The organism is Janthinobacterium sp. JC611 (assembly GCF_018682595.1).
In the GTDB taxonomy this organism is placed as follows: domain Bacteria; phylum Pseudomonadota; class Gammaproteobacteria; order Burkholderiales; family Burkholderiaceae_D; genus Janthinobacterium.
Window position 1 is genome coordinate 57,672 of record NZ_JAFLJN010000020.1, and the last position, 112,621, is coordinate 170,292.

The following is a 112,621-nucleotide window of genomic DNA, read 5'->3' on the forward strand; positions in this document are numbered from 1 at the left end:
GGTCCTCAACAACACCGTCAAGGAAGCGAAAAAGGCCGGCATCAAGGTGCTGTCGTATGACCGCCTGATCCTGAACGCCGATATCGACGCGTACATCTCGTTCGACAACGAGAAAGTGGGCGAGATGCAGGCCGAAGGCGTGACCAAGCTGCAGCCGAAGGGCAATTACTACCTGCTGGGCGGCTCGCCGACCGACAACAACGCCAAGATGCTGCGCGAAGGCCAGATGAAGGTGCTCAAACCGTTCATCGACAAGGGCGACATCAAGATCGTCGGTCAGCAATGGGTGAAGGACTGGAGCGCCACCGAAGCGCTGTCCATCGTGGAAAACGCGCTGACGGCCAACGGCAACAAGATCGACGCCATCGTCGCCTCGAACGACGGCACGGCCGGCGGCGCCATCCAGGCCCTGGCCGCGCAAAAACTGGCCGGCAAGGTGCCGGTCTCGGGCCAGGACGCCGATCTGGCGGCGGTGAAACGCGTCATCGCCGGCACGCAGTCGATGACCGTCTACAAGCCATTGAAAACCATCGCTTCGGAGGCGGCCAAGCTGGCCGTGCAACTGGCGCGCAATGAAAAGCCGGCCTACAACTCCAGCTATGACAACGGCCTGAAAAAGGTCAGCACGGTGCTGCTGAAACCTACGCCGCTGACCAAGGCGAACGTGAACATTCTCGTCGACGACGGCTTCTATACCAAAGCTCAGTTGGGCAACTAAAAGCTGGGGTCAGACCCGCCGGGACTGACCCCTGATTTCTGTTAATCCGCAACGAGAGTGAGCATGTCCGACTATCTGCTTGAAATGAAAGGCATCGTCAAACAGTTTGGCGCTGTCCGCGCGCTTGACGGCATCGACCTGCAGGTGCGGGCCGGCGAGTGCATCGGCCTATGCGGCGAGAATGGCGCCGGCAAGTCGACCCTGATGAAGGTGCTGTCGGGCGTGTACCCGCACGGCACCTGGGATGGCGACATCCTGTGGGATGGCCAGCCCCTGCGCGCGCAATCGATCCGCGACACGGAAGACGCGGGCATCATCATCATCCACCAGGAACTGATGCTGGTGCCGCAGCTGTCCGTGGCCGAGAATATCTTCATGGGCCGCGAGCTCACCCTGCCGGGCGGGCGCATGCATTACGCGGCCATGTACCAGCGCGCCGACGAGCTGCTGCGCGAACTGAAAATTCCCGAACTGAACGTGGCGCAGCCCGTGATGAATTACGGCGGCGGCCACCAGCAGCTGGTGGAAATCGCCAAGGCGCTCAACAAGAATGCGCGCCTGCTGATCCTCGACGAGCCGTCGTCGTCGCTGACGGCGTCGGAAATCGCCGTGCTGCTCGATATCCTGCGCGCGCTGAAAGCCAAGGGCGTCACCTGCATCTACATTTCGCACAAGCTCGATGAAGTGGCGGCCATTTGCGACACCATCGTCGTCATCCGCGACGGCAAGCACATCGCCACCACGCCGATGGCGCAGATGAACGTCGAGCGCATCATCGCGCAGATGGTGGGCCGCGAAATGAACCAGCTGTATCCGCGGCGCGCGCCGGAGAAAAAGGCGGCGATCGGCGAGGTGCTGTTCGAGGCGCGCCACGTGAGCTGCATCGATGCCGACAACCCGCGGCGCAAGCGCGTCGACGATGTGTCATTCACCCTGCGCAAGGGCGAGATCCTCGGCATCGCCGGCCTGGTGGGGGCGGGGCGCACGGAACTCGTCTCGGCCCTGTTCGGCGCCTACCAGGGGCCGTGCCAGGCCGAAGTGTGGCTCGATGGCCGGCGAATCGATACCCGCTCGCCGCAAAAGGCGATTGCCATGGGCCTAGCCATGGTGCCGGAAGACCGCAAGCACCACGGCATCGTGCCCGACCTCGACGTGGGGCAGAACATCACGCTGGCCGTGCTGGAGCAATTCGCGCGCGCCACGCGCATCGATGGCGAGGCGGAATTGACGGCCGTGCGCGGCGAGATCGCCCAGCTGGAACTGAAGGCGGCCAGCCCGTCGCTGCCCATTACGAGCCTGTCGGGCGGCAACCAGCAAAAGGCCGTGCTGGCCAAGATGCTGCTGACGCGCCCGCGCGTGCTGATCCTCGACGAACCCACGCGCGGCGTCGACGTGGGCGCCAAATATGAAATCTACAAATTGATGCTGGCGCTGGCCGACCAGGGCGTGGCCATCATCATGGTCTCGTCGGAACTGGCCGAAGTGCTGGGCGTGTCCGACCGCGTGCTGGTGATGGGCGAAGGCCGCCTGCGCGGCGACTTTATCAACGATGGCCTGAGCCAGGAAACCGTGCTGGCGGCGGCGCTCGACCAGCGCCCGGCGCCCGCCGCCCACACCGCAAACAAGGAAACCGCAGCATGAAACCGCACAGTATCAAACAGCTGTTCACCCAATACAAGATGCTGGCCCTGCTGATCGCCGTGGCGCTGATCTGGGCCTTCTTTTCGTGGAAGACGCAGGGCAGTTTCCTCACGCCGCGCAACCTGTCGAACCTGCTGCGCCAGATGTCCGTCACCGGCATCCTCGCCTGCGGCATGGTGCTGGTGATTATCGCCGGCGAGATCGACCTGTCGATCGGCTCCCTGCTGGGCTTACTCGGCGGCATCGCCGCCGTGCTGGACGTGACGCAGCACTGGCCGCTGGCGCTGAACCTGGCGGCGGTACTCGGCTGCGGCCTGGTGATCGGCCTGCTCAACGGCTACCTGACGGCATACCGGGGCATCCCGTCCTTCATCGTGGGCCTGGGCGGCATGCTGGCGTATCGCGGCATCCTGCTGGGCATCACGGGCGGCATCACGATCGCGCCCGTCTCCGAGCCGATGGTCTACCTGGGACAGGGCTATCTGCCCGCGGTGCCCGGCATCGTGCTGGGCATCGGCCTGTTCCTGCTGGCCGCCTTCCTGACGTGGCGCGCGCGCGCCAGCCGCGCGCGGCATGGCTTGCCGCAGACGGCGTCCTGGGCCGACGGCTTGCGCCTGGCCGTCATCGGCGCCGTGCTGTACGCCTTCGTGCAAACCCTGAACGGCTATGAAGGCATCCCGCTGCCCGTGCTGTTGCTGCTGGCCTTGCTGGGACTGTTCAGCTATATCACCAGCCAGACCGTGTTCGGCCGGCGCATCTACGCCGTCGGCAGCAATATGGAAGCGACGCGTTTGTCCGGCATTAACGTGAAAGCCGTCAAGCTGTGGATCTTCGGCATCATGGGCCTGATGTGCGCGCTGGCGGGCCTGATCAACACGGGCCGCCTGGCGGCCGGCTCGCCCTCGGCCGGCACCTTCAGCGAACTTGACGCCATCGCCGCCTGCTTCATCGGCGGCACCTCGATGCGCGGCGGCTCGGGCACCGTGTACGGCGCCCTGATCGGCGCGCTGGTGATGGCCAGCCTGGATAACGGCATGTCCATGCTGGACGTGGACACCTACTGGCAGATGATCGTGAAAGGCAGTATCCTCACTTTGGCCGTGTGGGTCGATGTCAGCACGCGTGCCGGACGCAGATAGCCGTGAACACATCTGGCACGCGAGGAGACACCATGAAACTGCCGACCGCGCACCGGATCGCGCTGCTGTTCAACGGGAACAAGATCTACGACCGCGACATCATCGCGGGCATCGCCGCCTACCTGAACACCACGCGCGTGTCGTGGGACCTGTTCCTGGAAGAGGATTTTCGCTGCCGCCTGCCTGGCATCGAGCGCTGGCAGGGCGACGGTATCATCGCCGACTTCGACGATCCCGCCGTCTGCGCGGCGCTGGCGCACAGCCGCCTGCCCGTGGTGGCCGTGGGCGGCTCGTATGCGCGCGCCGAGGATTACCCGGCCGGCATCCCGTATGTGGCGACCGATAATTTCAAGATCGTCAAGCTGGCCTATGAACACCTGGTGGAAGCGGGATTGAGCCGTTTTGCCTGTTTCAGCCTGCCCGAGGCCGATGTCAACCGCTGGGCGCAGGAGCGCGAGACGGCGTTTTGCGCGCTGATGGAGCGCGACCACATGCGCGCCGACGTGTACCGGGGTGTCGCCACCAGCGCGCCCTCATGGGATGAAGCGGTGGAGCAGCAGATCGCCTGGCTCAACAGCCTGGAAAAACCCGTCGGCATCATCGCCGTCAGCGACGCGCGCGCGCGTCAGCTGCTGCAAGCCTGCATGCACGCGGGCATCGCCGTGCCGGAGCAAGTGGCCCTGATCGGCATCGACAACGATCCGCTGGCGCGCATGCTCACGCGTATTCCGCTCAGTTCCGTGATCCAGGGCACCGAGGAAATGGGCCGCACGGCGGCGCATCTGCTGCACCAGATGCTGAACGGCGCGCGCCTGTCCGGCACGCGCATCCTGGTGCCGCCGGCCGGCCTGAACGTGCTGGCCTCCACGCGCCACCAGCCCTTCCAGCACCCGCAGGTGATGCAGGCGCGCCATTTCATCCGCCAGTACGCCTGCCAGGGCATCAAGACGGAGCAGGTGGCCGATTACGTGGGCGTGTCGCGTTCCTCGCTGGAAGCGCACTTCCGTCACGAGCTGGGTCGCAGCGTGCACGACGAGATCCTGCATTTCAAGCTCGATGCGGCCAAGACCCTGCTGGCGCGCGGACCGGGCCAGGTGGCCGACGTGGCCGTGCGTTGCGGCTTTACCACGGCGCAGTACATGCATGCCGTCTTCAAGCGCGAACTCGGTTGCACGCCGCGCGAATTCCAGCAGCGCAGCCGGCCGCCGCCAGCCCCCGGGCAGGCGCCGTGATGCATCTGCTGCGCAATGCGCGCGGCATGCGCGTGGCCATCGACGCGCACGATGCCAGCGTGCGGGCCTGGTGGGCGCCCGACCGTTATGGCCGCCTGGCCGACGTGCTGGGCGCCGCGCCCCCAGCGCCGCGGTCCTGCGCGGGCTGGCGGTGCGCATCGCCCGGCGACGGCCACTTGCTGTTGCAGCTGGCGCAGGACGGCCTGTCGGTGCGCCTGGCCTACCGGTTTGACGACGATGGCAGCCTGCAGCTCGATTGCGTCGCCACGGCCGATACGGTTTCCCGTTTCTCTCTCGCCGCGCCCCGCTTCAACCTGCAGGGCCGCCGTGCCGGCGTGGGCGACCACGTGCTGCGCCTGGCCGCCGACCGCTACCGGCCTTGGCCCGGCGGCGGCGCGGGCGACGCCGCGCTCGATGTGGCGGGCAGCGCATTCGACTTCCGCCAGCCGGCGCCGCTCGCGTCGCGCCTGGCCTGGCCCGCGCTGGTGAACTTGCCGGGATTCCGGCATGACTTTTACTGGACGGGCGGCGGCCAGCTGCGCGAGGCGGCGCAGGTTGCCGACCCCGCTTCCGGCCGGGTCCTGCGTTTTTCCAGCACCCAGGACAGCTGCCATCTGTATTCCGATCTGCGCTGTTTTTCGCTGCTGGCGCAGGGCGTGGAAGTGCAGCCGGGACAGGCGATGCGCTTCACGCTGGCCTACCGTCTGGGCGTGCAGGATATCGACGCGTTTGACATATCCGAACCGGTATCAATGATGTCAAATAAGTGATTGGTCAGATATGCGGGGCAGTTCTACCATGGGGTAGTTTTTCCCTCATTTATTTTTCTCCTGACCGACGCTGCGAACCTGCCCATGAACATACTCACCATCGATGCCGGCACCACCAATACGCGTACCTTGCTGTGGCGCGCAGGCGCCGTCGTCGCCCAGGCGCAGCTGGAAACGGGCGTGCGCAACACCGCCATCGATGGCCATAACGGCGCGCTGAAACAGGCGCTGCGCGACACCATCGCCAGTGTGCTGGCCAGCGCGGGGATCGCGCCGTCCGAGGTGGGCCTGGCGCTGGCGTCGGGCATGATCACTTCGCCCATGGGTGTGCGGGAAGTGCCGCATGTGCCGGCGCCCGCCGGCCTGGCCCAGCTGGCGCAAGGCATGCTGGCGGTGGACTTGCCCGACGTGCTGGCGCAGCCCCTGTGGCTGATTCCCGGCGTGCGCAACCAGCATGGCGCCGTCGGCCTGCATAACGTCGAAGCGATGGACATGATGCGCGGCGAAGAGACGGAAGTCGTCGCGCTGCTCGAGCGCCTGCAATTGCGCGGCGCGGCGACCCTGATCATGCCCGGCTCGCATACCAAGTTGATCAGCGTGGACGAGCAGCGCCGCATCCTCGGCTGCAGCACCACCATCGCGGGCGAGCTGCTGCAGGCGATCACGCAGCACACCCTGATCAAGCAATCGGTCGATGGCGGTTTTGCGCAGACCCTGGTGCCGAAGATGCTGCTGGCCGGCGCGGCCGCGGCGCAAAAAACGGGGCTGGCGCGCGCCTGTTTCAGCGTGCGCACCCTGGGCCAGTTCAGCGCCGTCGAGTGCAATGAGCGGGCCAATTTCCTGATGGGGGCCGTCCTCAGCGGCGACTTGCTGGCGCTGCGCAACAGCACCGCCATCCAGATGCGGCCCGATAGCCCGCTCGTCATTACGGGCAAGCCCATGCTGCGCCAGGCGCTCGGGCTGCTGATCGAAGAACACGGATTTTTTTATGGCAAGCGCATCATCGTCGACGACCGGCAGCAAGCCAATCTGGCCGGTCACGGTGCGCTGCTGATCGCCGCCGCGCGCGGCTTGATTTCCCCGCAGGAGACAGTATGAGTGACAACAAGAACAAGCGTCCCTTGCGTTCGCAAGCGTGGTTTGGCGGCGACGACAAGGACAGTTTCATTCACCGCAGCTGGATGAAGAACCAGGGCTATCCCGGCGACGCCTTCGATGGCCGTCCCGTCATCGGCATCTGCAATACCTGGTCCGAGCTGACCCCCTGCAATGGGCATTTCCGCGACCTGGCCGAGATGGTCAAGCGCGGCGTGCTCGAGGCGGGCGGTTTTCCCGTCGAATTTCCCGTCATGTCGTTGGGCGAGACGAATTTGCGTCCGACGGCCATGCTGTTCCGTAACCTGGCCAGCATGGATGTCGAGGAATCGATCCGCGCCAACCCGATCGATGGCGTGGTGCTGCTGACGGGCTGCGACAAGACCACCCCGGCCCTGCTGATGGGCGCGGCCAGCGTGGACTTGCCCACCATCGTGCTGTCCGGCGGCCCCATGTTGAACGGCAACTACCGCGGCAAACCGATCGGCTCGGGCACGGACGTGTGGAAATTCTCCGAAGACGTGCGGGCCGGGCGCATGACTTCAAACGAATTCAAGCAGGCCGAATCGTGCATGTCGCGCTCCGCCGGCCACTGCATGACCATGGGCACGGCTTCCACCATGGCCAGCATGGTCGAGGCGCTGGGCGTGACCTTGCCCGGCAACGCGGCCATCCCCGCCGTCGATGCGCGCCGCAAGCTGCAGGCGCAGCTGACGGGCCGGCGCATCGTCGACATGGTGCATGAAGACCTGAAACTGTCGCAGATCCTCACGCGCGACGCGTTTGAAAACGCCATCATGGTCAACGGCGCCATCGGCGGCTCGACCAATGCCGTGATCCACCTGCTGGCCATCGCGGGGCGCATCGGCGTGGACATGCGCCTGGGCGACTGGGACCGCCTGGGGCGCGACATTCCCTGCCTGCTGAACCTGATGCCGTCGGGCCAGTACCTGATGGAAGATTTTTACTATGCGGGCGGCCTGCCCGTGATCATCCGCGACCTGCTGGGCAAATTGCATGGCGAGGCGCTCACCGTCACGGGCGCCAGCATGGCCGTCAACGTGGCCGAAGCGGAAAATTTCAATCCCGAGGTGATCACGCCGCTGGCGCAGCCGTTCAAGGACGAGGGCGGCATCGCCGTCCTGCATGGCAACCTGGCCCCGCGCGGCGCCGTCATCAAGCCGTCCGCCGCCTCGCCGGAACTGATGCAGCACCGTGGCCGCGCCGTCGTCTTCAACAGCATCGAGCACTACAAAAAGCGCGTTGACGATCCCGCGCTCGATATCGATGCCAGCTGCGTGATGGTGCTGCAAAATTGCGGCCCGCAGGGCTATCCTGGCATGGCCGAGGTGGGCAATATGGGATTGCCGAAAAAACTGCTGGAGCAGGGCGTGCGCGACATGGTGCGCATCTCGGACGCGCGCATGAGCGGCACGGCCTACGGCACGGTGGTGCTGCACGTGGCGCCGGAAGCGGCCGTGGGCGGGCCGCTGGCAATGGTGCGCGATGGCGACATGATCGAACTCGACGTGGCGGGACGGCGCTTGCACCTGGACGTCGACGAGGCCGAGCTGGCGCGCCGGCGGGCGGAATGGCGCGCTCCCGAGCCGGCCATGAAGGGCGGCTACCAGTCCATGTACATCAAGCACGTGACGCAGGCCGACGAAGGCGCGGACCTCGATTTCCTCGTCGGCTGCCGCGGCTCCGCGGTTCCGCGCGAATCACATTGAAAAACAAGGAAAAAATGATGGGGACACGGGCCCAATTACTGGTCGATGCGCAGAATTTTCTCGGCGAGGGCGTGCGCTGGTGCGAACGCAGCGGCCGCGTTTTCTGGACGAATATCGAAGGCTGCCAGCTGCATGCGCTGGTGCTGGCCTCGGGCGAGCGCCAGAGCTGGGCCATGCCCGAGCGCCTGGCGTGCTTCGCGCTGACGGACGGCGACGACGTGCTGCTGCTGGGACTGGCCTCCGGACTGGCCTGGTTTGACGCGCGCAGCGGGGCCGTCACGCCCTTGCACACGGTGGAGGGCGAGATGCCCATGACGCGCCTGAACGATGGCCGCTGCGACCGCCAGGGGCGCTTCGTCTTCGGCACGCTCGATGAGCGCCCGTGCCGCGATGCCATCGGCAGCTTTTACCGCCTCAACCTGGACTTGACGCTGGAGCGCCTGCCGCTGCCGCGGATCGCCATCTCGAACAGCATCTGCTTCAGCGTCGATGGCGCGGCCATGTATTTCTGCGACTCGATGAAGAAGGCGATCTACCGCTGGGACGATTACCTGGGGGGCGACGCCAGCCGGGTGCGCGTGTTTGCCGTGCTCGATCCGGGGCCCGGCGCCGCCGACGGCGCCACCATCGATGCGGATGACCACCTGTGGAGCGCGCAGTGGGGCGCCGGCAGGGTCTTGCGCTTCGCGCCGGACGGCAGCGTCGAGCGCGCGGTAGCCTTGCCCGTCTCGCAGCCCAGCTGCGTGAGCCTGGGCGGCCCGCACTACGACGAATTGTTCGTCACCACGGCGCAGGAGAGCTTGAGCGCGGCCCAGCTGGCGAGCGAACCGCTGGCCGGGGGATTGTTTCATGCACGCCAGGTGGACGTGCGCGGTTTGCCGGAAGTGCGCTTTGGCGCGCTGCCGGCCTGACAGGAGAGAGCAGATGCAAAAGCACGCGGTTTTCGAGGGCATTATCGAGCGGGGCATGGTCGGCATCGTGCGCGCCTCGTCGGCGCAGGCGGCCGTGCAGATCGCCGAGGCGTGCATCGCCGGCGGCATCACGGCGCTGGAAGTGGCGTTCACCACGCCCGACACCCTGGGCGTGCTGCGCACCCTGCGCGAACGCCATGGCCGTGAGGTGCTGCTGGGCGCGGGCACGGTGCTCGATACGGAGACGGCGCGCGCCGCCATCCTGGCCGGCGCCCAGTTCATCATCTCGCCCGGCGTCAACGTGGAGACGATTGCGCTGTGCCAGCGCTACCAGGTGCTGGCCATGCCGGGGGCGATGACGCCGACGGAGATCGTCACGGCCCTGCAGGCCGGCGCCGACATCGTCAAGGTCTTTCCCGCCGAGATGTTCGGCCCCGCCTACATCAAGGCGCTGCGCGCGCCCTTGCCGCAGGCGCCTTTGATGCCCACGGGCGGCGTGACGGTGGAGAACCTCGACGAATGGTTTGCCAGCGGCGCCGTGGCCGTGGGCATCGGCAGCAGCCTGAGTGGCCCGGGCGCCACGGGAGATTACGCGGCCGTGACGGCGCGCGCGCGCGCGTTCGTGGCGAAGATGGCGGCCGTGCGGAGTTCCCGGTTCTCTGGATAGCTCCCTGCGCCGGATAATTCTGCTACGCTAGGCGGGCAATGTCGCACGCCTGACCATGGAAACCATGTCCAACATCGCCCGCATCCTGCAAGAGAGCCGCATCATCGCCATCGTCGGCATGTCCGACAAGCCCGAACGCGCCAGCCATGAGGTGGCCGACTACCTGCTGCGGCATGGCTACCGCGTGCTGCCCGTCAATCCGGCCCTCGCCGGGCGCGAGGTGCTGGGCCAGCGTGCCTACGCCACCCTGACGCAGGCTGCTGCCGCCGTGGCGCCGGCGCGCATCGACATCGTCGACTGCTTCCGCAAGTCCGAGGATATCCTGCCGATCGCCGAGGAAGCCATCGCCGTCAAGGCCGGCTGCCTGTGGCTGCAGCTCGACGTCGTCAACGAGCAGGCGGCGCAGCTGGCGCGCGCGGCAGGCCTGGACGTGGTGATGGACCATTGCACAAAAATCGAGCACCGCAAGCTGGCTGTGGCGGCATGAAGGCGCGCACGCAATTTCGCGCCGGCCAGGGCTTCGACCTGAACGAGGACTTCGCCGGCAAGCGCCTGCTGGGCGCAGCCACCAAGGCGGCGAACAAGAAGCTGACGGCGCTCCAGTGCAAGGCGCTGGACATCGAGGAAACCGTGGCGCTGACGGCGCAGATCGCCGAGTGCCAGAGCATGCTGTATGCGCAGCACAAGAAAAAAGTGCTGCTGGTGTTGCAGGGCATGGACACGTCGGGCAAGGACGGCACGGTCAAGGCCATCTTCAGCAATATCAACCCGATGGGCATCCGCGCCGTGGCGTTCAAGGGACCCACCGATATCGAACTGGCGCACGATTATCTGTGGCGCGTGCACCAGCACGTGCCCGTGAAGGGCGAGATCGCCATCTTCAACCGCAGCCACTACGAAGACGTGCTGATCACGCGCGTGCAGGACATGATCGACAAGGCCGAATGCCGGCGCCGCTACGCGCAGATCCGCGATTTCGAGCGCATGCTGAGCGAAACGGGCACCGTCATCCTGAAAGTCTTCCTGCATATCTCGAAGGACGAGCAGCGCGGACGGCTGCAGGAGCGGCTCGACGATCCCGACCGCCAGTGGAAGTTCGATCCCAACGATATCGCCCAGCGCAAGAAGTGGGATGGCTACCAGCGCGCCTATGAAACGGCGATCCGCGAGACGGATGCCGATCACGCGCCGTGGTACGTGGTGCCGTCGAACTCCAAGACCCAGCGCAACCTGGTGGTCGCCTCCCTGCTGCTGGAAACGCTGCAGGGCATGAAGCTGGAATACCCGCCGCCGGACCCGAAACTGTCGTCGTTCAAGGTCGAGTAAATACGCGGGCGATTCGGCTGTCCGCCTGCGGAATCGGCCGCGCTGTGGCATAGTATCCCTCGTCGATAATTCAAACCAGACCGGAGATCCATATGCTGCAGTTGAAAGATCCTACCTTGTTGCGTCACCAGGCTTACGTGAATGGAGCCTGGGCGGATGCCGATGGTGGCCAGACGATTAATGTGAGCAATCCCGCCACCGGCGAGCATATCGGCACGGTGCCCCTGATGGGCGCGGCCGAGACGCGCCGCGCCATCGAGGCGGCCAATGCCGCCTGGCCCGCCTGGCGCAAGAAGACGGCCAAGGAGCGCGCGGCCATGCTGCGCCGCTGGCATGACCTGATCCTGGAAAACGCCGACGACCTGGCGCTGATCATGACCACGGAGCAGGGCAAGCCGCTGCCGGAAGCGAAAGGCGAAGTGCAGTTCGGTGCCTCGTTCATCGAATGGTTCGCCGAGGAAGGCAAGCGCGTTGCGGGCGATACCCTGCAGTCGCCATGGCCGGATCGCCGCCTGGTCATCACCAAGGAGCCGATCGGCGTGTGCGCCGCCATCACGCCATGGAATTTCCCCGCCGCCATGATCACCCGCAAAGTCGGCCCGGCCCTGGCCGCCGGCTGCCCGATGGTGTTGAAACCGGCCGAAGCGACGCCGTTTTCCGCGCTGGCGCTGGCCGTGCTGGCCGAGCGCGCGGGCGTGCCTGCGGGCGTGTTCAGCATCGTCACGGGCGCGCCGAAAGACATCGGCGGCGAAATGACGTCGAACCCCATCGTGCGCAAGCTGACGTTTACCGGTTCGACCCAGGTGGGCCGCCTGCTGGCCGAACAGTGCGCGCCGACGATCAAGAAGCTGTCGCTGGAACTGGGCGGCAATGCGCCGTTCATCGTCTTCGACGACGCCGACCTGGACGCCGCCGTGGAAGGCGCCATCGCCTCGAAGTACCGCAATGCGGGCCAGACTTGCGTGTGCGCCAACCGCCTGTACGTGCAGGACAGCGTGTATGACGCGTTTGCCGAGAAGCTGGTGGCCGCCGTGGCCAAGCTGAAGGTCGGCAATGGCATCGAGGCGGGCGTCACGCAAGGTCCGCTGATCGACGCCAAGGCCGTCGCCAAGGTGGAAGAGCACGTGGCCGACGCGCTGGCCAAGGGCGGTCGCCTGCTGGCCGGCGGCAAGCGCCATGCGCTGGGCAACGGCTTCTTCGAGCCGACCATCATCGCCGACGTGAAGAACGACATGCGCGTGGCCACCGAGGAAACCTTCGGCCCGCTGGCGCCCCTGTTCCGCTTCAAGACGGACGAGGAAGTCGTCGCCCTGGCCAACAACACGGAATTCGGCCTGGCCGCCTACTTCTATTCGCGCGACATCGGCCGCATCTGGCGCGTGGCCGAAGGCCTGGAAACGGGCATGGTCGGCGTCAACACGGGACTGATCTCGAACGAGATCGCCCCCTTCGGCGGCGTCAAGCAATCGGGCCTGGGCCGTGAAGGGTCGACCTACGGTATCGAGGATTATCTCGTCATCAAGTACATCTGCATGGGCGGTATCTAAGGCTGCCTAGCGTGAGCCGCGGCGCGCGGCGAGGCGGTCCAGCATGCCCTTGACCGCTTCCATCTGCGTGCCGCTCTTGCGGTAGAAATCCGGGTCGATCGGATTGAGGCTGGTGTAGCCCCAGAAATCCCAGCAGCCTTTCGGGTTGTACGGGTAGACGGCGCTCGGTTCGGCCTGCGGATACAGCACGATGATCTTGTTGGCGTCCGCCACCTGGTTGTAGCCGGTGCTGGTATAGAAGCGGTCGCCGATGGCCTGCGTCGTTTGCAGGCAGCCGTGGAACACCACGTGCACGCGGCAGCTCTCGCTGTCGCAGGCTTTCGGGATGTAGGCGTAGCCCGTATTGTTCATGCTGGAGTAGGCGCTCTGGATGAAGCTGCGCTGGTTGAAGGCGATCAGCTTGCCCGTCAGGGTGGTCGACGAGGGCTGCAGGTCCGGGTACAGGTGCTGCAGGATGTCGCGCGCCTGCACGAAGTCGCAGTCGTTGATGAAGGGCGACGCCGTCACGTCGCAGGCCTTGTCCTGGTTGTTGTCGGTGATGATGGCATGGCCCGCGCCGACCGTGTCGACGAAGCGGATCTGCGCCGTCGGCGTGCCCGCCAATTCGTAGAATTTTCCCACCTGTTCCACCACCGGCCGCGTCACGGTCTGGTCTTTCGTTCCGCTGAACAGATACACGCGCTGGCGTTTCAGGTTGGCCGTGTCGTCGATGAGGCGGGCGCGCGCAAAATCGTTCGCCGCGCGCAGCAATTCGCTGGCGACGGGCGGCGCCACCTGCGCGCTGCCCGGATTCATGCAGGTGGTCAGGGCGTTCGTCAGGTAGGGAATGTAGGGGAAGCGGCCCGGCTGGCCCGAACAGAAATACGGGCCGCCGGCGATGATGCCGGCGCCGGCCACGGTGGCCGAATAAGCGACGGCAAATTGCGCCGCCATGAAGCCGCCCGAGGACAGGCCGGACACGGTGGTCTGGCTCAGGTCCGCCTGGTAGGCGGGCAGGGCGGCGGCGTCCCTGGTCGCGACGGGCTTGGCGGCCTTGACGGTTTTGGCCGTCGTGGCGGCGTGCGCGCCGCCTGGCGCCAGGGTGACGAGGCTGGCGGCCAGCAGGGCGGTGGGTAATGCGGTCAGGTAAGGGAAGGGCATGGCAACTCCACAGGGCTAGGGCAGGAAGGCCGAGCATAGGTAAAAAAACTATGCGCTGGGCAAGTACTGCACCGTTCTTGATGCCGGTCAAGCAATCGCTGTTGTTGTGGCCCGCATGCGCGTGCGCGGCGTTTGACATAGAATGGTTTTTTTCCGTTCAACCATGGTGCCCCTCATGTCCAAGACCCTTGCCCAGCTGTTTGCGCTCACCACCCTTGCCGCCGGCGCCAGCCTGGCCATGCCGGCCCATGCCGCCGAAACCGCCGCCGCGGCGCCGGCCGCCTGTCCCGCCATCCTCAAGCAGACCTTCAACCGCCTGCAGGATGAAGCGCCGCAAAACCTGTGCCAGTACGCGGGCAAGGTCGTGCTGGTGGTCAATACCGCCAGTTATTGCGGTTTTACCAATCAATATGAAGGGCTCGAGGCGCTGTACGCCAAGTACGGCAGCAAGGGCCTGGTGGTGCTGGGCTTCCCGTCGAACGACTTCGGCAAGCAGGAACCGGGCAACAGCAAGGAAATCGCCGATTTCTGCTACAACACCTATGGCGTGAAGTTTCCCATGTTCGCCAAATCGGTGGTGTCCGGCCCCGCGCCGAATCCGCTGTACGTGGACCTGATCAAGCAGACAGGCAAGACGCCGGCCTGGAATTTCCATAAATACCTGATCGACCGCCACGGCAAGGTGGTGGAAAGCTTCCCCAGCAAGGTGACGCCGGACGACAAGAAACTCGTTGGCGCGGTGGAAAAAGCGCTGGCGATGTAAGTTGCCGACACCCAAGCAGGCTGGAACGCCTGCTTTTTTTTAATGCCGCGCTTGTCGTCTTGCCATCATTGTCCTAAGCTGGTTGTTCGCGTTTGTCACAACAAAGGAGAACATCATGGCGTATGTCGATGGATTTGTGGTGCCCGTACCGAAAGCCAAGCTCGATGCCTACCTGGCCATGTCGCGCACCTGCGGCGCCATCTGGCGCGAATATGGCGCGCAGGAATTTCGCGAATGCGTGGGCGACGATGTCAAGCCAGGCAAGCTGACTTCGTTCCCGCAGGCGGTGGACTTGCAGGATGGCGAAGTGGTGGTGTTTTCCTGGATCGTATATGCGTCGCGCGCCAGGCGCGATGAAATCAACGACAAGGTCATGAAAGACCCGCGCCTGGCCGAGATGATGGACCCGGAAAAATTACCGTTCGATGGCAAGCGGATGATTTATGGTGGTTACGAGATGCAGGTAGATATCAAGTAACCAGCTGCGCTAGTATTGCCCCGCGCAGCGCATTGCACACGACGATGGCCTCGGCCCGCGCCAGCATGGCGCGCGTGATGATGGTTTCCTGCGCATCCCAGGCGGGATCGGCCAGCATGGCCGCGCGCTGCACGCCGGGCAGCAGACCGCAGGACAGGGGCGGCGTATGCCAGCGGCCATCGAGGCGGACGAAGACGTTGCTGCGTCCGCCCTCCGTCAGTTCGCCCCGTTCGTTAAAGAACAGCATGTCGAAACCGCCCTGCGCCTCGGCCGCGCGCCAGGCCGCGTCGTAGCGCGCGCGCACGCTGCTCTTGTGGCGCAGGAACAGGTCGCCGGCCACGGTGGCGTCGGGCGCCAGCAGGATGGTGACCGTGTCCGGCAAGGCGGTGAGCGCAGCGCTTTGCGTCGTGACGCGGCCATCCTGGCGCAGCGCCAGGCGCAGGCGGAAGGGGGCGTCGTCGGTGCGTGCCACGCAGGCCGCCTGCAGCGCGGCGCGCGCGGCGTCCGCATCCCAGGCAAAACCGAAGTAGGCGCAGGAAGCGGCCAGGCGCGCCAGGTGGCGCTCTTGCTGGCGGCAGCCGCCGGCACGGCTGGCGTGCAGGGTCTCGAACAGTTCGAAGTCATTCGTCAGCCCCGTCAGGAAGCGGGCCTTGAGCTGGCATTCCGCAAATTCCTCGTGCGGGTCGCTGTCCAGGACGATGCCGGCGCCCACGCCCATTTCGCCGCGCCGGATGCCGTTCGTCCCTGGTGGCTGCAGCGCCAGGGTGCGGATCGGCACGGACATGCAGAAGTCGCCCACCGCGTGGACAGCGCCGGCGTTTGGCGGATCGAACCAGCCGATGGCGCCCGTGTAGATGCCGCGCGGCGCTGGTTCCAGTTCGGCGATGATTTCCATGGTGCGCCGTTTCGGCGCGCCCGTGATCGAGCCGCACGGGTACAAGGCCTGGAAGAGATCGGCCAGGCTGGCATCCTCGCGCAACTGCGCCTGCACGGTGGAGGTCATTTGCAGCACGCTGCTGTAGCGCGTCACCTCGAACAGGGCCGGCACCTTGACGGAGCCCGTGACGGCGATGCGGCCGATGTCGTTGCGCAGCAGGTCGACGATCATCAGGTTTTCCGCGCGGTTTTTCGGATCATGGGCCAGGGCGGCGGCGCGGCGCGCGTTTTCTTCCATTTGCTCAGGCGGTGCGGCCGGCGCCGTGCCTTTCATGGGACGCGCCATCAACTCGCCTTGCGCATGGCGCACGAACAGCTCCGGCGACAGCGACAGCAGGGCGCCCCCATCGGGCAACATCACCAGCGCGCCATAGGGCACGGGCTGGCGCGCGCGCAGCCGCACATACAGGGCCAGGGGCGAACCGAAGGCGTCGAAGCGCAAACGATAGGTGTAATTGACCTGGTAGGTGTCGCCGGCCACGATGTAGTCGTGGATGCGCTGCAGCGCCTGCGTAAATTGCGCCTGGTCGACGTTCGCGCGGATGGCGGCCACGCCGGCCGGCGCGGCGTCGGCGCGGACGCGCGCGTCCAGCCAGCGCGCCACGTCGTCCTGCGACAGCTGCGCGCAATGGTTGAAGACGAGCACCTGCGCCAGCGGCGGCGCGTCGGGGCCTGGCGCGCGCGGCGGCATGGCCAGCAAATGCGCCCCCAGCTCGTAGCTGCACACGCTGACGGCATGCTGGCCGCGCTGCAAGGCCGCTTGCAGGCCTTCCAGCAAGGCGGGCCAGGCCTGCCCCTCGGTACATTGCAAGACCGCCGCCAGGCCCGTATACAGGCGCGAACCGGCGCCCGGGGTGCTGGCGTCGTCGAGCAGGGCGAAACAGTCGGTATGCATGGGGACAGCCGCGGCGGTGACTTACCCCAGCAGCATGGCGATTTGCAGCGCCGCTTCCTGGGACGGATTGATCTTGAAGCCGCTCTTGGCGTAGCGGTGCCAGCGTCCGATGACGAAGCCGACGATCAGCGTGGCGCGCGCCGCCACTTCGCTTTCCTTGCCATGGCCTTCGGCGGCGGCCACGCGCAAGGCCTGCTTGAGCGCCAGTTCCACGCGGTCGTAGAACTGGTTCATGCGCACTTGCAGGCGCTCGTCCTCATTGACCAGCACGTCGCCGATCAGCACGCGCGTCATGCCCGGATTGCTGATGGCGAAATTGAGCAGCATGCCGACGATGTCGCGCGTCTGCGTCATGCCGTCGCTGTGCTTTTCCGCGATCTGGTTGATCAGGCCGAAGACGCTCGACTCGATGAATTCGATCAGCCCTTCGAACATTTGCGCCTTGCTGGCGAAATGGCGGTACAGGGCCGCTTCCGACACGGTCAGTCTGGCCGCCAGTGCGGCAGTGGTGATCTTTTCGCCTTTCGGCTGCTCCAGCATTGCGGCGAGGGCCTGAAGAATTTGTAGCCTGCGTTGGCCCGGCGGTGTGCTTGCCATATTTTCTCTTGTCGTTAAAAAAAATGCTGCCTTGATGGGAAGTTCCGTCACCGCCGCTAGCGGTGCGGCCTCCGGCGTCAACCGGAAGCTCAGGAGTCCCCTTCAACGCAGGCGGTGAAGGCGGCGTGCCAAATGCCGGACAGATTTTACTTTGACATCGACGTAAGCGGGGCGATTTAACGCCTTGGGCAATTTCGCCACGCCGATCGGATCGGCCATTTTCAGGTATTGCGTGACCCAGGCCGTGCGCAGGCCCAGTTTTTTCGCCCCCTTCAGGTTGGCCAGGGTGTCTTCCACCAGGATGCAGCGGCCAGGGCGGATCTGGTGCTTGCGCATCAGTTTGCGCAGCATCAGGGTCGATGGCTTGGGCCGCAGCTGGCGGTGCACATGCATCGCCTCGATGGCGATATGCTGCGAAAAATGCCGGCGCAAGCCCAGGTGGCGCATCACGTCGCTCGAATAGCGCAGCGGCGCGTTGGTGAGTAAAATTTTACGGCCAGGCAGGCGTTTGAGTAAAGCCCCCAGTCCCCGTTCGGCGCGTATCATGGCGCGCAAATCGTCGAACGCGTGCGTCTCGTGGAGGAAGTGCGCGGCCTGCACCTGGTGGTGCTTGACCATGCCCAGCAAGGTGGCGCCATAGCGGCGCCAGTAGGCCGCGCGCGCCGCGTTGACGACGGCGTCGTCGGCCGGCGTCACGCCGTCGCCCAGCACGCGCGCAATATACGTGTTCATATTGGCCGTGATGGTGGGGAAGATGGCGTGCGAGGCATTGTGCAGCGTGTTGTCGAGGTCAAACAGCCAGACCGGCGACGAGCGGTTAAGATGGGACACAGGCACAGGAGTCTTTGCTAGCGAGAGAAGATGAGAAATTCAACAATCAGGAAAACCATGCGACGCCAGATTATAGTGATGTTTTGCGGATTATTCTTGCTGCCGTTGCAGGCGGCCTTCGCCGACGCGCCGCCCGTGGCGCAAAACCGGGGCGCCCTGTTCAAGGTGCAGGACGCCAGCCACACCCTGTATTTGTTCGGCACCATCCACGTCGGCGCGCCCGATTTTTATCCGCTCGAGCCGACGGTGACGCAGGCCTTGGAAGGCGCCGGGGCGCTGGCGCTGGAGATCGATCCGGGCGCCGACCCGCGCGCCGCCCTGGGCGCCGTGCTGAAATACGGCATGGAGGCGCCGGGTGGCAAAGTGCCGCTTGATTGCCGCCAGACCCTGGCCCCGCGCCTGGCGCCGCTGTTGCAAAAATACGGTATAGCGCCCGAAGCGGTGGCGCAGATGAAGCCGTGGATGCTGGCCAGCATGCTGGCCATCGGCGAATTTTCCACCCTCGGCTACCGCTCCGACCTGGCGGTGGACAATTATCTGTCGCAGCAGGCCAAGGCGCGCAAGATCCCCGTGCTGGAACTCGAGTCGATGGAAGGCCAGATGGCGCTGTTCGGCGCGATGTCGCCGGCCGACCAATGCCGCTTCCTGGAGGACGGCGTGGCGTCGATCGAAGACCAGGAGCAAAGCCAGGAAGCGCGCGAGATCGCCAACGCCTGGCGCACGGCCGACGCTGCGGCCTTCGACAAGCTGGCGGCCAAGGCGGCGACCGACCCGTCGTTCGCCGCGCAGTTCGTGCAAAAAGTGCTGCTCGACGGCCGCAACCCGGCCCTGGCCGACGGCATCGCCAAATTGCTGGCGCGCGAAAAGCACAGCCTGGCCGCCATCGGCGTGCTGCATCTGGTGGGAGCAAAGAGCGTACCGGATCTGCTGCGCAAGAAAGGTTTGAAGGTAGAGCGGGTGTATTAAGTTTGGAAAGCAGGCAGCAAGGGTGCCGTAGCTTAGCCGCGTACAGCACGCGGCAGAGCAGATGGAAAAGTGTTCAGGGCAAGGCGTACTGACGAAGACAGTACGCATGTACGGCGAGGCAGTACAACGCCGCCATGGACATTTTTACAGCTGCGGGGAAAGGATACTGGTGCCCTTGACGTGGATCGAACACGTGGCCTCTCCCTTACCAAGGGAGTGCTCTACCACTGAGCTACAAGGGCATAAAAAATCGGCGCTGGGTGAATTGCGCCGAATTATTTTTTAGTGCGAACGGATCATAGTACCAAAAGCCTGCTCGGTCAACACTTCCAGCAATAATGAGTGTTCGATGCGGCCATCGATGATGTGTACCGTGTTCACGCCGGACTTGGCCGCGTCGAGCGCGGACGAGATCTTCGGCAGCATGCCGCCCGAGATCGTGCCATCGGCGAACATCTCGTCGATTTCACGCGCCGACAGGTCGGTCACCAGCTTGCCCTGCTTGTCCTGGACGCCGGCGATGTTGGTCATCATGATCAGCTTTTCCGCCTTCAGGATTTCCGCGATCTTGCCGGCTACCACGTCGGCGTTGATGTTGTAGGCCTGGCCATCCTGGCCGAAACCGATCGGCGAGATGATGGGAATGAAGGCGTCGTCCTGCAGCGCCTTGACGACGGCCGGGTTGATCGCGTCGATCTCGCCGACAAAGCCGATGTCGAGGAATTCGCCCGGATGTTCGCGGTCCGGCATCTGCATCTTGCGCGCGCGGATCAAGCCGCCGTCCTTGCCCGTCAGGCCCACGGCCTGGCCGCCGTAATGGTTGATCAGCATGACGATATCCTGCTGCACTTCGCCGCCCAGCACCCACTCCACCACTTCCATGGTTTCTTCGTCGGTGATGCGCATGCCTTGCACGAAGGTGCCTTGCTTGCCGATTTTTTTCAGCGCATTGTCGATCTGCGGTCCGCCGCCGTGCACCACGACAGGGTTCATGCCGACCAGCTTGAGCAGGATGACGTCGCGCGCGAAGCCGTGCTTCAGGCGTTCGTCCGTCATGGCGTTGCCACCGTACTTGATGACGATGGTCTTGCCATGGAAATTGCGGATGTAGGGCAGGGCCTCGGCCAGAATCTGCGCCTTGATTTGCGGCGACACCGCCGTCAAGTCGTCATTCATGTCCAGGTTCAAGTTAGCTAGTTGATTCATGGCGAGTCCGGAAAATAGATTGGTGGGATTTTACAGGGAAGAAGAAAATCTTGGAGGCATTATAGGGCGATCTTGTTGTATTTTCCCTGATGATCCTATAGTCTGGCCCGATATGTCCCCCAGCCAGCCCATTTACTGCCCGTTACATCTGCGTCGCCTCCCGGCGCGGCAGGACACACACTTGCCAATTCAAACACAGCCATGAGCGTATGCAGCCTGTGCGGCGCCACCTTCCAGTGTGGCCAGCTCGATCCTGACGCCAAGGAACCCTGCTGGTGCATCGCCCTGCCGCCGGCCCTTCCCGTGCCCGGCGCCGCGGCCGCGGGCTGCTGGTGCCCCGCCTGCCTGCAGGCGCGCATCGCCGCCTTGCCCCCTGCGGCGGCAACGCCAGCCAAATAAGCGCATCGGCGCGCTTTTCCCTTTGCAAAAGACCTTGCATTTTGTAGGGGAATACGTTCAGACTTCGGCTTTCAAGAATTTCTTATAGGAAAGTTATGCGTTTCAGGGATATCCGCATCGGCGTGCGCATCAATGCCGGTTACGCCATGTTGATCGTGCTGATGCTGGTCGTCATCGTCCTGTCTGGCAGCCGCATCTATGCCATCCGCGCCGAGACCGACGATATCCTGCAGCGCGACTGGGTCGCCGCCAAGGCCACCAGCAAGATCCACGGGCTGGCGCGCGAGGCGGCCACGCGCATCGGCAGTTTGCCGAACCAGCACAAGCTGGCGCTGCGCCAGGCGAACCAGGCGCGCCTGGAGGCGATCAAGCAGGGCATCGACGAGCAGGTGCGCATCCTCGACGGCCTCGATGCGCGGCCCGAGGAACGGCGCCTGCTGGAACAGATGCACCTGGCGCGCGCCGATTACTATGTCTCGCTCAAGACGATGTTCGAGCTGGTCGAGCGCGGCGAGGATGCGCGCGCCGAGCAGGCCATGCAGACGCAGACCTTGCCGGTGCTGGAAAAAGTGCTGCTGTATGTCGGTCAGCTCGACGACTTGCAGCAGCAGCTGATCCGCGACAGCGCGGCCAGGATACGCAACGACATCGACACCTCGCTGCTGCTGATGGGCGGCATCGGCCTGGCGGCCCTGCTGACGGGCCTCGCCTTTGCCTGGTCGGCGCGTTCGATCACGCGGCCGCTGGGCGAGGCGGTGGCGATCGCCACGCGCGTGGCCAATGGCGACCTCAGTTCCGTCATCGAAGTGACGTCGCGCGACGAGACGGGCGAATTGCTGCAGGCGCTCAAGGACATGAGCACCAGCCTGGCCGTCGAGCAGGACCTGCGCCACGCCGTCGAAGTGGCCGAGGATGCGACCAAGATGAAGTCGGACTTCCTGGCCAATATGTCGCACGAAATCCGCACGCCGATGAACGGCATCATCGGCATGACCCACCTGGCGCTGCAGACGGAACTCACGCCGACCCAGCGCAACTACCTGGAAAAGGTGGAATCGGCTTCGAAGAACCTGCTGGCCATCATCGACGACATCCTCGATTTCTCGAAGATCGAGGCGGGCAAGATGGCCTTTGAAAAAGTCGATTTCTTCCTCGAGGACGTGCTGGCGCAGATCGCCGACCTGTCCGTGATGCGGGCGCAGGACAAGGGGCTCGAACTGCTGTTCGACATCGCGCCCGACGTGCCGAACGCGCTGCAGGGCGATCCGCTGCGCCTGGGCCAGGTGCTGATCAACCTGACCAACAACGCGATCAAGTTCACGGAAAAGGGCGAGATCGTCGTCACCATCCGCCTGCAGCGGCTGGAAGAACATGCGGCGGTGCTGCGCGTGGACGTGCGCGACACGGGCATCGGCCTCACGCCGTCCCAGCGCAGCAAATTGTTCCAGGCATTCACCCAGGCCGACACCTCCACCACGCGGCACCATGGCGGCACGGGCCTGGGACTGACCATCAGCAAGCGCCTGGTGGAAATGATGGAAGGCGAGATCGACCTGGTCAGCGAAGCGGGCGTGGGCAGCACTTTTTTCTTCACGGCCCGCTTCGGCCTGGCCGCCGTGCCGCGCGATAGCCTGCCGCAACTGCGGCATCAGCAGCAGTTCCAGGGCCTGCGCGTGCTGGTGGTCGACGACAACCCCAGCGCGCGTGAAATCTTCGTCGGCATGCTGACGGCGCTCGGTTTCGAGGCGCGCGCCGTGTTTGGCGGCGTGCTGGCCATCGGCGCCGTGGCGCAGGCGCGCGCCGAGGGGCGTCCGTACGGGCTGGTGCTGATGGACTGGAAAATGCCGGGCATGAACGGCCTCGATGCCCTGGCCGGCATCCGCGCCGACGCCGCGGGCACCGAGGCGGCGCCGGCCTGCATCATGGTCACGGCCTTCCACCGCGAAGCGCTGCTGGAGGCGGCGCGCCAGCGCGACCTGCCGCTCGACGGCGTATTGAACAAGCCGGTCAGCGCCTCGACCCTGCTCGACCAGATAGCGTTCGTGTTTGGCGGCGTGACGGGGCAGAGCCGCAAGACACAGCGCCAGAGCAGCTACCGCGACGACGAGCGCGCCCTGCGCGGCGCCTGGCTGCTGCTGGTGGAGGATAATGAGGTGAACCAGGAAGTGGCGCAGCATATTCTCAACGACGCCGGCATCCGCGTCGACATCGCCAGCAATGGCGCCATCGCGCTGGCGAAGATCGAGGAAAACGCCTATGACGGCGTGCTGATGGATTGCCAGATGCCGGTGATGGATGGCTACCAGGCGACGCGCAAACTGCGCCAGGATCCCCGTTATTCGAATTTGCCCGTGATCGCCATGACGGCCAATGCCATGGTGGGCGACAAGGAAAAATGCCTGGACGCCGGCATGAACGATTTCATCGCCAAGCCGATCGACGTGGCGCAGCTGTTCGGTACCCTGGCGCGCTGGATCGCGCCGGCCACGCCGCAGGCAATGACGGCGGCGGTGGCGCAGCCGGAGGCGGAGCTGCCCGTGATCGCCGGCCTGAAAATGGCCGAAGCCATGCGCCGCGTGGGCGGCAATGCCGCTTTGATGCGAAAATTGCTGGATCGCTTCGTGGAAACCCAGTTCGACGCCATGCAGCGCATCGCCGCCGCCATCGAGAACAACCAGCTCGAGACGGCGATCCGCGAAGCGCATACGCTGAAGGGCCTGGCCGGCAATATCGGCGCCGGCGGCCTGGCCGACAGCGCCGCGCGGGTCGAGCACTTGCTCAGCCTGGGTTCGCACGACGGCTTGCCGCAGGCATTGGCAGCCTGCACGCTGGCGCTCGACGAGCTGGTGCCGAAGATCGTGCTGGCCATGCAGTCGCGCGGCCATGTGACCGAGGCGGGCGGCGCGGCGCTGGCGCACGTGGCGCCGGTGGACCGGGCGCGCCTGGAAGCGGGCTTGCGCGAATTGTCGCAGCTGCTGCAGCAGGACGATGCGCAGGCCGTCAAGCACCTGGAAGGCATCGGCCCCGTGCTGGTCGCGGCGGGGCAGGCGGAACACGCGCGCCAGTTGAAGCGCATGCTGGGACAATACGATTTCGAAGGGGCGCTGGCGCAGCTGGGCGAGGTGGCCGATGCGCTGGAGCTGACACTGTGACAAGGATAACTATGCAGAGCGAAGGACGGGCATGAGAGCGCCCGCAAGCAAGCCAACCATCCTGGTGGTCGATGACACGCCAGACAATATCGACCTGCTGCGCGCGGTGCTGGAAGACGACTACCGCACCAAGATCGCCGTCAATGGCGAACGCGCCCTGAAGATCGCCGCCGGCAGCGACCAGCCCGACCTGATCCTGCTCGACATCATGATGCCGGGCATGAGCGGCTACGATGTGTGCCGCGCGCTGAAGGGCGATCCCGCCACGGCCGGCATCCCCGTGATTTTCGTCACCGCCATGAGCGAAGTGGCCGACGAGCAGCTGGGCCTGGCCCTGGGCGCCGTCGATTACATCACCAAGCCGATTTCGGCGCCCATCGTGCTGGCGCGCATCAAGACCCAGCTGGCGATGAAGCAGATGCAGGATTTCTTGCGCGACCAGAATCATTACCTGGAAACGGAAGTGGAGCGCCGCGTGCAGGAAGTGGCGGCGCTGCAGGACGTCACCATCCACGCCATGGCCTCGCTGGCCGAGACGCGCGACAGCGAGACGGGCAACCATATCCGCCGCACCTCGCACTACCTGAAGGCGCTGGCGGAGAAGGTGCGCGGCCTGCCGCGTTTCCGCGACTTTTTGACGGACAAGAATATCGAACTGCTGTTCAAGACGGCGCCGCTGCACGATATCGGCAAGGTGGGCATCCCCGACCATATCCTGCTCAAGCCGGGACGTTTCGAACCGCACGAAATGGCCATCATGAAGACGCACACGACCCTGGGACGCGACGCCATCCTGGCGGCCGAGCACGAGCTGGGCATCGAAGTCGACTTCCTCAAGTACGCCAAGGAGATCGCCTACAGCCACCATGAAAAATGGGATGGCAGCGGCTACCCGCAAGGCCTGGCCGGCGAAGCCATCCCGATTTCGGCGCGCCTGATGGCGCTGGCCGACGTGTACGATGCCCTGATCAGCCGGCGCATCTACAAGCAGGGCATGGGCCATGCGCAGGCCGTGCAGATCATCGTCGAAGGGCGCGGTTCGCACTTCGACGCCGAGATCGTCGACGCCTTCCTGGAAATCCAGGAGCAGTTCATCGCCATCTCCAACCGCTACGCCGACGGCGTGTGCGAGATCGCCGACAAGCAGCGGCAGATCGCGCCCTTCGCCGACAACATCAGCTGACGGTCTTGAAAAAGCGCAGCATCTCCCGGCTGGCGTCCGGCCCCTTGCCATCCGTGTAGCTGCCGCTGTCGCTGCCGCCTGACCAGGCATGGCCGGCGCCGTGGATGACCCAGTGTTCGCCCAGTGGCGAGCCGTCGGCCTGGCTGTGCGTGGTGCGCGTGTAGCGGTGGCCATTCGGCACGCTGCCGTCGATGGAAGCGGCCCTGGCCGCCTTGCCGCCAGCCTGGCTGCGCACGCCCTGGGCGATCAGTTCATCGCCGTTGCGCGGGTTGACGGTGGTGTCGCGGTCGCCGTGGAAAACGATGATGGGCACGCCGCCCGCCGGCGCCTTGCGCAGGGCATTGGGCATGGCGCCGCCTCTCATGGCGGCCAGCGCCGACGGCAGGTCCTGCGCCGAGGCGAAGGGCAGGCCCGAATGCACGCCGACGGCGGCGAACAGGTCGGGATACAGGGTGCCGACGATGACGGCCATGGCGCCGCCCGCCGACAGGCCGGCGACGAACACTTCACGTTCGTTGACCGGGTAGTCGTCGATGACTTGCCGGGCGATGCCGGCGATCAGCGACGGTTCGCCCTGGTCGCGCTGCTGGTCGATGGCGTTGAACCAGTTCCAGCAGCGCGAACTGTTGGCGCCCTGCGTCTGCGCCGGGTAGACGACAAAACACTGCTTTTCTTCGGCCAGCGCATTCATTTGCGTGCCGGCGGCGAAATCGTCGGGATTTTGCGTGCAGCCGTGCAGCATCACGATCAGCGGCATGGCCTGGCCATGATAGCTGCTGGGGATATACAGTTTGTAGGAGCGCGTGCCCGCATGGTTGCGGTACACGCCGTCGATGAACTGCGCGCCGGCGGGGATGTCCGCCGGCGTGGCGGCCGGCGCGTTGAAGCCGGGCGGGTGGAAATTCGGCAGCTCGAAGCTGGGCATGTCGAAGCTGTGCTGGCCCAGGCCGGCGGGCACGCCCAGGCGCGCCATGAAATCCTGCGCGAAGTCCTGCGCCGCTTGCGCGGGCGTCGGTGGCGCGGCAGGCGTTTCTGGCGCGGCGGCAGCGTGCGGCTGCTCGGCGCGTGCCTGCGCCGGTGCCGGCGGGGGATTGATATCGCGCAGGGGCTGCGGTGGCGGCGCTTGCGGGGCTGCTGCCGGCGGCGTCAGGCCGGCGGCGGACAGCGCCTGCTGGATCGCTTCGGTGGCGGCGGCGGGGCCATTGCCCAGCAGATTGCGGGTCGCGGCGCGCATGTGCGCCAGCATGTTGAGAGGTAGTTTCATGACCATCCTTAACGGTGCCGCGCATCGGCCGGGTCATCGCCGCAAACCAATACGCTAGTGAATTCGCCCTGCGAGCGCCGTCTTGACGACGGTGCTGGCGTGCAGGGCACCTAATACGAAGATCGACTCGATGGTGGCCAGTGCTAGTTCCACGGAGACGTCGCTGGCGATGCTGGCCAGTCCCAGCACCTGTATCTGCAGGCGCTGGCCGGCTGCCTGGATCGCTTCCAGGTCGGCGCGCGAATAATGCTGCATGCCCAATACCAGGCTTTTGCGGGCGACGGTTTGTTTCACCACGTCGGCGTGGGCACCCAGTTGGTTGCGTATGGCCGTACGGATCAGATCCGTGCGGTTGGAATAAAATCCCTCCTGGACCAGCAGATCGATCTGCCCCAGGTCGATCAAGCCCAGGTTGATCGTGATCTTTTCGGATTCCCCAATTTTGGGCTTGTTGTCTTGCTTGGCCATATCTCTCCAAAAACTCCACGTGGCATCCAATTGCCATCTGTATGGATGGTAGTATAGTTGTGAAATATCTCAAGTCAAGCAGGATTTGGCCTGATCCGGGTGTAGGACGGGTGCCCGCAGAGTGAGCATGGGTTGCAAAATAAATTTCCAGAAGATGGGATCTTGATCATGCTTTTGCTGTGAAAATATATTCACAGAAACATTGCATGCCGACGCCATCGCCTCTCCGGCGTCGTTTCGCGGCATAATGCAAGCCTGTACAAACACCGATGCCGCTCCATGATGGTCGATACTCCGCCCGCCGTTCCGCTCCCCTTGCCTTCACCGGTGCCGTCGCCCTGTGTCAGCCTGTGCAAGATGAACCGCAACAGCGGCTTGTGCGAAGGTTGCCTGCGCACGCTCGACGAGATCATCGCCTGGAGCAAGGCCGACGACGACTTCAAGCGCGCCGTGTGGGCCGAATTGCCAGGACGCGAATCGCTGCTCGATTTCGAGCCCGACTACTGAGGAAGCCCATGCCGCGAGCGCCAGCGCTGTTCCCCGATGCCATGCAGGTGTTCGAACGCGGCTGGCTCTCGTCGAACAACATCCTGTTCCAGGGCAGGGATGACACGGCCCTGATCGACAGCGGCTATGTCACGCATGCGCCGCAAACCCTGGCCTTGCTGCGCCACAGCCTGGCGGGCCGTCCCCTGGACCGCCTGTTCAATACGCACCTGCACTCCGACCATTGCGGCGGCAACGCGCTGCTGCAAGCCGAATACGGCTGCCATACGGCCATTCCCGTGTCGGAGGCGGACAAGGTGCGAACGTGGGACGTGGACGCCCTGAGTTTCCAGGCCACGGGCCAACAATGCCCGCGCTTCGGCTTTGACGCCACCGTCTCGCCCGGCGACACGTTGACCTTGGCCGACATGCGCTGGCAAGCGCTGGGCGCACCCGGCCACGACCCGCACTCGCTGATTTTCTACTGCGCCGACGAGGGTATCCTGATCTCCGCCGACGCCTTGTGGGAAAACGGCTTCGGCGTGATCTTCCCGGAACTCGATGGCCGCTCCGGCTTTCTGGAAGCGCGCGCCACCTTGGACCTGATCGCCGGCCTGGACGTGCGGGTCGTCATTCCCGGCCACGGGCGACCGTTCACGGATGCCGCCGGTGCCCTGCGGCGCGCGTATTCGCGTCTCGACTACCTGGCGTCCGACCCCGTGCGCAACGCGCAGAACGCGGTGAAAGTGCTGCTGAAATTTTTGCTGCTGGAACGCCAGCGCATCGCCCTGGCCGAGATCCCGGCCCTGCTGCGCGGCATGCCCGTCTTCGAAGAGGCCAACCGGCGCTTCCTGCGCCAGGAGTCAGCCGCGCTGGCCGAGTGGGCCGTGTCGCAGCTGGTGAGGGCCACGGCGGCAAGCGTCGAGGGTGAGTACCTGCTTAACGACGGCTGAAACACGCCCGCGATAAATTCAGCACGATCGTACTTTTTCTGAACTATAATCAACCTCAGTGTGTTTCTCATCCCGATCAACTTTCCAGCGAGTCCGCCATGGCATTGCCTGTTGCGTTGCAAAACCTCTCCCTACCCGTTATCGCCTCGCCGATGTTCATCGCCAGCGGCCCGGCCCTCGTCGCGGCGCAGTGCAAGGCCGGCATCGTCGGGTCCTTCCCGGCCCTGAATGCGCGTCCGGCCGAATTGCTCGACACATGGCTGACGGATTTGCAGGCCGAACTGGCCGCCTTCCAGGCCGCCCATCCCGACAAAAAAGTGGGGCCGATCGCCGTCAACCAGATCGTGCACCAGTCGAACGACCGCCTCGCGCATGACGTGGCAGTGTGCGTGAAGCACCAGATCCCCATCATCATTTCCTCGCTGCGCGCGCCGCCCAAGGAAATGCTCGACGCCATCCACAGCTATGGCGGCATCGTGCTGCATGACGTGATTTCGATCCGTCACGCGAAAAAGGCGCTGGAGGCGGGCGTCGATGGCCTGATCCTGGTGGCCAGCGGCGCCGGCGGCCACGCTGGCACCCTGTCGCCGTTCGCGCTGGTGGGCGAAGTACGCAAATTCTTCGACGGCCCGCTGGCGCTGTCGGGCTCCATCGCCACGGGCGACGCCGTGCTGGCCGCGCAAGCGATGGGCGCCGACTTCGCCTACATCGGCTCGCGCTGGCTGGCGACCAAGGAATCGAACGTCAGCGACAGCTACCGCGACGCCATCGTCGATTCCAGCGCGGCGGACATCGTCTACACGAATTTGTTTACTGGCGTGCACGGCAATTACCTGAAAAAATCGATCGTCGCGGCCGGGCTCGATCCGGAAGCCTTGCCCGAAGCGGACAAGAGCGCGATGAATTTCGGCTCCGGCAGCGCCAAGGCCTGGCGCGACATCTGGGGCGCGGGCCAGGGCGTGGGCTTGATGGACGACGTGCCGAGCGTGGAAGAGATGGTGGCGCGCCTGAAGGCCGAATACGCCGCGGCGCGCGCGCGGTTGAAGCTGTAACCCTGCTGCTGCCGGATGACGCGGCATGCCGCGTCATCCAGGCCATCCTTACTCCTGCTTCAAATCCTCGGGCTTGATGGCCCACAGGCCCGGCAGGTTGCGCCAGTAGCCATACGCATCCATGCCGAAGCCGACGACGAAGCGGTTCGGGATCACCAGGCCGACGATATCGGCTTGCACGGGTTTCTTCTTGCCGATGGCCTTGTCCGCGAACACGGCCAGGATCACTTCCGCGGCGCCCATGTCCAGCAGGCGCTGTTTCACGTGCGCCAGGGTTTCGCCTTCGTCCAGAATATCGTCGAGCACGATGACGGTGCGGCCCGCCACGTTCGAGCGGGGGATGACTTTCCACACCACTTCGCCACCCCTGTCGTCATCGCCGTAGCGGCTGACGTGGATGTAGTCGAATTCGAGCGGAAAGCTCAGTTGCGGCAGCAGGCTGCCCGTAAATACGACGGCGCCGCCCATCACGCCCAGCACCAGCGGGAACTCCTTCGAGTCCTCGGCGTTGAAGCGCGTGTTGAGCACATCGGCCATGCGCGTGATCGACGCCTGCACGGTATCTTGGTCGAACAGCAGTTCCGCGTTCTTGATCAGGTCACGGGCACGGTTGTGATGAAATTCTTGCATGGACTCTTGCATGGCGATGAATGGGGCTGATGGTCAATGCCGGTATTATCCCGCAAATCGGCCTTATTTGTAATCGCGCATGTCGTCGATGACCTTGCCGTCCTGCGCCAGGCTACCCACGGCCACCAGCACCACTTCTCCCCGCAGCTTGGTCAATTCGCGGATCGAACCGATGATGGCTTCCACGCCGCTGGCGTCACGCGGATCGTCGACTTCGCAATGCAAGGTCATCTCGTCGTTGGCCATGCGCCCGGACACCACCAGCCGCGCCTTCCTGATGTGCGGGTGGCGGCGCGCGATCTCGTGCACCTGCGACGGATGCACGAACATGGCGCGCACTTTGGTGGTCTGGTCGGCGCGCCCCATCCAGCCCTTGATGCGCGTATTCGTGCGCCCGCAAGGCGAATCCGGCGCGTCCGTCAGCACGGCCGACAGGTCGCCCGTGGCGAAGCGGATCAGCGGATAGTCGGCATTGAAGACGGTGACGACGACTTCGCCCACTTCGCCCGGCGCGACGGGAATGCCGCTGCCAGGATGGACGATTTCGAGCAGCACGTTTTCATCGACGACCATGCCCGGATTGCGCTTGCCATCGCTGGCCGTTTCATAGGCGATGCTGCCGATATCGGCCGAGGCGTAGGTCTGGAACACGTGCGGCACGCCATTCTCGGCAAACCAGCCGCGCAAGGATTCGGGCAAGGCTTCCGCGCCCATCACGGCCCTGGTGACGCTGCTGATGTCGGCGCCCATTTCGCGCGCCTTCTCGATGATCAGTTTTAAAAATGACGGCGTGCCGATATACGTGTCGGGCTTCAGATCCATCATCGCCTGCACCTGCATTTCCGTCTGGCCGATGCCGGCCGGGATGACGGTGCAGCCGATGCGCGCGGCGCCGCCTTCGACCATGAAGGCGGCCGGCGTGAAGTGATACGAAAAGCAGTTCTGCAGCAAGCCGCCGGCGCGCACGCCGGCCGCGTACATGGGCCGCGCGAAGCGCCACCAGTCGGGGCCGCGTCCTTCCGGATCGAAGATGGGGCCGGGCGAGACGAACACGCGCGACAGGGCGTTTTTCGGCGTCGTGTTCAAGCCGCCGAACGGCAGCTGCGCGTGCTGCAATTGCTTGAGGTCGGACTTGCGCGTCACGGGCAGCTGCGCCAGCGCGGCGCGGCTGGTGACGTCGGCCGCGTTGACGCCATCGAGGATGCGGGCCCAGCCCGGCGCCTGTTGCGCGCGCGCGATCAGCTGCGGCAGGCCGGCCATCAATTCGCGTTCGCGCGCTTCGGGGGCGCGTGCTTCCAGACTGTCGAGCGTATCGGTCATGTTGCGGATTCTCCAATGTGACGTTGCATTTTTTTCGTCAGCCCCGCAAAAATCAGGCTGTATGAGCGGTGCAGCAGGGCGGCCATTTCGTCGTCGTCAAGGGCGTCGGGACTGGCGACCAGCACCCATCTGGCCCGCGCCAGGTAGGGCGCCGGGCGAAAGCCGGGGCGGTCCGTCAATTCCAGGAAGCGTTCCGCATCGACCTTGAAGCTCATGCCGCGCGTGCTGTGCGCTTCCGCGCCGCACAGGGCGAACAGCTTGCCGCCGACGCAAAACGCCAGCACGTCGCCCCACTTGATGTCTTCGGTCGCGCCGGGAAAACCGCGGCACACTTGCTTCGCCCGTTCCAGGTCCATGACTTGCCTCCCGCGTCAGGCCAGCCAGCGCTTGCGGCGGCGGTAGAACTTCATGTCGCGGAAGCTCTTGCGCCCGGCGCTGGAGACGCCCAGATAAAACTCTTTGACGTCTTCGTTGCTGGCCAGTTCCTGGGCCTGCCCTTCCATCACGACCCTTCCGTTTTCCAGGATGTAGCCGAAGTCGGCGTAGCGCAGCGCCACGTTGGTGTTCTGCTCGGCCAGCAGGAAGGACACGTTTTCCTTGTGGTTCAGGTCCTTGACGATGCCGAAGATCTCTTCGACGATCTGCGGCGCGATGCCCATCGAGGGCTCGTCCAGCAGAATCATCGACGGCTTGGCCATCAGCGCGCGGCCGATGGCGCACATCTGCTGCTCGCCGCCCGAGGTATAGCCGGCCTGGCTGGCGCGCCGGGTTTTCAGGCGCGGGAAATAGTGGTAGACCTTGTCCAGCGCGTCTTTCAGCTCGCCGCGCGACAGGCTGCGCGTGTAGGCGCCCGTCAGGAGGTTTTCCTCGATGGTGAGGTGGCCGAAACAGTGACGGCCTTCCATCACTTGCGACAGGCCCCGCCTGACCAGCTCATTCGGCGTCAATTGATCCACGCGCTCGCCCTTGAACTGGACTTCGCCCTTGGTGACGTCGCCCCGTTCGCCGCGCAGCAGGGTCGAGATGGTTTTCAGGGTGGTCGACTTGCCGGCGCCGTTGGCGCCGAGAAGCGCCACGATCTTGCCTTGCGGCACTTGCAGCGACACGCCCTTCAAGACCAGGATCACGTGGTCGTAGATGACTTCGATATTGTTCACCGACAGGTAGGGCGGCGGTGCGTCCGCCTGGAGCGGGGCTTGCGTGGCAGTGTGGGTCATGGCTGCTTCTTTAAAAATGTTCAACACGGGACCGGCGCTGGCCGGTCCGGTTCTTCGCGCCTACTGCATTACTTCATGCATGCCGGTGTGATTTTTTTCTCCTCGGCGTACTTGCCAGACGATTCCTCGACCAGTTTGCGCACCAGGGCCTTGTCGCCGACGATCCATTTCGGCGTGATGGCGGTCCACTTCTTGCCATCCCACTGCTGTACTTTCACGGCGCCCGAGCCTTCATGGTCGTCGCAGCTGGTTTTCACGGTGGGGAACATGCCCAGCGCGCCGACGGCCTTCTGGCGCGCATCGTCGACGTTCAGGTTTTCCAGGCCCCAGCGCATCTGCTCGCCCGTGATCGGTTTGCCCTTGCCGAATTTTTCCTGCGCCGTGCGGATCGCTTCCACCCACAGGATGCCGGCTGTCACGCCGCGCATGTGGTAGACGGAACCGATGCGCGACTGGTCGGCCAGGTTGCCCTTGCCGGTGGCGTAGAGCTTCTTGCGGATGTCGTCGAGCACGGGGTAGTTGCCCGGCGTATTGAACGTCATCGCCGTGTAACCCTTGGCCGCGTCGCCTGATGGAATCGTGTCTTCCTCGGAGCCGGCCCACCAGACGCCCAGCATTTTGTCGCGCGGGAAGCCGTTGCGCTGCGCCGTCTTGATGGCGACGGAGTTCATCACGCCCCAGCCCCACAGGATCACGTGGTCCGGCTTGGCCTGGCGGATTTGCAGCCATTGCGATTGCTGTTCGCTGCCTGGCGGCGCGACGGGAATTTTCACCAGCTCGAAACCGTACTGTTTCGACAGCGCTTCAAGCACGGGCAGCGGTTCCTTGCCGAAGGCCGAATCGTGGTACAGGTGGACGATTTTTTTCCCTTTCAGCTTGTCCATGCCGCCATCCTTGTCGCCCAGGTACTTGATCATGGCGGCGGCCTGGCTCCAGTAGCTGGAGATCAGCGGATACACGTACGGGAAGACCTTGCCGTTGGCGGCGTCCGAGCGGCCGTAGCCGATCATCGTCATGGGGATCTTGTCCTGCGCCACGCGGTCCAGGATGCCGTAGGCGACGCCGGTGGACAGGGTTTCGACCAGCGTCGCGCCGCCCTGCTTGGTTTTCAGGCGTTCATAGCACTCGACGCCGCGTGACGGGTTGTATTCGGTTTCGCATTCTTCCCAGCTGATCTTCACGCCATTGACGCCGCCGGCCTGGTTGACCAGGTTGAAGTAATCGATGATGCCGCCGTAGAAACCGGAGCCGCCGGCCGCGTAAGGGCCCACGCGGTAGGACGGCAGGGCGATGTACTGTTCCTTGTCCTGGGCTTGCGCGCTGCCGGCCATGGTGAGTGCGGCACTGGCGATGGCGGCTGCCAGCATGAGCGATTTGATGTGCTTCATTGTGTGTCTCCTCTTGTTTTATTTGGTATTCAAGTGAACCGACATCGACTGCAAAAACTTAATGGGGGAAGGGCCAGAGCCTCAACTTTTCTTTGGCGATCTGCCACAGCCTGGCCAGGCCGTGCGGCTCGACGATCAGGAAGAAGATGATCAGCGCGCCGAACACCATCAGCTCCAGGTTCGAGGCCACGCTGGTCGGCAATGCCAGGCCATGCGCGATGGTGTTCAGGAAGACGGGCAGCAGCACGATGAAGGCCGCGCCGAGGAAGGAGCCGAGGATCGAACCGACGCCGCCGATGATGATCATGAACAGGATGCGGAAGGACAGGTCCAGGTTGTACGCTTCCGGCTCCACCGTGCCCAGGTAGGCATACGCATACAGGGCGCCGGCCACGCCGCAGTAGAACGAGCTGACGGCGAAGGCCAGCAGCTTGGTGCGCATCAGCCTGAAACCGATCACTTCGGCCGCCATGTCCATGTCGCGCACGGCCATCCACGAGCGGCCCACGTTCGAGCGGATCATGTTCTTGGCCAGCAGGGCCATGCCGGCGACGATCGCCAGCACCAGCAGGTATTTGCTTTGCGGCGTGTCGAACTGGTAGCCGAGGATGGTCATCTTTTGCACCGTGATCACGCCCGAGGCGCTGTAGTTGGTGAGATACGGGATCTTGGTCAGGCACCAGACGACGAAAAACTGCGTCGCCAGGGTGGAGGCGGCCAGGTAAAAGCCGCGGATGCGCAGGGAGGGCAGGCCGAAGGCGATGCCCACCATGGCCGCGCACAGGCCGCCCAGGATGAACGACACGAGCAGCGGCAGGCCGGGCAGGCGCGCCATGAAGTTGTACGAGGCAAAGGCGCCGACGGCCATGAAGGCGGCCGTGCCCAGCGACAGCTGGCCCGCGTAACCGGTCAGGATGTTCAGGCCCAGCGCCGCCAGCGCGAAGATCAGGAAGGGAATCAGGATCGCCGACAGCATGTAGGGCGAGGCGACATACGGTAAAAGAAAGACGGCGACGAGCAGCGTGGCCGTCAGCGCCAGGCGGTCTTGCCGGATCGGGAAAATCTGGTTGTCAGCCTGGTAGCTGGTCTTGAATTGTCCTGCTTCACGGTAAATCATGGCGTGTCCTTTGCGGTGGAGCGATTGCGTTGTGCGTGGTGTGCATGGTGCGGCGTCAGATGCGCCGGATGATGCGTTCGCCGAACAGGCCTTCCGGGCGCACCAGCAGGAACAGCAGGGCCAGCACGTACGGGAACCAGCCTTCGATGCCGCCGCCCACCATGGGGCCCAGATAGACTTCGGCCAGCTTTTCCGACGCGCCGATGATCAGGCCGCCGACGATGGCGCCCGGCACCGAGGTAAAGCCGCCGAGGATCAGCACCGGCAGCGCTTTCAGGGCGATGAAGGTGAGGGCGAACTGCACGCCGTTGCGCGCCCCCCACAGCAGGCCGGCCACCATGGCCACCAGGCCCGCCACGCCCCACACCACGGCCCAGATGCGCTGCAGCGGGATGCCGACCGCCAGCGCCGCCTGGTGGTCATCGGCGACGGCGCGCAGGGCGCGGCCCACCTTGGTTTTCGAGAACAGCAAGGCCAGGCAGATCACCAGCAGCGCGCAGATGCCGGCCGCCACCACGTCGAACTGCGAGACGATGATGTTGAAATGCTCCATCAGGAAGGGCATCGGCACGTCTTCGATGGGCAGGTCCAGCTTGTGCACCTGCGAGCCCCACATCAGCTGCGCCAGGCCTTCGATGAAAAAGGTCAGGCCGATGGTGGCCATGAACAGTGTGATTTCCGGCTGGTTGACGAGCGGGCGCAACACCACCCGTTCGATGGCCATGCCCAGAGCTACCATCGTCACCATCGTCAGCGGGATGGCCAGCCACAGCGACAGGCCGAACTTGTCCATGATGCCGACGCAGGTGAGGGCGGCGAAAAACACCATCGCGCCCTGCGCAAAATTGAACACGCCCGATGCCTTGTAGATCAGGACAAAACCGATCGCCACCAGCGCGTACATGACGCCCGACAGCAGGCCGCCGATCAGCACTTCAAAGAAAAAATTGATATTCATACGGGTCCCGGGAATTAATGGCTCGTGCCAAGGTAGGCGTTGATGACATCCTGGTTGCTGCGCACCTCGTCGGGCGTGCCGTCGCCGATCTTCTTGCCGTAGTCGAGCACCACCACCCGGTCGGAGATATCCATCACCACGCCCATGTCATGCTCGATCAGCACGATGGTCGTGCCCAGCTGGTCGTTGACGTCGAGGATGAAGCGGCACATGTCCTGCTTTTCTTCCACGTTCATGCCGGCCATCGGTTCGTCCAGCAGCAGGATCTCCGGTTCGGCCACCAGCGCGCGGCCCAGTTCCACGCGCTTTTGCAAGCCGTAGGGCAGGCGCCCGACGGGCGTCTTGCGGATGGCCTGGATTTCCAGGAAGTCGATGATTTCCTCGGCTTTCTTGCGGTGCTCGATTTCCTCGCGCCGCGCCGGGCCCCAGTACAGGGCTTGCAGCAGGAAATTCGACTTCATTTTGAGGTTGCGCCCCGTCATGATGTTATCTAACACCGTCATGCCCTTGAACAGGGCGATGTTCTGGAAGGTGCGCGCGATGCCGGATTTGGCAGCCTGGTAGCAGTCCATGCCGCGCCGGTGCTCGCCCCGGTAGATGATCTCGCCCTGCTGCGGGCGGTACACGCCGTTGATCACGTTGAGCATCGAGCTTTTGCCGGCGCCGTTGGGGCCGATGATGGCGCGGATTTCATGCTGTTTGACGTCGAACGAGATGTCGGTCAGGGCCTTGACGCCGCCGAACGACAGCGAGATGTTTTTCAAGTCGAGGATCACGGGACCCGTCTTGCGGGCCGCGCCGAAATGGGCGTCGGGTTCGTTCATTTGCATCGTGCTGTGCTCCATCATGCGGCCAGGCCCTGGGGCCGGTACGTTTTGCTGTCCCAGATCTGCAGGTCGGCGCTGGTCGAACCGGTGCGGCCATCCTCGAATTTCACCTGGGTCTCGATGTATTGCCTTGCCTTGCCCTCATACAGGGCGGAAATGAGCACCGCGTATTTTTCGGCGATGAATTTGCGGCGCACCTTGCGCGTGCGCGTCAGCTCGTCGTCGTCCGGGTCGAGTTCCTTGTGCAGCACGAGGAAGCGGTGCACCTGCGTGCGGTCCATCAAGGGGTCGGCCGCCAGTTCCGCGTTGACCTGCTCGATGCAGTCGCGGACCAGGCCATAGGTCTCGGCGCGCGCCGCCAGGTCGGTGTAGCCGGCATACGCGATGCCGCGCCGCTCGGACCAGTTGCCCACCGCTTCGATATCGATGTTGATGAAGGCGCACACCTGGTCGCGCGCATGGCCGAAGGCCACCACTTCCTTGATGAAGGGGAAGAACTTGAGCTTGTTTTCGATGTAGTTGGGCGCGAAGATGGCGCCGCACGTCAGCTTGCCCACGTCGGCCGCGCGGTCGATGATTTTCAGGTGGCCTTCGCCGTCGAATACGCCCGCGTCGCCCGTATGAAAGTAGCCGTCGGCGTCGATCACTTCGGCGGTGGCGTCGGGGCGCTTGAAGTAGCCGCTCATGGTGGCGGGCGACTTGACCAGCACTTCGCCATTGGCCGCCAGCCTGACTTCCACGCCCGGCGCCGGCAAGCCGACGCTGTCGAACTTGATATTGCCGTCCGGTTGCAGGCAGACGTAGGCGCAGGTTTCGGTGGAACCGTACAACTGCTTGAGGTTGACGCCGATGGAGCGGTAGAAGCGGAACAGGTCGGGGCCGATGGCGGCGCCGGCCGTGTAGGCGACGCGCACGCGCGACAGGCCCAGCACGTTTTTCAGGGGGCCGTAGACGAGCAGCTCGCCCAGCTTGTAGCTGAGGCGGTCCGCCAGCGAGACTGGCTTGCCATCCAGGATCTGCGCGCCGCAGCGCTTGGCCACGTCCATGAAATGGCTGAACATGCGGCGCTTGATGCTGCTGGCGTCTTCCATGCGTATCATCACGCTGGTGAGCATGTTCTCGAACACGCGCGGCGGCGCGAAGTAGCACGTCGGGCCGATTTCGCGCATGTCGATCATCACCGTGTCGCCCGATTCCGGGCAGTTGACGGTAAAGCCGGCGACCATGGCCTGCGCCAGCGAGAACAGGCAGTCGCCGACCCACGCCATGGGCAGGTAGGACAGGATGTCTTCCGCGTCCGTGAGCTTGTCGAAGGCGACGCCGCCAACGCCTGCGGCCAGCAGCGCCGCGTGGCTCTGGCACACGCCCTTCGGCTTGCCCGTGGTGCCCGAGGTGTACAGGATCACGGCCGAATCGCTGCCACTGCCCGCCGCCACGGCGGCGTCGAAGAAGCCCGGATGTTCGCGGTCGTAGGCCCGGCCCAGCACCTGCAGGGCGGCAAAGGACATCAGTTCCGGCTGGCGGTAATGGCGCATGCCCCGTTCGTCGTCATAGGCGATGTGGGCGATGTGCGGATACAGGGCCTTGAGTTCGAGCAGCTTGTCGACCTGCTCCTGGTCTTCGACGATGGCGTAGCGGATTTCCGCATCCTGCAGCACATAGGCCATGTCGGCGGCCGGCGCGTCCTGGTACAGTGGCACGGGCACGCCGCCCAGGCTTTGCGCCGCCAGCATGGCCCAGTACAGGCGGGGACGGTTGTCGCCGATGATGGCCAGGTTCATGCCGCGCTGGAAGCCGATGGCGGCCAGGCCGCAAGCCAGCGCGCGCACCTCGTCGTTGACGTCAAGCCAGGTCCAGGTTTGCCAGATGCCCAGGTGTTTTTCGCGAAAGGCGGGCTTGTCGGATCGTACTGTTCCGTGTTGCAATAAGCGCCGCGGAAAAGTCGGCATCGCTGCTGTGGTATTCGTTTGCACCAGTGTCTCCCTGTTGCTTGTCTCAGGCGCCACCTCGTTGGATGGCGCTCTGTGTTTTTTATGTGTCAGGCGTTTGTGCAATGATAGTAGCTTGCGTTAGTTTGCCGAGTTGTCTTTTCGGGGACATTTACCCACTTTTCGATGGTGCATCGCACAATGACCTACCCTGATATCAGCCTCAAGGATGCCGTGCGCGCGGCCAACTGGGCGCAGCTGCTCGATCCCGCGCAAATGGCCCGGGTCGAGGCGGATGTGTTCGAGACCTTCGTGCCGAAAGGCGGCTTTGTCTGCCGCAAGGGCGAGCCGGTGGACAACTGGATCGGCGTCATCAGCGGCATGGTCAAGATGAATAATTTTTCCGCCTCCGGCAAGGCCATGACGTTTACGGGCATGCCGCCGGGCAGCTGGTTTGGCGAAGGTTCGCTGCTCAAGCGCGAGATGCGCAAATACGACACCATCGCCGTGCGCGACACGCGCGTGGCGCGCCTGCCCGCCGCCACCTTCCACTGGCTGCTGGAAACGAGCTTGCCATTCACGCGCTTTCTGCTGATGCAGCTCAATGAACGGCTGGGCCAGTTCATCGGCATGGTGGAAAACGAGCGCCTGCTGGACCTGAACACGCGCGTGGCGCGCTGCCTGGCCTCGATGTTCCACTCGCACCTGTACCCGAGCGTCGATACGCTGGTGCAGCTGTCGCAGGAGGAAATAGGCCTGCTGTCCGGTTCCTCGCGCCAGCGCGCCAACCAGGCCTTGCAGGTGCTGGAAAAGAAAGGTTTGCTGCGCCTCGATTACGGCGGCATCCGCGTGCTGGACCTGGAAGGCTTGCGCCGCTACGAGGCCGATGATGGCGAATGACGTGTCGATGGACGACGTGCGGCACCTGACGGAGCAGCACTATCAGTCGTTCCTGCAGGCGCGCCTGGCCGGCGCGAAGGCGCTGGCGCGGCTGGACGCGGCCATGCAGGCACGCCACGCCCTGCTGCCCATGCCGCTTACCCTGCGCGAACTGGCCTTGCTGCCGCAGCTGCGCGACGCCTCCTTGCTGGCGCTGGCCCGCTCGCCGCATGGCGCTCACTGGAGCCGCGACGACATCGGCGACACGGATCCCGCGCAAGTGCTGGCCGGCGACGCGGCGTATGCGGATTTTTCGCGCACCATCCTGGAAGAAGCGGCTGCGCACATCGCGGCCATCCATGCCGGCCAGCTGCCGTATGTGGCCGATGCGGCCTTCGCCACGGCCGATTCCGGCGTGCTGGCGCGCGCCGCGCGGGTGGCGTCCTACCGCGATGACGCATGGTTCGCGCCCGTCATCACCGTCTTGCTGCCTTTGGCATGCGTGGCGCCGGGCACGGCGAAAAGCGCGCCGTCGCAGTCGCTGGCCATGGCCCTGGGCCATGGCGTGGAAACCATCCCCACCCAGGCCGGCCTGCAAGCCCTGCGCATGGCGCTGGACCAGGTGCGCCACGCGGGTATCAGGAAAAAACTCGAACGCAACCTGAAACCGGCGGAAAAGGCCTTACGGGCGCGCAGTGCCTTACCCTGGATAATCGGGGTATCATAGGGGCTTCCCAGCACCGCTCTTTTCGTCCCCATGCAGACACCTGACCAAGCCACTCCCGCCTCCCGTTTGTCGCAACTGCGCAGCGCCATGCGCGCCCAGCATATCGACGCCTGCATCGTGCCCTCGGCCGATCCGCATTTGTCCGAGTACCTGCCGGCCCGCTGGCAGGGCCGCGAGTGGCTGTCGGGCTTTACGGGTTCGGTCGGCACCCTGGTCGTGACGCAGGATTTCGCCGGCGTGTGGACCGATGGCCGCTACTGGGAGCAGGCGGAAGAGGAACTGGCCGGCAGCGGCATCGTCCTGAAGAAAATCCCGTCCGGCGCCAGCGTGCTGTATATCGACTGGCTGGGCGAGACCATGCGGCCGGGGCAGACGGTGGCCGTCGATGGCGCCGTGCTGGGCCTGGCCAATGCGCGCCTGCTGCAGCAGGCGCTGGGCGCGCACGTGACCCTGCGCACGGACACCGACGTGCTGCAAGCCGTCTGGCCGGATCGTCCGGCCATGCCCGCCGCCCCCGTGGTTGAACATGCGGCCGCGTATCCCTCGCTGTCGCGCATGGAAAAACTGGCGGCCCTGCGCGCCGGCATGACGGCGCACGGCGCCAGCCACCATGTGATTTCCACCCTCGACGACATCGCCTGGCTGTTCAACCTGCGCGGCGCCGACGTCAACTACAACCCCGTCTTCCTCGCGCATGCGCTGGTGGGCCCCGAGCGCGCCACCCTGTTCGTCGCCGACGGCAAGGTGCCCGCCGCGCTGCGCGCCACCCTGGAGAGCGAAGGCGTGGACGTGGCCGCGTATGACCGCGCGGCAGCCGCGCTGGCCGCCCTGCCGACCGGCGCGACCCTGCTGCTGGACCCGCGCCGCATGACCTTCGGCACGCGCCAGGCCGTGGCCGAAGGCGTGCAGGTGGTCGAAGCCATCAACCCGACCACCCTGGCCAAGTCGCGCAAGACGGATGCCGAAGCGGCGCACGTGCGCGCCGCCATGGAGCAGGATGGCGCCGCCCTGTGCGAGTTTTTCAGCTGGCTGGACGCCACCCTGGCCGACCCGCAACGCGCGCCGTTGACGGAAATCGGCGTCGACGAACACCTGACGGCCGCGCGCGCCCGCCGCGCGCATTTTGTCAGCCCCAGTTTCGGCACCATCGCCGGCTTCAATGCGCATGGCGCCATCATGCATTACCACGCGCATGCTGATTCGGCAGCGACGATCGCCGGCGACGGCTTGCTGCTGATCGACTCGGGCGGCCAGTACTGGGGCGGCACCACGGACATCACGCGCGTGGTCCCCGTCGGCACGATCACGGCCGAACACAAGCGCGATTTCACGCTGGTCTTGCGCAGCATGATCGCCCTGTCGCGCGCGCAGTTCCCGCGCGGCGTGAAGTCGCCCATGCTCGACGCCATCGCCCGCGCCCCGCTGTGGGCCGAAGGCATCGACTTTGGCCACGGCACGGGCCACGGCGTGGGCTTTTTCCTCAACGTCCACGAAGGGCCGCAATCGATTTCCCAGTCCGCCATGCCGGAGCCGCAGACGGCCATGGAGATCGGCATGATCACCTCCATCGAGCCAGGCATCTACCGCCCCGGCCAGTGGGGCATCCGCATCGAGAACCTGGTGCTGAATGTGCCGGCCGAAACGACGCCCTTCGGCGAATTCCTGCGCTTCGAAACCTTGACCCTGTGCCCGATCGACACGCGCTGCGTGGAACGCTCGCTGTTGCGCGACGACGAGGCGGCCTGGCTCAACGACTATCACGCCACCGTGCGCGCGCGCCTGGCGCCGCACTTGAGCGGCGACACGCTGGCGTGGCTGGAACAGCGCACGGGAGCCATCTGATGCGCTCGACCCGCGCCACGTCCGCCATCGAGCGGCTCAAGGACCGCACCGGCCATCGCCTCTACACGATGGCGCGCACGGGCGATGAATTGTTCTTTCTCACGGAAGGCCCCGGCTTGCCGCCTTTGTGCCCGCCGCTGGAACTGGACGCCTTCGTCGCCTTCGTCAATGGTCTGGGACCGCAAAAGGCGCGCCGCGTCAGCAAGCTCGATGTGGCGTTTGAGAAGCAGCTGACGAAAAAGCCGCAGGATTAAATGCCGACCATCGACTTCCTGCGCGCCTACTGGTCGCCGGCCGAGCTGGCGACGAACGGCGTGATCCTGCTGAACCTGCTGGGCGCGCTGCTGCTGGGCTTGCTGGTGGGCTACGAGCGTTCGTATCACGGGCGCGCGGCGGGCATGCGCACCTACAGCCTGGTGTGCATGGCGTCGGCCGCGCTGACGGTGCTGGGCGGCTATCCCGAGTTCTGGTACGGCGGCCATGGCGCCATCGTCGGCAGCGACCCCACGCGCGTGATCCAGGGCATCGTCACGGGCGTCGGTTTCCTCGGCGCCGGCGTGATCATGCGCGAAGGCTTCAACATCAGCGGCCTGACGACGGCCGCCTCGATCTGGGCCTCGTCCGTGATCGGCATCATGGTCGGCATCGGCTTTTATCTGTCGGCCATGGGCCTGGCCTTCCTGTGCGCGATGGCGATGATTTTTCTGTCAAAATTGGAGAACTGGCTGCCGTCGCGCCACGCGGTGGCCATCACCATGCGCTTCAAGCAGGGTTTTGTTCCGCGCGAAGATGCGCTGCGGCGCATGGCGGCCAAGCGCGGCTATGACATCGCCGGCGGCTCGCTGACCATCGGCAGCAGCGACGGCATGCAGGAGTGGCGTTTTGTCGCCATCGCGCATGGCAAGAACACGGGCGCCAGCCTGTCGGCCATGTCGGCCGAGCTGGCCGCCTTCGAAGGCATCGCCGGCTTCCAGCTGTCGCACGCACGCAACTGAAAAGGATGGACATGGACGCACGGGCGCAAGAGGTACTCGATTTCTGGTTCCTGCCGCCGGATCACCCTGGCCATGGCCAGTCGCGCGTGGAATGGTTCCGCAAGGATGACGGCTTCGACGCGCAGATACGCGCGCGTTTCGGCGCGCTGATCGATGCCGCCATCGAGGGCGGCTTGCGCGACTGGGACAGCACGCCGCACGGCGCGCTGGCGCGCCTCATTGTGCTCGATCAATTCACGCGCAATGTGTATCGCGGCACGCCGCGCGCGTTTGCCGGCGACGGCCAGGCGCTGGCGCTGGCCGTCGCCTTGACGCAGGCGGGGCAGGACCGGCAGTTGCCACCCATGCTGCGCGCCTTCGCCTACCTGCCGTTCGAACACGCGGAAGACCTGGCCATGCAGGCGCGCGCCGTCGAGCTGTTCCAGCTGCTGTCGCAGGCGCAGCCCGGTTTTGACGGCATGCTCGATTATGCCGAGCGGCACCAGGAAGTGATCGCCCGCTTTGGCCGCTTCCCGCATCGCAACGCCATCCTCGGACGCGCCGCCACGCCGCAAGAGCTGGAATTCCTGCGCCAGCCTGGATCGAGTTTCTAGAGCATGAGCATGAACGTGACCATGAATATCATCGGCGCCGGCCATGTTGGCCGTGTACTGGGCCGTCTGTTCGCCGGCGTGGACGGCATCGCGGTGCAGGATGTGCTGACGCGCTCGATGGCGTCGGCGCAGGCGGCCGTCGATTTCATCGGCGCCGGCACGCCCGTCGCCAGCTATGCGGCCTTGCGGCGCGCCGACGTGACGATGCTGGCCGTCTCGGACGACCAGATCGGCCCGGCCTGCGCGGCGCTGGTGGCCGAGGGACGCCAGGCGGGCGCCATCGTGTTTCACTGCAGCGGCGCGCTGGCCTCGAACGTGCTGCTGGCGGCCACGCAGGCCGGAGCCTCTGTCGCCAGCGCCCATCCGATCCGCAGCTTTGCCGATCCGCGGCAGGTGGCCGCCACCTTCGACGGCACGTTTTGCGGCGTCGAGGGCGACCCGCTGGCGCTGGCCTTCCTCACGCCGGCCTTGAACGCCATCGGCGCGCGTCCCGTGCCCATCGATCCGGCCGCCAAGACCCTGTATCACGCGGCCGCCGTCTTCGCCAGCAATTACCTGGTGACGGTGCTCGATGCCGCCTTGCGCGCCTACCAGGCGGCCGGCATCCCCGAACCCGTGGCGCGCGAACTGGCGCAGCCGCTGGTGACGGAAGCGGTGGCGAATGTGTTCCGCCTGGGCGCCGCGCCCGCGCTGTCCGGCCCCATCGCACGGGGCGATTCGGCCACCGTGCAACGCCAGCAGCTGGCCGTGCAAAGCTGGGATGCCGCCACGGGTGAGTTGTACCGCGCGCTGGTGGCGCCCACGCAGGATCTGGCCAGGCGCAAGCGCGGGCAGTAAATCAGTCGGCGGCGTGCACGCCGTTGCGTCCGTGCTGCTTGGCCTGATACAGCGCGCTGTCGGCGCGCGAGAAGAAGGCCGATTCGCTTTCGTCCGGCCGGTACTCGGCCACGCCCAGGCTGATCGTCACGGGCACTTGCGGCGCCGGCAGGCCGAAATCGTGGCCTTCGATGGCGGCGCGCAGGTTTTCCGCCACGACCGCCGCTTTGGCCAGGTTGCAGTTGTTCAGCAATACCAGGTATTCCTCGCCGCCCCAGCGCGTGATGACGTCGCTTTCGCGCACGGTGGCGCGCGCCACGTCGGCCACGCCACGGATGACCTTGTCGCCCCACAGGTGGCCATGGGTATCGTTGACGCGCTTGAAGAAATCGATGTCGAACAGGATGGCGGACATCGGCTGCTCGTTGCGCTTGGACAAGAGCATGGCGCGCTGGAACAGCAATTCCAGCGATTGGCGGTTCAATAGCCCCGTCAGCGCATCGGTCGAGGCGATGCGCTCGATGCGGCGCTGGTAGCGGTTCACCGTCAGCAGGGTCAAGACCAGCACCAGCAGGGTGACGCCAAAGCTGATGGCCAGGTTGAGGATGAAGACGCGCTGCAGCGACTGGACTTCGTCGCTGACGTTCTGCTCGACCACCAGGTACCAGCCCAGCTCGGGAATGAAGCGCGAGTTGACGAGGATTTGCGCGCTGCCCAGCTGGTACGACAGATGCGTCGGTTCGCTCTGGTGGTTGATGATCTGCCCGGCAATGGCGCTCACGCCCGGCAGGCTGCGGATGTTGCCGTGCCCGTTGCGCATGGTCTTGCCCGCCAGCACCAGGGTGCCGGCGGCGTCGACAAAATAGATGTTGCGGTGGAAGCGCGCCTGGTAGCGGTCGATGATGTGGCTCATGGTGGCCAGGGTCAGGCCGATGCCGGTGGCGCCGATGAAGCGGCCGTCGTAGTCGACCACGCGGTGGTTGATGAAGATGGTCATGCTGTCGCGGTTGGCCATGTCCACGTCGACATTCGTTTCATAGTCGCTCTTGTCCATGGCGCGCACGCGGTAGTACCAGATGTCGCGCGTCGCCTGCGGGCTGACGGATTTCAGCGTGCCTTCCGCGTAATAATATTTGCTGCTCTTGTCGGAGACGAGAAAGCTGGTGATGGCGCCGTATTTCTTCTTGACCTCGGCCAGGTAGCGCACGATCTGTTCCGGCTTGTTTTCACCGGCCAGTATCCAGTCGCGCACGAAGGTGTCGTGCGCCATCAGCGAGGAAATGAAGACGGGGCGCAGCATGTCCTTCTGGATTTCGGAATAGATATTGTCGCCCGTCAGCGGCAAGGTCTGGTCGGCGATGCCATGCTCGATGGCCTGGCGCGAGGCCAGGTAGCTGGCCAGGCTGGTCGCCATGAAGCCCGCCCCCAGTATCAGGGTCAGGAGAATGAGCAGGCGGTACTTGATCGACAGAAGACGCATGGGGACGAGGAGTGGCAGGCGGGAGGAGGGCCATCGTGACGCAGCCAAAAGTATGCAGCAGGCCAGGTATTGGCGCAATGATAACTGGCTTTATTGATAATTTAGGCAGGCGAACGCGACAAGATAACCACGACTTACCAAATAAAAGTGCCGCATTGTCGACAAAGATGCAAATTAGCAATAAGATTTGATGAGGGGAATCATCGCGCACCGCCCCTGTCTTGCCGCCCGTTTCAGGCGCGGGACATTACGCGCAGGGAGTGTTGCATGTTATTTTTAAAGAGTACGTCCGTCAGCAAGGCCCCCGGCATCTACGAGGTCGACATCGCCGCCAAGCCGCCCGGCAAGACCTTCGGCATTTTCCTCGCCACCGATCCCGATCATCCACCGCATGCCTTGCTGGGGCAATTGAAGGCGCTCGGTTTCGAGAACACCTATAGTTCGCCCTACCTGCACAAGGATGCGGGCAAGGTGCTGGACCTGCATTTCCAGAAGGATGGCACGGATATCTTCAAGGGCTGGAAAACCGAGGAGTGCGCGCACAACCTGGCGGCCATCACGGCCCTGTTCGAGGAACACGGCATCACCATCGCCCCGCGCGTGATGTCGATGGCGGAAGCCTACGCCTAAACGCCTATCAAAACCTGCTGCGCGTCGGTATAGGCGGCCTGCGATGCTCACCGTACTATAGTACGGTTGCGCTTCTTAGCTACCTCTCCCTTCCGCTCGCTACGGTTTTGTTTGGCGTTTTAAGTAGCTTCAACCCGCCTCCACGCCGATGTGATACAGCGCCCACGGGCAGCTGGCGAACCGTTCGGCCAGGGGCAGGGCCGCGACGGCCGCGATGCGGTCCGCATCGTGGATCGCCCATAGCGGCCCCAGGCCGCCCAGCGCCATCGCCTGCCCGTCCAGGTGGGTGGCGACGATAAACCGCTGTGCGCGCGCCTGCGCCATGGTCAGCGCCGCCGCATAGCCGTCCACGGCCCGCAGCAGCAGCCGCACGGCATCTTCCTCGGGCGCGCCCGCCGCCTTCAATACATCGACCAGCAGCGGCCCGCGCAGGGCGTGCGCCTTGCCATCGTATTCGAGGGTGGGGTGGATGGTGCGTGCCGGCAAGTTCGCCAGCGCCGCGAAGTCGAAGGCCCGCGCCCGCTCAAAACTGATCTTTTGCTTGTGCATCATCTGGTCGCGCATGGCGTCGAACGGGCCCCGGTTGGGCTTGTCTATGCTGCCCGTGATGGTCAGCAGGGCAGGACCGCGCGGGCCGGCGGGCGCCGCCCGGGCGATGGCGGGCAGGGCCGCGGCGGCCATGCCGGCGGCGAGAAACTGGCGCTTGTGCATGCATTTCTCCTCTGGACTGAAAATCGCTAATGTTCTTAAGTCTATCTTAAGTTCGCTCAACAGTGCGCATTTTACGCTTATTGTTAGTTTGGAATGTTGGCTTACATCTTGTCACAGTTCTTACGGAATCGAGAAAGACGTGGCTTTTTTCGGCTGTTATTGTGTAGTCATCGCACTTCGCTGAACTGCGAATCCAGGCACCATTCACTAATTGAGAGAGAGAACATGATGAAGAAGAAAATCCTGTTTGCAATGATCGCTTCCGTTACCGCACTGACCGGCATGAGCGCCGCGCACGCCGAAGGCGCCTATGTGGGTGCCGGCGTCACGGGCAACCGCTATAACTTCGATATTCCTGGCGCCACCAGCGCCGACAATCACAGCGGCTACAAGGCCGGCGCCAAGATCTTCGCCGGTTACGATTTCGATAAGACCTGGGCGATCGAGGGCGGCTATGCCGATTTCGGCAGCAAGGATTACAGCTATGTCACCGGCGCCGGCAACGGTTCCGTGAAAAGCGATTCGCACGGCTACTACCTGGCCGGCAAGGCCACCATGCCGGTGAGCGACAAGGTTGGCGTGTTCGGCAAGCTCGGCGTGGCCAAGGTCAAGAACAGCTTGAGCGGCACGGGCCTGTCGAGCGGCATCAGCGGCAACGACAAGACGGGCGTGTACGCTTCCGTCGGCGCCCAGTACGCCATCAACGAGAAAGTCTCGCTGACGGCGGAAGTGGAACACTTCGGCAAGAGCGCCGACCAGGGCCGCAAGGCGACGGGCCTCGCTTTGGGCGCGCGCTACAATTTCTAATCACTTGGAAATGTGCTGAAAAAAAAGGCAGTCACCGCGAGGTGACTGCCTTTTTGCATTGCCTTGCGTAAATTACGTCGTCAATGGCTTGTAGCGGATACGCTTCGGCTTCGCGCCTTCTTCGCCCAGGCGTTTCTTCTTGTCGGCTTCGTACTCTTGATAGTTGCCGTCAAAGAAGGTGACTTGCGAATTGCCTTCGAAAGCCAGGATGTGCGTGGCGATACGGTCGAGGAACCAGCGGTCATGGGAAATGACCATGACGCTGCCGGCAAATTCCAGCAGGGCGTCTTCCAGCGCGCGCAGGGTTTCCACGTCCAGATCGTTCGACGGTTCATCGAGCAGCAGGACGTTGCCGCCCATTAACAACGTTTTCGCCAGGTGCAGACGGCCGCGTTCACCGCCGGACAGGTTGCCCACTTGTTTTTGCTGGTCCGAACCCTTGAAATTGAAGCGGCCCAGGTAGGCGCGCGACGGCATTTCGAAGCGGCCGACCGTCAGCATGTCGGCGCCGCCGGACACGTCCTCGAACACGGACTTGTTGTCGGCCAGGCTATCGCGGTTCTGGTCGACGATGGACACACGCGCCGTCTGGCCGATGGCCACTTCGCCGCTGTCCGGCGTTTCCTTGCCGGTGATCATCTTGAACAGGGTCGATTTACCGGCGCCGTTGGGGCCGATGATGCCGACGATGGCGCCGGGCGGCACGGTGAAGCTCAGGTTATCGATCAGCAGACGGTCGCCGAACGCTTTCGACACGTTCTTGAACTCGATGACTTCATTGCCCAGGCGTTCGGCCACGGGAATGAAGATCTCCTGCGTCTCGTTGCGCTTCTGGTATTCGTGCTCGGACAGCTCGTTGAAGCGGGCCAGGCGGGCTTTCGACTTGGCCTGGCGCGCTTTCGGATTCTGGCGCGACCATTCCAGTTCCTTCTGCAGCGCCTTCTGGCGCGCCGATTCCGTCGCCTCTTCCTGTTTCAGGCGGGCTTGCTTCTGGTCCAGCCAGGTCGAGTAGTTACCCTTCCATGGAATGCCGTGGCCGCGGTCCAGTTCCAGGATCCACTCGGCCGCGTTGTCGAGGAAGTAGCGGTCATGGGTGATGGCGACGACGGTGCCGGGGAAGCGCAGCAGGAACTGTTCCAGCCAGTCGACCGATTCCGCATCCAGATGGTTGGTCGGCTCGTCGAGCAGCAGCATGTCCGGTTTCGACAGCAGCAGCTTGCACAGCGCCACGCGGCGCTTTTCACCGCCGGACAGCACGCCGATGGTGGCGTCCCAAGGCGGCAGGCGCAGCGCGTCGGCGGCCATTTCCAGCTGCAGGTTCAGATTGCCGCCGTCGGAGGTTGAAATGATCGCTTCCAGGCGTGCCTGTTCCGTGGCCAGGGCGTCGAAGTCGGCGTCTTCCTCGGCATACGCGGCGTACACGGCTTCCAGCTTGGCTTGCGCTTCAAACACTTCGCCCAGGCCCGACTCGACTTCCTGGCGCACGGTTTTTGCCGGGTCCAGCTGCGGTTCCTGCGGCAGGTAGCCGATGTTCAGGCCCGGCATCGGCACGGCTTCGCCCTGGATGTCGGTGTCGATGCCTGCCATGATTTTGAGCAGGGTCGATTTGCCGGAGCCGTTCAGGCCCAGCACGCCGATCTTCGCGCCTGGGAAGAAGGACAGGGAAATATCTTTCAGAATCTGGCGCTTGGGCGGGACGATTTTGCCCACGCGATTCATGGTGTAGACGTAATTTGCCATTAGAAATCTCGGGTGATATACAAAGACGGACAGGATACGGTAAACGCCCGCTTCCGGCCAGCGCTGTGCGCTGCGGAAACGGGCGCTAGGCGGCGGCGCGCGCGCGGCGCGCCGTCCACAGGCCTTCGGCCGCATACAGGCCCAGCGCCGTCCAGATGACGAGGAAGCCCAGCATGCGCTCGGGCGTGAACGATTCGTGGAAGACCCACACGCCGATCAAGAGCTGGCCCGTGGGAGCGATGTATTGCAATAGCCCCAGCACGGCCAGCGGCAGGCGGCGCGCGCCGGCCGCGAACAGCAGCAGGGGAATGGCCGTGATGGGGCCGGACGCCAGCAGCAGCGCGCGCGTGGCGGTGGAATCCGTATTGACGAAGCCGCTCTGCCCATGCCATGCCAGCCACAGCATGTAGGCCAGCGCCAGGGGGAACAGAATCAAGGTTTCAAACGACAGTCCTTCCAGCGCGCCCAGCGCGGCCGTCTTGCGCAGCAAGCCATAGCCGCCGAAGGTGGCCGCCAGCAGCAGGGCGATCCACGGCACCTGCCCCGCCTGCCAAGTGAGCCAGGCCACGCCGCAGGCGGCCAGGCCGATGGCCAGCCACTGCAGGCGGCGCAGGCGCTCGTGCAGCAGCAGGAAGCCCAGCATGACATTGATCAGGGGCGTAATAAAATAGCCGAGGCTGGCGTCGACGACGTGGCCGTTGTTGACGGCCCAGATGTAGATGAACCAGTTGGCGGAGAGCAAAAACGCACTGGCGATGAAGCTGGCCACGACCCTGGGCTGCGCCTTCAGGCTGCCCAGCCAGCTCCACTGGCGGCGCACGGTCAGCACGATTCCCAGGAACAACAGCGACCAGACCATGCGGTGCGCCAGGATTTCCTGCGGCGCGATCTCGCCGATGGCGTGGAAATACAGCGGGAACAGGCCCCAGCACAGGAAGGCGAGGGAGGCGTACAACATGCCTGGATTCATGGTGGGCTTCGCTGGAGAGTAGACAGCCTGTCATTATGGCTGAAAACACCGGGGGCTGCCCGGCGCCGCTGGCGAGGCGTAGAATGGCAACAAATCAATGGCCGCATGTCCGCGCAGCAAGGCGGAGCGGCACAAAACCACGACCTTGGGGCACCCCGGAACCATGCAAAAATACTCTTGCTATTTGCTAATACCTATCATATTGTGCGATGCAACAAAACAAAAATGGGTGCAATCTTGACGTCGGAACATAAAAAAAGCGGCCTTGCCGGCTTGACGCTGGCGGCCGTCGGCATCGTTTACGGCGATATCGGCACCAGTCCGCTGTACACCCTGAAGACCGTCTTCGACCCGGCCCACGGCCTGCTGCTCTCGCACGAGAACCTGCTGGGCATCGTTTCGCTGATTTTCTGGGGCCTGACCCTGATCGTCTCGCTCAAATACGTGACCTTGGTGTTGCGCGCCGACAACCGCGGCGAGGGCGGCATCATGGCCCTGATGGCGCTGGTGCTGTCGTCCGTCAGCCGCCTGTCGCGCTGGCATTTTCCGCTGATGGTGATCGGCGTCTTCGGCGCCACCCTGTTCTATGGCGACAGCGTGATCACGCCGGCCATTTCCGTGCTGTCGGCGATCGAAGGCCTGGAAGTGGCCACGCCCGCCTTCAGTCCCTACGTGGTGCCGCTGACGATCGCCGTGCTGGTGGGCCTGTATTCCGTGCAGTCGCACGGCACGGCCGGCATCGGCCGCTATTTCGCCCCCGTCATGCTGCTGTGGTTTGCCGCGCTGGCCGGCATGGGCGTGGTCAACGTGATCAAGTCGCCGGCCATCCTGGCCGCGCTCAATCCCCTGCACGCGGCCACTTTCCTGATGAATAACGGCTTCGTCGCCTTCGTTGCCTTGGGCGCCGTGGTGCTGGCGCTGACGGGCGCCGAGGCGCTGTACGCCGACATGGGCCACTTCGGCAAGAAGCCGATCCGCCTGGCCTGGTTCCTGATCGCCTTTCCCGCGCTGGCGCTGAACTACCTGGGCCAGGGCGGCTTGCTGCTGGCGCATCCGGAGGCCGTCTCGAATCCGTTTTACCAGCAGCTGGGCGCCTGGAGCGTGTATCCGCTGGTGATCCTGTCGACCATGGCCACCGTGATCGCCTCCCAGGCAACCATTTCGGGCACCTTCTCGATGACCAAGCAAGCCATCGCCCTGGGCTTCCTGCCGCGCATGCGCGTGCGCCACACGTCGGAAAGCGAAATCGGCCAGATCTACATCCCCGCCGTGAACTGGCTGCAGCTGGCCGTGGTGCTGCTGGCCGTCATCGGCTTCGGCTCGTCGGAAAACCTGGCCGCCGCCTACGGCATCGCCGTCACGGCCACCATGCTGTCGACCACGATCCTGACCTTCTTCGTCATCCGCTACCGCTGGAAGATGAACCTGGCCCTGTGCTGGGCCGCCACGGGCTTTTTCCTGATCATCGACGTCAACCTGGTGTCGGCGACCGCGCTCAAGCTGTTCCATGGCGGCTGGTTCCCGCTGCTGCTGGGTTCGATCTTGTTCATCGTCATGCTGACCTGGAAGCGGGGCCGCCAGCTGGTGTTCCAGAACCTGGAAAAGCATGCGATTCCGCTCGACGATTTCCTCTCGTCGCTGTTCATCGCGCCGCCGCAGCGCGTGCCCGGCACGGCCATCTTCCTGCGCGGCGAAACGGATGGCGTGCCGCATGCGCTGCTGCATAACTTGCTGCACAACAAAGTGCTGCACGAACGGGTGATCTTCCTGACCGTCTTCATGCATGAAGAGCCATGGGTGGCGCCTTCCGAGCGCGTGCGCGTGGTGGAGCTGGGCCACCAGTGCTACCAGGTCAATGTGCATTACGGCTTCAAGGACGAACCGGACATCCCGGCGGCGCTGGCGCAGTGCGCCGAGCAGGGACTGGACTTCGAGATGATGGAAACGTCGTTCTTCATCGCCCGCCAGACCATCATCTCGACCCCGGGCGCCGGCATGATGCCGTGGCGCGAGCACCTGTTCGTCACCATGTCGCGCAATGCGCGCACGGCGGCCGATTACTATCAGATTCCGAGCAACCGGGTGATCGAACTGGGCACGCAGGTGGAAATCTAGATAATGTGGCTATTGTGCCAATGTTGTATCGGCACACAATTTAGCCCCGTGCTTACGTCTGCTTACAAATGGGCTACGCGAGTCCTGTTAAACTCCAGCCCGTACCGGTCCGCACCGTACGGGCCTTAGTCATACACCAATACTTAAAGGGAAACCATGAAATCGGTATTTCAAAAGATCGCCATGCTCGTCTGCGCCGTGGCCCTGACCGCTTGCGGCGCCGCTGCCAACACCGAGAAGCCGGTCGTGCTCGACCCGAATACGCAAGTGAAAGAACTGACCATTACCGATACGGTGACCGGTACCGGCACGGCGGCGGCAGCGGGCGACACCCTGCTGGTGACCTACACGGGCTGGCTGTATGACGCAAGCAAGCCGGGCAACAAGGGCGTGCAATTCGATGCGAGCCCGGCGGGCAGCGGTTTCACTTTCCCTCTGGGTATCGGCCGCGTCATCCTGGGCTGGGACCGTGGCCTGGTCGGCATGCAGGTCGGCGGCACGCGCACCTTGGCCATTCCCTATGACCTGGGCTATGGCAAGGCGGGCAGCGCGCCGAAAATTCCTGGCTATGCCGGCTTGCTGTTCGAGATCAAGCTGGTGAGCGTGACGAAAAAGTAAGCACGCGCAAGGCGCACGCAAAAAGGGCGACTCCACGGAGTCGCCCTTTTTACTTGAGCGGCGGACTCAGGCGGGCGCCAGTTCCTGGAAGTAGTAGGTGGCGCCGCCCAGATTGGCCGGCGCGTCATATTGCAGCACCTGCGCGCGGCGCAGCGCCACCGGCGCGCTGAAGGCGGGGCCGTCGTAGACGAAGGTGTGGAATTCGCCGTTTTCGCCGCAGGCGTCGACGCCGGGCGGCAGGTCGGCCAGGAAGGCGGCGTCGAACTCGCGCCCGCAAAATTCGCGCGGCAGGTGCTGGCCATTGATGCACACGACGATGGCCTTGAAGCCGGCGGCGAGGAATTCATCGACCAGCGCGCGCCGCGCTTCGCCCCACAGGGGCAGGTGGGCCGTCAGGCCGGCGACGGCGCAGACTTTTTCTTCCCAGTCGCGGTGCGGCTGCAAGTCGATGTCGCCGAAGATGGCGTGATCGATGCCATCGGCCTTCGCCGCGCGCAGCATGGCGATGAATTGCTCCTCGTAGCTGGCCCAGCTGGCGTGATAGCGCTGCAGGCGCGCGCCCAGGCTGGCCGCCTGCGCTGCGAGCAGTTCGGGCGACACGCCGTGCGAGCGCGACTTGCGGCCATCTTCATCCATGGCCGTGATCAACAGCGGCACGCTGATACCGGCGTTGCGCGCGCGCCACAGGGCCAGGCAGGAATCCTTGCCGCCGCTCCAGGAAATCAGGGCCGTCGTCATGCGGGTTGCTCCACCGCGCGCAGCATGTCGACGTGCTGTATGCCGTCTTCATCGTAGGGTGCGCTGACGGTGACGAAGCCGAAGGACTGGTAGAAGCGCTCCAGGTAGTGCTGCGCGCCGATGCGGATGGCGTGGCCAGGGTGCCGGCGTTCGGCGCGCGCGATGCCCTCAAGCAGAAGCTGCTTGCCGGCGCCCGTGCTGCGCGCCTCGGGCGCCGTCAGCACGCGGCCCAACGACATTTCGACGTATTTGGCGCCGGGCGCCAGCACGCGCAGGTAGGCGGCCAGCCGGCGCTGGCCGTCGACCGTTTGCCAGCCCAGCAGATGCATGGCTTGCTGGTCATGGCCGTCCAGATCCGGGTAAATGCACTGCTGTTCGATGACGAACACGCGCTGGCGCAAGGCCAGCACCTGGTACAAATCGTGGGGGCCGAGTTCGTCGAACGTGTTCCATTGCCAGCTGATCATGGGGCATCCTTGATTGAGAGTGGCCGTGATTTTACCGGCTTCACGCCGCTGGCGTGGGATGGCGCTGCGCATACCACTGCTTCAAGTGCTCGATGCAGCGCGTCACGCGGGGCGCCACCAGCTGGCGCGACGGGTAGATGGCGAACAGCGCCAGGCTGGGGCGCTCGATTTCCGGAAACAGCTCGACCAGGGCGCCGCTGGCCAGCTCTTCGCGGCAGACAAAGGCAGGCAGGATGCCGATGCCCAGGCCGCGCAGGATCAGGCTGCGCATGAACAGGGTGTTGTTGGTGCGTACCCAGTTCGGCACTTCGATGTCGCTGTGCGGTCCCGCATGGCGCAGCGGCCAGCGGCTGCCGAACAGGGCGTGACTGTAGATGAAGCAGCGCTGGCGCGTCAGCTCCGTCGCTTCGCGCAGGGGGCCGTGGCGCGCCAGGTAGGCGGGCGCGCAGCAGATGTGCAGGCGGTAGTCGTGGATGTGGCGCGCCACGTAGCTCGAATCGGTGAGCGCCGTGGTGACGCGAAAGCCGAGGTCGTAATTGGCCGCCGCCAGGTCCACGTATTCATCCTTCAGGTCGACGTCCAGGCGCAGCGCGGGCCACTCGGCCATGAAATCGGCCAGGCCCTCGGCCAGCTCGCCCACGCCCAGCGATAGCGGCGCGTTGATGCGCAGGCGGCCCGTCACGTGGGCCGTCGAATGCGCCACCATGTCCTCGGCCTGCGCCAGTTCGTCGAGCAGCTTGCGGCAGTGCTCGAGGTAGGCGGCGCCCGTTTCCGTCAGGGCCAGCTGGCGCGTGGTGCGCGTCATCAGGCGCCCGCCCAGTTCCTGCTCCAGCTGGCCGATGCGCCGGCTCACATACGAGGCCGACAGGTCCAGTTCATCGGCCGCGCGGCGAAAACTGCCCAGCTCGGCCACGCGGCGGAACAGCTGCATCGCTTGCAATTTATCCATCGCCTTCCCATTCGGTCGTATTCAGCATTAGTCAGCTGCATTATTCATCATTTTTCTGTATTTTGATTCGGAATATGCTGGTGACCTCTCTACAGAAAGGCCACACCATGAAAAAATTACTGATCGGCAGCCTGTTGCTGGCGGCCTTTTCCACCGCCCAGGCGGCCGACGTCCTCGTCGTGCTGTCGGACGCGAATCACCTCGACCTGCGCGACGGCAAGGTCTTCCCGACGGGCTTTTACCTGAATGAATTGATGCAACCCGTGAAAAAGCTGCTCGACGCGGGCCACACGGTGACGTTCGCCACGCCGCAGGGCCAGGCGCCCACCCTGGACGCCAGCTCGGATACGGATGCCTATTTTGGCGGCGACGCCACCGCGCACGCGGCGCACAAGGCCTTGCTGGACCGGCTGGCGCTGACGGTGCCGGGCCGCTCGCCTGTGATCAGCCTGAAACGGGTGGAGCAAATCGGCTATGGCCGCTACGCAGCCGTGCTGGTGCCGGGCGGTCACGCGCCCATGCAGGACCTGCTGAAGGATGCCAGCCTGGGCGCCTTGCTGCGCCAGTTCCATGCGGACGGCAAGCCGACGGCGCTGCTGTGCCATGGCCCCATCGCCCTGCTGTCGGCCTTGCCGCAGGCGGCAGCGTTTGCGGCCACGCTGGAAGCGGGCCAGACGCCGTCCGCGCCGGCCGGCTGGATTTACAGCGGCTACCGCATGACGGTGATCAGCAACGAGGAAGAGCTGGCGGCGCAGGGCGCGCTCGGCGGCGGCACGATGAAGTTTTATCCGCAGTCGGGCTTGCAGGCGGCAGGCGCGCGGTATGTGCAGAACCAGGCGCCGTGGACCAGCAACGTGGTGGTCGACCGCGAACTGATCACGGGGCAGAATCCCGCCTCGGCGCCGGCGCTGGCGGACAAGCTGCTGCAGGCGCTGCGCTAAAAGCAAATATCCCCGGCGGCGCCAGGGCGCGGCCGGGGATAGGCAGTGCGTGCGGCGGGGATTACACGATCGTCAGGGTGACGTCGATGTTGCCGCGCGTGGCGTTCGAGTAGGGGCAGACGATGTGGGCGGCGGCGACCAGCGCTTCGGCGGCGGCGCGCTCCATGCCTGGCAGCGAGATTTTCAGTTCCACTTCGATGCCGAAGCCCGTCTCGATGGCGCCGATGCCGACGTTGCCTTCGATGGACAGGTCCGCCGGCAGGGCGATCTTGTCGCGGCCGCCGACGAATTTCATGGCGCCGATGAAGCAGGCCGAGTAGCCGGCGGCGAACAGTTGTTCCGGATTGGTGCCGACGGCGCCATTGCCGCCCAGCTCTTTTGGCGTGGTCAGCTTGACGTCCAGCACATTGTCGGACGACACGGCGTGGCCTTCGCGGCCTCCGGTGGCGGTAGCTTGAGCGCGGTACAGGACTTGTTTGATCGACATGATGGTTTTCCTTGAGTTGATTAAATAGTTTACTACTAAATAGTGTGCTACTTGTTTCGTGGGCTGGCGCCCCAGGATGCCCGTCTGCAGAAGCGATGTGCGGCGTCCATGTACGCAATATATATCGTGCGCTATTTAATTGCAAGCGATTTTATTTCGAGGTGGCGCGAATTGATGCTTTATTTTGATGCCTTTGTCGCCACCACGGGGCTTCCATCGCATAATGGCCCCCGTCGCCGGGGCCGATGGGTATGCTGGCCCCACTTCAATACCCCAAGGACAAATCATGACTAGCCTCTTCTTTATCCTGCGCATCACCCTGGCCACGATGGTCACCTACGTCATCGCCACGGCGATCCTGGTCGAGAATTTCCTGCGCTATATCTTTGGGCAGACGGAAGGCTTCTTTGTCATCGTCGGCGCGCTGCTGGCCAGCGCCGTCATCACGAATGCGTTTTCGCACGTGCGGCGCGTGCGCCTGATCGCCGGCGCCGTTAATGCCGGTACCTTGTCGAGCCGCCAGCGGCGCCAGATCGAGGTCCCGTTCGAGGCGGGCGAGGCGTTCGACATGATCGACGCGGCCATCCGCGAGTTGCCGGGCAGCGAAGTGGTCGAGAGCGCGCGCGACAGCCTGCAGGTGCAGGCCCGCGTGCGCCGCGCCGCGCCCTACACGCACACGGGCTTGCCCCGCATGCGCGTGCTCGGTTTCCTCGAGCCGCGGCCGAACCAGATCCTCGCCACCGTCACGCCGAACGGCGAGGCGGGCAGCGTGACCCTGATCTGCGAGCCGGCGCGCAATGCCTGGACCGACTGGTTCCTCGTCGACCATGGCAGCAACCTGGAAAACGCGGAAGCGGTGACGCGGGCGATGACGCGCCGGGTGGCGCAGCGCCGGCGCGGCGAGCAGGCCGAGGCGCGCCAGACGGTGACGGAAAAGGAACTCACGGTGGCCAAGCTGAGCCTGCTGCATGCGCAGGTCGAGCCGCACTTCCTGTACAACACCCTGGCCAGCGCGCAGCTGCTCACGCGCAGCGATCCCGTGCGCGCCGATGCCATGCTGGGCAACCTGATCCTGTATCTGCGCCACTCGCTGCCGCGCACGGAGCAAGCCATGTCGACCCTGGGCACGGAACTGGAACGGGCGCGCGCCTACCTCGATATCCTGAAAATCCGCATGGGCGAGCGCCTGAACCTGCAGATCGAGGTACCGCAATACCTGCGCCAGGTGGAGCTGCCGCCGATGATGCTGCAAACCCTGGTGGAAAACGCCATCAAGCATGGACTGGAGCCGAAAAGCGGCGGCGGCACCATCTGGATCATGGCGCGCAGCGGCAACGGCACGGTGATCGTCACGGTGGCCGACGACGGCAAGGGGTTCAGCGACGATGGCGCCGGCACGGGCATTGGCCTGCGCAATGTGCGCGAACGCCTGCGCCTGATCTACGGCAATGCCGCCGCGTTTGCCATTGTCGCCAATTTCCCCGATGGCGTGACGGCCACCATCACGGTGCCCGACAGCACGGCGCAAGGAGTGTCGTATGCATCCGCCTGAGATGACCTGCGTCATCGCCGAAGACGAAACCCTGTTGCGCGACGCGCTCGTGGCCCTGCTGGCCGACGAGTGGCCCAACTTGCGCATCGTCGCCGCCTGCGACGACGGCGGCGCGGCGCTCGACGCCATCGCCACCCTGCGACCCGACGTCGCCTTCCTCGATATCCGCATGCCGGGCTTGACCGGGCTGGAAGTGGCGGCCGGCGCGCTCGACGCCAGTCCCGCCACGCAGGTGGTGTTCGTCACGGCCTACGACCAGTACGCGATCGATGCCTTCGACAAGGGCGCCGTCGACTATTTATTGAAACCCGTCGGGCGCGAGCGCCTGCAAGCGACCTTGCAGCGCGTGCGGGCGCGGGCCGGCAAGACCCCGGCGGGCGACGGCGCGCTGGCCGGCTTGCTGCAGCAATTGACGAGCGCCTTGCCGGCGGCGGCCAAGTCGCCGCCGCTGGTGTGGCTGACGGCCAGCAGCGGCAAGGATACGCGGCTGATCATGGTGGAAGACATCGCCTATTTTCAATCCGACACCAAGTACACGGCCGTCATGACGGCGGAGGGCGAGGCGCTGCTGCGCAAGCCGATCCGCGAACTGCTCGACGTGCTCGACCCGGCCATCTTCAAGCAGATCCACCGCTCCACCATCGTCAACATGAAGATGGTGGCGTCGGTGACGCGCGACGAGGTGGGACGCGGTATCCTGCGCCTGAAGACGCGGCCGGAAACCCTGGCCGTGAGCCAGCCGTTCATGAGTTTGTTTCGGAATATGTAGGTCGGCTCAATCCGCCGTCTCGAAACCTTCGAGCACGTTCACCACATTGATGCCGATTTCCTGCACCGCATAGCCGCCTTCGAGGATGAAGGCGGTGGGCAGGTTCAGGTGCGCGAGGCGCTCGCCGACGCGCAGGTAGTCGCCGCTTTGCAGGGCGAAGTGCGAGAGGGGATCGCCAGCGAAGGTGTCCACGCCGAGCGACACCACCAGCGCGTCGGGCGCATACATATTGATGCGCAGGCAGGCCGTTTCCAGCGCGGCGAACCAGCTGGCGGTGGACGTGCCGGCCGGCAGCGGCAGGTTGACGTTGTAGCCGAGTCCCGCGCCGCTGCCCGTTTCGTCGGCGTGGCCGAGATAAAACGGGTATTCGCCGCGCGGGTCGGCGTGCACGGAGGCGAACAGCACGTCGTCGCGCTGGTAAAAGATGCTTTGCGTGCCGTTGCCGTGGTGGTAATCGATATCGAGGATGGCGACCTTGCGGGCGCCGTCGTCGAGCAGGTGCTGCGCGGCCAGGGCCGCGTTGTTGAGAAAACAGTAGCCGCCAAAGAAATCGCTGCCCGCGTGGTGGCCCGGCGGGCGCGTCAGGGCAAACGTGACCCGTTCTCCCAGGCGCAGCGCGTGGGCCGCGTTGACGGCGCAGTCGGCGCCCGTCTTGGCCGCCGTCCAGGTGCCGGCCGTCAGTGGCGTGCCGTTGTCCATCGAATACAGGCCCAGCTTGGCCGTGAAGTCGTCCGGTTCTATGTCGCTGCGCAAGGTGCGCACGGGCCAGACGGAGGGCAAGGCATCCTTGTTGGCATTGTCCGGGTCGAGCGCCAGCCAGTCTTGCCAGGCGTGGCGCAAGAAATGCAGGTAACGGGGCGTGTGGATGCGTTCCAGTGACGTCAGCGGCACGCCGTGCGGCGTGACGATGCGGCCCAGGTTGCGCCGTCCCAGTTCGGCCACCACCATGTCGGCCCGCTCCGGCGTCTCGAAGCAGGGCACCATGGTGCCGCGAAACAGCTCGAAGCGGCCCCGGTGCTGGCCGTGCAATTCATTGTAGAAGGTCAGCATGGGGCGCCAGGTGGAAAGTCAGGCAGGATCAGGTGTGCGAACACAGGGTGCTGGCGCGGTAGGCGGCGACGAAATCGTCGAAGCTGCCGGCCGGCGCCGCTTCCATGGCGCGCTGCTCGGCCAGCGAGCTGGCGGCCAATTCGTCGAAATACGCGCTTTGCTCCGGCGTGGCTGGATGCGCGCGGAACCAGGCGGCGTGGCGTTCGCTCTGGCGCAGGCCGAAGGCGGCAAACGAGCCGCCGTTGGCGCGCAGCTCGGCCAATACCTTGGCCGATGGCGTCGCATCGGGGTCGGCCAGTTTCCGGGCTTGCGCGGCCAGGCTGGCCGCGTGCTGCGTGCCGCCCTGGCGCGCATCGAGCAAGGCCGCCACGGGCGCGATGCGCGCCAGCAATTCCTCGCCCCACGCCCGCAGGGTGATGTCCTCGCCATCGCGGCGCAGGGTCAGGCCCGGCTTGCGGCCTTCCTTGACGGTGCGGGCGAAATTGTTCGTGTAGCAGGCACTTTGCTCGGCCGAGATGGGGGCGCTGTCGTCGAGCGCGCAGAACAGCAGGAAGGCGTCGAGGAAGCGGCCCGTTTCCAGGCTGATGCCGACCGGTTCGAACGGGTCGACATCCATGCAGCGCACTTCGATGTATTGCACGCCGCGCAGGCACAGGGCCTGGATGGGGCGCTCGCCCGTGCGGATCACGCGTTTCGGGCGGATGGTCGAATAGTATTCATTTTCGATCTGCAGCACGTTGGTGGACAGCTGAATCCACTCGCCATCTTTCTTTGTGCCCAGCGCCGCGTACGGCGGGTACGGGTCGTTGACGGCGTGCGTGAGCGCGTTGACGTAGTCGTCCAGGCTGTTTTCGTGCGGGCGCAGGCCGGACTGGGCGTCGTTCTGGTAGCCGAGGTCGCTCATGCGCAGGCTGGTGGCGTACGGCAGGAACAGGGTGTCGTCGGACAAGGTGTCGAGCTTGTGCGCGCGGCCGCGCAGGAAACCGCTGGATAAGGCCGGCGAAGCGCCGAACAAATACATCAAGAGCCAGCTGTAGCGGCGGAAATTGCGGATCGTCGCCAGGTAGCTTTCCGACTGCACGTCTTTCGGCGTGGCGGCCGCGTGGTGCGGGCTGGCGCTGGTGTCCGGGTTGCTGGCCAGTACTTGCCACAGCTGCTCGTCGAGCGAGTAGTTGTAATGGATGCCGGCGATGCATTGCATGGCCTTGCCGTAGCGCAAGGCCAGGCCGCGCCGGTACACGTGCTTGAGCATGCCCATGTTCGACGTGCCGTAGTTGGCGATTGCGATCTCCGCTTCGGGCGGCAGCTGGCACGGCATCGACTGACTCCACAGCAACTCGTCGCCGAGGCGGCTGTAGGCATGGCGGTGCACGGTACCGAGCTTGTCGAGCGTGACGGCGATGTCCTGTTCTGCGGGGGTGATGAATTCGAGCAGCGCTTCGGCGTAGTCGGTGGTGATTTCAGGGTGCGTCAGCGCCGAGCCCAGGGCGGCGGGGTGGGGCGTGGAAGCCAGATGGCCGGCGGCGTCGACGCGCAGGGTTTCACGCTCGATGCCGCGCAAGCCGCCCAGCAGCGCGCGGTTGGCATCTTCGGTCAGCAATGCCAGGCGGCGAGTCAACAGGTTGGGCAATTTGAGCTTCCTTTCTTGTGCAGCATATAAATAATTTGTGCTGAGATTAACCGAATTTTGGCAAATGCGTCGGCGCCGGCCCAAAAAACGCCGCGTCGCCAGCGTCCGCCCCGGGGAACGGGGACGGCGCTTCGGTCAGGAATTCGCTTGATATTTTAACAAACTGCGGGGGGATCTGGCGCGCCGCCGGGTCAAGCTTTGCGCAGGTGGCTATGCTTAGCCGAGGCGGGCGCCGCTGACTCTTTCGATGCCGGCCAGGTCGCGCCAGCTTTGCACTTTGTTGTAGCCGGCCTCGGTCAGCAAGCCGCGCACGCAGGCCGCCTGGTCGTAGCCGTGTTCCATCAGCAGCCAGGCACCGGACGCCAGGTGGCGCGCGGCGCCGGCCACGATGGTGCGCAGGGCCGACAGGCCATCCGCGTGGTCGGTCAGCGCGCCCGTGGGCTCGAAGCGCAAATCGCCCTCGGCCAGGTGGCGGTCGCCGCTGGCGATGTAGGGGGGATTGGAGACGATCAGGTCGAACTTTTCCGTGCCCAGCGCTTCGAACCAGTCGCTGGCCATGAAGGTGATGTTGACGCCGTTGGCGCTGGCGTTGCGGCGCGCCACGGCCAGCGCCGCGCTGCTGACGTCCAGCGCCGTGACGACGGCGTCGGGCCGCGTGTGCGCCAGCGCGACGGCGATGGCGCCGCTGCCCGTGCCCATGTCGAGCACCCGTCCGCCGGGCGGCAGGCGCTCGAGCGCCAGTTCCACCAGCACTTCCGTGTCGGGGCGGGGGATCAGCACGGCGTCATTGACTTCGAATGGCAGGCCGAAAAATTCGCGCTGGCCGACGATGTAGGCGATCGGCTCGCCTTGCAGGCGGCGCGCCAGCAAGGCTGACAAACGGTCGGCTTCGTCGGCAGTGAGCACACGCTCCGATTGCGTGATCAAACTCACGCGCGACAGGCCCAGCGCGTGGCCCAGCAGGATGCGGTTGTCGAGCGGGTCGAGCAGCGGACGGATTTGCAGGGCGCCGACGGTGCTGCCGGCGGGAATCAAGGTGTCTGGCATGGTGCTTTCAATTATTTCTGACGGCGCAGCAAGGTCCACAGCAGGCCGACGCTAAAGATGGCGAACCAGATGAACGCCCATTGCGGGATCGACAGGCCGAAAAACGGCTCGCCGGCGTTTTCGCAGGCGCCATACGATTCAAACATGAAGGGCATGAGTTCGGCCGTGAAGATCTTGTTCAGCGCCGTTTCCACCGGGTCGATGCCGCACGAAAAGCCGGGGTTGGCCAGCACGTACAAATGCTTGGCGCCCACGCCCAGGCCGCCCAGGGCCGCCAGCACCCCGACGCCGGCGCCGATCTTCGGGCGGTTCGCGGCCGCGCCAGCCAGACAGGCGATGCCGATGGCGAGGAACAGGTAGCGCTGGATCACGCACAGCGGGCACGGCGCCATGTGCATGGCGTGCTGCAAATACATGGCCACGCCCAGCATCAGGAAACACAGGGCGGCGATCGACAGGAGGACGGTACGTGAATTTTTCATGGGCGACACGGTGAGGTGGATGGAATCGAGCTGCTCATTCTCGCACAAGGGCAGATTTTTATTGCTTAGCCGCTACTTAAACCCCGGGGTCAGACCCCCGCTTGCGCCGACGCCTGATCCGCCGTCAGCGGTGGAGAGGGTCTGACCCCAGCCTTTAGTCACCTAGCGCGGCCAACAATTCAGCCTGGTGTTCGGCGGCTAAAGCATTCGTCAACTCCGTCAAATCCCCATCCATGATGAAGTCGAGTTTATACAAGGTCAGGTTGATGCGGTGGTCCGTCAGGCGTCCCTGGGGGAAGTTATAGGTGCGGATGCGCTCGCTGCGGTCGCCCGAGCCGATCAGGCTCTTGCGGGTGGCCGCTTCCTTCGACTGCTGTTCGCGCAATTGTACGTCCTTGATGCGCGCGGCCAGCACTTTCATCGCCTGCGCCTTGTTCTTGTGCTGGCTGCGGTCATCCTGGCATTCGACCACGATGCCGGTCGGCAAGTGGGTGATGCGCACGGCCGAATCCGTCTTGTTGATGTGCTGCCCGCCCGCGCCCGAGGCGCGGTAGGTGTCGATGCGCAGGTCGGCCGGGTTGATGTTGACGTCTTCCACTTCATCCGCTTCCGGCATCACGGCCACCGTGCAGGCGGACGTGTGGATGCGGCCTTGCGTTTCCGTGGCCGGCACGCGTTGCACGCGGTGGCCGCCCGATTCGAACTTCAGCTTGGAATACGCGCCATTGCCGACGATACGCACGATCACTTCGCGGTAGCCGCCCAGGTCGGAGTCGGACGACGACACCAGTTCCACCTGCCAGCGGTTGCGCTCGGCGAAGCGCGTGTACATGCGCAGCAGGTCGCCGGCGAACAGGGCCGATTCGTCGCCGCCCGTGCCGGCACGAATTTCGAGGAAGATATTGCGCTCGTCGTTGACATCCTTCGGCAGCAGCATGGTCTGCAATTCGCGCTCGAGCTGCGCCATGGTGGCTTTCGCCGCCTCGATCTCTTCCTGGGCGAATTCCTTCATGTCGGGGTCCGCCAGCATTTCCTGCGCCGTGGCGATGTCGTTGCCCGCTTCCTGGTAGGAACGGTACAGGGCCACCAGCGGGCCCAGTTCGGCGTGTTCGCGCGTCATCTTGCGGTAGCTGTCCATGTTCGACGTGGCGTCCGGATGCATCAGCAGTTCGTCGAGTTCGACCAGGCGGTTCGCCAGTTGATCGAGTTTGGCCAGCATGGATGGTTTCATAGCGATTCGCGGTAAAAGTGTGTAGGGATGGTGCGGGCCCGGCAGGCGGGCAGGGGCGGCCGCGCGGGCGGCCAGCGCGGCTGCGCTAACGGCGGGGGCGGAACAGTTTCGGCAGCAGGGTGACCAGCTGCTTGCGCTCGTCGCCTTGCGCATGGTGCAGCGCCTGCTGCGGACCGTGCAGGAACTTGGCCGTCAAGCCTTTCGACAGCGCTTCCAGGACGGCGTCGATGTCGGCGCCCTTGGCCAGCATCTTGCGCGCCCGCTCCACTTCCATCAGGCGCAAGGATTCGCTGTTTTCATGCAAATGCTGGATGACGGGCACCATGGCGCGGTCGTCGACCCAGCTCATGAAGGATTGCACGCGCGTCTCGATGATGGTTTCGGCTTGCGCCACGGCCGCTTGCCGGCTTTCCAGGCCCGTCTGCACGACCTTGCCCAGGTCGTCGACCGTGTACAGGAAGACGTCGTTCAGGCGACCCACTTCCGCTTCGATGTCGCGCGGCACGGCCAGGTCGACCATGAACATGGGCTTGTGGCGGCGTGCCTTGATGGCGCGCTCGACCAGGCCCAGGCCCAGCAGCGGCAAGGATGACGCCGTGCACGAGATGACGATGTCGAACTGGTGCAGCTGCTCCGGCAAGTCGGCCAGGCGGATGGCCTTGCCGTTGAAGCGGTGCGCCAGTTCCTCGCCCCGTTCCATGGTACGGTTGGCAATGGTGATGCTTTTCGGGTTTTGCGCCGCAAAGTGCGTGGCGCACAATTCGATCATTTCGCCGGCGCCGATGAACAGCACGTTCTGCTCGGCGATCTTGTCGAAGATGCGCTGCGACAGGCGCACGGCGGCGGCCGCCATGGACACGCTGTGGGCGCCGATTTCCGTGCTGCTGCGCACTTCCTTGGCCACGGAAAAGCTGCGCTGGAACAACTGGTGCAGATACGTGCCCAGGCCGCCGGCCTCGTCGGCCGTGCGGATGGCGTCCTTGATCTGGCCCAGGATCTGCGTTTCGCCCAGCACCATCGAGTCGAGCCCGGAGGCGACGCGGAAGGTGTGGCGCACGGCATCGTGCTGCGGCAACATATACAAGTGGGGGCGCAGCTCGCTGTAGTTGAGCTTGTGATAATCGGCCAGGAAATGCGCGCCCGCGTCGAGCGGATTGGGCACGTGGCTGGCCGCATACAGCTCGGTGCGGTTGCACGTCGAGAGGATGGCCGCTTCGTCGTTGTCGCGCAAGTCGATGCGCTGGAACCAGGTGCGCGCCGCCATCACCGCCGAACCCAATTGCTCAGGCGCAAACGCCAGCTGTTCGCGGAGCGACACTGGTGCGGTGGTATGGTTGAGGCCGACGGCGAGCAGTTGCATTTCAGGGCTGTTGGGATGACTTATGGCGACATTATAACGCTTTGTGCCCGCGCTTTGAGCAGGTCAGCCGTTTGCCGCCCTTCAGCCGCCCAGTTTTTCCAGCCGATAACCATAACTGTAGACAGGCACGAGGCGGTAGCCGTGTTCCGGTTTCAGCTGCAGCTTGTTGCGCACGCGCGAAACGTGGGTATCCATGGTGCGCGAAGGCAGCGCCGTGTCGCGCTGCCACACGGCTTCGTGGATGTAGGCGCGCGACAGGGGACGGCCCAGGTTGCGGAAAAACAGCAGCGCCAGGGCGAATTCCTTGTGCGTCACGTCCAGTACTTCGCCGTCGCGCAGCAGGCGGCCGGGGCGGGTTTCAAACGTGTAATGACCGAATTGCAAGGTCTCAGCGCCATTCTGGGCCGGATACGCCACGCGCAGCAGCGCCTGGGTGCGCAAGGTCAGCTCGCTGCGCCGCAGGGGCTTGATCATGTAGTCGTCGGCGCCCGCCGTCATGCCCGCCACCACGTCGTCTTCGCCGGAACTGTTGGTCATAAACAACACGGGCGCCTTGGGCGCCAGTTTTTCCCGGGCACGGCGCAAGACTTCCGCACCGTCCAGATCGCTCACATGCCAGTCGAGGATGAGCATGTCGCAACTGTCTTTGCGCAGTTGCCCCAGCATTTCCTTGCCACTCTGAAACTCGTGGCAAGCGTGGCCGGCGGCGGTGAGCACCTGGCAGATCAGTTCTGCCTGGCTATGGTCGCTATCGAGTACGGCAATTCGCATAATGGGCTGGAGTGTGTAGCAACAAACAGACGGTCCGCTCTGCTTATCGTAATGTTAAGGAATGCTCAAATGAAATATAACAGAGATTGCAACTGTGTCCAGTGAAATCGGAGGGCAGACCTTTTACGTTACACTTGTTCATCTACCCCCTACCAGCGGAGAAACGGCCATGCCAGACAAGAGCACCACCGATTGGACCCTGATACCGGCCAGCCGTTCCGACATCGAGCAAGTGCGCGAGCGCTGCCGGCGCCTGGTGCAGCGGCGCGCCATGATGTCGGCGGGCGCCTCGGCCATTCCCATTCCCGGCATCGACCTGATGTCCGACGTGGGCCTGTTTTCCATGCTGATCAACGATATCAACCACGAATTCGGCCTCACGCCCGAGCAGATCGAGCGCCTCAACCCGCAGTTCAAGATGATGGCCTACCGCGCGGCGGTGGGCATGGGTGGCATGCTGGTGGGAAAGCTGGTGTCGCGCGAACTGATCCTCCAGCTGCTCAAGCGCAGTGGCGTCAAGATAGCCACCAGGCAGGTGGCGCGCTTCGTGCCGTTCGCCGGCCAGGCGGTGGCGGCAGCCATCGGCTACGCCGTGTTCCGCCAGATCGGCAACCAGCACGTGAACGCCTGCGCCGCAGTGGCGCAGGAATTGCTCGCGGTGCGGCCGGATTAGCGCTTACGCGTCCGGCAGCACCACGTTAACGTCGAGTACTTCCAGGTTGCCCTGGCGGTCCAGCGAGATCTTGATGTCGTCGGCATTGACCTTGGTGTACTTGGAAATGACGGCGATCAATTCCTTGTGCAGGGCGGGCAGGAAGTCCGGACCATCGCGTCCGCTGCGCTCGCGGGCGATGATGATCTGCAGGCGTTCCTTGGCCGCGGTGGCCGTCTTCGGCTTGGGGGGGAACAGGAAAGAAAGCAAGGCCATATCACTTCGCCCCAAAAATGCGCTGGAGTAATCCAGGCTTTTCATAGTTGGTAAAGCGCAGCTCGACATCTTCGCCGAGGAAACGCGAGACCACGTCTTCGTAGGCTTGCGCCACGTCCGTCCCCTTGAAATGGATGGCGGGATTGCCCTGGTTCGAGGCGGCCAGCACTTGCTCCGATTCCGGAATGATGCCCACCAGCGGGATGCGCAGGATTTCCTGCACGTCCTGGTAGGACAGCATTTCATCCGATTCCACGCGTTTCGGCGAGTAGCGGGTGATCAGCAAATGTTCCTTGACCGGCTCGCCGCCCGTCTGCGCGCGGCGCGACTTGGCTTGCAGGATGCCGAGGATGCGGTCCGAATCGCGCACCGACGACACTTCCGGGTTGGTGACGATGATCGCTTCGTCGGCGAACGTCAGCGCCATCAGCGCGCCATGCTCGATGCCGGCCGGCGAATCGCAGATGATGAACTCGAAACCCATGTTGATCAGGTCGTTCAACACGCGTTCCACGCCTTCTTCCGACAAGGCATCCTTGTCGCGCGTCTGCGACGCGGGCAGGATGAACAGGTTGTCGCAGTGCTTGTCCTTGATCAAGGCCTGGTTCAGCGTGGCTTCCTTGTTGATCACATTGATCAGGTCGTAGACGACGCGGCGCTCGCAACCCATGATCAGGTCGAGGTTACGCAGGCCCACGTCGAAGTCGAGCACGGCTGTCTTGTGGCCGCGCATGGCCAGGCCAGTGGAAAAACTGGCGCTAGAGGTCGTCTTGCCGACACCGCCCTTGCCGGACGTCACAACAATAATTCTTGCCACAAATAATCCTTTTCAGATATCTCTTGAATTGTGCAGCTTAAGAGCGGTTCACGGGAGTGACCGGATGCACAGAGTGTATATCGATTCTGTCTCCAGCCAAACGAATTTGCGCGGGTCCGCGCGCCATTTCTGCGGGGAAACCATCCTCGAACGTGCGGTACACGCCGGCGATCGAGACCAGTTCCGGTTCCATGGCCAGCGCGAAGATGCGCGCCTGGGGGTTGCCCGAGGCGCCGGCCAGCGCGCGGCCGTACAGCGAGGAATACACGTGGATGCTGCCGTCGGCGATGATTTCGGCGCCATTGTTGACGACGGCGGTGATGATCAGGTCGCAGCCGCGCGCGTAAATGCGCTGGCCAGCCCGCACGGGCGTGTCGATCACCATCACCTGGGCGTCGGCGCCCGCCTGGGCGGCGGCCGTGGGGGTATCCCTGGGGCCATCCTTGGGCGGCGCATCGTCGCGCGTCTTGCCGCTGTCGAGGCTCAAGCCTTGCGCCAGGATGGCGTCATGCATGTCGGCCGGCGCATTGCGCACGGCCACGGCATTCAAGCGGTATTTTTTCAGCAGGGCCACGAGGGCGGCCCAGTCGATGGGGACGCTGCCAGGCGGCAAGGCCGCCACGTCCAGCACGGCCAGGTCGTCCTCGAAAAAGTCCGCCACGCCTCCCGTCATGTCGCGCAAGGCGGCATCGAGTGCCTGCGTATCGGCGCTGTGCAGGATGGCGGAGACGGCGACGACGGTGGAAATCTTGATTTCGATAGGCTTCTGCGACGGGCTTTTGGACATAAACATTTATCAAAGTGAAACTGCGGCAGGCCAGATGTTCCGTACAGCAACAATAGGGAGCAGTAAATTTCTTGCATTCTACTGCAAAAAAATCGGCGTCAGGGGCCTGGCGCGTGCTATTCCGCAGGGCAACACCTACTTCATGTCAAAAAAAACGGGCGGCGCCCCGGAAAACCGGTGCGCCGCCCCGAAAGCAGCCGAGAATGCGGCTTGAGTACGCCTATGTCATCACGCCGCGCGCATCCGCTGCGCCGCCGTCGCCATGTTTTTCAAGGCCGCCTCCGTTTCCGCCTGGCCCCGCATCTTCAGGCCGCAGTCCGGGTTGACCAACAGCTTGGCCGGGGTGTCGCCGCGTTCCGCTTCGCCATGCACGAGTACGTCAAGGCCCAGCGCTTCCTGGCGGATGGCCGTCGTTTGCGGGAAGGAGCCGATGGTCGTTGTCGGGAAGTCGTGCAGTTGCAGGCGCTGCGTCACTTGCGGGCGGTGGACGCGGGGGCTGGCGCGCCGCCCGGCGATGGCCAGGCGGGACATGGCCAGCGCGCCGTCATCGGGATGGCCCGCCAGCGCATCCTTCAGCAGCGCCAGTTCCGTCAATTTTTCCGTGGCGAACGCCAGCCAGCTCCGGATTTCACCGTCGAGCGCCGTTTCCGCTTCCAGGCTGAACGGCACGTGCAGCAGCGAGCAGGACGGCGCCAGCCACAAATGGCCGTTGCGCCTGGCCGCCAGCGGCGCCAGCACGGCCAGGGCCGCGTCGAGGTCGGTGCGCCAGATGTTGCGCCCGTCGACGATGCCGATCGACAAGACTTTATGCACGGGCAGCCAGTCCGTCACGCTGATCAGTTCATGCGGCGCGCGGACGCCGTCCACATGCAGGCCGGCCACGGGCAGGCGGCACGTCAGGCTGAGGTTTTCTTCCAGCGGCGAAAAATACGTGGCCAGCAGGATATCCACGCCTACCTGGTTCAGCTGCCAATACGTGCTTTCAAAAGCGTTGCGCCAAGCGCCGGGCAAGTCCAGGCCCAGGATCGGCTCGTCGAGCTGCACCCAGGCCACGCCTTGCCGCTTCAGGCGGTCGAGCAGGGCGCCGTAGACGGGCAGCAATTGTTCCAGCAGGGCCAGGCGCTCGAAGCCCGCTGTCTTTTCCTTGCCCAGCCACAGGAAGGTGAGGGGGCCGATCAGGGCCGCCTTGACCGGGTGGCCCAGCGCCTGCGCCTCGGCCACTTCCGCCAGCAGGCGCTCGCAGGCCAGCGAAAACCGGGTTTGCGGCGACAATTCGGGCACCAGGTAATGGTAATGGGTGTCAAACCATTTGCGCATTTCCAGCGCATGCTGGCCGGACTCGCGCGCCAGCGTGAAATAGCGCGACAAAGGCGTTTGCTCTGGCGCGAAGTGGAAGCGCGTCGGTTCGCAGCCCAGCAGCTGGATGTGGTTGGCCACCTGGTCGTACAAGGCGAAGTCGCCCACGGTGACGTAATCGAGTCCGGCGTCCCGTTGCAGCGCCCAGTGGCGCGCGCGCAATTGCCGGCCCGTCGCTTCCAGGGCCGCCTCGGACAGCTCCCCGCGCCAGTGGCCTTCCAGTGCCGATTGCAGTTCACGCGCGGCGCCGATACGGGGAAAGCCAAGGATGTGGGTACGAATGGTCATGATGTCATCGAGATTTAATGTGAATGCGCTAGAGTGTGCGGCAACTTAATCTATAATCAAAACGAAACATTTTGCCGAATAACATGAAAATATTTCACGTACAGAATCTATTTCCCCGATGCTAGAAATCCGTCACCTGCGCACCTTGAGTGCCTTGCGTTCGTCCGGCAGCCTGGTGCGCGCCGCGCAGCTGCTCAACCTGACCCAGTCGGCCCTGTCGCACCAGATCCGTTTGCTGGAAGAGCGCTACAAGGCGCCTTTGTTCGAGCGCAAGTCGATGCCGATCGCCTTCACGGCCACGGGCAGCCGGCTGCTGGAGCTGGCCGACAAGCTGCTGCCCGAGATCGAACTGGCCGAGCGCGACGTGGCGCGCCTGTCGCAGGGCGACAAGGGGCAGTTGCGCGTGGCGCTCGAATGCCATACCTGTTTCGACTGGCTCATGCCCGTGATGGATGCGTTCCGCCAGCGCTGGCCGGAAGTGGAGATCGACCTGGTGTCCGGCTTTCACAGCGAACCGGCGGACTTGCTGCGCTCGGGCGAGGCGGACCTCGTGATCGGCTCGCCGTATGGCCCCGATTTCACCGTGTTTCCCCTGTTCCGCTTTGAAATGCTGGTGGTGATGGCGCAGAAGCACCGCTTGCAGGCGCAGCGCCGCCTCGCCGCGGCCGACTTCACGGGCGAAACATTAATCACCTATCCGGTGCCGGAACAGCGTATCGACCTGATCCGAGAAGTGCTGAAGCCGGCCGGCATCGTCTTCGAGCGCCGCACGGCCGAATTGACGGTGGCCGTGCTGCAGCTGGTGGCGAGCCGGCGCGGCATCGCCGCCTTGCCGAACTGGGCCATCAAGAATTACGTCGATTACGATTATGTGGTGGCGCGCCCGGTGGGCGAGCACGGCCTGTGGAGCGACCTGTATGTGTCCGTGCCAGATCACCTGCAGGACAAGGCGTATGTGCGCGATTTCGTCAGCGTGATACGCGAGCAGTGCGCGGCCTCGCTGGACGGTATCAAGTTGTTGTCCTGATCCACGTTGGCTTGGAAACAAACCAACAGGAAAGTTTGATAAATATCAAGGTTCAGCAATGAACCACCGCTTACAGTTGAGCACTGTGCGGCGCAACATGGCGCCGCCTACTCTTTGGGGAGGAACGACATGTTTTCATTTTCCGAACAATGGGCACTGGCCGGCAAGGCCGTGGTGGAAGCGCAATTGATCAGCGCGCAAGCGTACGCCCAGGCCGCCGTCGATAGCGGCGCCAGCGTGCTGGACTTGCAGCTCGATGCGGCCCGCGCGGCGCTGGCCGCCGCTACGGTGGCGGGCAATCAGCTGCTGTCCGTGAAGGACCCGCAAGCGCTGCTGCAACTGTCGCGCACGCAGTCGCAACTGGCCATCGAACGCATCGGTGCCTATGGCCGCCAGGCAAAGGAAGTTGCTCAAGAAACTCAGGAGAAATTCGACACTGTGACAAAGGGTGAGTTTGCTGCATCGCGTCAAAAATTTGGCGAGCTGTTGCAAGTGGTAAAGCAAACCCCCGTGCCCCTGATTATTCCCTTTAATAATTTTCTAAAAACCACTTTCGGCGGCGCCGATGAAGGGTATGATAAAAATAAAAACACGCGTCCTGCTCGCCAGGCGTAAGCGTGTTGCGGCCCGGCAGCGGCTATCCGCCGCGCCAGTCCGCCCGCCAGTACCGCAAGCAGGCTGTCATCGCCGCCGCCTGCGGTGCGGCGCTGGAACTGCGGCGCATGCCGCGCTAGAATGAAACACAGCTTGCTGTGTCTTCCCGAATTCGGATTGTATTACTACCTTGACCTTGGCCCTCGTGGCCTGCATATCGGAGAAATAAATGGATGATGTCGTAATCGTGGCCGCCGGCCGTACCGCAGTCGGCAAATTCGGTGGCAGCCTGGCCAAGATTCCTGCGTCCGAACTGGGCGCGCATGTAATCAAGGGCTTGCTGGCGCAAACCGGCATCGACCCGAACCTGATCGGCGAAGCGATCCTGGGCCAGGTGCTGACGGCCGCCGTCGGCCAGAACGCCGCGCGCCAGGCCGTCATCAAGGCCGGCTTGCCCAGCTCGATTCCGGCATTCACCATCAACAAGGTCTGCGGCAGCGGCCTGAAGGCCACGCACCTGGCGGCGCAAGCGATCAAGTGCGGCGACGCCAACATCATCATCGCCGGCGGCCAGGAAAACATGAGCGCTTCGCCGCACGCGATGAACGGCTCGCGCGACGGTTTCCGCATGGGCGACTTCAAGATGATCGACACCATGATCGTCGACGGCCTGTGGGACGTGTACAACCAGTACCACATGGGCATCACGGCGGAAAACGTCGCCAAGAAATATGAAGTGACGCGCGCCGAGCAGGATGAATTCGCGCTGCAGTCGCAACTGAAGGCGGAAGCGGCGCACAAGGCGGGCAAGTTCAAGGATGAAATCCTGCCGCTGGAAATCGCCAACAAGAAAGGCACCGTGGTCTTCGACAGCGACGAATACATCAAGCCTGGTTCGACCCTGGAATCGCTGGCCGGCCTGCGCCCCGCGTTCGCCAAGGACGGCACCGTCACGGCTGGCAACGCCTCGGGCCTGAACGACGGCGCCGCCGCCGTCATCATGATGTCCGCCTCGCAAGCGAAGGAACTGGGCTTGAAGCCGCTGGCGCGCATCAAGGCCTACGCCTCGTCGGGCCTGGACCCGGCCGTCATGGGCATGGGCCCCGTCTCCGCATCGCGCCTGTGCCTGAAAAAAGCCGGCTGGACGCATGAGGAGCTGGACCTGATGGAAATCAACGAAGCGTTTGCCGCGCAAGCGATCGCCGTCAACAAGGAAATGGGCTGGGATACCAGCAAGATCAACGTGAACGGCGGCGCGATTGCCATCGGCCACCCGATCGGCGCGTCCGGCGCGCGCATCCTGGTCACCCTGATCCACGAAATGATCCGCCGCGACGCCAAGAAAGGCCTGGCCGCGCTGTGCATCGGCGGCGGCATGGGTGTTGCCCTTGCGATTGAGCGCGATTAAGTAGCTGGCACCAACCCAGGCTGTTGCGCATACCGCGCGGCGGCCTGGCGCGATGCGGTTGGCCGCCGTCATGCGGCGGAGTTGGATAGCTTTCACTAAATGATTAACTTTTTAGCAACAGAACGACACTGAGGGGATGAAAATGGCAAGAGTTGCATTGGTAACTGGTGGCATGGGTGGTCTGGGCGAAGCGGTCTGTTTCAAGCTGGCGGCGCTCGGCTATCGCGTGGTGACCACCTATTCCCCGGGTAATCCGAAGGTCGCGGAATGGCTGGCGACGACCAAGGACATGGGCTATGACTTCAAGGCGTATCCGTGCGACGTGGCCGACTACGATTCGGCGGCTGCCTGCGTGGCGGCCGTGGAAGCGGAAATCGGTCCGGTCGACGTGCTGGTGAATAACGCCGGCATCACGCGCGACATGACGTTCAAGAAGATGGACAAGACCAATTGGGACGCCGTGATGAGCACCAACCTCGATTCCGTCTTCAACATGACCAAGCCCGTCTGCGACGGCATGGTGGAGCGCGGCTGGGGCCGCATCATCAATATCTCGTCCGTGAACGGCCAGAAGGGCGCCTTCGGCCAGACCAACTATGCGGCCGCGAAAGCCGGCATGCACGGTTTCACCAAGTCGCTGGCGCTGGAAGTGGCGCGCAAGAACGTCACCGTCAACACCATCTCGCCCGGCTACATCGGCACCAAGATGGTCATGGCGATTCCGCAGGAAGTGCTCGACAGCAAAATCATCCCGCAAATTCCGATGGCGCGCCTGGGCAAGCCGGAAGAAGTGGCCGGCCTGGTGGCTTACCTGGCTTCCGATGAGGCGGCCTTCGTCACGGGCGCCAACATCTCCATCAACGGCGGCCAGCACATGTCGTAATCGTTGTTGCGGTAAAACAGAAAAGACAGCTGCGGCTGTCTTTTTTTATGCTGGCGAGCAAGACAGGGCTGGCGTGCGCTTTGCCGTAGAATCAGCATTTCTCCACTGCATCATCTCCATGACCCTCTTACCCGCCTTGCGCCGCGCCAGCGTGGCCGCCATCCTTTTCCTGGGCGCCAGCGCGGCCCAGGCCGGCGTCGCGTTGCACGTCACGGTGACGACCGAGCGCATCAACCAACCCGGCGTGAACACCGGCCTGCCCGCGCGCACGACGCAGGAAAGCGATGTCGTGCTGGGCCCGCATTACCTCAGCGTGCGTGAAGGCAAGAGCTTGTCCGTGCTCGACTTTGCCACGCGCCGCCGCTACGTCATCGATACGGCGGCGTCCACCTATGACAGTTATTCGCTGTTCGACGTGGCGGGCTCTCGCCGTCTCGCGATGGAACGCCGCAAGGGCACGGCCGGCACGCTGGCGCCGCAGGTGCTTGACGGCGCCGTGCTGTGGTCGTTCGAGGGGCAGCCGCTGCTGCGCCTGGGGATAGCCGGCAGCCCCGTCAGCGGCGCCGAGGCCACGGCGTTTGCCCAGGTTCTGCGCTACACCTGGGGCGGCCACCCGCTGGCGCTGAAGATGCTGGCCGACGGCAAGCGCATCCCCGCCGACTTCACCCTGCATTACCAGGAAGTGGGTGACAAGCTCACGCGCCATTTCCGCATCAGCCGGCTTGTCATGGACGCGCCTGCCACGTATTCGCTGGCCGCCTACCGACCCCGCCCGCTGGCGGCCGATGCACCGGTGCTCGAAAGAGTGCTGGCGCAGGCGGCGCGGTTGCCGCCGCCGGGAGCGCAGTCGCATCCGGCGCTGCGCGCCGAGGCGGAAAAGCTGTTTGCCGCAGAAAAGCCTTTCGAGGCGTTCTTGACCATGCTGGAAGACCATTTTTCCACGGGCGCGCTGGTCGACAAGCTGTCGCGTGAGCAACAGATGGCCATGCAGGAGTGCGAGCCCATCCACGACTTGACGCGGGGGCTGCTGGCCAAGGACCAGGACGGCATCGCGGCCGCGCTGGCCACCGTGCAGGAATTGAGAAAGCAAGCGGGGCCGGATCAGCCCGTATTGGCCCTGTTCGAGGGGAATTTGCGCGCCAAGCTGGGGCAATGGCCGGCAGCGACCGCGCTGTATCTGCAAGTGCTGCAGGCCAAACCGCAGATGGCGGCCGTGTACCAGGACCTGGGCGACGCCTTGCTGGCGCAATTCGATGCGCAAAACGCCTGGCGCAGCTGGGATGCGGGCCGGGCCATGGCGCCGTCGCTGCGGCAATTTCGCAAGGTCAACGATCTGGAGCGCAGCCTGCTGGCCGATTACCCTGCCTTCTTTGCCGATGGCATGGCAGCTCAGCTGAAAATTCAGTCCAGCACGAGCCGCCCGGCCAGCAAGACGAACACGGTGGGCAGCACGAACTTGCCGTAAGGCGAGGGTTTACCGCGCAGGCGGCGCGCCAGGCGCGCGGCCAGCACGGCGTACAGGGCATCGAACAGCAGGCCCACCAGCACCAGGATGGCGCCCAGGCGCAGGTATTGCATGCCGACGCTGTCGCCGCCGCTGACGAATTGCGGTAAAAACATGCTGCAAAACAGCAGTGCCTTCGGATTGAGTAGATTCGTCAGGAAGCCGCGCACCAGGCTGGCGCGCGCGCCCTGCGCCGTGGTGGGGGCGGCGGCGTCCTGCGCCGTCTTGCTCGACAGGGCCGACTGCAGCAGGCGCAGCGCCAGGTACAGCAGATAGGCAGCGCCCGCCCATTTGACCCACTGCAAGGCTTGCGGATGCGTGACCATCAACGCCGCCAGGCCCGCGCCCGACAATGCCACGTGCACGGCGCGCGCGCCGGCGATGCCCACGGCCGTCACCAGCGCCGTGGCCACGCCGCGCGCCGCGCCCGTCGCCAGCACCAGCGCCATGTCGGGGCCCGGTAATAAAAAGGCGCCGGCCAGTGCCAGCAGGTACATCAGGAAGGTAGAATCGGACATGGCTCGGTCGAAAAGAAAAGCGGGAGCATGCGCACGGTGCGGCCTGCTCGCCGGGCCCCATTATGTTCTTGCTGCGATGAAATGTGCTTGCTTTTCCTGCCCTGCATGCCCTAGTATTCGGGTAGATTCCACTCGTATAAAAACAAAAAATAGATGAAAATTCCAGAAGTTAGCCTCGACGCCACTGATTTGCAGATACTCAGGCTGTTGCAGGATGAAGGACGGCTGTCGAATGCGCGCCTGGCCGAGCGCTTGAAACTGAGCGAAACCCCCGTCTGGCGCCGCCTGCGCCGCCTGGAAGAAGAGGGGTTTATTACCGGCTACCAGGCTTTGCTCAACCGCAAGAAGCTGGGCATCGGCCTGGTCGCGTTCGTCCGCGTGGTGTTTGCCAACCATGGCGGCGAGCAGCCCTCGCAGTTCGAGCAGGCGATCGCGACGATTCCCGAGATTCTGTCGTGCCACAACGTGGCGGGCGAAGCCGATTATTTCCTGCAAGTGGTGGCGCGCGACCTGGAAGCGTATGGCGAATTCGTCTCGACCGTGCTGCGCCGCCTGCCGGGCGTGGCGGAAATCCAGTCCAGCCTGTCGATGCGCGAAATCAAGTCGTCGAACCGCCTGCCCTTGCTGCTGGCCTGAGGCGCCGGCGGCGCACTATAATTGGAACAGTTGCCAGGACTCTTGTCTGGCGCCCTGACTGCCATTTTGAGGACCGCCATGCCCGATTCTTTGACTCCCCTGTTTCCCGCCCTGACGCCGAACCGGCACGGCATGCTGGCGGTCGACGATATCCACACCATTTACTGGGAAGAGTGCGGCAATCCCGACGGCATTCCCGTGCTGTTCCTGCATGGCGGCCCCGGCGCGGGCCTGTCGCCGCAGCACCGTCGCTTCTTCGATCCGCAGCGCTACCGCGTGATCCTGTTCGACCAGCGCGGCGCGGGCAAGTCCACGCCGCTGGGCGAGTGGCGCAACAACACGACGCAGCTGCTGATCGCCGACATCGAACGCTTGCGCGCCCAGTTCGGCATCGCCCAATGGCTGGTGTTTGGCGGCTCCTGGGGCTCGACCCTGGCGCTGGCGTATGGCCAGGCGCATCCGGAGGCTTGCCTCGGTTTTGTGCTGCGCGGCATTTTCCTGTGCACGCAGGCGGAGATCGACTGGTTCATCGAGGGCGTGCGCTGGTTTTATCCGGAGCTGTACGCGGAATTCGCCGCGCCTATTCCCGCAGAGGAGCGGGGCGACTTGCTGGCCGCCTATGTGAAACGCATCCTCAGCAGCGACCCCGCCGTGTACTGGCCGGCCGCGCGCGCCTGGAGCCGCTTTGAGGGCCGCCGCGTGTACCTGATGCCGCAGCCGGAAGATGCGCCGAACGATGCGCTCGACCTGGGCGTGGGCCGGCTCGAATCGCATTACATGGCCAATCTCGGTTTCTTCGAGGAAGACCAGCTGATCCGCAACATCGGGCGCATCGCGCATTTGCCGGCCGTCATCGTGCAGGGCCGCTACGACGCCATCTGCCCGCCGCTGTCGGCCTACCGTTTGCAGCAAGCCTGGCCCGGCGCGCAGCTGGAAATGATCCCGGACGCGGGCCATGGCGCGCTGGAACACGGCATCGCTTCGGCGCTGGTGCGCGCCACCGAGCGCTTCGTGCCGGGGCGCGGCTTCGCATGACGTTCCGGCACGCCGGTCGGCAAGGCGGCCAGCCGGCGTGCGCCACCTGCTACACTATGGCCTGTGCTGGCGCCAAGGTCGGGCGCCGGTGTGAACCCACGACTTTTTATCCATGAACATACAGATCGGCGACATCGGCCATATCATCCAGCTGGCGATTGCGCCGGTTTTCCTGTTGACCGGTATCGGCACCATGCTGGTCGTGCTGACCAACCGCCTGGGCCGCATCATCGACCGCACGCGCGTGCTGGAAGACCGGCTCGACATCGGCTACAACGATTTCTATATGGATGAGCTAGATACCCTGTATCGGCGTACCCATCTGATCAACTATTCGATTTCGCTCAGCACGGCGTGCGGTTTCTTCGTCTGCGTCATCATCGCCATGCTGTTTTTGGGCGATATTCTGAACCTGACCCTGGACAAATACATCGCGGCCTTCTTTGTGCTGGCCGTGATTTGCCTGATCGGCTGTTTTATTTATTTACTGCGCGAAATTTACCTGGCCGCGACGGCCCAGCGCATCCGGCGCCATATCCGCCCGCCCCGTTGAGCGGCCGCGCCGGTTTACCCTACTATTGAAGAACGAGTCCAGCATGCACGATTACAAACGTCCCCCCACCCTGCACCGCTACGGCCAGCGCAGCGAACTCGAGCTGGCGCTGAGCCAGGGCCAGTTCCGCCTGGCGCCGGCGGGCAATTGCCTGACCCTGAGCTTTTCGCAAGTGTGGGACAAGCAACTGTTCGACCTGTTCGCCCCGGCCGACGCGTGCCTGATCATCCACAATACGGAAGAGTTCGGCGAACGCCTGCACCGCGCCGTGCAGCGCACCTTGCCCAGCTGGGCCGGTATCGATGGCCTGGTCGAATACGGCCAGCGTGCCGCTCTGGGCGCCGCCTTCACCAAGACGCGCGCCGAGGCGCCCGAGCAGGAATGGCTGTTCGCCTGGCGCTCGATGCAGCCGCAGGCCAGCCTGAACCCTGTCACGGTGAAACTGGGCAGCCTGGAAAACTTCGCGGAAATCCGCGACCGCGATACCTATTTGGCGTAATTCGCCTGAATTATCCGGATTTATCGGCGTGCTGGCTGTCGATGCGGATGAGCACGGCCCCCATCATGCGCTCGATATCGCCGCGTATCATGGTCGTGCCCAGCATGCCGGGCACATAGAAGCCCGGCATCAGCCGGCTGGAAAAGACGATGCGCGTGCCGCCCGTCTCGGGCACGGGATACAGATTCCAGCGCGACTCGTAATGCCGCATGTCGCCGGAGATCAAGGCGATGTCGATGGACGTGAACGGCGTTTCCGTGGCCCGCACCACCAGGTGGATGGGGTGGTTCATGAACAGGAAGCGCGCCATGCCCTGCTGTTCGATGATGACTTCATTGCCGTTGCGCGACAGCACGCGGCAGGAGCTGAGGTCGGGCACGAATTCATGCATGCGCTCGTACGTCGTCAAGGTTTTCCACACGGACGCCAGCGGCGCCTGCACGCTGCCGCTGGCGTCGACTTCATACATGCGCTGCCCGTCGACCTCGATGCGCTTGACCTCGACCTTGAGCTTGTCCAGTCGCAGTGCCTGCGCCTGCGCCAACGCGGTAGCGGGGAGGGCGCACAGCATCAGCAGGCAGAGGAAGAGTCGCTTCATGCCACCTAGCCTACGGGAAACTTGCGCCCGGCACAAGCCGTACCCATCGCCGGCGGGAGCTTCGGGCGATTTAGAACTCCCGGTCTAGAGAAAGTCGCTGCGGCGATCGGCAATGCTTGCTACCGTACGGCCTGCAACCACCTTACCGGACCGATCACCATGACTGCCTATCCCCATCTGCTGGCCCCGCTCGACCTGGGTTTTACCACCTTGCGCAACCGCGTCATCATGGGGTCCATGCACACGGGCCTGGAAGACCGGTTTTATCATTATGGCAAGCTGGCCGCGTTTTACCGCGAGCGGGCGCGCGGCGGCGTGGGACTGATCGTCACGGGCGGCATCTCGCCGAACCGCCAGGGCTGGCTGCTGCCGTTCGGCGGCACCCTCAATTTCCTCGGCGACGTGCCGAACCACCGCAAGGTGACGCGCGCCGTGCACGAGGAGGGCGGCAAGATCGTCATGCAGATCCTGCATGCGGGCCGCTATGGCTATCAACCGTTCGTCGTCTCGGCGTCGGCGAAGAAATCGCCGATCTCGCCCTTCCGCCCCCGCCCTTTGAGCGAGCGGGGCATAGAGCGCACCATCTGCGACTACGTGCGCTGCGCGCGCCTGGCGCAAAAGGCAGGCTACGACGGCATCGAAGTGATGGCCAGCGAAGGCTATCTGTTGAACCAGTTCCTGTGCGCGCGCACGAACCTGCGCCAGGACCGCTGGGGCGGCAGCATCGAGAACCGCATGCGCCTGCCCGTGGAGATCGTGCGCCGCATCCGCGCCGCCGTCGGCCCCAACTTCATCATCATGTACCGCCACTCGCTGCTCGACCTGGTCGAGGGCGGCAATACCTGGGACGACGTGGTGACGGTGGCCAAGGCCCTGGAACAGGCCGGCGTGAGCATTCTCAATACGGGCTTCGGCTGGCATGAGGCGAGGGTTCCCACCATCGTCACGTCCGTGCCGCGCGCCGCCTTCGCTTCCGTGGCGGGCCGCCTGCGCCGCGAAGTGAGCATTCCCGTGGTGGCGTCGAACCGCATCAACATGCCGCACGAGGCCAACGCCATCCTGGAGCGGGGCGACTGCGACCTGGTGTCGATGGCGCGCCCTTTCCTGGCGGACCCTGACTTCGTCGCCAAGGCGGCCTCGGGCCGCGCCGACGAGATCAACACCTGCATCGGCTGCAACCAGGCGTGCCTGGACCACACCTTCGCCAACCAGCGCGCCAGCTGCCTCGTCAATCCGCGCGCCTGCCATGAAACGGAACTCGTGTACGCGAAAAAGGCCGTGGCGCGCCGGGTCGCCGTCGTCGGCGCCGGTCCGGCCGGCCTGTCGGCCGCCTGCGTGGCCGCCGAATGCGGGCACCAGGTGACCCTGTTCGACAGCAGCGACAGCGTGGGAGGACAGTTCAAGGTGGCGATGCAAATTCCCGGCAAGGAAGAATTTACGGAAACCATACGCTACTTCAGCCGCCGGCTGGCGCTGCTGAAGGTCGACGTGCGCCTGGGCCAGCGCGTGACGCGCGAGCAATTGCTGGCCGGCGGCCATGACGACGTCATCGTCGCCACCGGCATCAAGGTGCGCCTGCCGGCCATCCCCGGCATCGACCACCCGAAGGTGCTGTCGTATCTCGACGTGCTGCAAAGCAAGAAGCCCGTGGGCGCGCGCGTGGCCATCATCGGCGCGGGCGGCATCGGTTTCGACGTGGGCGAGTATCTGTTGCACGACCCGGCGCACCCGCTGCCGCAACCGGTGGCGGCGTGGGCGGGCGAGTGGGGCGTGGACTTGAATGCGGCGACGGGCGGCGGCCTGGTGCCGCCTGTGGCGGCGCATCCCGTGCGGCAAATCTTCCTGTTGCAGCGCAAGACCTCGAAAGTGGGTGCGGGACTGGGCAAGACTTCGGGCTGGGTGCACCGCGCGGCGCTGGCGAGAAACGGCGTGGCCATGCTGGCCGGCGTGACGTACGACAAGATCGACGAGCAGGGCTTGCACATCACCGTGGGCGGCGAACAGCGCCTGCTGGCGGTGGACAACGTGGTCATCTGCGCGGGCCAGGACAGCTTGACCGAACTCATGCCTCCCGTCGACAAGGACGGCAAGCCTTTGGCCACGGGCGGCCCGCGCTTCCATAAAATCGGCGGCGCCGCGCTGGCGGCGGAACTCGATGCCAAGCGGGCGATACGGGAAGGGGCGGAGCTGGCCGCCAGTTTGTAACCCGGAAAAAACTGGGGTCGGACCCTGAGGGGCCGACCCCGGCATTTGCATGGACTAGAGGTTCGGCATCAAAGAACCTTAATGGCCATGCCCCTTCTTCGCCGTCTCAAAACTCTGCAGCACGTGCTCGGCCATGCCATTGGCCAGCTCGTGCTCGCCAATGAACACCTTGCCCGCGTTTTCCGCGCGCAGCAATTCCGCCTCTTCCTCGCTGTGCGTGCGCACCACGGTCAGGATGTTCGGGTTCAGCGCGCGCGCCGTCTCGATCATGGCGCGCACGTGGAAGGTGTCGGGCGTGGCGATGACGAGCATGGTGGCGTGCGTGATGTGCGCCTGGATCAGCACGGCCGGTTCGCCCGCATTGCCGGCCACGGCGGGAATACCCTGCTTGCGCAGCTGGTCGACGATGTCGCGGTTTTCCTCGGCCACGACGAAGTGGATGCCCCGTTGCATCAGGGCGGCGGCGATGCGCCGGCCCACGCGGCCGTAGCCGACCAGGACGACCTGGCCCGACAGCTTTTCCTGCGGCACCGTCATCGGCAGCTCGGCCAGCGGGTCCGTGGTGCGCTCGAACTTGCGCGCGAAATCGCTGTTGCCGATCACGCGCAGCAGCGGCTTGGCCATGCTGAACACGAGGGGATTCAATGCGATCGACAGGATGGCACCGGCCAGGATCAGGCTTTGCCCTTCCTGCGGCATCAGGCCCAGCGACAGGCCCAGGGCGGCCAAAATAAACGAGAATTCGCCGATCTGCGCCAGGCTGGCCGAGACGATGATGGCCGTCTTCGGCGGATAGCGCAGCGCCATCACCAGCAAAAACGCGGCGATCGACTTGCCGAAGATGATGATGGCGCACACGGCCAGCACTTGCAGGGGCTTGTCGATGAGGATATTCGGCTCGAACAGCATGCCGACGGACACGAAGAACAGCACGGCGAACGCGTCGCGCAGTGGCAGCGACTCTTCCGCGGCGCGGTGACTGAGTTCCGATTCGCGCAGCACCATGCCGGCGAAGAAGGCGCCCAGCGCGAACGACACGCCGAACAGCTTGGTCGAGGCGTAGGCGATGCCGACGGCGGCGGCGATCACGCACAGGGTGAACAGTTCGCGCGAGCCGGTGCGCGCCACTTGCCACAGAATCCACGGGAACAGCTTGCGGCCGACCACCAGCATGAAGACGATGAAGCCGGCCACTTGGCCCAGGGTGATGGCCAGGGTTTGCCACAGGCTGACGGCCTCGGCATCCGGTGCGACCTTGCCGCCCAGCACGCTGGCAAACGCCGGCAGCAGCACCAGCACCAGCACGGTGACGAGGTCTTCCACCACCAGCCAGCCGACGGCGATGCGGCCATTCAGGGAATCGAGGATGCCCCGTTCTTCCAGCGCGCGCAGCAGCACCACGGTACTGGCAACGGACAGGGCCAGGCCAAAGATCAGTCCGCCACCGAGCGTCCAGCCCCACCAGTGGGCCAGGCCCATGCCCATCGCCGTGGCGACGCCGATCTGCAGGATGGCGCCGGGCAGCGCGATCTTGCGCACGTCCCATAAATCCTCGATGGAAAAGTGCAGGCCGACACCGAACATCATCAGCATCACCCCGATTTCCGCCAATTGTCCCGCTATTTCCGCATCCGCCACAAAACCGGGCGTGGCCGGTCCGATGATGATGCCGGCGGCCAGATAGCCGACCAGGGCCGGCAGTTTCAGGCGCGCGGCGATGAAGCCGAAGATGAGGCCGAACCCGAGGGCGGCGGCGATGGTGGTGATCAGACTGATGTCATGGGGCATGCGGGGTGGGTTCCTTATGGCGTCGTGCGGATGGAAAAAGATGTTGCTCAGGGGCTAAGTATAAACGCAACAAAGCTGCGGCTGGAACTATCCTGCCGCTTTTTTTGTAAAAAACTTGTGCCACATCTTCGTCCAGGTAGCCGCGAATTGATGCCAATCCACCATGAACTGCGCCTAATTCAATGAATCAGGCGATTCTACGCCGAAGCGCTCAGACCTTGCACACGATCACGCAGCCGATGGAATAACCGGCGCCGAATGAGCAGATGACGCCGGTGCTGCCTGCCGCCATGTCATCCTGATAGGTATGGAAGGCGATGATGGAGCCGGCCGACGAGGTGTTGGCGTAGGTATCGAGGATCACGGGCGCTTCGTTCGCTTCCGCGTCGCGGCCCAGGATCAGGCGCGCGATCAGCAGGTTCATGTTGAGGTTGGCCTGGTGCAGCCAGTAGCGGGAGACTTGCGCCACTTCCACGCCGGCCTTGGCCAGAGTCGTTTTGATCATCTCGGCGGCCATCGGACACACCTCCTTGAAGACCTTGCGGCCTTGCTGGCGGAACAATTTATCCGCCTTGCCCACGCCGGATTCGTCGAAACGGTTGAGGAAGCCGAAATTGTTGCGGATGGCGTTAGAGAAGCGCGTTTTCAGTTCCGTGCCGATGATCTCGAACTGGTGCCGGGACACGGCCGTGTCTTTCGCTTCGACGACGATGGCGGTGCAGGCGTCGCCGAAAATGAAATGGCTGTCGCGGTCGCGCCAGTTCAGGTGGCCGCTGGTGATTTCGGGATTGAGGACCAGCACGGCGCGCGCCTGGCCGCTTTGCACGGCGGCCACGGCTTGCTGGATGCCGAAGGTGGCGGACGAGCACGCCACGTTCATGTCAAAACCATAACCGTCGATGCCCAGCGCATCCTGCACTTCCACGGCCATGGCCGGGTAGGCGCGCTGCATATTGCTGCAAGCCACCAGCACCATGTCGATATCGGCCGGCGTGCGGCCGGCGCGGGCCAGCGCATCGCGCGCGGCGGCGACGGCCATTTCCGCCTGCAGGGACAGTTCGTCATCGCCCCGTTCCGGGATGCGCGAGACCATGCGCGCCGGATCGAGGATGCCTTCCTTTTCCATCACGTAGCGCGACTTGATGCCGGACGCCTTTTCGATGAAGGCCACGCTCGACAGGTCCAGCGCCGTCACCGTGCCTGCGGCGATCGCGTCGGCGTTGTCGGCATTGAACTTTTCCGCGTAGGCATTGAAGCAGGTGACCAGCTCTTCGTTGGAGATCGAAAATGGCGGCGTGTACAGTCCGGTACCGCTGATGACGACTTGTTTCATGGTTAAACTTTCAAATTTGGCAATCGGCGTGGCGCCGATAAGTGAAGCAAATTTTACACAAACGAGCTCGACATTAGAGAGTTTCGTGTCGCGGGGCAGGGGGAAGTGTGGCGGAAGATTGATTTTTGTCGCGGGGACGGGGTAACGGGGGGCATTACGCCCCCCTTAGCTACTTACTTCTTCTGTTCTTTCTGGACGTCGGCTTGCACCACCACCGGTTCGGCCTTGGCCAGTTGCACCGGCAAGCCCTTCAGGTGGTTCAGCGCCTGATGCAATTGGAAATCATCCTTGCTGCCAAATTCCAGCGGCTTGCGGGTCTTTTCCAGGGCGATGATGCGCAGCTGCTCTTCCATCTCGTCGTTGACGGGCGCCGCCTTGGCGCCGTTGTTGGCAATCCCCTGGTCGCGGTCGTTGCTCAGGTGCTTGGTCAGGTCCGCTTCGCGGATGCGCAAGCCGTTCAAGCCGTCGCCGTCCGCATTCTCGTCGACCAGCAGGTCGGGTACGATGCCCTTGGCCTGGATCGAGCGGCCGTTCGGCGTGTAGTAGCGGGCCGTCGTCAGCTTGACGGCCGTGTCGGCCGTCAACTGGCGGATGGTTTGCACGGAACCCTTGCCGAAGGTTTGCGTGCCGATGATGGTGGCGCGCTTGTAGTCCTGCAGGGCGCCGGCGACGATTTCCGAGGCCGAGGCCGAACCCGTGTTGACGAGCACCACCAGCGGCACCTTCTTGATGGCGGCCGGCAATTTCGCCAGGGCGTCGCCTTCCGAGCGGAAGGTATAGTACTCGGCGCGGCCGTAGAACACCTGTTTCGAGTCCGGCAACTGGCCGTTGGTCGAGACGATGGCCGCGTCCTTCGGCAAGAAGGCGGCCGAGACGCCGATGGCGCCCTGCAGCACGCCGCCCGGATCGTTGCGCAGGTCCAGCACCATGCCCTTGAGATTCGGGTCTTGCTTGTACAGCGCCGTGATCTGCGCGGCCATGTCGTCGACGGTCGGTTCCTGGAATTGCGCCACGCGCAGCCAGGCGTAGCCCGGCTCGACCATCTTCGCCTTCACGCTCTTCTGGTGGATTTCCTCGCGCGTGATGGTGAAGGCCAGCGGCTGCGGTTCATCCTTGCGGGCAATCGTCAGCGACACCTTGGTGCCCGGTTCGCCGCGCATGCGCTTGACGTTGTCGTCCAGGCTGACGCCTTTCACGGGCTGGCCGTCGAGGCGGGTGATCAGATCGCCGGACTTGATGCCGGCGCGGTAGGCGGGCGAATCCTCGATGGGCGAGACGATCTTGATATAGCCGTCTTCGCTCAGGCCAATTTCAATGCCCAGGCCGACGAACTTGCCTTCGGAGCCTTCGCGCAGTTCCGCGTAGGCTTTCTTGTCCAGGTAGGCGGAATGCGGGTCGAGCGAGGCGACCATGCCGGCAATGGCGTCTTCCAGCAGTTTCTTGTCTTCCACCGGTTCGACGTAATCGGACTTGATCAGGCCAAACACATCGGCCAGCTGGCGCAGCTCTTCCAGCGGCAGCGGCGGTTCGACGGTTTTTTGCGCCATGGCGGAAAATTGCAGCGACACGGCGACGCCGGCCACCACGCCCAGGCCGATCAAGCCGGTATTTTTGAGTTTGCCCATCATTGCACCTTTGCAGCTAGCGTGTCTTGCACAAGCGCCAGTCCCCGTGGAGCGGCGCTTTCCTGAAAGTATAGACCTGAATCTCTGCCGGCGTGGGCCGGCCGTGGAAAAAGCGTGCCTGGACCCAGTCTACGCGCGAAAACGGGCTCTCCAGCTTGCCATATGTTGCGGTTTTGTATGCGATGTATGGTTGTTCTTGAGGGGAGTAAGCATTTGTAAGAGTCGAAAAAAAGCGTGTGCGGCGGCCCTATAGTGGACTCGCATTCTCGACCCGAAGTGGTTTTGCCTGCGTCTTCGGACGCAGGCTTTTTTTATCCGTGGGCGCAGTCGCATTTACACTGGCGCTTCTTCCTTGGCAGCAGATAAAAAATGTTAACTGATGTGCAGGCACGTGCCGCGCTCACAGCGCTGATTGAAAAGTATCTGCGGGGGCGGGATCCTGATGCCGGCCTGCTGATCGACATCGTTCAAGATCCGTCACGGCAAGTGCCGATTAGGGGCGTGCTCGAAGATATCGGGCGGTTCAACAACACGCAGTTCACGCAACGGGAGCTGGCGCTGATCGACGACCTGCTCTATTTGTATGGATAAACGCTCCATGCGCTGTTTCTGCCCGCGCCATGCTCACCGGACCCCTTGAGCCTGGCCGAACTGAGCGGCGATTCACGGGCGGTCCGGGGGCAAGGATGGTCAAATGGCATGGTCGCGTGCTACATTCCTGCAGCGCCTGGCGCGGCAGGCTATCCGCCCGCAGCTATCCGCCCGGTCTTTTTGACATGCCCCATAAGGACAATCCGTGAATCGCTATCTCTTGAGCAGTCTGACCCTGACCCTGTTGGCTGCGTTTGCCCATGCCGCCGAACCCGTATCCGCAGCTGCCGCCCCGACCGTGGCGCCCGGTGTCGCACCTTCCGCGCCTGCCGCCGCCGGCGTCGTTTCCGGCATCGACGTGCAGTACATCGACCCCGCCGTGCGCGTGCAGGACGACTTCTTCACCCATTTGAACGGCAAGTGGCTGGCCACGGCCGAGATTCCGGCCGACAAGTCGAGCTGGGGTTCGTTCGCCAAGCTGCGCGATGACACGACGCCACAATTGCGCGGCATCATCGAAGCCACGCAACAAGATAAAAACAAGAAGGCCGGTTCCGAAGCGCAGAAAATCGCCGACCTGTACGCCAGCTACATGGATGAAGCCAGGCTCGAGTCGCTGGGCACGAAGCCGCTGGCCGGCGAATTGAACCGCATCCGCTCGCTGCGCGACAAGAAGGGCGTGCCGGCCCTGATCGCCCACCTGAGCCAGACGGGCGTATCGACCCCGTATGCCGTCTACGTGGGGCAGGATGCGCGTGCCTCGACCAAATATGCCGCGTACGTGAGCCAAAGCGGCCTGGGCATGCCGGACCGCGACTATTACCTGGAAGCCAAGCAGGCGGGCGTGAAAGAAAAATACCAGGCGCACGTGGAAAAAATGCTGGCCATGGCGGGCGACAAGAACGCCGCCGCCCGCGCCAAGGCCGTGGTCGCCCTGGAAACGGCCCTGGCCGAAGTGCAATGGACCAAGGTCGAGAACCGCGACCCGGTGAAACGCTACAACAAGACCGATCTCGCCAAACTGAACGACCTGACTCCCGGCTACGACCTGAAGTCCGGCCTGGCCGCGCTGGGCATCGCCAACAAGGTCGATTACGTCATCGTCAACCAGCCGAGCTACCTGGCCGGCTACAACAAGGTGCTGGCGTCAAGCGACCTGGACACCCTGAAAGCGTATTTCGAATGGCAGTTGCTGCGTAGCTATGCCAGCTATCTGTCGAAAAACTTCGTCGATGAAAGCTTTGCCTTCTACGGCACGGTGCTGAGCGGCGTGACGGAAAACCAGCCGCGCTGGAAGCGTGGCGTGGGCGCCGTCGAAGGCGTGCTGGGCGAAGCCGTCGGCAAACTGTATGTCGCGCAATATTTCCCCGCGGAGCGCAAGGCGCACATGCAGGAACTGGTGAAAAACGTGCTGGCCGCCTACAAGGACAGCATCGACACCCTGGACTGGATGAGCCCGGAAACCAAGAAGGAAGCGCAAGCCAAGCTGGCCAAGTTCACGCCGAAGATCGCGTATCCGAACGTCTGGCGCGATTACACGAAGCTGCAGATCGTCCAGGGCGACCTGGTGGGTAACATGATGCGTGCGGCCAATTTCGCTTCCGCGCGCCAGGTGGCCAAGCTGGGCAAGCCGATCGACCGCGAAGAGTGGGGCATGACGCCGCAGACGGTGAACGCCTATTACAGCTCGACGATGAATGAAATCGTCTTCCCCGCGTCCATCCTGCAGCCACCGTTCTTCGACGCCAACGCGGACGACGCCGTCAACTATGGCGCCATCGGCGCCGTCATCGGCCATGAAATCAGCCATGGCTTTGACGACAAAGGCAGCCAGTCCGATGGCGACGGCAACCTGCGCGACTGGTGGACGCCGGCCGACCGCAAGAACTTCGCCGCCAAGGCCGACGCGCTGACCAAGCAATACGACGGCTACAGCCCCTTGCCTGGCTACCACGTCAATGGCGCCCTGACCCTGGGCGAGAACATCGCCGACAACTCGGGCGTGGCGATCGCCTATAAAGCCTATAAAATCTCGCTGGGCGGCAAGCCGGCCCCGGTGCTCGACGGCTTGACCGGCGACCAGCGCTTCTACATGGGCTTTGGCCAGGTGTGGCGCAGCAAGATGCGCGAAGCGCAGCAGATCGTGCAGATAAAGACCGACCCGCATTCGCCGGGCCAGTACCGCGCCAACGGCACCATGGTCAACCAGCCTGGCTTCTATGAAGCGTTTGGCGTGAAACCGGGCGACAAGATGTATGTCGCCCCGGAAAACCGTGTGATCATCTGGTAAACCCTGCCTGGATGAAAACGTAATCCTGTAACAACAAAAGAGGCCACCTTGCGTGGTCTTTTTTGCATTCCGGCCAAAGTTCTTTCTGTCATTTCGGCCGGTATGCTACAGTCAAAAACCGGGCCAGAAGCCCTGGGCCTTCTGACCCTTATATTTCCACACCATACAATATAGAGGACAACCGTGAATCGTTATTTGTTAAGTGCATTGACCCTGAGTTTGCTGGCCGGCGTGTCCGGCATGGCTGGCGCCGCTGACACGGCCAAGAAAGCCGCCGCCGCTCCCGCCACGGCCGCCGTCGCCGGCGCGGCGCTGACCTCCGGCATCGCCATCGAATACGTCGATCCTGCCGTGCGCGCGCAGGACGATCTGTTCCAGCACCTGAATGGCAAATGGCTGGCGGAAACGGTGATTCCTGCCGACAAGTCGAGCTGGGGCAGCTTCGCCAAGCTGGCCGACGATACGCAAACGCAGCTGCGCGGCATCGTCGAAGGCGCGGCGGCCGACAAGGCCCGCGCGGCCGGTTCGAATGCGCAGAAGATCGGTGATTTTTATAACAGCTTCATGGATGAGGCCAAGCTGGAAAGCCTGGGCCTGACACCCTTGAACGCGGAACTGGCGAAGATCGCCGCGCTGCAGGACAAGGCGGAATTGCCGGCCGTGATCGCCCACTTCAGCAAGCTGGGCGTGACTTCGCCTTACGACTTCGGCATCCACCAGGACGCCAAGGATTCCACCAAATACGTGGCCGACATCGTGCAAAGCGGCCTGGGCTTGCCTGACCGCGATTACTACCTGGAAGCGGGCAAGGCCGACACGCGCGCCAAATACCTGGCCCACGTGGAAAAAATGCTCAGCCTGGCCGGCGACGCGAACGCTGCTGCCAACGCCAAGGCTATCCTCGCGCTGGAAACGGAGCTGGCCAAGGCGCAATGGAGCAATGTGCAGAACCGCGACCCCGTCAAGACCTACAACAAGGTGGAGCTGGCGAAACTGGCCGCCGTGGCGCCCGGTTACGACTGGGCCCGCTACCTGAAGGACACGGGCATCGCCGGCAAGGTCAATTACGTGATCGTCAGCCAGCCCAGCTACCTGAAAGGCTTCGCCGAGATCGCCAACAAGACGTCGCTGGAGACGTGGAAAGCGTATTTCCAGTGGCACTTGCTGCACGCTAACGCCGGCTACCTGCCGAAAGCGTATGTCGATGAAAACTTTGCCTTTTATGGCACCACCCTGACGGGCGTGACGGAAATGCGTCCGCGCTGGAAACGCGGCGTGGGCGCCGTCGAAGGCGCGCTGGGCGAAGCCGTGGGCCAGCTGTACGTCGAGCAATACTTCCCGGCCGAGCGCAAGGTGCGCATGGAAGCGCTGGTGAAAAACCTGATGACGGCCTACAAGCAAAGCATCGACAAGCTCGACTGGATGAGCCCCGTCACCAAGAAACAGGCGCAGATCAAGCTGGCCAAGTTCACCACCAAGATCGGCTATCCGAACAAATGGCGCGATTACTCGGGCCTGACGGTGGCGCCGGACGACTTGATCGGCAACATCCAGCGTTCGCACTTGCTCAACTACAACCGCGAATTGAACAAGCTGGGCCAGCCTATCGACCGCGACGAGTGGGGCATGACGCCGCAGACCGTGAACGCCTATTACAACCCGGAACTGAACGAAATCGTCTTCCCGGCCGCCATCCTGCAAGCGCCGTTCTTTGACGCCAAGGCGGACGACGCCGTCAACTATGGCGCCATCGGTGGCGTGATCGGCCATGAAATCAGCCACGGCTTCGACGACCAGGGCGCCCAGTACGACGGCGACGGCAACCTGCGCGACTGGTGGACCAAGGCCGACCATAAAAACTTCGCCAAGAAAACCAAGCAATTGGTGGCGCAGTACAACAGCTTCAGCCCCGTTCCTGGCCACTTCGTCAACGGCGAACTGACCCTGGGCGAGAACATCGCCGACAATTCCGGCGTGGCGATCGCGTATAAGGCGTATAAATTGTCGCTCAATGGCAAGAAAGCCCCCGTCATCGACGGTTTCACGGGCGAGCAGCGCTTCTACGCGGGCTTTGCCCAGGTCTGGCGCATGAAGATGCGCGAAGCGCAGCAACTCGTGCTGCTGAAGACGGACCCGCACTCGCCAGGCCAGTTCCGCGCCAACGGCACCATGCGCAACCAGCCCGGCTTCTATCAAGCCTTCGACGTGAAACCGGGCGACAAGATGTACCTGCCACCGAAAGACCGCGTCATCATGTGGTAAGACGGTTGTTGGCAGCGTAAGTTGCCGCCGCCCCGCGCAAGCCGGGCGGCTTTTTTGCGTCGTGTGATCCGGCACAAACTGCGGGTAAAAAAAAAACCGCCCTGGCGGGCGGTTCCTGGAGACGGGGGGGCTGCGCTGCTTACTTGGCCGGTTCCGCCGCTGGTGCGCTAGCGCCGTCAGCGGCTGCGGCCGGCGCCGGCACTTCCGGTTCCTTGAACTTGCCGCCCGACGCGTTGGCGATGTAGACGACGGCGCGCGCCACTTCCACATCGTCGAGGTCGGGATTGCCGCCCTTGGCCGGCATGGCGCGCAAGCCTTCGATCGCGTGTTTCAGGACCGTATCGTAGCCCTGGGCCAGGCGGGCCGACCAGCTGCCCGCGTCGCCAAATTTCGGCGCGCCGGCCACGCCGGCACCATGGCAAGCCACGCAGGTGGCCGTGTAGACGGCTTCGCCGCTTTGCAGCACTTTCGGACCGCTGGCATCCTTGAAGGTAAAGCCGGCGTTGGCGACGGGACTCAGGCGCTCGGCGATGGCTTCCGGCGACTGGCTGTCCGTACCGGCGCCCGTCAGTTTCTGCGCCGTGACGAACTGCACCAGCAAGATGATGCCGATGACGGTGACGAGGAAGAAGCCCGCTACGGCGGCAAGCAATTGCTTAGGCGTTTTGATCGCTGATTGTTGTTCGTTATGTGCGTCGCTCATGATGTCCTTAGTCCAGATTTGAAACTGATGGCCGTGTAAGGTAGCATTTTTACATGCTTGTATGTAAACCTTTATGAAACCCACAATTATAGGCACAAAAATTGAGCAGTGACATGCAATTGCCAGCGATACGACAGTTTCCGTAGACGTAGGTAAAGAAAAACGGTATCCTTCGCATCACTTCAGAAATTCCCCCTACGCGGCTGTAGCTCAGTGGATAGAGTATTGGCCTCCGAAGCCAAGGGTCGTGGGTTCGATCCCCGCCAGCCGCACCATCACATCAAGCACTGACAAAAACACTCAACATTTCGTGATGACCCGAACCCGGTCAACGACTGGTCGGCCTGACTGAAACCGGGTGTCGGCTAGCGCCGCAGCCTGGCTTGCCATCATCGCGCGGGCCTCGGCAAAGGTGATGGCGATCGGCTGCTTTTGACCTATGCCTCTCGGACCTCACAAGAACCGTTGGCCGCACTTCGGTAAGTGTTGATGCTTATCAACAGCGTACAGGAGCCGCCATGATAGTAAGGTGTTCTCAGCCCTGTTCGCGCGCGCCATGAAAATACCGCATCGCGAGACGGGCCGCATTTGTTCTCCCTGCGGTGGCAAGTATGGCCTTCAGGCATTTTTCCAGCCGGGGTCGAAGCAAGGACCGATGGATCCTGGAACAAGCATCGCCTGGCCGACGGGGGACTTGAATATGCATCAAGAGTGCCATATTGACAAGTTGATGACGGGCGAGGCATCCTGCATGTCGCCGGCACCTGATGTTACCCGTGTTGTAACAATACGGCCGGACAACTATGAATGCTGATATGGAAACAACTCCGTCGTCTCCAGCTTCGGTCAGCGCATCGGATATTTGCTTCGAATGGCTGCAACTGCCGCGCGATCTCGGGCGCGTGCGTGGGCTCGACGATCACCTCGCCGTGGTGCTGCGCGCCTTGCTAGGCGAGGCGGCCGCCGCTGCGGATGGGCTGGTGCCGGTCATTGCTGGCATGTACGCCGGCAAAACCGTGGTGCTGGCGCATTGTTTTGAGCAACTGGCCAGCCTGCCGCTCCGGCTGGGCGAGAAAATCTTGTGGGAACCGACGTTGCCGGCACTGCGTTTGTCGCCGATTGCCCAAGATGGCATTCGCAGCGATGCCGACGCGCGCGCGCTCCTTGCTTTTCTGCACGCCAGTGCGCCGAAGCGTGCGCTGGTATTGACGGAAGCGGACACCGAAGGTCACCTGTTTCGGGCGGTGATGCAAATGGATGAAAAAGCCTTTTTGCTGGCTCGCAACGAACCTGACACCCATCTGTTTCACCGCTTTGGCGACAGTTATGAGGCGTTTTTCAAGCAGCGTAGCAGCAAGTACCGTAACCAGTTACGCAAGAATGACAAGGTGTTTGCAGCGTATTTTCTCGGCGAAACACAGGTTCGCGAATACCGTAAGCCGGGCGAGGTGGCTGAGTTCCTCACGGCGGCGAAAGCCATCAATCGCAAGACCTATCAATTCCGCATGTTCGGCGAAACGGTCGACGATGATGCCGCCAGCGTCGCGGCTGCGTGTCTGGATGCCGAGGCGGGCAACTTCCGTTCATTCATCCTGTGGCATGACGGCCAGCCTGTCTGCTTCGTGCTTGGCCGACAGCGCGCCAATGGGATGTTCGAGTATCGCAAGACCGGTTTCGATCCGGCTCGGCGCGATGGCGAGCCTGGCATTCAGACGACCAAGCTGATGTTGCACATGCTGTATGCAGACGACAAGCCCTGTTTGATCGATTTCGGCAGCGGCGATTCCTTCTTCAAGCGATTGTTTTCGAATGAAGCCAAAACCACGGTCAGCCCGATGGTATTGCCGCGCATCGCGCGTTTCCGCCTGGCGGCGGGATTGTATGAGACGAGCACCGCGTTGAACACCGGTGCGATCCGCGTGCTGGAACGCACCGGCGCCAAGAGCGCGCTCAAGCGCATGCTGCGCCGTGGCGGGTCGTCCCCATGAAAGGAGCACTCTGATGAAGGCGCTTGTCCACCGTCTTGCCGTGGAATGCCGCCATCGCGGACCCGTCGGCTTTATCCAGTTCATTGCCCTGCGCCTGGTGCAATGGCGCGGCGACGTGCTGTATGAATGCGATCTGCGCGCTGCGCGAGCGGGCGGCGCGGAACAAGGCAGGACGATCGTGACAGTCGACCGGAATAATGTCGGCAGCGAAGCAAGCCGCCACGTCGAAGACCGTATCCTCGCCGGCGGGAATCATGTGTATGCCGATGCGCTGAGGGCTGACGCCGTCATGCTGGCAGCCCTTGATGAAGGACAGGTGGCCGGTTATGCCTTCATCATCCACGCATCCTTCTACAAGCGTATCCTTGGTGAAACCGACGCCACGCCCATGATTTGCAATTGCCACACCTTTCCAGAATACCGTGGGCAGGGCGTGTATCCGATGCTGTTAGCCGCCGCCTGTCGTCATCTTGCGGCCAGCGGATACACGCGCGTGATCATCACCTGCGCGCCCGACAACCTGTCGTCGGTGCGCGGTATCGAGAAAGCCGGGTTTCGAAAAGTGAAGACTCTTCGCAGTCTGATTTTGTTCGCCCGCTGGATCGCCAGCCAGCGCGAAACGCTGCCAGTGCCGACCCGATAAAAATCAAGCCATCCGACGCTCACCGAAACCGGATGCGCGCAGCCTGCTGCAGCATGCGCAGGCCGGTACGGTACAGCGGCGACACCAGCGGCGACGGCTGGCGCGGCGGGGCGTTCGGCACCAGGCCATGGAAGCCGGCCGAACGGAAACTGTCGCGGTTCTTGTCGAGGAACGCGCACACTTTGCGAAAACGGTCCAGTACCACGGGGTCGACCCGATCCTTGGCAGGATTGAGCAATTCGAAACTGTGCGCCAGCAGCACGAACGCGCTGCGTCCCGCTGCGAGCGCCTGCCACATCAGCGCTTCGATTTCGCCGAACGAGCACGACGTCAGCTGCACATGGCGCAGCGCCTTGGTGCCGTCGTCGTACACCGTCATCGGGTATTCATGCACGCCCTCACAAGCGGCAGGCTCGGTCATGAGGATACCGGGCATCACGCCGCTGTCGGGGCCGAACATCGACGCATTGTAGCTGCTGTCGAAGGCGATCGCATTTTCCGCCAGTGCCAGCAAGGTATCGCGATTGAAGCCAAAACTGCCGGCGCGGAAGGCATTCACGGGGCGCGCACCGGCAGCGTACAGCATGGCGGCGCCTTGCGCGATCAATTGGGACTGTTCGTCGCGCGAAAAATAGCGCAGATGCTGGCGCTTGGCGCCCACGTCGGGCAGCAGTGGCCGGGTTGCCTCGTCCACCCACTCGGTATGCAGGTGCAGCTGGACTTCCTGGCCGGCGCCCTCGATCAGGCCGACGATATCGGCCAAGGCCTGGGCGCCGAAGCGCGCCGAGAACAAGGGCTCGACAAAAAATACGCCGGTCAGGCCGTGATCGTTCAACACCTTCAGTTGATAGGGCAAGCCAAAATCGCCGCGGGGCGTGGGACCGTGAATGTATTTGCGGTAAGCGGCCGGAAATTCTTCGTCGATATTTTGCCACCCGTCGCACCAGATCTCGACATCAACCGTAAGAAAAACATCCAGCATTCTTACTCCTTGTTGACTGCAATATTGACAATATACCATCGTACTTGAAGTCAATCTGAGTCACAAGGAAATAACTTTTCATCAAATCAGTCCGCAAGGCATGCTGCATGGACCGGTGGCAAATTTGTCGATTAGGCCTGCCTTTGTCGGTTTACAAGCGCCCAAGTGCTCCAGCCGCCGATATCAAAATTGATATCGAAACAGGGGAAAATTTGATTGGATAGATTATCGCCCAGCCCCTAAGATAAACGCCGAACATGCGAACGACATGCAAGCGGTATAAAAATATCAATATAATATCTGGAGATTCATGATGCGCCACGCCACCGGCCCGCTCGCGGCCACTTTCCCTCGTCCATTCACCTTGAAGGCAGCCGTTGCGGCATTGGCCGGTATCGGCCTGCTGAGCACGGCTTCGGTCTGGGCGCAAGAGGCGGTGGCGGCCGACGCCGTTGCCGAGCCTGCCTCGGAAGTGTCGGTCGTGACCGTCAGCGGCGTGCGCCGCTCGGCGCAGAATTCGCAGCAGATCAAGATGCGCTCGGATCAGGTCATCGATTCCATCGTCGCCGACGACATCGGCAAATTTCCGGACAATAACGTGGCCGAAACCCTGGCGCGCATTTCCGGCATCCAGATCCGCCGCGATTCGGGCGAGGCCAGCGCCGTCATGATCCGCGGCTTGCGCGATGTCACGACCCTGCTCAACGGCCGCGAACTGTTCACCACCACGGGCCGCTACGTCAACCTGGCCGACATTCCCGCCACCATGCTGCAGCGCGTGGACGTCTACAAGTCGCAGGGCGCGGACCAGGTCGAAGGCGGCGTGGCCGGCATCATCGACGTGCGCACGAATCGCCCGTTCGATTTCAAGGAGTTGACGGCCAGCGTGAACGCGCGCGCCGTCTACAGCGACAAATCGAAAGCCACCGACCCGAACCTCAGCGGCATGCTGGCGAACCGCTGGAAGACGGGCATCGGCGAAGTGGGCGCGCTGCTGGGCCTGTCGCAGCAGCAGCACCGCTACCACGAAGAACGCGCGTTCAATACGGCGCCGGTGGACAAGAGCTACTTTTCGCCGGGCTTGACGGCGCCGGATCAGGTGGGCTTGCTGCCGATCAAGGGCGACCGCCGCCGCAGCACCGCCAATGCCGTGCTGCAATGGCGTCCGAACGCCGACGTCGAGCTGTACGCGGAAGGCATGGCCACGCGCTTCCTCCTCGATGCCGAGTCCGATTACTTTGTCGGCTTGCCGTGGTGGGGCACGCCCGTGTCGGCAACAAGAATTCCCGGCACCGACCAGCTGCAAACGCTCACCTCGACCAACGTCAACACCATCATGTCGACGCAGGCGAACAAGAACGAGACGAAGACGCACCAGTTTGCCGTCGGCGGCTTGTGGGACATCAACCCGGAATGGCGTTTCACGTCGGAAGTGGCCAGCACCAAAAGCAGCTATACCTGGCGCAACCCGATTCTCGACGCCATCACGCAAGTGCCGAACGCCACCATCAATACCAACCAGAACGGCACCCTGCACGTCGATTACACGGGCATCGATTTGCAAGACCCGTCGAATTACTACTTGAAGGGCTTCTTCGACCGCTACGGCCGGGACCAGGGCAGCTCGAACGATGTGCGCGCCGACCTGGCGTACACGCCGGGTGCGGGCGGCATCTTCAAGGAAATCAGCGTCGGGGTGCGCGGCGTCAAACGCGAAGCCGAATCGATCAAGAGCTTCGAGGGCAATGCGGAAGCACCGGACGTGTCCGGCGCCGCGTTTCCGTTCAGCCGCCAGAGCGTGACGTCGATTCCCGGCTTGAATTGCCTGTCGGAACCGATGTCCAGCGGCGGCCCCGACTATGGCTTGAAGCAGTGGTACACGCCGTGCGCCAGCTTCCTGCTCAATAACACGGGCACCGTGCGCCAGGCCGTCACGGGCAGCAGCGCGGCGCGCGCCATGGACCCGGGCTCCTTCTTCAAGGACACGGAAAAGACGTATTCCATCTACACGAAGGCAAAGGTCGCCTTCAAGCTGGCTGACTATCCCGTTGACGGTACTCTGGGCGTGCGCGTCGTGCGCACCGAGCAAAGCCTGCAAGGCAACAGTTCGCAGGATGGCGTCTACACGCCCGTCATCAGCGACACGGCCAGCACCGACGTGTTGCCGAGCGTGGCGCTGAAAATCAAGCTGCGCGCCGACCTGGTCGGCCGCTTCGCGGCGGGCCGCACCATCAGCCGCCCCGGCTTTGCCCAGCTGAATCCGGGCGTGGCCCTGGTCAACTCGACGGAAACGGTGAAGGCGACGGGCGCGGGCGGCAATCCGAATTTGAAACCGGTGACGGGCGACAATGTCGACGCCGCGCTGGAATGGTATTTCGCGCCGGCCGGTTCCGTGACGGCCACCGTGTTCCACCACAAGTTCGACGGCTATATCCAGCAACGCATTGCCAGCGAAACCATCGCCGGCAAGAGCTATGACGTGGACCGCCCGTACAACACGGCCGCCGGCAAGCTGCAAGGCCTGGAAATCGGCTACCAGCAGTTCTATGACGGCTTGCCGGGTATCTTGAGCGGCCTGGGCCTGCAGGCGAACGGCACCTACATGAGCGGCACCACCGACGACGAGACGGGCAGCCATGCCATCACGGGCGTGTCGCGCTATGCCTACAACCTGGTCGTGCTGTATGAAAAAGACGCCTGGTCTGGCCGCCTGGCCTACAACTGGCGCTCGACATTCATCGACAGCTACAACCAGGGCGGCCCCGGCTTCGACTTGAAAGTGGCGCCGACGGCCCAGCTCGACGGTTCGCTGTCGTACAAGCTCAACGACCAGTTCACCGTGACCCTCGATGGGAATAACTTGCTCGATACCAAGTTCAAGGATTACTGGAATACGCCGGGCGTGTATGCGCGCGATACGCGCCGCTATGACAGGACAGTTGGCGTATCACTGCGCTGGAAAATGTAAGTCGAGCATCTCGTAGCAATCAGAGTAAGGGCGTTGTCATGGTTTCGGCCGGCAACGCCCCTGTCAGTTGGGCAGTCACGCACGATTCATCATCAAAAGAATGGACGGAAAGCATGGAGACGCAAAAATTATCCACCGTTGAAAAGGTCGGCTTCGGCGCCGGCGACATGGCGCTCAATGTCGTCATCTCGTCGATGATGTTGATCATCACCTTTTTCTATACCGATATCTATGGCTTGAAAACCACCGACCTGGCCCTGCTGTTCGTGGCCGTGAAAGTCATCGGCGCCATCGCCGACCTGGTCATGGGCCAGATCACCGACCGCTACAGTTTTGCCTCGGGCCGCTACCGTCCGTATTTGCTGTGGCTGGCCGTGCCGTATGGTGTCAGCGTCTTCTTCGTCTTCAGCACGCCCGAGTGGCAGTATGACGCCAAGCTGGTCTGGGCATATTCCACATATATCCTGATGACGATCATGACGGCCGGCGTGGGCATCCCCTACATTTCCCTGATCAGCGGCCTGACCAGCGACCCGCAGGAGCGCCTGTCGGCCAACGGCTATCGCCTGTTCTTCGCCAAGATCGGCGCCTTCATGGTGACCATCGTCGTGCCCATCCTGTCGCAGCGCTGGGGCGGCGGCAACCCGGCCGCCGGCTACCAGGCGGCGATGGCCGTGATGGCCGTCATGGGCGTGGCCCTGTTCCTGTTCTGCTATTTCTCCACCACCGAGCGCGTCGTGCACGTGGTGGAAAAGCAATCGTTGCTGGCACAGTTGAAAGTGCTGCTGCGGAACGACCAGTGGCTGGTGCTGTGCGGCGTGTGCGTCACGGGCACCATCGGTTACGTGGTGCGCGGCTCCGTCGCCATTTATTACGCGAAATATTATCTGGGCGGCGGCACGGAAACGGTGGCCGCCTTCCTGACCACGGGCGTGGTGGCCGCCATCCTGGCCATGATCGCCTCGACCTGGATCACCAAGTTCTATTGCAAGGTAAAACTGTTCCGCTACACGCAGATCGGCGTCGCGCTGATCAGCGCGGCCATCTATTTCCTTGTGAAGCCGAGCGACACCGTGCTGGCCTTCGCCCTGTATTTCCTGCTGTCCTTCGTGGTGGACTTGCACGCGCCCGTGTTCTGGTCGGCCATCGCGGAAACCATCGATTATGGTCAAGTCAAGACGGGCAAGCGCGTCTCCGGTTTCGCCTTCGGCGGCATTTCCGTCTGCCAGAAGGCGGGCATGGCGGTGGCCGGTGGCCTGGTGGGCGTGCTGCTCGCGTATTTCGACTACCAGCCCAACCATGAGCAAACGCAATTCGCCCTGAACGGCATCGCCCTGATGCTGTCGATCATCCCCGGCTTCTTTCACTTGCTGATGGGCTTGCTGATGTTCAAGTACCGCATCAGCGATGAATACTACAGCGGCGTGAAGGTCGAGATGCACAAGCGCGGCTACGTGGCCGCGTAAGAATCATTGAATGGAGTAAACAACATGGCAGACATCTTGAAACCGCTGATCGAACAGCGTGCCGACCCGCACATTTACCGCCACAGCGATGGCTATTATTACTTTACGGCCTCCGTGCCGCAGTACGACCGCATCGAGCTGCGCCGCGCGGACAGCATCGCCGGCCTGGCCGACGCGCCTGCCGTCGACGTGTGGCACAAGCCGGACACGGGCCCGTACAGCGAGCTGGTGTGGGCACCCGAACTGCACTTCAACCAGGGCGCCTGGTATGTGTATTTCGCCGCCGCGCCCAGCCGCCAGATCAAGGACAAATTGTTCCAGCACCGCATGTATGCGATCCGCAATACGAACGCCAACCCGCTGGAAGGCGAGTGGGAATTCATGGGACAGATCGACACGGGCATCGACACCTTTTGCCTGGACGCCACCACGTTCGAGCACGACGGCGTGCTGTACTACCTGTGGGCGCAGAAAGATGTGGCCATCGAAGGCAATTCGAACCTGTATATCGCGCCGATGGCCACGCCATGGCAGCTGGCCGGTCCGCCCGTGATGCTGAGCAAGCCGGAATTCGACTGGGAAATCCGCGGCTTCTGGGTCAACGAGGGCCCGTCCGTGTTGAAACGCAATGGCAAGATATTCATCAGCTATTCGGCCAGCGCCACCGATGAAAACTATGCGATGGGCTTGCTGTGGGCCGACGCGTCCGCCGATTTGCTCGACCCGTTCTCGTGGAGCAAGTCGCCCGAGCCCGTGTTTGCCACCTGCTACGAGCACGGCATCTACGGCCCCGGCCACAACAGCTTCACGACGGCCGGCGAAGACGTATTGCTGGTGTACCATGCCCGCACCTACACGGAAATCGTCGGCGACCCGCTGTGGAATCCGGATCGCCACACCTTCGTCAAACCGCTGCGCTGGGATGCGCAGGGCATGCCCGTGTTTGGCCGTTCATCGACCCTGTAAAACCTGGACCCGACGCCATGACCCCAGTTGATTCTGTTTCAGTGACGCCAGCGCCGTTCGGCATCCTGCCCGACGGCCGGCAAGTGACCGTGTTTACCCTGACGAACCGTCAGGGCATGCAAGTCAAGGTGCTCGACTTTGGCGCCATCATCAGCGCAATCCACGCGCCGGACCGCGATGGCGTGTTGGCCGACGTGGTGCTCGGTTTCGAGCGCATCGAGCCCTACCTGGCCAACAGCGCTTTCCTGGGCGCCGTCATCGGCCGCTTCGGCAACCGCATCGCCGAGGGACGTTTCCACCTCGACGGCAAGGATTACCAGCTTGCCGTCAACAATGCGCCGAATCACTTGCATGGTGGAAACCAGGGCTTTCACCAGGTGATGTGGCGGGCCGAGCCGTTCACCACGGACGATGCCGTGGGCGTGACGTTCAGCCGCAGCAGCCCGCACGGCGAAGACGGCTATCCGGGCCAGCTGGACGTGACCGTCGTGTACGAACTGGACAACGACAACGCCCTGAGCCTGCGCTACCACGCCGTGACGGACCAGGCCACGCCCGTCAACTTGACCAACCACAGCTATTTCAACCTGGCGGGGCAGGGCACCATCCTTGGCCACGAGGTGGCGATCAACGCGGACCGCTACCTGCCCGTCGATGCGGGCTCGATTCCCACGGGCGAGCTGGCGGACGTGGCCGGCACACCGTTCGACCTGCGCCAACCCACCGTCATCGGCGACAGCATCGATCTGCCGCATGAACAGCTCCGCATCGGCCGCGGCTATGACCACAACTTCGTGCTGAATCAACAGGCGGAGCAAGGACTGACGCTGGCCGCGACCGTGCGCGAGCCGCAATCGGGACGGGTGATGCAGGTGTACACGCAGGAGCCGGGCATCCAGTTCTACTCGGGTAACTTCCTCGACGGCAGCCAGCATGGCAAGCAGGGCCCCATTCCTTATCGCGGCGCGCTATGCCTGGAAACCCAGCATTTCCCGGATTCGCCGAACCAGGCGCATTTTCCTGACACCATCCTGCGCCCGGGCGAGGAATACCGGACGGTCACCGTGTACCGCTTTTCCGCCGGATAAGCGCGCCGGTCAAAACAGCCCACGCCCTGCCGCCACGTGCCCGCAGGGCGTTTTCATTGGCACATGCTGATATCGTTTTCGATATCGGAACGCATTAAAAATTGATTGGAAAGGCATGGCAGGATTCTTTAGTATCCCAACATCGCTGCCCGGGCCGACGACCTTAGATCCGGCATGGCACAACCAGGAGAATGGCATGTCTGAGACAAAAAAGAAGGTGGCCCTGCGCTCGGCCGAGTGGTTCGGCTCGCAGGACAAGAACGGCTTCATGTACCGCAGCTGGATGAAAAACCAGGGCATCCCTGACCACGAATTTCATGGCAAGCCCATCATCGGCATCTGCAATACCTGGTCCGAACTGACCCCCTGCAATGCGCATTTCCGCCAGCTGGCCGAGCACGTCAAGCGCGGCATCCTGGAGGCGGGCGGTTTCCCCGTGGAATTCCCAGTCTTCTCGAACGGCGAATCGAATCTGCGCCCGACGGCCATGCTGACGCGCAACCTGGCCTCGATGGACGTGGAAGAATCGATCCGCGGCAATCCGATGGACGCCGTCGTGCTGCTGGTCGGCTGCGACAAGACGACACCGGCGCTGCTGATGGGCGCTGCCAGCGTCGACATTCCCACCATCGTCGTCAGCGGCGGCCCCATGCTGAACGGCAAGCTGAACGGCAAGGACATCGGTTCCGGCACCGCCGTGTGGCAGTTGCACGAACAGATGAAGGCGGGATCGATCACCCTGCACCAGTTCATGTCGGCCGAATCGGGCATGTCGCGCTCGGCCGGTACCTGCAACACCATGGGCACGGCCTCGACGATGGCCAGCATGGCCGAAGCGCTGGGCACGTCGCTGCCGCACAACGCCGCCATCCCCGCCGTCGATTCGCGCCGCTACGTGCTGGCGCACATGTCGGGCATACGCATCGTCGAAATGGTGCACGAAGACCTGCGCCTGTCGAAAGTGCTGACGCGCGAAGCGTTCGAGAACGCCATCAAGGTCAACGCGGCCATCGGCGGCTCCACCAATGCCGTGATCCATTTGAAAGCGATTGCCGGGCGCATCGGCGTGCCCCTGGAACTGGAAGACTGGACCAAGGTCGGCCGCGGCACGCCGACCATCGTCGATTTGCTGCCGTCGGGCCGTTTCCTGATGGAAGAGTTCTACTATGCGGGCGGCTTGCCGGCCGTGATACGCCGCCTGGGCGAGGGCGACTTGCTGCCGCACAAGAATGCGCTGACCGTCAACGGCAAGTCGCTGTGGGACAACTGCGTCGAAGCGCCGATCTACAACGATGACGTGGTGCGCACGCTGGACAACCCGCTGCTGGCCGATGGCGGTATCTGCGTGCTGCGCGGCAACCTGGCGCCGCGCGGCGCCGTGCTCAAACCCTCGGCCGCCTCGCCGCATCTGATGCAGCACCGGGGCAAGGCCGTCGTGTTCGAAGATTTCGAACACTATAAATCGCGCATCGTTGATCCCGATCTCGATGTCGATGCCAATTCCGTGCTGGTCATGAAGAACTGCGGCCCGAAAGGCTATCCGGGCATGGCCGAAGTGGGCAACATGGGCTTGCCGCCCAAGCTGCTGGCGCAAGGCATCACCGACATGGTGCGCATCTCGGATGCGCGCATGAGCGGCACGGCCTACGGCACCGTCGTGCTGCACGTGGCGCCGGAAGCGATGGCCGGCGGCCCGCTGGGCATCGTCAGGGATGGCGACATGATCGCCCTCGATTGCCACAACGGCAGCCTGAACATCGACATCAGCGACGCGGAAATCGCCGAGCGCCTGGCGGCCCGCGAACTGGGCAGCGCGCCCGGACCGAAGAGCGGCTACCAGCAGTTGTATATCGAACACGTGTTGCAGGCCGATGAAGGCTGCGATTTCGACTTCCTGGTCGGCAATCGCGGTTCCGCCGTGCCGCGCCACTCACATTAAGCGGAGAATTCCATGCTGTTGCTGCAATTTACGAATGAACACGGCGGCCGCCACGTCGGCCTGCTGCAAGACGACCAGATCCGCGTCATCGAAGGCTACAACACGACGTATGCGCTGGCGCAAGACGCCATCCGCAAGAAGGTCAGCCTGGCGGAACTGGTGGACGCCAGCGTCGGCAACGCCACGCATTCCTATGCGGACGTGGCCGCCGCCGGACGCCTGCTGGCGCCGCTCGATCACGCCGATGAAGCGCACTGCTACGTGACGGGCACGGGCCTGACCCACCTGGGCAGCGCCGGCGCGCGCGACGCCATGCACAAGAAGATCGGCGGCGACGCGGAATCCTTGAGCGATTCCATGAAAATGTTCCGCCTGGGCGTGGAAGGCGGCAAGCCGGCTGACGGCACGGCCGGCGCCCAGCCCGAATGGTTCTACAAGGGCGACGGCTCCATCGTGCGCGCCAGCGGCCAGCCGCTGCGCATGCCGGACTTCGCCCTCGATGGCGGCGAAGAGCCGGAAATCGCCGGCCTGTACGTGATCGGCGACGACGGCCAGCCCTACCGGGTCGGCTACGCCATCGGCAATGAATTCTCGGACCACGTGACGGAGCGCCAGAATTACCTGTACCTGGCCCACTCGAAGCTGCGCGTGTGCAGCGTGGGCCCGGCCCTGCTGGTAGGCGAATTGCCCGCGCACATAGCCGGCGCCTCGCGCGTGCTGGACGCGGCCGGCAAGGTGCGCTGGGAAAAGGCCTTCGTCAGCGGCGAAGAAAATATGTCGCACACGATCGCCAACCTCGAACACCATCACTTCAAGTATCCGTTGTTCAAGCGCCCTGGCGACGTGCACGTGCACTTCTTCGGCACGGCTACCCTGAGCTTTGCCGATGGCGTCAGCGTGGCGCCGGGCGAAACCTTTGAAATCGAAGCGCCGGCCTTTGGCCCTGCCTTGCGCAACCGCCTCGACGTCTTCCCAACCGAATTTGCGAAAGTGAGCACATTATGAATTTCCATATCACCGGTGAAGCATTGATCGGCGGCGTCGCCGTCAAGGGCCATGGCGGTTCCTTCGAAGCGTGGGACCCGGCCGCGCGCGCCCACGTCGCGCCCGCCTTCCACATGGTGGACGCCGAGCAAATCGACGCAGCCTGCCGTCTGGCGCAAGCCGCGTTCGACTCCTTCCGCGCCACCAGCGACGCGCAGCGCGCCGACTTCCTGGACACCATCGCCGCGCAAATTCTCGAACTGGGCGACGACTTGATCGTGCGCGCCATGACGGAAAGCGGCTTGCCGCGCGCGCGCCTGGAAGGCGAGCGTGGCCGCACGGTCGGTCAATTGAAATTGTTTGCCGGCCTGCTGCGCGAGGGTTCCTGGACCGATGCGCGCATCGACAGCCCGCTGCCGGACCGCGTGCCGCCCCGTCCTGATTTGCGCTTGCGCATGATCGGCCTGGGGCCCGTCGCCGTGTTTGCGGCCAGCAACTTCCCGCTGGCCTTCTCCGTGGCCGGCGGCGATACGGCCTCGGCGCTGGCGGCCGGCTGCCCCGTCGTGCTGAAAGCCCACTCGGCCCACCCGGGCACATCGGAGTTGGTGGCGCGCGCCATCGTGAAAGCGATTGCCCTCTGCAAGCTGCCGGCTGGCGTATTCTCCCTGTTGACGGGCACGGGCAATGGCATCGGCCAGACGCTGGTCGCACATCCGGCCATCCAGGCCGTCGGCTTTACGGGTTCGCGTTCGGGCGGCATCGCCCTGATGAAGGTGGCGGCCGAGCGCCCGCAGCCGATCCCCGTGTATGCGGAAATGAGCAGCATCAACCCCGTGTTCGTGCTGCCGCAAGCCTTGGCCGCCCGTGGCGCGGCGATCGCCAGCGGTTTTGCCGCTTCGCTGACGATGGGCGTGGGCCAGTTCTGCACCAATCCCGGCCTCGTGCTGGGCTTGGAAGGCCCTGATTTCACGGCCTTTGCCGCCGCCGCCGCCGAAGCGCTGGCGCCGGCACCTGCCGCCACCATGTTGACGGCGGGCATCGCCAGCGGCTATGCGAAAGGCGTGGCCGCCCTGGCGCAGCATGCCGACGTGACGCCGCTGGTGCAAAACACGGGAGAAGAGGGCAAGGGCGCCGCCGCCCTGTTCGTCACCTCGGGCGAGGCCTTCCTGGGCAAGCACGATTTGCGCGACGAAGTCTTTGGTCCCGCTTCCCTGCTGGTGGCTTGCCGCGACATGGAACAATTGCTGGCGATCGCGGAAAGCCTGGAAGGCCAGCTGACGGCCACCCTGCAGATGGATGCGGGCGACCTGGAAGACGCGCGCCGCTTGCTGCCCGTGCTGGAACGCCGCGTGGGCCGCATCCTGGCCAACGGTTTCCCGACCGGTGTGGAAGTGGCGACGGCCATGGTGCACGGCGGCCCGTTCCCGGCCACCTCGGACGGCCGCAGCACCTCGGTCGGCACGGCCGCCATCAACCGCTTCCTGCGTCCCGTGTCGTATCAGAACCTGCCGCAGGACTTGCTGCCGGAGTCGCTGCGCGACGATAATCCGCTGGGGATATGGCGCCGTCACGATGGCGTGCTGGGTAAAGACTAAAACCTACTGCGCGGCGCGATTTGCGGCCTGTGATGCTCACTGTACATTCGCACAGTTCCGCGTCTCGGCCACAACTCGTTGCCGCTCGCTACGGTTTTATTGGTAAGAATAAAAATACACAGATGGAGACAAGATGAAGCAATTGGCGAAATATGGCAGCTTGCAGGGCAAGCGCGTGTTCATCACGGGTGGCGGCAGCGGCATCGGCGCATCCCTGGTGGCGGAGTTTGCCGCCCAGGGCGCGCTGGTGGCGTTTGTCGATATTGCCGTGGAAGCGAGCGAGGCCCTGTGCCGCAGCCTGGCTGAAGCGGGGTCGATTGCACCCCTGTTCCGCCATTGCGACATCACGGATATCGCCTCCTTGCAAGCCGTCATGGCTGAACTGGCGGACAAGCTGGGCGACTTCGATATCCTCGTCAACAATGCGGCCAACGACCAGCGCCACCAGGCGCAGGACGTGACCCTGGAATACTGGAACGAGCGCATTGCGATCAATCAACGTCCTATGTTCTTCACGTGCCAGGCCGTCTTCGAGGGCATGAAGCGCAAGGGCGGCGGCTCCATCATCAACGTCAGCTCGATCTCGTGGCACATGAAGTCGGGCGGCTACCCCGTGTATGCCACCACCAAGGCGGCCGTCGTCGGCCTCACGCGGGGCCTGGCGCGCGATTATGGCGCCCACAATATCCGCGTCAACACCGTCACGCCCGGCTGGGTCATGACGCAGCGCCAGATCGACCTGTGGGTCGACGAGGCGGCGGAAGTGGAAATCAAGAAAAGCCAATGCTTGCCCAGCAAGTTGATGCCACAGGACATCGCCGCCATGGTGCTGTTCCTCGCCTCCGATGATGGAGCGATGTGTTCCTCCCAGGAATTCATCGTCGATGCCGGCTGGATATAAGCCTTAGCGCGTCGTTTAATTCGCGCCGGCACTGACCGGCAATTCCGATCTTGAAACACCGCTCTTGCCGCCCCAACCACGCGGCAGGAGAGGCATCGCCATTCCAGATTGCGCCGGGGTTGACCCCGGCCCTTGCTTTTCACTCAAAAACAGGAGACAGCATGAAATGTATCCATACCAGCATCGTGGCCTTGAGCCTCGTCGCCGGCAGCGCCTTTGCCGCGCCCGTCAATGTCACGATCGACGTGGCCAGGCCTGGTTCCGTGATCAATAAAAACATCTACGGCCAGTTCGCCGAACACCTGGGCACGGGCATTTACGAAGGCATGTGGGTGGGGCCGGATTCGCCGATTCCGAACACCAAGGGCTGGCGCAATGACGTGCTGGGCGCGTTGAAACAGTTGCACGTGCCCCTGGTGCGCTGGCCGGGCGGCTGCTTTGCCGATGAATACCACTGGAAAGACGGCATCGGCGCGCGCGCCCAGCGCCCGACCAAGGTCAACACCAACTGGGGCGGCGTGGAAGAGTCGAATGCCGTCGGCACGCACGAATTCTTCGACCTGGCCGAGCTGCTGGGCGCACAGACCTACATCAATGGCAACCTCGGTTCCGGCACGCCGCAGGAAATGTCCGAGTGGCTCGAATACATGACCTCGGACAGCAAGTCGACGCTGGCCGAGCTGCGCCGCAAGAATGGCCGCGCGCAGCCGTATAAAGTCGATTACTTTGGCATCGGAAATGAAGCCTGGGGATGCGGCGGCAATATGCGCCCGCAGTACTATGCCGACCTGTACAAGCACTATCACACCTTCATGAAGACGCCGGAAAGCGCGCGGCCGAAATTCATCGCCAGCGGCGGCAATGACGACGACACCAGCTGGTCCAGCACCCTGAGCCGCGAAATCAAGCCGAACATGATGGACGCCATCAGTTTCCACTACTACACGGTGCCGACCGGCGTGTGGGAAAAGAAGGGCGCCGCCACGGGCTTTGGCGAAAATGAGTGGATTTCCACCCTGAGCCGCACCCTGCGCATCGATAGCTTGATCAAGAACAATATCGCCGCCATCGACAAGAACGATCCCTCGAAAAAGACGGGCTTGTACGTCGATGAATGGGGCACCTGGTACGACGTGGAACCGGGCACCAACACGGGTTTCCTGTTCCAGCAAAACAGCTTGCGCGATGCGCTCGTCGCCGCCTTGAACTTCAATATCTTCCACGCCCATGCGGACAGGGTGCGCATGACGAATATCGCGCAAATGGTCAACGTGCTGCAGGCGATGATCATCACGGACAAGGACAAGTATTTCCTCACGCCCACGTATCACGCGTTTGAAATGTACGTGCCGTTCCAGGATGCCACGGCCCTGCCGGTCGCCATCGCTGGCAATGGCAAGTACAGCCTGGGCAAGGTCAGCATTCCTGAGGTGAGCGCCTCGGCCGCGCGCGCCAAGGATGGCAAGGTGTATCTGTCGCTGGTCAACACGAACCCGCACAAGGCCGTCGACGTGAGCGTGGCGCTGGCGGGTCAACAAGTGACGGCCGTGCATGGCCGCGTGCTGACCGCCGGCAAGATGGATGCCGTCAACAGCTTTGCGCAGCCGCAAGCCGTGCAGCCGGTGGCGTTCAATGCCAAGGCCCAAGGCGGCAAGCTGACCGTCTCGGTGCCCGCCAAGGCCGTCGTGGTGGTGGCGGTCGAATAAACCTGCCGATGTTGATGTATCCAGCCAGCCCGCATGACGGGCCGGCTGGCCATGTGGAGAACACGATGCAATTTGCGACAATGATGGCCTTGGTGGCCATGCTTGCTTTCAGCCCCGTCCAGGCGGCCCAGGTCAGCGTGCACGATCCCGTGATGGCCAAGGAAGGCGACACGTATTATCTGTACAGCACGGGTCCCGGCATCACCTTCTACAGCTCGAAAAACATGGTCGACTGGCAGCCGGAAGGGCGCGTCTTCGCGGGCCAGCCCACGTGGGCCAAGACGGCCGCGCCATCGTTCGACGACCATATCTGGGCGCCCGACGTGCAATTCCATGATGGAAAATATTATCTGTACTACTCGGTGTCCGGCTTCGGCAAGAACACCTCGGGCATCGGCGTGACCGTGAACACCACCTTGAATCCCCGCTCGCCGGACTACCGCTGGGTGGACCAGGGCATGCTGCTGCAATCGGTGCCCGAGCGCGACGAATGGAACGCCATCGATTCGAACATCGTCACCGATGCCAAGGGCACGCCGTGGATGGCCTTCGGCTCGTTCTGGAATGGCATCAAGCTGGTGAAACTGACGCCCGACTGGACCCGCATCGCGGAACCGCAAGAGTGGCACTCGCTGGCGCGCCGCGCGCCGCTGCCGCCACGGGCGGGCGAATTCAAGCCGGCACCGGAAGAAATCGAAGCGCCGTTCATCTTCCAGCGCGGCAAGGAGTATTTCCTTTTCGTTTCCTGGGGCTTGTGCTGCCAGAAGGAAAAAAGCACGTATCACCTGGCCGTGGGCCGCTCGACCAGCGTGACGGGCCCCTACCTGGACAAGAACGGGCGCGACATGGCGCAGGGCGGCGGCACGCTGCTGCTGCAGGGCGACAAGGACTGGCAAGGCCTGGGCCACAACAGCGCCTACACCTTCGACGGCAAGGATTACCTGGTGCTGCACGCCTATGAAACGGCGGACAACTACTTGCAGAAGCTCAAGATCCTGCCCATGACGTGGGACCAGGATGGCTGGCCGCAGGTCGATGCGCGCGACTTGAACCGCTATCACAGCCGCCAGCTGCCGGCCGCCACACCCTGAGGCGGCTGGGGATGTGCGCCAGGTGATACGCAAATCGGTATCGCAAGCGAAAAAGAATTGATTGGATGGCTATATTGCTTTCTCCTACCATGGGTGCATAAAAAACCGCCCATCCGGCATCCGGCTGTGATGGTATTCCAAAAAAAACTGGAGACAAGAATGACATTGACACGCCGCACCCTCCTCGCCAGCGCTATGCTGTTGGCCGCTTCTGCCACCACCTTGACTACTTCTTCCGCCTTCGCCGCCAAGCCGCTCGTCATGGGCTTTTCGCAGGTGGGCGCCGAAAGCGAATGGCGCACCGCCAATACCGTCTCCATCAAGGAGGCGGCCAAGAAAGACGGCGTCACCTTGAAATTTGCCGATGCCCAGCAAAAGCAGGAAAACCAGGTCAAGGCCCTGCGCTCGTTCATCGCGCAAAAAGTCGACGTGATCGCCTTCTCGCCCGTCGTCGAATCGGGCTGGGATACCGTCTTGCGCGAAGCCAAGGCTGCCAAGATTCCCGTCATCTTGACGGACCGCGCCGTCAACGTGGCCGATAAATCGCTGTACGTCACCTTCATCGGCTCCGACTTCGTGGAAGAGGGCCGCCGCGCGGGCCAATGGCTGCTCGAGCACGCCAAGAAAACCCCGGATGCGACCCTCAACATCGTCGAACTGCAAGGCACGGTAGGTTCCGCGCCGGCCATCGACCGCAAGGAAGGCTTCCAGGAAGTCATCGGCAAGAATCCCAAGCTGAAGATCATCCG

General features: G+C 63.8%; 104 protein-coding genes, 2 tRNA genes and 1 pseudogene (2 of these 107 only partly in view). 63 read left to right on the forward strand and 44 right to left on the reverse strand.

The features are described from left to right. The 12 genes from xylF to gabD form a co-directional block, all read left to right on the forward strand. Positions 1 to 718, forward strand: the 3' portion of a protein-coding gene (gene xylF, locus J0O65_RS12825; protein WP_099389834.1) for a D-xylose ABC transporter substrate-binding protein. The gene continues 257 nt to the left of window position 1, outside the view; 718 of the gene's 975 nt are visible here — the last part of the coding sequence; its start codon lies off the left edge, out of view; the stop codon is at positions 716 to 718. A gap of 63 nt (positions 719 to 781) precedes the next feature. Then, the gene (gene xylG, locus J0O65_RS12830) at positions 782 to 2,359 is read left to right on the forward strand and encodes a D-xylose ABC transporter ATP-binding protein (protein ID WP_215407254.1); all 1,578 of its coding nucleotides are present in this window, start codon (positions 782 to 784) and stop codon (positions 2,357 to 2,359) included. After that, positions 2,356 to 3,498 (forward strand): sugar ABC transporter permease, encoded by a 1,143-nt coding sequence (locus J0O65_RS12835; protein WP_215407256.1) that lies wholly within the window; start codon positions 2,356 to 2,358, stop codon positions 3,496 to 3,498. Before xylG ends, J0O65_RS12835 begins: the two co-directional genes overlap by 4 nt. 32 nt (positions 3,499 to 3,530) lie before the next feature. Next, positions 3,531 to 4,730: a XylR family transcriptional regulator gene (locus tag J0O65_RS12840; RefSeq protein WP_215407258.1), complete on the forward strand. Its 1,200-nt coding sequence runs from the start codon at positions 3,531 to 3,533 to the stop codon at positions 4,728 to 4,730. Then, positions 4,730 to 5,500 carry an aldose epimerase family protein gene (locus J0O65_RS12845; protein ID WP_215407260.1) on the forward strand — a complete coding sequence of 257 codons (771 nt, stop codon included), beginning with the start codon at positions 4,730 to 4,732 and terminating at the stop codon, positions 5,498 to 5,500. The genes J0O65_RS12840 and J0O65_RS12845 overlap by 1 nt, the downstream gene beginning before the upstream one ends. An 84-nt stretch (positions 5,501 to 5,584) precedes the next feature. Next, on the forward strand, positions 5,585 to 6,598 hold the full coding sequence (locus J0O65_RS12850; protein ID WP_215407262.1) for a 2-dehydro-3-deoxygalactonokinase: 1,014 nt from the start codon (positions 5,585 to 5,587) through the stop codon (positions 6,596 to 6,598). Next, positions 6,595 to 8,325, forward strand: coding sequence for an L-arabinonate dehydratase (gene araD / locus J0O65_RS12855; RefSeq protein WP_215407264.1), 1,731 nt, complete (start codon positions 6,595 to 6,597; stop codon positions 8,323 to 8,325). Before J0O65_RS12850 ends, araD begins: the two co-directional genes overlap by 4 nt. Positions 8,326 to 8,339: 14 nt before the next feature. Continuing rightward, positions 8,340 to 9,236 carry an SMP-30/gluconolactonase/LRE family protein gene (locus J0O65_RS12860; protein WP_251373727.1) on the forward strand — a complete coding sequence of 299 codons (897 nt, stop codon included), beginning with the start codon at positions 8,340 to 8,342 and terminating at the stop codon, positions 9,234 to 9,236. 13 nt (positions 9,237 to 9,249) lie between these two features. After that, positions 9,250 to 9,903 carry a bifunctional 2-keto-4-hydroxyglutarate aldolase/2-keto-3-deoxy-6-phosphogluconate aldolase gene (locus J0O65_RS12865; protein WP_215407266.1) on the forward strand — a complete coding sequence of 218 codons (654 nt, stop codon included), beginning with the start codon at positions 9,250 to 9,252 and terminating at the stop codon, positions 9,901 to 9,903. Between the two features lie 64 nt (positions 9,904 to 9,967). Further along, a complete protein-coding gene (locus J0O65_RS12870) occupies positions 9,968 to 10,390 on the forward strand; it encodes a CoA-binding protein (protein ID WP_215407268.1) in 423 nt (140 codons plus the stop codon). Continuing rightward, complete coding sequence (locus tag J0O65_RS12875) at positions 10,387 to 11,229, forward strand: PPK2 family polyphosphate kinase (RefSeq protein ID WP_215407270.1); 843 nt, start codon at positions 10,387 to 10,389, stop codon at positions 11,227 to 11,229. The genes J0O65_RS12870 and J0O65_RS12875 overlap by 4 nt, the downstream gene beginning before the upstream one ends. 92 nt (positions 11,230 to 11,321) lie before the next feature. After that, positions 11,322 to 12,776, forward strand: a complete 1,455-nt coding sequence (gabD, locus tag J0O65_RS12880; RefSeq protein WP_215407272.1) for an NADP-dependent succinate-semialdehyde dehydrogenase — start codon at positions 11,322 to 11,324, stop codon at positions 12,774 to 12,776. Between the two features lie 6 nt (positions 12,777 to 12,782). On the opposite strand, the gene J0O65_RS12885 is transcribed toward gabD, so the two are convergent. After that, entirely contained in the window at positions 12,783 to 13,916 is a 1,134-nt protein-coding gene (locus tag J0O65_RS12885) for an extracellular catalytic domain type 2 short-chain-length polyhydroxyalkanoate depolymerase (protein ID WP_215407274.1), read from the reverse strand. A 175-nt stretch (positions 13,917 to 14,091) separates the two neighbouring features. On the opposite strand from J0O65_RS12885, the gene J0O65_RS12890 reads away from it, so the two are divergent. Further along, the gene (locus J0O65_RS12890; protein WP_215407276.1) at positions 14,092 to 14,679 is read left to right on the forward strand and encodes a glutathione peroxidase; all 588 of its coding nucleotides are present in this window, start codon (positions 14,092 to 14,094) and stop codon (positions 14,677 to 14,679) included. A gap of 115 nt (positions 14,680 to 14,794) precedes the next feature. Continuing rightward, on the forward strand, positions 14,795 to 15,157 hold the full coding sequence (locus tag J0O65_RS12895) for a DUF1428 domain-containing protein (RefSeq protein WP_215407278.1): 363 nt from the start codon (positions 14,795 to 14,797) through the stop codon (positions 15,155 to 15,157). Here the strand turns inward: J0O65_RS12895 and pabB are convergent. The 3 genes from pabB to J0O65_RS12910 all read right to left on the reverse strand — a co-directional run bounded on the left by pabB (position 15,150) and on the right by J0O65_RS12910 (position 18,422). Further along, positions 15,150 to 16,988 carry an aminodeoxychorismate synthase component I gene (gene pabB / locus J0O65_RS12900; RefSeq protein ID WP_215407280.1) on the reverse strand — a complete coding sequence of 613 codons (1,839 nt, stop codon included), beginning with the start codon at positions 16,986 to 16,988 and terminating at the stop codon, positions 15,150 to 15,152. The two genes, J0O65_RS12895 and pabB, sit on opposite strands and share 8 nt — an antisense overlap. 21 nt (positions 16,989 to 17,009) lie before the next feature. Continuing rightward, the gene (gene slmA, locus J0O65_RS12905; protein ID WP_215407282.1) at positions 17,010 to 17,585 is read right to left on the reverse strand and encodes a nucleoid occlusion factor SlmA; all 576 of its coding nucleotides are present in this window, start codon (positions 17,583 to 17,585) and stop codon (positions 17,010 to 17,012) included. 102 nt (positions 17,586 to 17,687) lie between these two features. Next, positions 17,688 to 18,422: a pyrimidine 5'-nucleotidase gene (locus tag J0O65_RS12910; protein WP_215407284.1), complete on the reverse strand. Its 735-nt coding sequence runs from the start codon at positions 18,420 to 18,422 to the stop codon at positions 17,688 to 17,690. Positions 18,423 to 18,512: 90 nt separating this feature from the next. Between J0O65_RS12910 and J0O65_RS12915 the strand changes: the two genes are divergently transcribed. Continuing rightward, entirely contained in the window at positions 18,513 to 19,382 is an 870-nt protein-coding gene (locus J0O65_RS12915) for a TraB/GumN family protein (RefSeq protein WP_251373728.1), read from the forward strand. A 167-nt stretch (positions 19,383 to 19,549) separates the two neighbouring features. On the opposite strand, the gene J0O65_RS12920 is transcribed toward J0O65_RS12915, so the two are convergent. Both J0O65_RS12920 and argB read right to left on the reverse strand, forming a co-directional pair. After that, positions 19,550 to 19,624: transfer RNA gene (locus J0O65_RS12920), tRNA-Thr, on the reverse strand. A 40-nt stretch (positions 19,625 to 19,664) separates the two neighbouring features. After that, positions 19,665 to 20,558, reverse strand: coding sequence for an acetylglutamate kinase (gene argB, locus J0O65_RS12925; RefSeq protein ID WP_152251658.1), 894 nt, complete (start codon positions 20,556 to 20,558; stop codon positions 19,665 to 19,667). Positions 20,559 to 20,789: 231 nt separating this feature from the next. Between argB and J0O65_RS12930 the strand changes: the two genes are divergently transcribed. The 3 genes from J0O65_RS12930 (at position 20,790) to J0O65_RS12940 (ending at position 25,322) form a co-directional block, all read left to right on the forward strand. Then, positions 20,790 to 20,987: a cysteine-rich CWC family protein gene (locus J0O65_RS12930; protein WP_215407288.1), complete on the forward strand. Its 198-nt coding sequence runs from the start codon at positions 20,790 to 20,792 to the stop codon at positions 20,985 to 20,987. A gap of 95 nt (positions 20,988 to 21,082) precedes the next feature. Beyond that, positions 21,083 to 24,139 carry a response regulator gene (locus J0O65_RS12935; protein WP_215407290.1) on the forward strand — a complete coding sequence of 1,019 codons (3,057 nt, stop codon included), beginning with the start codon at positions 21,083 to 21,085 and terminating at the stop codon, positions 24,137 to 24,139. Positions 24,140 to 24,170: 31 nt separating this feature from the next. Beyond that, positions 24,171 to 25,322: a response regulator gene (locus J0O65_RS12940; RefSeq protein ID WP_215407292.1), complete on the forward strand. Its 1,152-nt coding sequence runs from the start codon at positions 24,171 to 24,173 to the stop codon at positions 25,320 to 25,322. On the opposite strand, the gene J0O65_RS12945 is transcribed toward J0O65_RS12940, so the two are convergent. Together J0O65_RS12945 and J0O65_RS12950 are read right to left on the reverse strand one after the other, a co-directional pair. Next, positions 25,315 to 26,586 carry an extracellular catalytic domain type 1 short-chain-length polyhydroxyalkanoate depolymerase gene (locus tag J0O65_RS12945; protein ID WP_251373729.1) on the reverse strand — a complete coding sequence of 424 codons (1,272 nt, stop codon included), beginning with the start codon at positions 26,584 to 26,586 and terminating at the stop codon, positions 25,315 to 25,317. The two genes, J0O65_RS12940 and J0O65_RS12945, sit on opposite strands and share 8 nt — an antisense overlap. A gap of 54 nt (positions 26,587 to 26,640) precedes the next feature. Further along, the gene (locus J0O65_RS12950; protein ID WP_215407293.1) at positions 26,641 to 27,054 is read right to left on the reverse strand and encodes a ribbon-helix-helix domain-containing protein; all 414 of its coding nucleotides are present in this window, start codon (positions 27,052 to 27,054) and stop codon (positions 26,641 to 26,643) included. A gap of 279 nt (positions 27,055 to 27,333) precedes the next feature. Here J0O65_RS12950 and J0O65_RS12955 point away from each other — a divergent pair, with 279 nt between their 5' ends. From J0O65_RS12955 to J0O65_RS12965, 3 genes are all read left to right on the forward strand, one after another. Further along, positions 27,334 to 27,561 (forward strand): DUF1289 domain-containing protein, encoded by a 228-nt coding sequence (locus J0O65_RS12955; RefSeq protein WP_353056191.1) that lies wholly within the window; start codon positions 27,334 to 27,336, stop codon positions 27,559 to 27,561. An 8-nt stretch (positions 27,562 to 27,569) separates the two neighbouring features. Beyond that, positions 27,570 to 28,493, forward strand: coding sequence for an MBL fold metallo-hydrolase (locus J0O65_RS12960; protein ID WP_215407295.1), 924 nt, complete (start codon positions 27,570 to 27,572; stop codon positions 28,491 to 28,493). 98 nt (positions 28,494 to 28,591) lie between these two features. Beyond that, positions 28,592 to 29,545: an NAD(P)H-dependent flavin oxidoreductase gene (locus tag J0O65_RS12965; protein ID WP_215407297.1), complete on the forward strand. Its 954-nt coding sequence runs from the start codon at positions 28,592 to 28,594 to the stop codon at positions 29,543 to 29,545. A 48-nt stretch (positions 29,546 to 29,593) separates the two neighbouring features. Here the strand turns inward: J0O65_RS12965 and J0O65_RS12970 are convergent, their stop codons facing one another. The 9 genes from J0O65_RS12970 to J0O65_RS13010 form a co-directional block, all read right to left on the reverse strand. Beyond that, positions 29,594 to 30,175 (reverse strand): hypoxanthine-guanine phosphoribosyltransferase, encoded by a 582-nt coding sequence (locus J0O65_RS12970; RefSeq protein WP_215407298.1) that lies wholly within the window; start codon positions 30,173 to 30,175, stop codon positions 29,594 to 29,596. A 63-nt stretch (positions 30,176 to 30,238) separates the two neighbouring features. Then, positions 30,239 to 31,495: a phenylacetate--CoA ligase family protein gene (locus tag J0O65_RS12975; RefSeq protein WP_215407300.1), complete on the reverse strand. Its 1,257-nt coding sequence runs from the start codon at positions 31,493 to 31,495 to the stop codon at positions 30,239 to 30,241. Beyond that, positions 31,492 to 31,851, reverse strand: coding sequence for an MmcQ/YjbR family DNA-binding protein (locus J0O65_RS12980; protein ID WP_215407302.1), 360 nt, complete (start codon positions 31,849 to 31,851; stop codon positions 31,492 to 31,494). Before J0O65_RS12980 ends, J0O65_RS12975 begins: the two co-directional genes overlap by 4 nt. A gap of 15 nt (positions 31,852 to 31,866) precedes the next feature. After that, positions 31,867 to 32,712 (reverse strand): ABC transporter ATP-binding protein, encoded by an 846-nt coding sequence (locus J0O65_RS12985; RefSeq protein WP_215407304.1) that lies wholly within the window; start codon positions 32,710 to 32,712, stop codon positions 31,867 to 31,869. 68 nt (positions 32,713 to 32,780) lie between these two features. Beyond that, positions 32,781 to 34,100, reverse strand: a complete 1,320-nt coding sequence (locus tag J0O65_RS12990; protein WP_215407306.1) for an ABC transporter substrate-binding protein — start codon at positions 34,098 to 34,100, stop codon at positions 32,781 to 32,783. A gap of 58 nt (positions 34,101 to 34,158) precedes the next feature. Further along, a complete protein-coding gene (locus J0O65_RS12995; RefSeq protein ID WP_215407308.1) occupies positions 34,159 to 35,217 on the reverse strand; it encodes a branched-chain amino acid ABC transporter permease in 1,059 nt (352 codons plus the stop codon). Positions 35,218 to 35,272: 55 nt separating this feature from the next. After that, complete coding sequence (locus tag J0O65_RS13000; protein WP_215407640.1) at positions 35,273 to 36,169, reverse strand: branched-chain amino acid ABC transporter permease; 897 nt, start codon at positions 36,167 to 36,169, stop codon at positions 35,273 to 35,275. Between the two features lie 20 nt (positions 36,170 to 36,189). Beyond that, positions 36,190 to 37,005, reverse strand: a complete 816-nt coding sequence (locus J0O65_RS13005) for an ABC transporter ATP-binding protein (RefSeq protein ID WP_251373731.1) — start codon at positions 37,003 to 37,005, stop codon at positions 36,190 to 36,192. A gap of 14 nt (positions 37,006 to 37,019) precedes the next feature. Then, positions 37,020 to 38,951, reverse strand: coding sequence for an AMP-binding protein (locus J0O65_RS13010; protein WP_215407642.1), 1,932 nt, complete (start codon positions 38,949 to 38,951; stop codon positions 37,020 to 37,022). A gap of 180 nt (positions 38,952 to 39,131) precedes the next feature. Here J0O65_RS13010 and J0O65_RS13015 point away from each other — a divergent pair, with 180 nt between their 5' ends. From J0O65_RS13015 to J0O65_RS13045, 7 genes are read left to right on the forward strand one after another with little or no spacing between them, the layout of a single operon-like run. Then, positions 39,132 to 39,830, forward strand: a complete 699-nt coding sequence (locus J0O65_RS13015; protein WP_215407312.1) for a Crp/Fnr family transcriptional regulator — start codon at positions 39,132 to 39,134, stop codon at positions 39,828 to 39,830. Next, entirely contained in the window at positions 39,817 to 40,536 is a 720-nt protein-coding gene (locus J0O65_RS13020) for a hypothetical protein (RefSeq protein WP_215407314.1), read from the forward strand. The genes J0O65_RS13015 and J0O65_RS13020 overlap by 14 nt, the downstream gene beginning before the upstream one ends. 30 nt (positions 40,537 to 40,566) lie before the next feature. Further along, on the forward strand, positions 40,567 to 42,378 hold the full coding sequence (locus J0O65_RS13025) for an aminopeptidase P family protein (RefSeq protein ID WP_215407316.1): 1,812 nt from the start codon (positions 40,567 to 40,569) through the stop codon (positions 42,376 to 42,378). Continuing rightward, entirely contained in the window at positions 42,378 to 42,632 is a 255-nt protein-coding gene (locus tag J0O65_RS13030) for a hypothetical protein (protein ID WP_215407318.1), read from the forward strand. Before J0O65_RS13025 ends, J0O65_RS13030 begins: the two co-directional genes overlap by 1 nt. Continuing rightward, positions 42,633 to 43,373: an MgtC/SapB family protein gene (locus J0O65_RS13035; protein WP_215407320.1), complete on the forward strand. Its 741-nt coding sequence runs from the start codon at positions 42,633 to 42,635 to the stop codon at positions 43,371 to 43,373. A gap of 5 nt (positions 43,374 to 43,378) precedes the next feature. Then, entirely contained in the window at positions 43,379 to 43,966 is a 588-nt protein-coding gene (locus J0O65_RS13040; RefSeq protein WP_215407322.1) for a DUF924 family protein, read from the forward strand. Positions 43,967 to 43,975: 9 nt separating this feature from the next. Beyond that, entirely contained in the window at positions 43,976 to 44,803 is an 828-nt protein-coding gene (locus J0O65_RS13045; protein WP_215407324.1) for a Rossmann-like and DUF2520 domain-containing protein, read from the forward strand. Between the two features lies 1 nt (position 44,804). On the opposite strand, the gene J0O65_RS13050 is transcribed toward J0O65_RS13045, so the two are convergent. Further along, positions 44,805 to 46,262, reverse strand: coding sequence for a sensor domain-containing diguanylate cyclase (locus J0O65_RS13050; RefSeq protein ID WP_215407326.1), 1,458 nt, complete (start codon positions 46,260 to 46,262; stop codon positions 44,805 to 44,807). A gap of 267 nt (positions 46,263 to 46,529) precedes the next feature. Here J0O65_RS13050 and J0O65_RS13055 point away from each other — a divergent pair, with 267 nt between their 5' ends. Continuing rightward, on the forward strand, positions 46,530 to 46,892 hold the full coding sequence (locus J0O65_RS13055; RefSeq protein WP_215407328.1) for a hypothetical protein: 363 nt from the start codon (positions 46,530 to 46,532) through the stop codon (positions 46,890 to 46,892). A gap of 129 nt (positions 46,893 to 47,021) precedes the next feature. On the opposite strand, the gene J0O65_RS13060 is transcribed toward J0O65_RS13055, so the two are convergent. Next, positions 47,022 to 47,603 (reverse strand): putative pterin-binding protein, encoded by a 582-nt coding sequence (locus tag J0O65_RS13060; protein WP_215407330.1) that lies wholly within the window; start codon positions 47,601 to 47,603, stop codon positions 47,022 to 47,024. Positions 47,604 to 47,828: 225 nt separating this feature from the next. Between J0O65_RS13060 and J0O65_RS13065 the strand changes: the two genes are divergently transcribed. Further along, entirely contained in the window at positions 47,829 to 48,410 is a 582-nt protein-coding gene (locus J0O65_RS13065; RefSeq protein ID WP_152251586.1) for a porin family protein, read from the forward strand. Positions 48,411 to 48,482: 72 nt separating this feature from the next. Here the strand turns inward: J0O65_RS13065 and ettA are convergent, their stop codons facing one another. Both ettA and rarD read right to left on the reverse strand, forming a co-directional pair. Then, the gene (ettA, locus tag J0O65_RS13070; RefSeq protein WP_034752850.1) at positions 48,483 to 50,150 is read right to left on the reverse strand and encodes an energy-dependent translational throttle protein EttA; all 1,668 of its coding nucleotides are present in this window, start codon (positions 50,148 to 50,150) and stop codon (positions 48,483 to 48,485) included. A gap of 85 nt (positions 50,151 to 50,235) precedes the next feature. After that, complete coding sequence (gene rarD, locus J0O65_RS13075) at positions 50,236 to 51,120, reverse strand: EamA family transporter RarD (RefSeq protein WP_215407333.1); 885 nt, start codon at positions 51,118 to 51,120, stop codon at positions 50,236 to 50,238. Between the two features lie 237 nt (positions 51,121 to 51,357). On the opposite strand from rarD, the gene J0O65_RS13080 reads away from it, so the two are divergent. Both J0O65_RS13080 and J0O65_RS13085 read left to right on the forward strand, forming a co-directional pair. Continuing rightward, positions 51,358 to 53,235: a potassium transporter Kup gene (locus J0O65_RS13080; protein ID WP_215407644.1), complete on the forward strand. Its 1,878-nt coding sequence runs from the start codon at positions 51,358 to 51,360 to the stop codon at positions 53,233 to 53,235. Positions 53,236 to 53,391: 156 nt separating this feature from the next. Beyond that, positions 53,392 to 53,853, forward strand: a complete 462-nt coding sequence (locus J0O65_RS13085) for an FKBP-type peptidyl-prolyl cis-trans isomerase (protein ID WP_251373732.1) — start codon at positions 53,392 to 53,394, stop codon at positions 53,851 to 53,853. A gap of 66 nt (positions 53,854 to 53,919) precedes the next feature. On the opposite strand, the gene J0O65_RS13090 is transcribed toward J0O65_RS13085, so the two are convergent. Genes J0O65_RS13090 through J0O65_RS13100 form a run of 3 tightly spaced genes read right to left on the reverse strand, consistent with a single transcriptional unit; the run spans position 53,920 to position 56,007 of the window. Next, the gene (locus tag J0O65_RS13090) at positions 53,920 to 54,591 is read right to left on the reverse strand and encodes a Dph6-related ATP pyrophosphatase (RefSeq protein ID WP_215407335.1); all 672 of its coding nucleotides are present in this window, start codon (positions 54,589 to 54,591) and stop codon (positions 53,920 to 53,922) included. After that, a complete protein-coding gene (locus tag J0O65_RS13095) occupies positions 54,588 to 55,058 on the reverse strand; it encodes a GNAT family N-acetyltransferase (RefSeq protein WP_215407337.1) in 471 nt (156 codons plus the stop codon). Before J0O65_RS13095 ends, J0O65_RS13090 begins: the two co-directional genes overlap by 4 nt. Positions 55,059 to 55,098: 40 nt before the next feature. Then, positions 55,099 to 56,007: a LysR family transcriptional regulator gene (locus J0O65_RS13100; protein ID WP_215407339.1), complete on the reverse strand. Its 909-nt coding sequence runs from the start codon at positions 56,005 to 56,007 to the stop codon at positions 55,099 to 55,101. Between the two features lie 107 nt (positions 56,008 to 56,114). Here J0O65_RS13100 and J0O65_RS13105 point away from each other — a divergent pair, with 107 nt between their 5' ends. After that, positions 56,115 to 56,948, forward strand: a complete 834-nt coding sequence (locus tag J0O65_RS13105) for a type 1 glutamine amidotransferase domain-containing protein (RefSeq protein WP_251373733.1) — start codon at positions 56,115 to 56,117, stop codon at positions 56,946 to 56,948. A 61-nt stretch (positions 56,949 to 57,009) separates the two neighbouring features. On the opposite strand, the gene J0O65_RS13110 is transcribed toward J0O65_RS13105, so the two are convergent. After that, the gene (locus J0O65_RS13110) at positions 57,010 to 57,435 is read right to left on the reverse strand and encodes an organic hydroperoxide resistance protein (protein ID WP_215407342.1); all 426 of its coding nucleotides are present in this window, start codon (positions 57,433 to 57,435) and stop codon (positions 57,010 to 57,012) included. 286 nt (positions 57,436 to 57,721) lie between these two features. Here J0O65_RS13110 and J0O65_RS13115 point away from each other — a divergent pair, with 286 nt between their 5' ends. Both J0O65_RS13115 and J0O65_RS13120 read left to right on the forward strand, forming a co-directional pair. Then, the gene (locus tag J0O65_RS13115) at positions 57,722 to 58,987 is read left to right on the forward strand and encodes a histidine kinase (protein ID WP_215407344.1); all 1,266 of its coding nucleotides are present in this window, start codon (positions 57,722 to 57,724) and stop codon (positions 58,985 to 58,987) included. After that, complete coding sequence (locus J0O65_RS13120) at positions 58,974 to 59,756, forward strand: LytR/AlgR family response regulator transcription factor (protein ID WP_215407346.1); 783 nt, start codon at positions 58,974 to 58,976, stop codon at positions 59,754 to 59,756. Before J0O65_RS13115 ends, J0O65_RS13120 begins: the two co-directional genes overlap by 14 nt. Positions 59,757 to 59,762: 6 nt before the next feature. Here J0O65_RS13120 and J0O65_RS13125 read toward each other — a convergent pair whose 3' ends face one another. The 7 genes from J0O65_RS13125 to J0O65_RS13155 all read right to left on the reverse strand — a co-directional run bounded on the left by J0O65_RS13125 (position 59,763) and on the right by J0O65_RS13155 (position 67,327). Next, positions 59,763 to 60,806 (reverse strand): histone deacetylase family protein, encoded by a 1,044-nt coding sequence (locus tag J0O65_RS13125; protein WP_215407348.1) that lies wholly within the window; start codon positions 60,804 to 60,806, stop codon positions 59,763 to 59,765. A 28-nt stretch (positions 60,807 to 60,834) separates the two neighbouring features. Next, positions 60,835 to 62,436 (reverse strand): glutamate--cysteine ligase, encoded by a 1,602-nt coding sequence (gene gshA / locus J0O65_RS13130; protein WP_215407350.1) that lies wholly within the window; start codon positions 62,434 to 62,436, stop codon positions 60,835 to 60,837. 216 nt (positions 62,437 to 62,652) lie between these two features. Then, positions 62,653 to 63,483, reverse strand: coding sequence for a peptide chain release factor N(5)-glutamine methyltransferase (prmC, locus tag J0O65_RS13135; RefSeq protein WP_215407352.1), 831 nt, complete (start codon positions 63,481 to 63,483; stop codon positions 62,653 to 62,655). Between the two features lie 11 nt (positions 63,484 to 63,494). Continuing rightward, complete coding sequence (locus tag J0O65_RS13140) at positions 63,495 to 63,965, reverse strand: disulfide bond formation protein B (RefSeq protein WP_215407354.1); 471 nt, start codon at positions 63,963 to 63,965, stop codon at positions 63,495 to 63,497. 154 nt (positions 63,966 to 64,119) lie between these two features. Next, positions 64,120 to 65,196 (reverse strand): peptide chain release factor 1, encoded by a 1,077-nt coding sequence (gene prfA / locus J0O65_RS13145; RefSeq protein WP_215407356.1) that lies wholly within the window; start codon positions 65,194 to 65,196, stop codon positions 64,120 to 64,122. A gap of 85 nt (positions 65,197 to 65,281) precedes the next feature. Beyond that, entirely contained in the window at positions 65,282 to 66,556 is a 1,275-nt protein-coding gene (gene hemA, locus J0O65_RS13150; protein WP_215407358.1) for a glutamyl-tRNA reductase, read from the reverse strand. Positions 66,557 to 66,637: 81 nt separating this feature from the next. Next, positions 66,638 to 67,327, reverse strand: coding sequence for a response regulator transcription factor (locus J0O65_RS13155; RefSeq protein WP_215407360.1), 690 nt, complete (start codon positions 67,325 to 67,327; stop codon positions 66,638 to 66,640). 169 nt (positions 67,328 to 67,496) lie between these two features. Here J0O65_RS13155 and J0O65_RS13160 point away from each other — a divergent pair, with 169 nt between their 5' ends. After that, positions 67,497 to 68,000, forward strand: coding sequence for a YcjF family protein (locus J0O65_RS13160; RefSeq protein ID WP_215407362.1), 504 nt, complete (start codon positions 67,497 to 67,499; stop codon positions 67,998 to 68,000). 3 nt (positions 68,001 to 68,003) lie between these two features. Here the strand turns inward: J0O65_RS13160 and minE are convergent, their stop codons facing one another. The 5 genes and pseudogenes from minE to J0O65_RS13180 form a co-directional block, all read right to left on the reverse strand. Next, positions 68,004 to 68,255 carry a cell division topological specificity factor MinE gene (gene minE / locus J0O65_RS13165; RefSeq protein WP_034752886.1) on the reverse strand — a complete coding sequence of 84 codons (252 nt, stop codon included), beginning with the start codon at positions 68,253 to 68,255 and terminating at the stop codon, positions 68,004 to 68,006. A 1-nt stretch (position 68,256) separates the two neighbouring features. Then, a complete protein-coding gene (gene minD, locus J0O65_RS13170) occupies positions 68,257 to 69,072 on the reverse strand; it encodes a septum site-determining protein MinD (protein WP_071325832.1) in 816 nt (271 codons plus the stop codon). Positions 69,073 to 69,109: 37 nt separating this feature from the next. Further along, positions 69,110 to 69,859, reverse strand: a complete 750-nt coding sequence (minC, locus tag J0O65_RS13175) for a septum site-determining protein MinC (protein WP_215407364.1) — start codon at positions 69,857 to 69,859, stop codon at positions 69,110 to 69,112. A 228-nt stretch (positions 69,860 to 70,087) separates the two neighbouring features. Next, on the reverse strand, positions 70,088 to 70,231 hold the full coding sequence (locus J0O65_RS27900) for a hypothetical protein (protein ID WP_353056194.1): 144 nt from the start codon (positions 70,229 to 70,231) through the stop codon (positions 70,088 to 70,090). Further along, positions 70,205 to 71,503, reverse strand: a pseudogene (locus J0O65_RS13180) (5-methyltetrahydropteroyltriglutamate--homocysteine S-methyltransferase); the annotation flags it as partial. The gene J0O65_RS27900 and the pseudogene J0O65_RS13180, both read right to left, overlap by 27 nt. Before the next feature lie 118 nt (positions 71,504 to 71,621). Here J0O65_RS13180 and J0O65_RS13185 point away from each other — a divergent pair. From J0O65_RS13185 to J0O65_RS13205, 5 genes are all read left to right on the forward strand, one after another. Then, complete coding sequence (locus J0O65_RS13185; RefSeq protein WP_215407368.1) at positions 71,622 to 72,530, forward strand: LysR family transcriptional regulator; 909 nt, start codon at positions 71,622 to 71,624, stop codon at positions 72,528 to 72,530. Positions 72,531 to 72,659: 129 nt separating this feature from the next. After that, positions 72,660 to 73,145: a phasin family protein gene (locus J0O65_RS13190; RefSeq protein WP_251373734.1), complete on the forward strand. Its 486-nt coding sequence runs from the start codon at positions 72,660 to 72,662 to the stop codon at positions 73,143 to 73,145. A 208-nt stretch (positions 73,146 to 73,353) separates the two neighbouring features. Next, on the forward strand, positions 73,354 to 74,532 hold the full coding sequence (locus J0O65_RS13195) for an acetyl-CoA C-acetyltransferase (protein WP_076564895.1): 1,179 nt from the start codon (positions 73,354 to 73,356) through the stop codon (positions 74,530 to 74,532). A 142-nt stretch (positions 74,533 to 74,674) separates the two neighbouring features. Beyond that, positions 74,675 to 75,415, forward strand: coding sequence for an acetoacetyl-CoA reductase (phbB, locus tag J0O65_RS13200; RefSeq protein ID WP_086137253.1), 741 nt, complete (start codon positions 74,675 to 74,677; stop codon positions 75,413 to 75,415). A gap of 118 nt (positions 75,416 to 75,533) precedes the next feature. Continuing rightward, positions 75,534 to 76,880: a tetratricopeptide repeat protein gene (locus tag J0O65_RS13205; protein ID WP_215407372.1), complete on the forward strand. Its 1,347-nt coding sequence runs from the start codon at positions 75,534 to 75,536 to the stop codon at positions 76,878 to 76,880. On the opposite strand, the gene J0O65_RS13210 is transcribed toward J0O65_RS13205, so the two are convergent. Then, on the reverse strand, positions 76,817 to 77,437 hold the full coding sequence (locus tag J0O65_RS13210) for a LysE family translocator (RefSeq protein ID WP_251373735.1): 621 nt from the start codon (positions 77,435 to 77,437) through the stop codon (positions 76,817 to 76,819). The genes J0O65_RS13205 and J0O65_RS13210 overlap by 64 nt on opposite strands. 153 nt (positions 77,438 to 77,590) lie before the next feature. Here J0O65_RS13210 and J0O65_RS13215 point away from each other — a divergent pair, with 153 nt between their 5' ends. From J0O65_RS13215 to J0O65_RS13230, 4 genes are all read left to right on the forward strand, one after another. Then, positions 77,591 to 78,073 (forward strand): Lrp/AsnC family transcriptional regulator, encoded by a 483-nt coding sequence (locus J0O65_RS13215; protein ID WP_034783718.1) that lies wholly within the window; start codon positions 77,591 to 77,593, stop codon positions 78,071 to 78,073. A gap of 78 nt (positions 78,074 to 78,151) precedes the next feature. After that, on the forward strand, positions 78,152 to 79,108 hold the full coding sequence (gene pip / locus J0O65_RS13220; RefSeq protein ID WP_215407374.1) for a prolyl aminopeptidase: 957 nt from the start codon (positions 78,152 to 78,154) through the stop codon (positions 79,106 to 79,108). A 112-nt stretch (positions 79,109 to 79,220) separates the two neighbouring features. Further along, a complete protein-coding gene (locus J0O65_RS13225; RefSeq protein ID WP_034783716.1) occupies positions 79,221 to 79,661 on the forward strand; it encodes a DUF2721 domain-containing protein in 441 nt (146 codons plus the stop codon). 43 nt (positions 79,662 to 79,704) lie between these two features. Then, positions 79,705 to 80,160, forward strand: coding sequence for a hypothetical protein (locus J0O65_RS13230; RefSeq protein WP_215407376.1), 456 nt, complete (start codon positions 79,705 to 79,707; stop codon positions 80,158 to 80,160). A gap of 10 nt (positions 80,161 to 80,170) precedes the next feature. Here J0O65_RS13230 and J0O65_RS13235 read toward each other — a convergent pair whose 3' ends face one another. Next, a complete protein-coding gene (locus tag J0O65_RS13235; protein ID WP_251373736.1) occupies positions 80,171 to 80,758 on the reverse strand; it encodes an SRPBCC family protein in 588 nt (195 codons plus the stop codon). 159 nt (positions 80,759 to 80,917) lie between these two features. Here J0O65_RS13235 and J0O65_RS13240 point away from each other — a divergent pair, with 159 nt between their 5' ends. Next, a complete protein-coding gene (locus J0O65_RS13240; RefSeq protein ID WP_215407378.1) occupies positions 80,918 to 82,963 on the forward strand; it encodes an NADPH-dependent 2,4-dienoyl-CoA reductase in 2,046 nt (681 codons plus the stop codon). A 78-nt stretch (positions 82,964 to 83,041) separates the two neighbouring features. On the opposite strand, the gene J0O65_RS13245 is transcribed toward J0O65_RS13240, so the two are convergent. The 3 genes from J0O65_RS13245 to J0O65_RS13255 all read right to left on the reverse strand — a co-directional run bounded on the left by J0O65_RS13245 (position 83,042) and on the right by J0O65_RS13255 (position 87,712). After that, positions 83,042 to 84,751 (reverse strand): cation:proton antiporter domain-containing protein, encoded by a 1,710-nt coding sequence (locus tag J0O65_RS13245; protein ID WP_215407380.1) that lies wholly within the window; start codon positions 84,749 to 84,751, stop codon positions 83,042 to 83,044. Between the two features lie 211 nt (positions 84,752 to 84,962). Next, positions 84,963 to 86,084: a beta-ketoacyl-ACP synthase III gene (locus J0O65_RS13250; RefSeq protein WP_215407382.1), complete on the reverse strand. Its 1,122-nt coding sequence runs from the start codon at positions 86,082 to 86,084 to the stop codon at positions 84,963 to 84,965. Between the two features lie 173 nt (positions 86,085 to 86,257). Further along, a complete protein-coding gene (locus tag J0O65_RS13255; RefSeq protein WP_215407384.1) occupies positions 86,258 to 87,712 on the reverse strand; it encodes a S41 family peptidase in 1,455 nt (484 codons plus the stop codon). Between the two features lie 366 nt (positions 87,713 to 88,078). On the opposite strand from J0O65_RS13255, the gene J0O65_RS13260 reads away from it, so the two are divergent. The 3 genes from J0O65_RS13260 (at position 88,079) to J0O65_RS13270 (ending at position 92,852) form a co-directional block, all read left to right on the forward strand. Beyond that, positions 88,079 to 88,300, forward strand: coding sequence for a hypothetical protein (locus J0O65_RS13260; protein ID WP_215407386.1), 222 nt, complete (start codon positions 88,079 to 88,081; stop codon positions 88,298 to 88,300). A gap of 205 nt (positions 88,301 to 88,505) precedes the next feature. Then, positions 88,506 to 90,590, forward strand: a complete 2,085-nt coding sequence (locus J0O65_RS13265; protein ID WP_215407388.1) for a M13 family metallopeptidase — start codon at positions 88,506 to 88,508, stop codon at positions 90,588 to 90,590. 183 nt (positions 90,591 to 90,773) lie between these two features. Beyond that, positions 90,774 to 92,852, forward strand: a complete 2,079-nt coding sequence (locus tag J0O65_RS13270) for a M13 family metallopeptidase (protein ID WP_353056192.1) — start codon at positions 90,774 to 90,776, stop codon at positions 92,850 to 92,852. 139 nt (positions 92,853 to 92,991) lie between these two features. Here J0O65_RS13270 and J0O65_RS13275 read toward each other — a convergent pair whose 3' ends face one another. Beyond that, positions 92,992 to 93,555, reverse strand: a complete 564-nt coding sequence (locus J0O65_RS13275; RefSeq protein WP_070313075.1) for a c-type cytochrome — start codon at positions 93,553 to 93,555, stop codon at positions 92,992 to 92,994. Positions 93,556 to 93,754: 199 nt separating this feature from the next. On the opposite strand from J0O65_RS13275, the gene J0O65_RS13280 reads away from it, so the two are divergent. The 3 genes from J0O65_RS13280 to J0O65_RS13290 all read left to right on the forward strand — a co-directional run bounded on the left by J0O65_RS13280 (position 93,755) and on the right by J0O65_RS13290 (position 96,186). Beyond that, a tRNA-Arg gene (locus J0O65_RS13280) sits at positions 93,755 to 93,830 on the forward strand. Between the two features lie 540 nt (positions 93,831 to 94,370). Continuing rightward, the gene (locus J0O65_RS13285) at positions 94,371 to 95,543 is read left to right on the forward strand and encodes a GNAT family N-acetyltransferase (RefSeq protein ID WP_215407390.1); all 1,173 of its coding nucleotides are present in this window, start codon (positions 94,371 to 94,373) and stop codon (positions 95,541 to 95,543) included. Between the two features lie 13 nt (positions 95,544 to 95,556). After that, positions 95,557 to 96,186: a GNAT family N-acetyltransferase gene (locus J0O65_RS13290; RefSeq protein ID WP_215407392.1), complete on the forward strand. Its 630-nt coding sequence runs from the start codon at positions 95,557 to 95,559 to the stop codon at positions 96,184 to 96,186. Between the two features lie 19 nt (positions 96,187 to 96,205). Here J0O65_RS13290 and J0O65_RS13295 read toward each other — a convergent pair whose 3' ends face one another. Then, the gene (locus J0O65_RS13295) at positions 96,206 to 97,168 is read right to left on the reverse strand and encodes a polysaccharide deacetylase family protein (protein WP_215407394.1); all 963 of its coding nucleotides are present in this window, start codon (positions 97,166 to 97,168) and stop codon (positions 96,206 to 96,208) included. Between the two features lie 310 nt (positions 97,169 to 97,478). On the opposite strand from J0O65_RS13295, the gene J0O65_RS13300 reads away from it, so the two are divergent. The 11 genes from J0O65_RS13300 to J0O65_RS13350 all read left to right on the forward strand — a co-directional run. Beyond that, positions 97,479 to 100,136, forward strand: coding sequence for a TonB-dependent receptor (locus J0O65_RS13300; RefSeq protein ID WP_215407397.1), 2,658 nt, complete (start codon positions 97,479 to 97,481; stop codon positions 100,134 to 100,136). 113 nt (positions 100,137 to 100,249) lie between these two features. Next, positions 100,250 to 101,602 (forward strand): MFS transporter, encoded by a 1,353-nt coding sequence (locus tag J0O65_RS13305; protein WP_215407399.1) that lies wholly within the window; start codon positions 100,250 to 100,252, stop codon positions 101,600 to 101,602. Positions 101,603 to 101,626: 24 nt separating this feature from the next. Then, positions 101,627 to 102,568, forward strand: a complete 942-nt coding sequence (locus tag J0O65_RS13310; protein WP_215407401.1) for a glycoside hydrolase family 43 protein — start codon at positions 101,627 to 101,629, stop codon at positions 102,566 to 102,568. 17 nt (positions 102,569 to 102,585) lie between these two features. After that, on the forward strand, positions 102,586 to 103,656 hold the full coding sequence (locus J0O65_RS13315; RefSeq protein ID WP_215407403.1) for an aldose epimerase family protein: 1,071 nt from the start codon (positions 102,586 to 102,588) through the stop codon (positions 103,654 to 103,656). A 196-nt stretch (positions 103,657 to 103,852) separates the two neighbouring features. Then, on the forward strand, positions 103,853 to 105,595 hold the full coding sequence (locus J0O65_RS13320) for an IlvD/Edd family dehydratase (protein WP_215407405.1): 1,743 nt from the start codon (positions 103,853 to 103,855) through the stop codon (positions 105,593 to 105,595). 12 nt (positions 105,596 to 105,607) lie between these two features. Beyond that, positions 105,608 to 106,600: an AraD1 family protein gene (gene araD1, locus J0O65_RS13325; RefSeq protein ID WP_215407406.1), complete on the forward strand. Its 993-nt coding sequence runs from the start codon at positions 105,608 to 105,610 to the stop codon at positions 106,598 to 106,600. Then, on the forward strand, positions 106,597 to 108,174 hold the full coding sequence (locus J0O65_RS13330; protein WP_215407407.1) for an aldehyde dehydrogenase (NADP(+)): 1,578 nt from the start codon (positions 106,597 to 106,599) through the stop codon (positions 108,172 to 108,174). Before araD1 ends, J0O65_RS13330 begins: the two co-directional genes overlap by 4 nt. A 133-nt stretch (positions 108,175 to 108,307) precedes the next feature. Then, positions 108,308 to 109,075, forward strand: a complete 768-nt coding sequence (locus tag J0O65_RS13335) for an SDR family NAD(P)-dependent oxidoreductase (protein WP_215407408.1) — start codon at positions 108,308 to 108,310, stop codon at positions 109,073 to 109,075. Between the two features lie 161 nt (positions 109,076 to 109,236). Next, complete coding sequence (locus J0O65_RS13340; protein WP_215407409.1) at positions 109,237 to 110,781, forward strand: alpha-N-arabinofuranosidase; 1,545 nt, start codon at positions 109,237 to 109,239, stop codon at positions 110,779 to 110,781. Between the two features lie 65 nt (positions 110,782 to 110,846). Continuing rightward, entirely contained in the window at positions 110,847 to 111,872 is a 1,026-nt protein-coding gene (locus J0O65_RS13345; protein ID WP_215407410.1) for an arabinan endo-1,5-alpha-L-arabinosidase, read from the forward strand. A 159-nt stretch (positions 111,873 to 112,031) separates the two neighbouring features. Then, positions 112,032 to 112,621: the 5' portion of an ABC transporter substrate-binding protein gene (locus tag J0O65_RS13350; protein ID WP_215407411.1), read on the forward strand. It continues 385 nt past the right edge of the window; the window shows 590 of its 975 coding nt (coding positions 1–590); the start codon lies at positions 112,032 to 112,034; the stop codon falls past the right edge of the window.

Excerpts from the sequence above, each read along its gene's own strand:
- xylG (WP_215407254.1), top strand. The coding sequence starts at position 782 with ATGTCCGACTATCTGCTTGAAATGAAAGGCATCGTCAAACAGTTTGGC.
- J0O65_RS12835 (WP_215407256.1), top strand. The coding sequence starts at position 2,356 with ATGAAACCGCACAGTATCAAACAGCTGTTCACCCAATACAAGATGCTG.
- J0O65_RS12840 (WP_215407258.1), top strand. The coding sequence starts at position 3,531 with ATGAAACTGCCGACCGCGCACCGGATCGCGCTGCTGTTCAACGGGAAC.
- J0O65_RS12845 (WP_215407260.1), top strand. The coding sequence starts at position 4,730 with ATGCATCTGCTGCGCAATGCGCGCGGCATGCGCGTGGCCATCGACGCG.
- J0O65_RS12850 (WP_215407262.1), top strand. The coding sequence starts at position 5,585 with ATGAACATACTCACCATCGATGCCGGCACCACCAATACGCGTACCTTG.
- araD (WP_215407264.1), top strand. The coding sequence starts at position 6,595 with ATGAGTGACAACAAGAACAAGCGTCCCTTGCGTTCGCAAGCGTGGTTT.
- J0O65_RS12860 (WP_251373727.1), top strand. The coding sequence starts at position 8,340 with ATGATGGGGACACGGGCCCAATTACTGGTCGATGCGCAGAATTTTCTC.
- J0O65_RS12865 (WP_215407266.1), top strand. The coding sequence starts at position 9,250 with ATGCAAAAGCACGCGGTTTTCGAGGGCATTATCGAGCGGGGCATGGTC.
- J0O65_RS12870 (WP_215407268.1), top strand. The coding sequence starts at position 9,968 with ATGTCCAACATCGCCCGCATCCTGCAAGAGAGCCGCATCATCGCCATC.
- J0O65_RS12875 (WP_215407270.1), top strand. The coding sequence starts at position 10,387 with ATGAAGGCGCGCACGCAATTTCGCGCCGGCCAGGGCTTCGACCTGAAC.
- gabD (WP_215407272.1), top strand. The coding sequence starts at position 11,322 with ATGCTGCAGTTGAAAGATCCTACCTTGTTGCGTCACCAGGCTTACGTG.
- J0O65_RS12885 (WP_215407274.1), bottom strand. The coding sequence starts at position 13,916 with ATGCCCTTCCCTTACCTGACCGCATTACCCACCGCCCTGCTGGCCGCC.
- J0O65_RS12890 (WP_215407276.1), top strand. The coding sequence starts at position 14,092 with ATGTCCAAGACCCTTGCCCAGCTGTTTGCGCTCACCACCCTTGCCGCC.
- J0O65_RS12895 (WP_215407278.1), top strand. The coding sequence starts at position 14,795 with ATGGCGTATGTCGATGGATTTGTGGTGCCCGTACCGAAAGCCAAGCTC.
- pabB (WP_215407280.1), bottom strand. The coding sequence starts at position 16,988 with ATGCATACCGACTGTTTCGCCCTGCTCGACGACGCCAGCACCCCGGGC.
- slmA (WP_215407282.1), bottom strand. The coding sequence starts at position 17,585 with ATGGCAAGCACACCGCCGGGCCAACGCAGGCTACAAATTCTTCAGGCC.
- argB (WP_152251658.1), bottom strand. The coding sequence starts at position 20,558 with ATGAATGACGACTTGACGGCGGTGTCGCCGCAAATCAAGGCGCAGATT.
- J0O65_RS12930 (WP_215407288.1), top strand. The coding sequence starts at position 20,790 with ATGAGCGTATGCAGCCTGTGCGGCGCCACCTTCCAGTGTGGCCAGCTC.
- J0O65_RS12935 (WP_215407290.1), top strand. The coding sequence starts at position 21,083 with ATGCGTTTCAGGGATATCCGCATCGGCGTGCGCATCAATGCCGGTTAC.
- J0O65_RS12940 (WP_215407292.1), top strand. The coding sequence starts at position 24,171 with ATGAGAGCGCCCGCAAGCAAGCCAACCATCCTGGTGGTCGATGACACG.
- J0O65_RS12945 (WP_251373729.1), bottom strand. The coding sequence starts at position 26,586 with ATGAAACTACCTCTCAACATGCTGGCGCACATGCGCGCCGCGACCCGC.
- J0O65_RS12950 (WP_215407293.1), bottom strand. The coding sequence starts at position 27,054 with ATGGCCAAGCAAGACAACAAGCCCAAAATTGGGGAATCCGAAAAGATC.
- J0O65_RS12955 (WP_353056191.1), top strand. The coding sequence starts at position 27,334 with ATGATGGTCGATACTCCGCCCGCCGTTCCGCTCCCCTTGCCTTCACCG.
- J0O65_RS12960 (WP_215407295.1), top strand. The coding sequence starts at position 27,570 with ATGCCGCGAGCGCCAGCGCTGTTCCCCGATGCCATGCAGGTGTTCGAA.
- J0O65_RS12965 (WP_215407297.1), top strand. The coding sequence starts at position 28,592 with ATGGCATTGCCTGTTGCGTTGCAAAACCTCTCCCTACCCGTTATCGCC.
- J0O65_RS12970 (WP_215407298.1), bottom strand. The coding sequence starts at position 30,175 with ATGCAAGAATTTCATCACAACCGTGCCCGTGACCTGATCAAGAACGCG.
- J0O65_RS12975 (WP_215407300.1), bottom strand. The coding sequence starts at position 31,495 with ATGACCGATACGCTCGACAGTCTGGAAGCACGCGCCCCCGAAGCGCGC.
- J0O65_RS12980 (WP_215407302.1), bottom strand. The coding sequence starts at position 31,851 with ATGGACCTGGAACGGGCGAAGCAAGTGTGCCGCGGTTTTCCCGGCGCG.
- J0O65_RS12985 (WP_215407304.1), bottom strand. The coding sequence starts at position 32,712 with ATGACCCACACTGCCACGCAAGCCCCGCTCCAGGCGGACGCACCGCCG.
- J0O65_RS12990 (WP_215407306.1), bottom strand. The coding sequence starts at position 34,100 with ATGAAGCACATCAAATCGCTCATGCTGGCAGCCGCCATCGCCAGTGCC.
- J0O65_RS12995 (WP_215407308.1), bottom strand. The coding sequence starts at position 35,217 with ATGATTTACCGTGAAGCAGGACAATTCAAGACCAGCTACCAGGCTGAC.
- J0O65_RS13005 (WP_251373731.1), bottom strand. The coding sequence starts at position 37,005 with ATGCAAATGAACGAACCCGACGCCCATTTCGGCGCGGCCCGCAAGACG.
- J0O65_RS13010 (WP_215407642.1), bottom strand. The coding sequence starts at position 38,951 with ATGCCGACTTTTCCGCGGCGCTTATTGCAACACGGAACAGTACGATCC.
- J0O65_RS13015 (WP_215407312.1), top strand. The coding sequence starts at position 39,132 with ATGACCTACCCTGATATCAGCCTCAAGGATGCCGTGCGCGCGGCCAAC.
- J0O65_RS13020 (WP_215407314.1), top strand. The coding sequence starts at position 39,817 with ATGATGGCGAATGACGTGTCGATGGACGACGTGCGGCACCTGACGGAG.
- J0O65_RS13025 (WP_215407316.1), top strand. The coding sequence starts at position 40,567 with ATGCAGACACCTGACCAAGCCACTCCCGCCTCCCGTTTGTCGCAACTG.
- J0O65_RS13030 (WP_215407318.1), top strand. The coding sequence starts at position 42,378 with ATGCGCTCGACCCGCGCCACGTCCGCCATCGAGCGGCTCAAGGACCGC.
- J0O65_RS13035 (WP_215407320.1), top strand. The coding sequence starts at position 42,633 with ATGCCGACCATCGACTTCCTGCGCGCCTACTGGTCGCCGGCCGAGCTG.
- J0O65_RS13040 (WP_215407322.1), top strand. The coding sequence starts at position 43,379 with ATGGACATGGACGCACGGGCGCAAGAGGTACTCGATTTCTGGTTCCTG.
- J0O65_RS13045 (WP_215407324.1), top strand. The coding sequence starts at position 43,976 with ATGAACGTGACCATGAATATCATCGGCGCCGGCCATGTTGGCCGTGTA.
- J0O65_RS13050 (WP_215407326.1), bottom strand. The coding sequence starts at position 46,262 with ATGCGTCTTCTGTCGATCAAGTACCGCCTGCTCATTCTCCTGACCCTG.
- J0O65_RS13055 (WP_215407328.1), top strand. The coding sequence starts at position 46,530 with ATGTTATTTTTAAAGAGTACGTCCGTCAGCAAGGCCCCCGGCATCTAC.
- J0O65_RS13060 (WP_215407330.1), bottom strand. The coding sequence starts at position 47,603 with ATGCACAAGCGCCAGTTTCTCGCCGCCGGCATGGCCGCCGCGGCCCTG.
- J0O65_RS13065 (WP_152251586.1), top strand. The coding sequence starts at position 47,829 with ATGATGAAGAAGAAAATCCTGTTTGCAATGATCGCTTCCGTTACCGCA.
- ettA (WP_034752850.1), bottom strand. The coding sequence starts at position 50,150 with ATGGCAAATTACGTCTACACCATGAATCGCGTGGGCAAAATCGTCCCG.
- rarD (WP_215407333.1), bottom strand. The coding sequence starts at position 51,120 with ATGAATCCAGGCATGTTGTACGCCTCCCTCGCCTTCCTGTGCTGGGGC.
- J0O65_RS13085 (WP_251373732.1), top strand. The coding sequence starts at position 53,392 with ATGAAATCGGTATTTCAAAAGATCGCCATGCTCGTCTGCGCCGTGGCC.
- J0O65_RS13090 (WP_215407335.1), bottom strand. The coding sequence starts at position 54,591 with ATGACGACGGCCCTGATTTCCTGGAGCGGCGGCAAGGATTCCTGCCTG.
- J0O65_RS13095 (WP_215407337.1), bottom strand. The coding sequence starts at position 55,058 with ATGATCAGCTGGCAATGGAACACGTTCGACGAACTCGGCCCCCACGAT.
- J0O65_RS13100 (WP_215407339.1), bottom strand. The coding sequence starts at position 56,007 with ATGGATAAATTGCAAGCGATGCAGCTGTTCCGCCGCGTGGCCGAGCTG.
- J0O65_RS13105 (WP_251373733.1), top strand. The coding sequence starts at position 56,115 with ATGAAAAAATTACTGATCGGCAGCCTGTTGCTGGCGGCCTTTTCCACC.
- J0O65_RS13110 (WP_215407342.1), bottom strand. The coding sequence starts at position 57,435 with ATGTCGATCAAACAAGTCCTGTACCGCGCTCAAGCTACCGCCACCGGA.
- J0O65_RS13115 (WP_215407344.1), top strand. The coding sequence starts at position 57,722 with ATGACTAGCCTCTTCTTTATCCTGCGCATCACCCTGGCCACGATGGTC.
- J0O65_RS13120 (WP_215407346.1), top strand. The coding sequence starts at position 58,974 with ATGCATCCGCCTGAGATGACCTGCGTCATCGCCGAAGACGAAACCCTG.
- J0O65_RS13125 (WP_215407348.1), bottom strand. The coding sequence starts at position 60,806 with ATGCTGACCTTCTACAATGAATTGCACGGCCAGCACCGGGGCCGCTTC.
- prmC (WP_215407352.1), bottom strand. The coding sequence starts at position 63,483 with ATGCCAGACACCTTGATTCCCGCCGGCAGCACCGTCGGCGCCCTGCAA.
- J0O65_RS13140 (WP_215407354.1), bottom strand. The coding sequence starts at position 63,965 with ATGAAAAATTCACGTACCGTCCTCCTGTCGATCGCCGCCCTGTGTTTC.
- prfA (WP_215407356.1), bottom strand. The coding sequence starts at position 65,196 with ATGAAACCATCCATGCTGGCCAAACTCGATCAACTGGCGAACCGCCTG.
- hemA (WP_215407358.1), bottom strand. The coding sequence starts at position 66,556 with ATGCAACTGCTCGCCGTCGGCCTCAACCATACCACCGCACCAGTGTCG.
- J0O65_RS13155 (WP_215407360.1), bottom strand. The coding sequence starts at position 67,327 with ATGCGAATTGCCGTACTCGATAGCGACCATAGCCAGGCAGAACTGATC.
- J0O65_RS13160 (WP_215407362.1), top strand. The coding sequence starts at position 67,497 with ATGCCAGACAAGAGCACCACCGATTGGACCCTGATACCGGCCAGCCGT.
- minE (WP_034752886.1), bottom strand. The coding sequence starts at position 68,255 with ATGGCCTTGCTTTCTTTCCTGTTCCCCCCCAAGCCGAAGACGGCCACC.
- minC (WP_215407364.1), bottom strand. The coding sequence starts at position 69,859 with ATGTCCAAAAGCCCGTCGCAGAAGCCTATCGAAATCAAGATTTCCACC.
- J0O65_RS13185 (WP_215407368.1), top strand. The coding sequence starts at position 71,622 with ATGCTAGAAATCCGTCACCTGCGCACCTTGAGTGCCTTGCGTTCGTCC.
- J0O65_RS13190 (WP_251373734.1), top strand. The coding sequence starts at position 72,660 with ATGTTTTCATTTTCCGAACAATGGGCACTGGCCGGCAAGGCCGTGGTG.
- J0O65_RS13195 (WP_076564895.1), top strand. The coding sequence starts at position 73,354 with ATGGATGATGTCGTAATCGTGGCCGCCGGCCGTACCGCAGTCGGCAAA.
- phbB (WP_086137253.1), top strand. The coding sequence starts at position 74,675 with ATGGCAAGAGTTGCATTGGTAACTGGTGGCATGGGTGGTCTGGGCGAA.
- J0O65_RS13205 (WP_215407372.1), top strand. The coding sequence starts at position 75,534 with ATGACCCTCTTACCCGCCTTGCGCCGCGCCAGCGTGGCCGCCATCCTT.
- J0O65_RS13210 (WP_251373735.1), bottom strand. The coding sequence starts at position 77,437 with ATGTCCGATTCTACCTTCCTGATGTACCTGCTGGCACTGGCCGGCGCC.
- J0O65_RS13215 (WP_034783718.1), top strand. The coding sequence starts at position 77,591 with ATGAAAATTCCAGAAGTTAGCCTCGACGCCACTGATTTGCAGATACTC.
- pip (WP_215407374.1), top strand. The coding sequence starts at position 78,152 with ATGCCCGATTCTTTGACTCCCCTGTTTCCCGCCCTGACGCCGAACCGG.
- J0O65_RS13225 (WP_034783716.1), top strand. The coding sequence starts at position 79,221 with ATGAACATACAGATCGGCGACATCGGCCATATCATCCAGCTGGCGATT.
- J0O65_RS13230 (WP_215407376.1), top strand. The coding sequence starts at position 79,705 with ATGCACGATTACAAACGTCCCCCCACCCTGCACCGCTACGGCCAGCGC.
- J0O65_RS13235 (WP_251373736.1), bottom strand. The coding sequence starts at position 80,758 with ATGAAGCGACTCTTCCTCTGCCTGCTGATGCTGTGCGCCCTCCCCGCT.
- J0O65_RS13240 (WP_215407378.1), top strand. The coding sequence starts at position 80,918 with ATGACTGCCTATCCCCATCTGCTGGCCCCGCTCGACCTGGGTTTTACC.
- J0O65_RS13245 (WP_215407380.1), bottom strand. The coding sequence starts at position 84,751 with ATGCCCCATGACATCAGTCTGATCACCACCATCGCCGCCGCCCTCGGG.
- J0O65_RS13250 (WP_215407382.1), bottom strand. The coding sequence starts at position 86,084 with ATGAAACAAGTCGTCATCAGCGGTACCGGACTGTACACGCCGCCATTT.
- J0O65_RS13255 (WP_215407384.1), bottom strand. The coding sequence starts at position 87,712 with ATGATGGGCAAACTCAAAAATACCGGCTTGATCGGCCTGGGCGTGGTG.
- J0O65_RS13260 (WP_215407386.1), top strand. The coding sequence starts at position 88,079 with ATGTTAACTGATGTGCAGGCACGTGCCGCGCTCACAGCGCTGATTGAA.
- J0O65_RS13275 (WP_070313075.1), bottom strand. The coding sequence starts at position 93,555 with ATGAGCGACGCACATAACGAACAACAATCAGCGATCAAAACGCCTAAG.
- J0O65_RS13285 (WP_215407390.1), top strand. The coding sequence starts at position 94,371 with ATGGAAACAACTCCGTCGTCTCCAGCTTCGGTCAGCGCATCGGATATT.
- J0O65_RS13290 (WP_215407392.1), top strand. The coding sequence starts at position 95,557 with ATGAAGGCGCTTGTCCACCGTCTTGCCGTGGAATGCCGCCATCGCGGA.
- J0O65_RS13295 (WP_215407394.1), bottom strand. The coding sequence starts at position 97,168 with ATGCTGGATGTTTTTCTTACGGTTGATGTCGAGATCTGGTGCGACGGG.
- J0O65_RS13300 (WP_215407397.1), top strand. The coding sequence starts at position 97,479 with ATGATGCGCCACGCCACCGGCCCGCTCGCGGCCACTTTCCCTCGTCCA.
- J0O65_RS13305 (WP_215407399.1), top strand. The coding sequence starts at position 100,250 with ATGGAGACGCAAAAATTATCCACCGTTGAAAAGGTCGGCTTCGGCGCC.
- J0O65_RS13310 (WP_215407401.1), top strand. The coding sequence starts at position 101,627 with ATGGCAGACATCTTGAAACCGCTGATCGAACAGCGTGCCGACCCGCAC.
- J0O65_RS13315 (WP_215407403.1), top strand. The coding sequence starts at position 102,586 with ATGACCCCAGTTGATTCTGTTTCAGTGACGCCAGCGCCGTTCGGCATC.
- J0O65_RS13320 (WP_215407405.1), top strand. The coding sequence starts at position 103,853 with ATGTCTGAGACAAAAAAGAAGGTGGCCCTGCGCTCGGCCGAGTGGTTC.
- araD1 (WP_215407406.1), top strand. The coding sequence starts at position 105,608 with ATGCTGTTGCTGCAATTTACGAATGAACACGGCGGCCGCCACGTCGGC.
- J0O65_RS13330 (WP_215407407.1), top strand. The coding sequence starts at position 106,597 with ATGAATTTCCATATCACCGGTGAAGCATTGATCGGCGGCGTCGCCGTC.
- J0O65_RS13335 (WP_215407408.1), top strand. The coding sequence starts at position 108,308 with ATGAAGCAATTGGCGAAATATGGCAGCTTGCAGGGCAAGCGCGTGTTC.
- J0O65_RS13340 (WP_215407409.1), top strand. The coding sequence starts at position 109,237 with ATGAAATGTATCCATACCAGCATCGTGGCCTTGAGCCTCGTCGCCGGC.
- J0O65_RS13345 (WP_215407410.1), top strand. The coding sequence starts at position 110,847 with ATGCAATTTGCGACAATGATGGCCTTGGTGGCCATGCTTGCTTTCAGC.